Annotated in this window: 76 protein-coding genes and 1 tRNA gene (1 of these 77 running past the window's edge); 34 read left to right on the forward strand and 43 right to left on the reverse strand. The window is 72.0% G+C overall.

From position 1 onward, the window contains the following. Together metG and IE225_RS10015 are read left to right on the forward strand one after the other, a co-directional pair. Positions 1-964 carry the 3' portion of a methionine--tRNA ligase gene (gene metG, locus IE225_RS10010; protein WP_190057030.1) on the forward strand. It extends 656 nt beyond the left edge of the window, so only the last 964 of its 1,620 coding nucleotides appear in the window; its start codon lies beyond the left edge, outside the window; it ends in the stop codon at positions 962-964. Positions 965-1,267: 303 nt separating this feature from the next. Next, on the forward strand, positions 1,268-1,990 hold the full coding sequence (locus IE225_RS10015) for a hypothetical protein (RefSeq protein WP_190057031.1): 723 nt from the start codon (positions 1,268-1,270) through the stop codon (positions 1,988-1,990). A gap of 260 nt (positions 1,991-2,250) precedes the next feature. Here IE225_RS10015 and aspS read toward each other — a convergent pair whose 3' ends face one another. Continuing rightward, the gene (gene aspS / locus IE225_RS10020; RefSeq protein WP_190057032.1) at positions 2,251-4,014 is read right to left on the reverse strand and encodes an aspartate--tRNA ligase; all 1,764 of its coding nucleotides are present in this window, start codon (positions 4,012-4,014) and stop codon (positions 2,251-2,253) included. Positions 4,015-4,229: 215 nt separating this feature from the next. Here aspS and IE225_RS10025 point away from each other — a divergent pair, with 215 nt between their 5' ends. The 4 genes from IE225_RS10025 (at position 4,230) to IE225_RS10040 (ending at position 8,211) form a co-directional block, all read left to right on the forward strand. Continuing rightward, complete coding sequence (locus IE225_RS10025) at positions 4,230-6,416, forward strand: ATP-binding SpoIIE family protein phosphatase (RefSeq protein ID WP_190057033.1); 2,187 nt, start codon at positions 4,230-4,232, stop codon at positions 6,414-6,416. A 39-nt stretch (positions 6,417-6,455) separates the two neighbouring features. Further along, the gene (locus IE225_RS10030) at positions 6,456-6,692 is read left to right on the forward strand and encodes a hypothetical protein (protein ID WP_190057034.1); all 237 of its coding nucleotides are present in this window, start codon (positions 6,456-6,458) and stop codon (positions 6,690-6,692) included. A 536-nt stretch (positions 6,693-7,228) separates the two neighbouring features. Beyond that, positions 7,229-7,645 carry a hypothetical protein gene (locus tag IE225_RS10035; protein ID WP_190057035.1) on the forward strand — a complete coding sequence of 139 codons (417 nt, stop codon included), beginning with the start codon at positions 7,229-7,231 and terminating at the stop codon, positions 7,643-7,645. Between the two features lie 5 nt (positions 7,646-7,650). Beyond that, entirely contained in the window at positions 7,651-8,211 is a 561-nt protein-coding gene (locus IE225_RS10040) for a peptide deformylase (RefSeq protein ID WP_229879405.1), read from the forward strand. A 320-nt stretch (positions 8,212-8,531) separates the two neighbouring features. On the opposite strand, the gene IE225_RS10045 is transcribed toward IE225_RS10040, so the two are convergent. Further along, positions 8,532-9,323, reverse strand: a complete 792-nt coding sequence (locus IE225_RS10045) for a pirin family protein (RefSeq protein WP_190057037.1) — start codon at positions 9,321-9,323, stop codon at positions 8,532-8,534. Between the two features lie 539 nt (positions 9,324-9,862). Further along, the gene (locus IE225_RS10050; protein ID WP_190057038.1) at positions 9,863-10,228 is read right to left on the reverse strand and encodes a hypothetical protein; all 366 of its coding nucleotides are present in this window, start codon (positions 10,226-10,228) and stop codon (positions 9,863-9,865) included. 212 nt (positions 10,229-10,440) lie between these two features. On the opposite strand from IE225_RS10050, the gene IE225_RS10055 reads away from it, so the two are divergent. After that, a complete protein-coding gene (locus tag IE225_RS10055) occupies positions 10,441-11,469 on the forward strand; it encodes an AraC-like ligand-binding domain-containing protein (RefSeq protein WP_229879374.1) in 1,029 nt (342 codons plus the stop codon). Positions 11,470-11,654: 185 nt separating this feature from the next. On the opposite strand, the gene IE225_RS10060 is transcribed toward IE225_RS10055, so the two are convergent. Next, positions 11,655-12,119, reverse strand: coding sequence for an SseB family protein (locus IE225_RS10060; RefSeq protein WP_190057039.1), 465 nt, complete (start codon positions 12,117-12,119; stop codon positions 11,655-11,657). 138 nt (positions 12,120-12,257) lie between these two features. Between IE225_RS10060 and IE225_RS10065 the strand changes: the two genes are divergently transcribed. The 3 genes from IE225_RS10065 (at position 12,258) to IE225_RS10075 (ending at position 15,915) form a co-directional block, all read left to right on the forward strand. Next, the gene (locus IE225_RS10065; protein WP_190057040.1) at positions 12,258-14,084 is read left to right on the forward strand and encodes an acyl-CoA dehydrogenase; all 1,827 of its coding nucleotides are present in this window, start codon (positions 12,258-12,260) and stop codon (positions 14,082-14,084) included. A 106-nt stretch (positions 14,085-14,190) separates the two neighbouring features. Next, positions 14,191-15,540, forward strand: coding sequence for a M18 family aminopeptidase (locus IE225_RS10070; protein WP_190057041.1), 1,350 nt, complete (start codon positions 14,191-14,193; stop codon positions 15,538-15,540). Positions 15,541-15,660: 120 nt separating this feature from the next. After that, the gene (locus IE225_RS10075; protein ID WP_190057042.1) at positions 15,661-15,915 is read left to right on the forward strand and encodes a DUF6458 family protein; all 255 of its coding nucleotides are present in this window, start codon (positions 15,661-15,663) and stop codon (positions 15,913-15,915) included. Positions 15,916-15,939: 24 nt separating this feature from the next. On the opposite strand, the gene IE225_RS10080 is transcribed toward IE225_RS10075, so the two are convergent. From IE225_RS10080 to IE225_RS33035, 6 genes are all read right to left on the reverse strand, one after another. Next, positions 15,940-17,757 (reverse strand): NHL domain-containing thioredoxin family protein, encoded by a 1,818-nt coding sequence (locus tag IE225_RS10080; protein WP_190057043.1) that lies wholly within the window; start codon positions 17,755-17,757, stop codon positions 15,940-15,942. Between the two features lie 159 nt (positions 17,758-17,916). Continuing rightward, the gene (locus IE225_RS10085) at positions 17,917-18,264 is read right to left on the reverse strand and encodes a hypothetical protein (protein ID WP_190057044.1); all 348 of its coding nucleotides are present in this window, start codon (positions 18,262-18,264) and stop codon (positions 17,917-17,919) included. Positions 18,265-18,290: 26 nt separating this feature from the next. After that, positions 18,291-19,190, reverse strand: coding sequence for a radical SAM/SPASM domain-containing protein (locus tag IE225_RS10090; protein ID WP_190057045.1), 900 nt, complete (start codon positions 19,188-19,190; stop codon positions 18,291-18,293). A gap of 121 nt (positions 19,191-19,311) precedes the next feature. Further along, complete coding sequence (locus IE225_RS10095; protein WP_229879375.1) at positions 19,312-19,536, reverse strand: DUF7848 domain-containing protein; 225 nt, start codon at positions 19,534-19,536, stop codon at positions 19,312-19,314. Beyond that, positions 19,533-19,889 carry a hypothetical protein gene (locus tag IE225_RS10100; RefSeq protein WP_229879376.1) on the reverse strand — a complete coding sequence of 119 codons (357 nt, stop codon included), beginning with the start codon at positions 19,887-19,889 and terminating at the stop codon, positions 19,533-19,535. Before IE225_RS10100 ends, IE225_RS10095 begins: the two co-directional genes overlap by 4 nt. Beyond that, a complete protein-coding gene (locus IE225_RS33035; protein ID WP_229879377.1) occupies positions 19,886-20,044 on the reverse strand; it encodes a hypothetical protein in 159 nt (52 codons plus the stop codon). The genes IE225_RS10100 and IE225_RS33035 overlap by 4 nt, the downstream gene beginning before the upstream one ends. 309 nt (positions 20,045-20,353) lie before the next feature. Between IE225_RS33035 and IE225_RS10110 the strand changes: the two genes are divergently transcribed. Then, positions 20,354-21,094 (forward strand): DUF5919 domain-containing protein, encoded by a 741-nt coding sequence (locus IE225_RS10110; RefSeq protein WP_229879378.1) that lies wholly within the window; start codon positions 20,354-20,356, stop codon positions 21,092-21,094. 4 nt (positions 21,095-21,098) lie between these two features. Beyond that, complete coding sequence (locus tag IE225_RS10115) at positions 21,099-21,575, forward strand: NUDIX hydrolase (protein ID WP_190057047.1); 477 nt, start codon at positions 21,099-21,101, stop codon at positions 21,573-21,575. A gap of 83 nt (positions 21,576-21,658) precedes the next feature. Here the strand turns inward: IE225_RS10115 and IE225_RS10120 are convergent, their stop codons facing one another. Both IE225_RS10120 and IE225_RS10125 read right to left on the reverse strand, forming a co-directional pair. After that, entirely contained in the window at positions 21,659-21,844 is a 186-nt protein-coding gene (locus IE225_RS10120; protein WP_190057048.1) for a hypothetical protein, read from the reverse strand. A 193-nt stretch (positions 21,845-22,037) separates the two neighbouring features. Continuing rightward, positions 22,038-22,430 (reverse strand): cupin domain-containing protein, encoded by a 393-nt coding sequence (locus tag IE225_RS10125; RefSeq protein ID WP_190057049.1) that lies wholly within the window; start codon positions 22,428-22,430, stop codon positions 22,038-22,040. 196 nt (positions 22,431-22,626) lie between these two features. On the opposite strand from IE225_RS10125, the gene IE225_RS10130 reads away from it, so the two are divergent. Further along, a complete protein-coding gene (locus tag IE225_RS10130; protein ID WP_229879380.1) occupies positions 22,627-23,586 on the forward strand; it encodes a helix-turn-helix domain-containing protein in 960 nt (319 codons plus the stop codon). Then, positions 23,583-24,077: an LURP-one-related/scramblase family protein gene (locus IE225_RS10135; protein WP_190057051.1), complete on the forward strand. Its 495-nt coding sequence runs from the start codon at positions 23,583-23,585 to the stop codon at positions 24,075-24,077. Before IE225_RS10130 ends, IE225_RS10135 begins: the two co-directional genes overlap by 4 nt. Positions 24,078-24,243: 166 nt before the next feature. Here the strand turns inward: IE225_RS10135 and IE225_RS10140 are convergent, their stop codons facing one another. Continuing rightward, on the reverse strand, positions 24,244-25,056 hold the full coding sequence (locus IE225_RS10140) for a carbon-nitrogen family hydrolase (RefSeq protein WP_190057052.1): 813 nt from the start codon (positions 25,054-25,056) through the stop codon (positions 24,244-24,246). A 219-nt stretch (positions 25,057-25,275) separates the two neighbouring features. Between IE225_RS10140 and IE225_RS10145 the strand changes: the two genes are divergently transcribed. After that, positions 25,276-26,100 (forward strand): maleylpyruvate isomerase family mycothiol-dependent enzyme, encoded by an 825-nt coding sequence (locus IE225_RS10145; protein WP_190057053.1) that lies wholly within the window; start codon positions 25,276-25,278, stop codon positions 26,098-26,100. A gap of 210 nt (positions 26,101-26,310) precedes the next feature. Here the strand turns inward: IE225_RS10145 and IE225_RS10150 are convergent, their stop codons facing one another. Together IE225_RS10150 and IE225_RS10155 are read right to left on the reverse strand one after the other, a co-directional pair. Further along, positions 26,311-27,621, reverse strand: a complete 1,311-nt coding sequence (locus tag IE225_RS10150; RefSeq protein ID WP_190057054.1) for an MFS transporter — start codon at positions 27,619-27,621, stop codon at positions 26,311-26,313. Further along, positions 27,618-28,319: a GntR family transcriptional regulator gene (locus IE225_RS10155; RefSeq protein WP_373303158.1), complete on the reverse strand. Its 702-nt coding sequence runs from the start codon at positions 28,317-28,319 to the stop codon at positions 27,618-27,620. The genes IE225_RS10150 and IE225_RS10155 overlap by 4 nt, the downstream gene beginning before the upstream one ends. Before the next feature lie 291 nt (positions 28,320-28,610). Between IE225_RS10155 and IE225_RS10160 the strand changes: the two genes are divergently transcribed. Continuing rightward, entirely contained in the window at positions 28,611-29,513 is a 903-nt protein-coding gene (locus IE225_RS10160) for a D-alanyl-D-alanine carboxypeptidase family protein (RefSeq protein WP_190057055.1), read from the forward strand. A 144-nt stretch (positions 29,514-29,657) separates the two neighbouring features. On the opposite strand, the gene IE225_RS10165 is transcribed toward IE225_RS10160, so the two are convergent. From IE225_RS10165 to IE225_RS10180, 4 genes are all read right to left on the reverse strand, one after another. Next, complete coding sequence (locus IE225_RS10165) at positions 29,658-31,148, reverse strand: dihydrolipoamide acetyltransferase family protein (RefSeq protein ID WP_190057056.1); 1,491 nt, start codon at positions 31,146-31,148, stop codon at positions 29,658-29,660. Positions 31,149-31,158: 10 nt separating this feature from the next. Next, a complete protein-coding gene (locus IE225_RS10170) occupies positions 31,159-32,139 on the reverse strand; it encodes an alpha-ketoacid dehydrogenase subunit beta (RefSeq protein ID WP_373303157.1) in 981 nt (326 codons plus the stop codon). A gap of 2 nt (positions 32,140-32,141) precedes the next feature. After that, on the reverse strand, positions 32,142-33,338 hold the full coding sequence (pdhA, locus tag IE225_RS10175) for a pyruvate dehydrogenase (acetyl-transferring) E1 component subunit alpha (protein WP_190057057.1): 1,197 nt from the start codon (positions 33,336-33,338) through the stop codon (positions 32,142-32,144). Between the two features lie 603 nt (positions 33,339-33,941). Continuing rightward, positions 33,942-35,555 (reverse strand): protein kinase domain-containing protein, encoded by a 1,614-nt coding sequence (locus IE225_RS10180; protein WP_190057058.1) that lies wholly within the window; start codon positions 35,553-35,555, stop codon positions 33,942-33,944. 340 nt (positions 35,556-35,895) lie between these two features. On the opposite strand from IE225_RS10180, the gene IE225_RS10185 reads away from it, so the two are divergent. Then, on the forward strand, positions 35,896-37,533 hold the full coding sequence (locus tag IE225_RS10185) for a protein kinase domain-containing protein (RefSeq protein ID WP_190057059.1): 1,638 nt from the start codon (positions 35,896-35,898) through the stop codon (positions 37,531-37,533). Between the two features lie 91 nt (positions 37,534-37,624). Here the strand turns inward: IE225_RS10185 and IE225_RS10190 are convergent, their stop codons facing one another. Next, on the reverse strand, positions 37,625-38,164 hold the full coding sequence (locus tag IE225_RS10190) for a bacterial proteasome activator family protein (protein ID WP_190057131.1): 540 nt from the start codon (positions 38,162-38,164) through the stop codon (positions 37,625-37,627). 467 nt (positions 38,165-38,631) lie between these two features. Between IE225_RS10190 and IE225_RS10195 the strand changes: the two genes are divergently transcribed. Further along, positions 38,632-39,408 (forward strand): hypothetical protein, encoded by a 777-nt coding sequence (locus tag IE225_RS10195; RefSeq protein ID WP_190057060.1) that lies wholly within the window; start codon positions 38,632-38,634, stop codon positions 39,406-39,408. Positions 39,409-39,506: 98 nt separating this feature from the next. On the opposite strand, the gene IE225_RS10200 is transcribed toward IE225_RS10195, so the two are convergent. From IE225_RS10200 to pdhA (IE225_RS10230), 7 genes are all read right to left on the reverse strand, one after another. Then, positions 39,507-40,487 carry an NAD(P)H-quinone oxidoreductase gene (locus IE225_RS10200; RefSeq protein ID WP_190057061.1) on the reverse strand — a complete coding sequence of 327 codons (981 nt, stop codon included), beginning with the start codon at positions 40,485-40,487 and terminating at the stop codon, positions 39,507-39,509. A gap of 61 nt (positions 40,488-40,548) precedes the next feature. Continuing rightward, positions 40,549-41,673: a potassium channel family protein gene (locus IE225_RS10205; RefSeq protein WP_190057062.1), complete on the reverse strand. Its 1,125-nt coding sequence runs from the start codon at positions 41,671-41,673 to the stop codon at positions 40,549-40,551. Beyond that, the gene (locus tag IE225_RS10210) at positions 41,670-43,079 is read right to left on the reverse strand and encodes a molybdopterin molybdotransferase MoeA (protein WP_190057063.1); all 1,410 of its coding nucleotides are present in this window, start codon (positions 43,077-43,079) and stop codon (positions 41,670-41,672) included. The genes IE225_RS10205 and IE225_RS10210 overlap by 4 nt, the downstream gene beginning before the upstream one ends. Beyond that, positions 43,076-44,170, reverse strand: a complete 1,095-nt coding sequence (locus tag IE225_RS10215; protein ID WP_229879390.1) for an NTP transferase domain-containing protein — start codon at positions 44,168-44,170, stop codon at positions 43,076-43,078. Before IE225_RS10215 ends, IE225_RS10210 begins: the two co-directional genes overlap by 4 nt. Before the next feature lie 201 nt (positions 44,171-44,371). Continuing rightward, positions 44,372-46,105 carry a dihydrolipoamide acetyltransferase family protein gene (locus IE225_RS10220; RefSeq protein ID WP_190057064.1) on the reverse strand — a complete coding sequence of 578 codons (1,734 nt, stop codon included), beginning with the start codon at positions 46,103-46,105 and terminating at the stop codon, positions 44,372-44,374. Beyond that, positions 46,105-47,109 (reverse strand): alpha-ketoacid dehydrogenase subunit beta, encoded by a 1,005-nt coding sequence (locus IE225_RS10225; protein ID WP_190057065.1) that lies wholly within the window; start codon positions 47,107-47,109, stop codon positions 46,105-46,107. The genes IE225_RS10220 and IE225_RS10225 overlap by 1 nt, the downstream gene beginning before the upstream one ends. Continuing rightward, positions 47,106-48,260 carry a pyruvate dehydrogenase (acetyl-transferring) E1 component subunit alpha gene (gene pdhA / locus IE225_RS10230; protein ID WP_190057066.1) on the reverse strand — a complete coding sequence of 385 codons (1,155 nt, stop codon included), beginning with the start codon at positions 48,258-48,260 and terminating at the stop codon, positions 47,106-47,108. The genes IE225_RS10225 and pdhA (IE225_RS10230) overlap by 4 nt, the downstream gene beginning before the upstream one ends. Before the next feature lie 188 nt (positions 48,261-48,448). Between pdhA (IE225_RS10230) and IE225_RS10235 the strand changes: the two genes are divergently transcribed. Continuing rightward, positions 48,449-48,964, forward strand: coding sequence for an Lrp/AsnC family transcriptional regulator (locus IE225_RS10235; RefSeq protein ID WP_190057067.1), 516 nt, complete (start codon positions 48,449-48,451; stop codon positions 48,962-48,964). Between the two features lie 127 nt (positions 48,965-49,091). Here IE225_RS10235 and IE225_RS10240 read toward each other — a convergent pair whose 3' ends face one another. Together IE225_RS10240 and IE225_RS10245 are read right to left on the reverse strand one after the other, a co-directional pair. Beyond that, positions 49,092-49,682, reverse strand: coding sequence for a TetR/AcrR family transcriptional regulator (locus IE225_RS10240; RefSeq protein ID WP_190057068.1), 591 nt, complete (start codon positions 49,680-49,682; stop codon positions 49,092-49,094). Next, positions 49,679-51,202, reverse strand: coding sequence for a 3-hydroxyacyl-CoA dehydrogenase (locus IE225_RS10245; RefSeq protein WP_190057069.1), 1,524 nt, complete (start codon positions 51,200-51,202; stop codon positions 49,679-49,681). The genes IE225_RS10240 and IE225_RS10245 overlap by 4 nt, the downstream gene beginning before the upstream one ends. Positions 51,203-51,351: 149 nt before the next feature. On the opposite strand from IE225_RS10245, the gene paaN reads away from it, so the two are divergent. Then, positions 51,352-53,043 (forward strand): phenylacetic acid degradation protein PaaN, encoded by a 1,692-nt coding sequence (gene paaN / locus IE225_RS10250; RefSeq protein ID WP_190057070.1) that lies wholly within the window; start codon positions 51,352-51,354, stop codon positions 53,041-53,043. A gap of 37 nt (positions 53,044-53,080) precedes the next feature. Here paaN and IE225_RS10255 read toward each other — a convergent pair whose 3' ends face one another. The 3 genes from IE225_RS10255 to IE225_RS10265 all read right to left on the reverse strand — a co-directional run bounded on the left by IE225_RS10255 (position 53,081) and on the right by IE225_RS10265 (position 56,472). Further along, the gene (locus tag IE225_RS10255; protein ID WP_190057071.1) at positions 53,081-53,830 is read right to left on the reverse strand and encodes a TrmH family RNA methyltransferase; all 750 of its coding nucleotides are present in this window, start codon (positions 53,828-53,830) and stop codon (positions 53,081-53,083) included. A gap of 342 nt (positions 53,831-54,172) precedes the next feature. Beyond that, complete coding sequence (locus IE225_RS10260; protein ID WP_229879408.1) at positions 54,173-55,351, reverse strand: HTTM domain-containing protein; 1,179 nt, start codon at positions 55,349-55,351, stop codon at positions 54,173-54,175. Positions 55,352-55,608: 257 nt separating this feature from the next. Further along, on the reverse strand, positions 55,609-56,472 hold the full coding sequence (locus IE225_RS10265) for a DUF5819 family protein (RefSeq protein ID WP_190057072.1): 864 nt from the start codon (positions 56,470-56,472) through the stop codon (positions 55,609-55,611). Positions 56,473-56,872: 400 nt separating this feature from the next. Here IE225_RS10265 and paaA point away from each other — a divergent pair, with 400 nt between their 5' ends. Genes paaA through paaE form a run of 5 tightly spaced genes read left to right on the forward strand, consistent with a single transcriptional unit; the run spans position 56,873 to position 60,546 of the window. After that, positions 56,873-57,883, forward strand: a complete 1,011-nt coding sequence (paaA, locus tag IE225_RS10270) for a 1,2-phenylacetyl-CoA epoxidase subunit PaaA (protein ID WP_190057073.1) — start codon at positions 56,873-56,875, stop codon at positions 57,881-57,883. Then, positions 57,880-58,167 (forward strand): 1,2-phenylacetyl-CoA epoxidase subunit PaaB, encoded by a 288-nt coding sequence (gene paaB / locus IE225_RS10275; protein WP_190057074.1) that lies wholly within the window; start codon positions 57,880-57,882, stop codon positions 58,165-58,167. The genes paaA and paaB overlap by 4 nt, the downstream gene beginning before the upstream one ends. A 29-nt stretch (positions 58,168-58,196) precedes the next feature. After that, the gene (gene paaC / locus IE225_RS10280; RefSeq protein WP_190057132.1) at positions 58,197-58,934 is read left to right on the forward strand and encodes a 1,2-phenylacetyl-CoA epoxidase subunit PaaC; all 738 of its coding nucleotides are present in this window, start codon (positions 58,197-58,199) and stop codon (positions 58,932-58,934) included. After that, positions 58,931-59,479 carry a 1,2-phenylacetyl-CoA epoxidase subunit PaaD gene (paaD, locus tag IE225_RS10285; protein ID WP_444545065.1) on the forward strand — a complete coding sequence of 183 codons (549 nt, stop codon included), beginning with the start codon at positions 58,931-58,933 and terminating at the stop codon, positions 59,477-59,479. Before paaC ends, paaD begins: the two co-directional genes overlap by 4 nt. Then, entirely contained in the window at positions 59,479-60,546 is a 1,068-nt protein-coding gene (paaE, locus tag IE225_RS10290) for a 1,2-phenylacetyl-CoA epoxidase subunit PaaE (protein ID WP_190057076.1), read from the forward strand. Before paaD ends, paaE begins: the two co-directional genes overlap by 1 nt. 261 nt (positions 60,547-60,807) lie before the next feature. Here the strand turns inward: paaE and IE225_RS10295 are convergent, their stop codons facing one another. Together IE225_RS10295 and IE225_RS10300 are read right to left on the reverse strand one after the other, a co-directional pair. Continuing rightward, positions 60,808-61,137, reverse strand: a complete 330-nt coding sequence (locus IE225_RS10295; protein ID WP_190057133.1) for a rhodanese-like domain-containing protein — start codon at positions 61,135-61,137, stop codon at positions 60,808-60,810. A gap of 96 nt (positions 61,138-61,233) precedes the next feature. Further along, positions 61,234-62,082, reverse strand: a complete 849-nt coding sequence (locus IE225_RS10300; protein ID WP_190057077.1) for an efflux RND transporter periplasmic adaptor subunit — start codon at positions 62,080-62,082, stop codon at positions 61,234-61,236. A 230-nt stretch (positions 62,083-62,312) separates the two neighbouring features. On the opposite strand from IE225_RS10300, the gene IE225_RS10305 reads away from it, so the two are divergent. Beyond that, the gene (locus IE225_RS10305) at positions 62,313-63,146 is read left to right on the forward strand and encodes a hypothetical protein (protein WP_190057078.1); all 834 of its coding nucleotides are present in this window, start codon (positions 62,313-62,315) and stop codon (positions 63,144-63,146) included. A gap of 195 nt (positions 63,147-63,341) precedes the next feature. Here IE225_RS10305 and IE225_RS10310 read toward each other — a convergent pair whose 3' ends face one another. Beyond that, positions 63,342-64,769, reverse strand: a complete 1,428-nt coding sequence (locus tag IE225_RS10310) for a DUF2252 domain-containing protein (RefSeq protein WP_190057079.1) — start codon at positions 64,767-64,769, stop codon at positions 63,342-63,344. A gap of 385 nt (positions 64,770-65,154) precedes the next feature. Then, positions 65,155-65,238: transfer RNA gene (locus IE225_RS10315), tRNA-Leu, on the reverse strand. 782 nt (positions 65,239-66,020) lie between these two features. Here IE225_RS10315 and IE225_RS10320 point away from each other — a divergent pair. The 7 genes from IE225_RS10320 to IE225_RS10350 all read left to right on the forward strand — a co-directional run bounded on the left by IE225_RS10320 (position 66,021) and on the right by IE225_RS10350 (position 75,550). Further along, the gene (locus IE225_RS10320; RefSeq protein WP_190057080.1) at positions 66,021-66,881 is read left to right on the forward strand and encodes an FHA domain-containing protein; all 861 of its coding nucleotides are present in this window, start codon (positions 66,021-66,023) and stop codon (positions 66,879-66,881) included. Positions 66,882-66,891: 10 nt separating this feature from the next. Continuing rightward, positions 66,892-67,413, forward strand: a complete 522-nt coding sequence (locus tag IE225_RS10325; RefSeq protein WP_190057081.1) for an FHA domain-containing protein FhaB/FipA — start codon at positions 66,892-66,894, stop codon at positions 67,411-67,413. Between the two features lie 132 nt (positions 67,414-67,545). Then, positions 67,546-69,108, forward strand: a complete 1,563-nt coding sequence (locus IE225_RS10330; protein WP_190057082.1) for a Stp1/IreP family PP2C-type Ser/Thr phosphatase — start codon at positions 67,546-67,548, stop codon at positions 69,106-69,108. 27 nt (positions 69,109-69,135) lie between these two features. Beyond that, entirely contained in the window at positions 69,136-70,581 is a 1,446-nt protein-coding gene (locus tag IE225_RS10335) for an FtsW/RodA/SpoVE family cell cycle protein (protein WP_190057083.1), read from the forward strand. Continuing rightward, on the forward strand, positions 70,578-72,062 hold the full coding sequence (locus IE225_RS10340; protein WP_190057084.1) for a penicillin-binding transpeptidase domain-containing protein: 1,485 nt from the start codon (positions 70,578-70,580) through the stop codon (positions 72,060-72,062). Before IE225_RS10335 ends, IE225_RS10340 begins: the two co-directional genes overlap by 4 nt. A 168-nt stretch (positions 72,063-72,230) precedes the next feature. Next, positions 72,231-74,246, forward strand: a complete 2,016-nt coding sequence (gene pknB, locus IE225_RS10345; RefSeq protein ID WP_190057085.1) for a Stk1 family PASTA domain-containing Ser/Thr kinase — start codon at positions 72,231-72,233, stop codon at positions 74,244-74,246. A gap of 233 nt (positions 74,247-74,479) precedes the next feature. Further along, positions 74,480-75,550, forward strand: coding sequence for a restriction endonuclease (locus IE225_RS10350; protein ID WP_190057086.1), 1,071 nt, complete (start codon positions 74,480-74,482; stop codon positions 75,548-75,550). 197 nt (positions 75,551-75,747) lie between these two features. Here IE225_RS10350 and IE225_RS10355 read toward each other — a convergent pair whose 3' ends face one another. The 5 genes from IE225_RS10355 to IE225_RS10375 all read right to left on the reverse strand — a co-directional run bounded on the left by IE225_RS10355 (position 75,748) and on the right by IE225_RS10375 (position 79,554). Next, on the reverse strand, positions 75,748-76,500 hold the full coding sequence (locus IE225_RS10355) for a class E sortase (protein WP_190057087.1): 753 nt from the start codon (positions 76,498-76,500) through the stop codon (positions 75,748-75,750). A 13-nt stretch (positions 76,501-76,513) separates the two neighbouring features. Continuing rightward, entirely contained in the window at positions 76,514-77,800 is a 1,287-nt protein-coding gene (locus tag IE225_RS10360; protein WP_229879392.1) for a class E sortase, read from the reverse strand. Beyond that, positions 77,797-78,435, reverse strand: coding sequence for an aminodeoxychorismate/anthranilate synthase component II (locus IE225_RS10365; protein ID WP_190057088.1), 639 nt, complete (start codon positions 78,433-78,435; stop codon positions 77,797-77,799). Before IE225_RS10365 ends, IE225_RS10360 begins: the two co-directional genes overlap by 4 nt. Beyond that, the gene (locus IE225_RS10370; RefSeq protein ID WP_190057089.1) at positions 78,432-78,593 is read right to left on the reverse strand and encodes a hypothetical protein; all 162 of its coding nucleotides are present in this window, start codon (positions 78,591-78,593) and stop codon (positions 78,432-78,434) included. The genes IE225_RS10365 and IE225_RS10370 overlap by 4 nt, the downstream gene beginning before the upstream one ends. A 166-nt stretch (positions 78,594-78,759) precedes the next feature. Next, positions 78,760-79,554, reverse strand: coding sequence for a DUF881 domain-containing protein (locus tag IE225_RS10375; RefSeq protein WP_190057090.1), 795 nt, complete (start codon positions 79,552-79,554; stop codon positions 78,760-78,762). A gap of 142 nt (positions 79,555-79,696) precedes the next feature. Here IE225_RS10375 and crgA point away from each other — a divergent pair, with 142 nt between their 5' ends. Beyond that, the gene (gene crgA, locus IE225_RS10380) at positions 79,697-79,951 is read left to right on the forward strand and encodes a cell division protein CrgA (protein ID WP_190057091.1); all 255 of its coding nucleotides are present in this window, start codon (positions 79,697-79,699) and stop codon (positions 79,949-79,951) included. Positions 79,952-80,272: 321 nt separating this feature from the next. Here the strand turns inward: crgA and IE225_RS10385 are convergent, their stop codons facing one another. Further along, the gene (locus tag IE225_RS10385; protein ID WP_190057092.1) at positions 80,273-81,178 is read right to left on the reverse strand and encodes a rhomboid family intramembrane serine protease; all 906 of its coding nucleotides are present in this window, start codon (positions 81,176-81,178) and stop codon (positions 80,273-80,275) included. A gap of 203 nt (positions 81,179-81,381) precedes the next feature. After that, positions 81,382-81,915, reverse strand: a complete 534-nt coding sequence (locus IE225_RS10390) for a peptidylprolyl isomerase (RefSeq protein WP_190057093.1) — start codon at positions 81,913-81,915, stop codon at positions 81,382-81,384. Between the last annotated feature and the right edge of the window lie 168 nt (positions 81,916-82,083).

Consider the following 82,083-nt stretch of genomic DNA (forward strand, 5'->3'; position numbering starts at 1 on the left):
CCTGTCCATCTCCCGCTCGACCTTCGACTGGGGCATCCCGATCCCGTGGGACCCCCAGCACGTGATCTACGTCTGGGTGGACGCGCTGCTGAACTACGCCACGGCGGTCGGCTACAACGAGAATCCGGAGAAGTTCGAGGCGACCTTCCCGGCCGACGTGCACCTCGTCGGCAAGGACATCCTCCGCTTCCACGCGGTGATCTGGCCGGCGATGCTGATGGCGCAGGGCCTGCCGCTGCCGAAGAAGATCGCCGCGAACGGCTGGCTGATGGTCGGCGGCGAGAAGATGAGCAAGTCCAACCTGACCGGCATCAAGCCGCAGGACCTCACTTCGCACTTCGGTGTGGACGCCTACCGCTGGTACTTCCTGCGCGCGATCGCCTTCGGGCAGGACGGCTCCTTCTCCTGGGAGGACTTCTCCGCCCGCTACACCAGCGAGCTCGCCAACGACTACGGCAACCTCGCCTCCCGCGTGGCGGCCATGGTCGGCAAGTACTTCGGCGGCACCCTGCCGCAGGCCACGGCGGCCGGCGAGGCGGAGAAGGCGATCCAGGAGGGCCTGGCCAAGACCGTCGCGGAGGCGGACCGCCGCATCGGCGACGAGCTGGACTTCCAGGGCGGCATCCTCGCCGTCTTCGACTTCATCAAGCAGGTCAACGGCTACCTCACCGAGCAGGAGCCGTGGAAGGTCGCCAAGGACGACTCCGAGGAGGGCCGCGCCCGCCTGGCGACCATCCTCTACACGGCCGCCGAGTCCCTGCGCGCCGTGGCCGTCCTGCTCAACCCGGTGATGCCGGAGACCTCCCAGAAGCTCTGGGACTCCCTCGGCGCCGAGGCCGCCCTCGGCGCCCTGGCCGACCAGCGCGTCCAGGACGCCGCCGACTGGGGCCGCCTCCCGGCCGGCTCGACGATCACCAAGGGCGCGGTTCTCTTCCCGCGCCTGGAGGAGAAGCCGAACGCGTAGCGGCCACGGCCGCCCACGACGAGGCCCGCGACACACCCCCTCAAGGGGCACCCCTCAAGGGGCAGGTCGCGGGCCTCGCCCGTCCCCGACACCCCGCCCCGGCGCCCTTCCCGACACCCGCCCCAGCGCCCGTCCCGGCCGTCCTCGGTGGCCGCCCCAGCCCTGCCCACAGCGCCCATCCCAGCACCCGCCCCTGCCGTACCGCCCGTACGGCGTGGCCACCGCCGGTTCCCGCCGTTCCCGCCGCTCGGCGTCGCATGGCGGAGTGGGTCCCCGTCAGCCGTCCCCTCCCCCTGGCCGTCCGTGAACCTCCCCGGCACCGACCACCCCCACCCCGACACCCATCCCCACCTCCGGCTCCTCGCCGATCTCCTCGCCGCGCCTCCGCCGCCCGTCCTGGCGCTGGCCGGCGGCTACGCGCTCCAGGCGCACGGCCTCGTCGAGCGCCCGCACGCCGACGTCGACGTCGCCACCCCGGGCCCGGAACCGATGGCGTGGGCCGCCTCGGCCGTGCGGGCGGCGCTGGAGGCCCGTGGCCGCGAGGTCCGTTCCGGGCCCGTGACACCCCTGTCCGCGCAGCTCACGGTCACCGATCCGCCGACCGGCGAGCCCTGCCGGCTCACGCTGCACCGGGAGGTCTTCCAGCAGCCGCCGGTGGCGACGCCGTACGGCCCCGCGCTCTGCTTGGAGGACGCGGTCGGCACGAAGATCCGCGCCCTGTACGACCGCGGCGCCACCGTCGATCTGATCGACGCCCGCGCCGCCGCCTCCCGCTTCTCCCTCCCCGACCTGGAGCGGCTGGGCCGCCGCCACGCCCACGACCCCTTCGACCTGCCCACCCTCCAGTCCCGCCTGACCGGCACGGACTTCTACCCGGACGCCGACTTCCGCGCCCACGGCCTGGACGACGAGGAGATCGCCGTCCTGCGCGCCTGGGCGCAGCACTGGTCCGACGACATCGCCGAGCGCCTCCTGGAGGACGGCGCGTCCCCCGACACCGAGCCCGATCCGGGCACCGGCACGTGAGCGGCACCCCGCCGCTCCGACGGCGGCGAAAGGGCCGGTGCATCCCGCTCGCTCGTGCGGAGACGGAGACGGAGACGGAAGCGGAGGCGGGGAGGAGGCGAGGGCGGAGGCCGGGACCCCACACAAGCGGGCGCGGCCCGGGACCGTCGTGGTCCCGGGCCGCGCCCGTCGCGTCCGGTGTGCGCCCGGGCAGGCGCCTGCCGTGGTTCCCCCGGCTACAGCGGCTACTCCTGCTACACCGCCTACTGCGATCCCTCCGGCTACTTCGGCTGCGGCTTGCGCACCTGCAGGTGCAGTTCCTTCAGCCGGGCCTCGTCCAGCTCGGTCGGGGCGCCCATCATCAGGTCCTGGGCGTTGCCGTTGAGCGGGAAGGCGATGGTCTCGCGGATGTTGGGCTCGTCGGCCAGCAGCATGACGATGCGGTCGATGCCGGGGGCGATGCCGCCGTGCGGCGGGGCGCCGAAGCGGAAGGCGCGCAGCATGCCCGCGAACTCGCGCTCGGTGGTCTCGCGGTCGTAGCCGGCGATCTCGAACGCCTTCAGCATGATCTCCGGCTCGTGGTTGCGGATCGCGCCGGAGGACAGCTCGACGCCGTTGCAGACGATGTCGTACTGCCAGGCCAGGATGTCCAGCGGGTCCTGCGTCTGAAGGGCTTCCATGCCGCCCTGGGGCATGGAGAACGGGTTGTGCGAGAAGTCGATCCGGCCGGTCTCCTCGTCCTTCTCGAACATCGGGAAGTCGACGATCCAGCAGAAGCGGAAGACGTTCTCCTCGAAGTGCCCGGCCCGCTTGGCGGCCTCGACGCGCACCGCGCCCATGATCTTGGAGACCTCGTCGAAGTCGCCCGCGCCGAAGAACACCGCGTGGCCGGGGGCGAGCGAGAGGCGCTTGGTCAGCTCGGCGACGTTGTCCTCGGTGAGGAACTTCGCGATCGGGCCGGACAGCGAACCGTCCTCGCCGACGCGCACCCAGGCCAGGCCCTTGGCGCCGAGGGAGACGGCGTACTCGCCGAGCTGGTCGAAGAACTTGCGCGGCTGGTCCTGGACCGCCGGCACCGGCAGCGCGCGCACGTGCTTGCCGGCGAACGCCTTGAACTCCGAGCCCTCGAAGACGTCGGTGATGTCCACCAGCTCCAGCTTGGCGCGCAGGTCCGGCTTGTCGGAGCCGTACTTCAGCATCGCCTCGCGGAACGGGATGCGGGGGAAGGGCGAGGTGACGTGGCGGCCGCCGCCGAACTCCTCGAAGATCTCCGTCATGAGCTTCTCGACCGGCTGGAAGACGTCCTCCTGCTCGACGAAGCTCATCTCGACGTCGAGCTGGTAGAACTCGCCCGGCGAGCGGTCGGCGCGGGCGTCCTCGTCGCGGAAGCAGGGCGCGATCTGGAAGTAGCGGTCGAAGCCGGAGATCATCAGCAGCTGCTTGAACTGCTGCGGGGCCTGCGGCAGAGCGTAGAACTTGCCCGGGTGCAGGCGGGAGGGGACCACGAAGTCGCGGGCGCCCTCCGGCGAGGTGGCCGTGAGGATGGGGGTGGCCATCTCGTTGAAGCCCATCGCCGCCATCTTCTGCCGGATCGCGGAGATCACCGCCGTGCGCAGCATGATGTTGCGGTGCATGCGCTCGCGGCGCAGGTCGAGGAAGCGGTATTCCAGGCGGAGCTCCTCGTTGACGCCGTCCTCGGTGTTGATCGTGAACGGCAGGGGCGCCGCCTCGCCGAGGACCTCGACCTCGGCGACCTCGACCTCGATCTCGCCGGTGGGCAGGTTCGGGTTGACGTTCTCCGCGCCGCGGGAGACGACCTTGCCGTCGACGCGGACGACGGTCTCCTTGGACAGCTTGTCCAGCGCCGCGTAGGCGTCCGTGCCGGGGCGGGCGACGAGCTGCGTGATGCCGTAGTGGTCGCGCAGATCGATGAACAGGATGCCGCCCAGGTCGCGCCGATTGTGCAGCCAGCCACTGAGCCGGACGTCGGTGCCGACGTCAGAGGCGCGGAGCTCGCCGCAGGTGTGGGACCTGTACCGATGCATCGTCGTTCATCCAGCCTTCGCTGCTAGGGGTCTGCGTTTCCCGGGGGCTGCGTTCCCGGCGGAACGCCTCCGGTTTCACGTGAAACGTCTCCAGCGTACCGGCCGCCCCGGGACGGCCTCCCCACCCATTCCCCGCACCACCCCTCGCCCCCGTCCCTCGCTCACCCGTGCACCATCGGTGGCAGTGTTCGATCGACTCTTCTTAAAGTGGGTCAATGCGCACTGGTGAGCCTCTGCCCGCCGTGGGGGAGGTCCTCGCCGCCCTCGCGACCGGCCTGTGGCACTGGGACACCGCCACCGGGCAGGTCACGGTCGACGCCGAGGCCGCACGGCTGCTCGGGCTGCCCGCCGAGCCGGCCGTGCTCGGCGAGGCCCAGGTCCGCGCCCGCTTCCACCCCGTCGACTGGAACGAGATCACCAGCGTGGTCCGCCTCGCCGTCGCCGAGGAGACGCTCGCCGAGGTGCGCATCCGGATCATGGACGAGCAAGGACGGGTCGTACGCGTCGTACGCAGCCGTTCCAAACCGACGTTCGACGCCGACCGGCGGGGCTACCGGCTCGTCGGCCTCCTGCAGGAGGTCGCCGAGCCCACTCCGGGCACCCCGGCCGCCCGCAGCGCCGTCACCGGCGACTGGCGCCGCTCCCGGGAGGCGTTCCTGCTGGACGCGGGCCGCGCGCTGGCCGAGGCCCGCTCCACCGCCGAGGTGCTGCGGGTCGCGGGCGGGCTGGCGATGCCCGGGTTCTCGCCGGACGGCATGGCGGTCTTCGGCACCGAGGGCGACCGGCTGACGGTGATCGGCCACCATGGGCAGCGGCCCGGGGACGAGGAGCCCTTCCTGCACATGCCCCTCGAGACCGACTACCCGGCCGCCGAAGTGGTGCGCACCGGCCGCGCCGTGTACCTGTCCTCACCGGAGGAGTACAAGCGGCGCTACCCGACGACCTGGCCGCTCGCCCGGACCTTCGGCCGCCGCTCCTGGGCGTTCCTGCCGCTGACCGTCTCCGGGCGCACGATCGGCACCTGGCTGGCCGCGTTCAAGTACCCCGTCGCCTTCACGCCCGACGAGCGCTCCGTGCTCACCACGGTGGCCCGCATGCTCGCCCAGGCCCTTTCCCGCGCCGAGGAGGCGGAGTCGGAGCGGGAACTGGCCGACGGACTGCAACGCTCCATGCTGCCCACGCTGGGCCCCGACATCCCCGGCATGAGCCTCGCCGCCCGCTACATCCCCACCGGCGGCGGCCTGCAGGTCGGCGGCGACTGGTACGACACGATCCCGCTGCCGGCCGGCCGGTTCGCCCTCGTCATCGGCGACGTCCAGGGGCACGACGTGCGCGCCGCCGGCCTCATGGGCCAGCTACGGATCGCGCTGCGCGCCTACGCCGCCGAGGGCCACGGCCCCGACGCGGTGCTCTCCCGCGCCTCCCGCTTCCTGCACGGCATCACCGGCACCACCGACGACCTCGCCGACCTGCGCTTCGCGACCTGCCTGTACGCCGAGTGCGACCCCGCCACCGGCATCCTGGAGATCGCCCGCGCCGGGCACATGGACCCGGCGATACGCATGGCGGACGGCACGGTCATCACCCGGCCCACGGCCGGCGGCCTGCCGCTGGGCATCGACCCCGACGCCGACTACCCCATCACCCGGTTCGCCCTCGAACCCGGCGAGACCATGCTGCTGTGCACCGACGGCCTCGTCGAGACCGGCGGCCACGACCTGGAGACCGGCTGGAAACGGCTCCGCACCACGCTGGAGGAGCACCAGGGCGGCCTGGAGGACCTCGCCGACGCCCTCGTCCAGGTCGTCCACGGCCCCTCCTCCCACCACACCACCGGGCCCCTCACCGACCGCCGCGAGGACGACATCGCCGTCCTGCTGCTGCGCCGCGAACCCGACGGCGAGGCCGCCGCCCGCCGCCCGCGCGTCCGCCGCGTCCTGCTCACCGTGGCCCAGTCCGAACCGGAACGCATCGCCGCCGCCCGCCACCAGCTGCGCGAACTCCTCCACGACTGGCCCGACCCCGACCAGGTCGACTCCGCGGTCCTGCTGCTGTCCGAGGTGCTCACCAACGTCCTGGTGCACACCGACTCCGACGCCCTCGTCGTCGCCGAGGTCACGAGCGCCCCGGACGCCCGTCACGTGCGCGTCGAGGTCGCCGACGGCGGCGACGAGCTGCCCCACAGACGACACCCCGGGGAGCTGGCGTCCTCCGGCCGGGGCCTGATGCTGGTCGAGCTGCTCGCGGACGCGTGGGGGGTGGATCCGCGGGGGGAGGGCAAGAGCATCTGGTTCGAGCTGCGGAAGGGGGTCGGGGAGAAGGCCCGGAAGACCTGGGAAACAGCCGGGGAGAAGACCCGGGAGACCTGGGGCCAGTCGGAGACGCGTACGACAACACCCTGATGGGATCGACAGCATCCTGATGGGATCGACAGCATCCTGATGGGATCGACGATCGGCCTGTACAAGACCGAGCTGATCAAACCCCGGCGGTCCTGGAGCCCACTCTCCCAGGCCGAGTCGGCCACCGTCGAATGGATCGACTGGGTCGACTGGGACAACCACCGCAGACTCCACGGTGAGACAGGCCATGCTCCGCCCGTCGAGTCACCACTCAACCGGACAGGAGGGCTCAAGCGGCACGCAGGCGAAGCGCAGCCGCCGGTGCTTCCGCTCTGATGACCGGCGTGCCGCGTCCCGGACCAGCAGCGGCCCCTACCGCATGGGGCCAAGGCCGAACGCGCGGGCGTCGGAGCCCCACCCGGTGACCTCCTGCCAGTCTCTGCATCATGCTCAGTCCTGCCTGTGTCCGGCCGCCACAAGCCCAGCGGGGAGTTCGCCCGGCTCGCCGACGAGGTCCTGAACGCCGGGAAGGCGATCTGGCGGCGCTGGTGCGACTACGAGCAGGACCGCACCCGCAACCGGCGCCTGCCCGCGCCGCCGACCCCGCGCAGGCCACCCGAGCAGCCGTACGCCACCGGTTCCGCCCTCGTGGTCGAGCACGACGCGGCCCACCTGAAGTACGACGGCAGCAAGTACCGGCTCACCATGCGCAGGCTGCTGCGGAACACCGGCACCGACCCAGTGACCCGCTACCTGATCCGCATCTCCGTCGACCGCTACCCGGGCGATCCGGAGCGGTCCAACGCGCACTACCGGGCCCATCCGCTGACCTGGGACGAACTCGACCTCACGGCGACGTGCCGGGGGAGGCCATGCGCTGGCAGACCAAACACGACCGGGACGCCTTCAAGGAAGTCTGGCTGCTGTTCGACAACGAACACGGCCGCTTCCCGCTCTACCCTGGCGAGTCCGTGTGGATCGAGTATGCCTACACCGTCGGCGACGACAAATGGGGCAACTGGTTCCAGCGGGCCGTCCGCCTGCCGACCGAACAGCTCGAAGTCCAGCTCGCCTTCCCCGCCGCCCTCGACCCGGTGGTCTGGGGCACCGAGACCTCGATGACCGCCGAAGCCTCTCCGCTGCGGACCCCGCCCGTCCGCAGCGACGACGGTGAACCACGGCAGTTCACGTGGATCACGGCCACACCCGCTCTGCACGCTCGGTACCGTCTTGAGTGGCGGTTCCGGGCTCGGCCCGAACGCGACACGGATCAAGGGGAGTTCAGGTGATTGACATGCGGCCCAGCCAGCAGATGCGAGAGCTCGGAGTCGTCCAGCACGGCGCCGGCATCCTCGCCGAACCGGCCCGTGCCTTCGACCTGCCCGCCGAGCGCGACGAAGCCGAGCGCATCACCGACGAGTTGTTCGCCGCCATGGAGCGGATCGGCCAGGTCCACCCCTTCGCCAAGGGCATGGGCATCGCCGCCTCGCAGATCGGCATCGGCCGCGCCGCCGCCGTCGTCCAGCCACCCGGCGACGCCCCCGCCATCATCCTTCTCAACCCGAAGATCACCGACCATTCCGACGAGATGGACGAGCAGTACGAAGGCTGCCTGAGCTTCTTCGACGTCCGCGGCCTCGTACCCCGCCCCCTGAAGATCACCGTCGAGACCACGACCCTGACCGGCGAGACCGTCACCACCGTCTACGAACGCGGCCTCGCCCGCCTCATCCATCACGAGATCGACCACCTCGACGGCCTGCTGTACACCGCCCGCATGCGGGCCGGCGTCGACCCGATTCCCGTGGAGGAGTACCGGCAGAGCGGTCGGGCCTGGGAATACGACAGCGCCTGACCATTCCAGACCCGTATCCGACCGAGGGCCGACCAGGCGGGGCCGCTCACGCAACCCCAGTCGGCACTTCTCCTGGGGCATGCAGCGTCTGAACTCCTCTGATGAAGCTCCGTCTGACCTGGTAGTGGCCATGTGCTCAGCAGATCGAGCGGTTGAGGCGTCAGGCCGGGCACCCATGTGGGCATGCAGCGGGCATGCTCTGAGCGTTCTGCGCTTGCAGCGAGGCATGGCCAGGTGTCAGTGAAGCGGGTTTGCGCCCGATGCGGGCAGACTCCGTCCCTGTCCGGCTGGACTCGTCCGTCTCGGTGGCTCAGCGAGTCCTACAGCCCGCCCTCGGACATCCCGTGCACCGCCGGGATCGTGCCCAGGCGGCCCTTCTTGAAGTCCTCGAAGGCCTGCACGAGCTCTTCCCTGGTGTTCATGACGAACGGGCCGTAGTGGGCCATCGGCTCGCGGATCGGCTGTCCACCCAGGAGGACGACCTCCAGGTCGGGGGTGTGGGAGTCCTGCCGGTCGTCCGCGCGGACGGTCAGCGAGGAGCCGGAGCCGAAGACGGCGGCCTGCCCGAGGTGGACCGGGCGGCGCTCGGTGCCGACGAAGCCGCGGCCGGCGAGGACGTACGCCAGGCCGTTGAACTCCTCCCGCCAGGGCAGGGTGACCTCGGCGCCCGGCGCCAGCGTCGCGTGGATCATGGTGATCGGGGTGTGCGTGATGCCGGGACCCCGGTGCCCGTCCAGCTCGCCGGCGATGACGCGCAGCAGCGCGCCGCCGTCGGGGGAGGTGAGCAGCTGGACGCTGCCGGCGCGGATGTCCTGGTAGCGCGGCGGCATCATCTTGTCCTTGGCCGGCAGGTTCACCCACAGTTGCAGTCCGTGGAAGAGGCCGCCGGAGACGACGAGCTGCTCGGGCGGCGCCTCGATGTGCAGCAGCCCGGAGCCGGCGGTCATCCACTGGGTGTCGCCGTTGGTGATGCTCCCGCCGCCGCCGTGGCTGTCCTGGTGGTCGAAGGCGCCGTCGATCGTGGTGACGGCGAGGACGGGGCGCGGCGCGGCACCGGACGGCACGGTCACGCGCGGAAGCGTCAGCGGGTTGTCGACGGTCACTGCGGGCATGGCGGTTCCTCCTCGGATACGCCCAGCTTAGTTGAGCGTTTAACTTTCCACCATCGGCAATGGAGAAGGCCCGCGGGACATTCCCACGGGCCTCAAGCACTCCGCAGCGCGTCGACCGCCGTCTGCGCGGCAACGGCGGCAGCGGCGGCAACGGCATCCAGGTTCCGTCTCTTCGGTCGGCGCCGGTGTCTTCTTGGCGTTTTCTTGGCCGACTGCTCCCCGTCTCCCTCGCCGCCCGCGTCGCCCTGCGGCCCTGCGTGATGATCGTGACGAGGATGAGGGCGAGCGGGAGCCGCCCGCCCTCACAGCCGGGCGTCTTGCACGTCGGTCCGTCCCGGGAACACCCAGGGCCCCGGTTCCTCACCCGGTCCGTGCCGAGCCGGGCCGAGCCGGGCCGCTGTGCCGTCCGGATTCCCGGTGGCCCGAGCGGAGGCGGAGTCCGCTCGCCTTCCGGAAGATCACCCCGAAAGGTCACCCCGGCCCCGGGAGGAACCGGACGACTCACCGCAGACGAGTCGTCCGGCCCGACGGGGCAGGCTTCAGCAGGCGTCGATGTACCAGACGGGGCCCCAGTCACCGTACGCGTCCGAGGAGGGGGCGCCCGGGGTCGTGTAGATGAGCCTCTTGTTCTTGTCGTACATGCGGGCCTTCGTCCCGGCCGACTGGTTGTTGTACCAGGAGCCGCCGCTGTTCAGGCCGTCCGGGATCTCCTGCAGGTAACAGTCCTTGAACCTGAAGGCCAGGTCCTTGAAGTTCGACTTCTTGTAGCCGCAGAAGTAGTACTTCGGGCAGTCGGACGGTGCCGCGGCCGCCTGGGACTGGGCCGAGGCGGCGGGCGTGAGCATGCCGGCCACACCGAACACCGCGGCGGCTGCCGCCAGGCCGAACTTGTGCGAGGTCCGCACGAGAGATTCCCCTTTCTCACGGAAGCCACCTGCCTTGAGACCGGTGGTGGACTCGAGCGTGCCCGCTCGCCGCCCCTCTCGTCGTCAGCAGCGGACGCACAGTGCTTGGTGCTCGGCGCACACCTCGATTCGGCGCACACCTCGATTCGGCGCACACCTCGATTGACGCGGAAGCACCTGTCGTGAGCAGCAACAGCGGCTGAGAGTGGTGGATGACCACCCGCATCACCCATGACGCCACGGGGAATTGCATGATCACCGTTCTGGACACCGCCTGCCTGCCGCCCGCCGAGAGGACGGGCGTCTGGGCGGAGACCACGGCACAGGCCCTGGTGACCACTCGCTTCAGATTTCCCGACCCCGCGAACTTCGGCGCGCGCATCCGCACCATGACGCTGGGACCAGCGCAGCTGTCGACGTTGTCGTACGCGCAGCTCGTGTCCTACCGCTCCCCGCGACTGATCCGGCAGTCGGATCCCGAGCTGTACCAGATCGCCGTGATCACCTCGGGACGGCAAGGCATCGAGCAGGCGAGGCAGAACACCGTCCTGGGACCCGGTGAGATCGTCCTTTACGACAGCTCCCGCCCCTTCGAGGCATCCGCCCACGGTCCCGGCAGGTGCGGTTCCCTGGTCCTCCAGTTCCCGCGGCGCCTCATGCCGCTGCCCGACCAGGTCGTCGCCCGGTTGTGCGGGGCGTCCCTCGGAGCGGCCGACGGTGTGGGACATGTCTTCCGTCAGACCCTGGTCAGCCTGACCGAGGCGGCACCCGACCTCACCGCCCGCGACCGCCAAAGGCTCGGCACGGCCGTCATCGATCTCGCCGCGGCGCTCATCGCCCGGCATGCCGACCGAACGTCCCAACTGCCTGCGGAGAGCCGGATGTCGACGCTGTTTCAGCAGATCACGGCGTTCATCACGCAGCACTTGCACGACCCCGGCCTCGGTCCGGCCACCGTCGCGGCGGCACACCACATCTCCCCGCGCTACCTGCACCGGATCTTCCAAGCGCACGGAACCACCGTGAACACGTTCATCCGGCAAGAACGGATGGACCGTTGCCGAAGGGACCTCGCGGACCCCGCCCTCCACGCGACACCCGTCAAAACCATCGGCGCCCGCTGGGGCTACCCGAGGGCCTCCGACTTCACCCGCGCCTTTCGGACCGCCACCGGCTTGACCCCCACCGAGTACCGGGCCGCACAGAAATGTGCCCGGGGCGGACGGCGCGTGCCTCTTTGACGGGTCGGCCGGCTGATCGTTGACGGGTCGGCCGGCCGATCGGATGCGTCCGTCCGGTCAGTGATCACCGATGCGGTGGGGGACCGGAATCCGGACCCGGCGCCGCCCGAAGAGACAGAACCCGGCCAAGTCGGCCGTACGACCGATAGAGACAGGACCCGGCCGTACGACCGAAGAGGCGGAACCTAGCCGTACATCCGGCGCATGGCGAACTCGACCATCTGCTCCACCGCCTTGGCGTCGAAGACGATGCGGTGCTCCCCCTCCATGTCGAGGACGAAGCCGTAGCCGGTGGGCAGCAGGTCGATCACCTCCGCGCCGGTGATCACGAAGTACTTGGACTCCTTGCCCGCGTACCGGCGCAGCTCCTTCAGCGAGGTGAACATCGGGATCACCGGCTGCTGGGTGTTGTGCAGGGCGAGGAAGCCGGGGGTGTCGCCGCGCGGGCAGTAGACCTTCGAGGTGGCGAAGACCTGCTGGAAGTCCTCGGCGGACATCTGCCCGGTGGTGAAGGCGCGCACGGCGTCGGCGAGCGAGGGCGGGGACGGCTCGGGATACAGCGGCGGCTGCTGCCCGTAACCACCGGCCATCGGCTGCTGGGGCGGGGCGTACTGCTGCTGGGCGCCCACGTTCTGGTCGTAGCCGTACATGAGCGCAAGCGTACTGAGTCACAGATGACCGATTCGGGGTTGCTTCTTATTACCGGCGGGTAGCATCATCGTAGCTACTTGCTGGTACGGGTGCGAGGAGTCAGTGCCTCGCCGATCCCTCTACGGAGAGCCATCGCCATGGGGCACTACAAGTCGAATCTCCGCGACATCGAGTTCAACCTCTTCGAGGTGCTCGGCCGCGACAAGGTGTACGGCAGCGGCCCGTTCGCGGAGATGGACGTCGAGACCGCGAAGAGCATCCTCGAGGAGATCACGCGCCTCGCGGAGAACGAGCTGGCGGAGTCCTTCGCGGACGCCGACCGCAACCCGCCGGTCTTCGACCCCGAGACCAACACCGCTCCCCTCCCCGAGTCCTTCAAGAAGTCCTTCAAGGCCTTCATGGACTCCGAGTACTGGCGCCTGGGCCTGCCCGAGGAGATCGGCGGCACCACCGCCCCGCGCTCCCTGATCTGGGCCTACGCCGAGCTCCTCCTCGGCTCCAACCCGGCCGTGTGGATGTACTCCTCCGGCCCGGCGTTCGCCGGCATCCTCTTCGAGGAGGGCAACGAGGTCCAGAAGCACATAGCCAAGATCGCCGTCGAGAAGCAGTGGGGCTCCACCATGGTCCTCACCGAGCCGGACGCCGGCTCGGACGTGGGCGCCGGCCGCACCAAGGCGATCCAGCAGCCCGACGGCTCCTGGCACATCGAGGGCGTGAAGCGCTTCATCACCTCCGGCGAGCACGACATGGCGGAGAACATCCTCCACTACGTCCTCGCCCGCCCCGAGGGCGCCGGCCCCGGCACCAAGGGCCTGTCCCTCTTCCTCGTGCCCAAGTACCTGTTCGACTTCGAGACCGGCGAACTGGGCGAGCGCAACGGCGTCTACGCCACCAACGTCGAGCACAAGATGGGCCTGAAGGTCTCCAACACCTGCGAGATGACCTTCGGCGAGAAGCACCCCGCCAAGGGCTGGCTCATCGGCGACAAGCACGACGGCATCCGGCAGATGTTCCGGATCATCGAGTTCGCCCGCATGATGGTCGGCACGAAGGCGATCTCCACCCTGTCCACGGGCTACCTCAACGCGCTGGAGTACGCCAAGGAGCGCGTCCAGGGCCCGGACCTGAAGAACTTCATGGACAAGACCGCGCCCAAGGTCACCATCACCCACCACCCGGACGTGCGCCGCTCCCTGATGACGCAGAAGGCGTATGCCGAGGGCATGCGCGCCCTGGTGATGTACACCGCGGCCGTCCAGGACGCCATCCAGCTCAAGGAGGCGGCCGGCGAGGACGCCTCCGCCGAGCACGCCCTGAACGACCTGCTGCTGCCCATCGTCAAGGGCTACGGCTCCGAGAAGGCCTACGAGCAGCTCGCCCAGTCCCTGCAGACCTTCGGCGGCTCCGGCTACCTGCAGGAGTACCCGGTCGAGCAGTACATCCGCGACGCCAAGATCGACACCCTCTACGAGGGCACCACCGCCATCCAGGGCCAGGACTTCTTCTTCCGCAAGATCGTCCGCAACCAGGGCCAGGCGCTGAACGCCCTCGCCGAGGAGATCAAGAAGTTCCTGGCCGTCGGCCCCGGCGGCGAGGAACTCGCCCCGGCCCGCGACCGGCTCGCCAAGGCCGCCGTCGAGCTGGAGGCCATCGTCGGCCTCATGCTGAACGACCTCGCGGCCACCGAGCAGGACACCAAGAACATCTACAAGGTCGGCCTCAACACCACCCGCCTGCTGATGGCCTCCGGTGACGTCGTCGTCGGCTACCTGCTGCTGAAGCAGGCCGCCGTCGCCGCCGAGAAGCTCGAGACCGCCTCCAGCAAGGACAAGGCCTTCTACGCCGGCAAGATCGCCGCGGCCAAGTTCTTCGCCGCGAACGTCCTGCCGGGCGTGACCCTGGCCCGCAAGGTCGCCGAGACGGTCGACCTGGAGCTGATGGAGCTGGACGAGGCGGCGTTCTAGAGCCCCGGCGGCCGGACCGCGCCCGCGGCGACCCGGGCGGCCCGGCCGAGAGGGCCCGCTCCCGTACCACCGGGAGCGGGCCCTTGCCCGTCGTTAAGGTGAACCCATGAGCACACCCGCCCGCCCGTCTTCCGCCACCACCCCTCCGCAGAGCGCCTCGCGCGCACCGTCGGCCTTCGACCGGGGCCACACCGACGACCTCATGGCCTACCTCGCCGCGAGCCCGTCGCCGTACCACGCCGTGGCGAACGCCGCCGAGCGCCTGGAGAAGGCCGGTTTCCGCCGGGTCGCCGAGACGGACGCCTGGGACGGGAGCACAGGCGGCACGTACGTGCTGCGCGGCGGGGCGATCGTGGCCTGGTACGTCCCCGAGGGCGCCGCCCCGCACACCCCGTTCCGCATCCTCGGCGCGCACACCGACTCCCCCAACCTGCGCGTCAAGCCGCTGCCGGACGCCGGGGCGCACGGGTGGCGCCAGGTCGCCGTGGAGGTCTACGGCGGACCGCTGCTCAACTCCTGGCTCGACCGCGACCTGGGCCTGGCCGGCCGGCTCACCCTGCGGGACGGCTCCACGCGCCTGGTCAACGTCGACCGGCCCCTGCTGCGCGTGCCCCAGCTCGCCATCCACCTGGACCGCTCGGTGTCCACGGAGGGCCTGAAGCTGGACAAGCAGCGGCACCTGCAGCCGGTGTGGGGCCTGGGCGACGATGTGCGCGACGGCGACCTGATCGCGTTCCTCGCGCAGGAGGCGGGCCTCGACCCGCGGGACGTCACCGGCTGGGACCTGATGGTGCACTCCGTGGAGCCGCCGGCCTACCTGGGCCGGGACCGGGAACTGGTCGCCGGTCCCCGCATGGACAACCTGCTGTCGGTGCACGCCGCCACGGCCGCCCTGGCCGACGTCGCCACGCGCGGCGCGTCCCTGCCGTCCATCCCGGTGCTGGCCGCCTTCGACCACGAGGAGAACGGCTCCCAGTCGGACACCGGCGCGGACGGTCCGCTGCTCGGCACGGTCCTGGAGCGCTCGGTGTTCGCGCGCGGCGGATCGTACGAGGACCGGGCACGCGCCTTCGCCGGCACCGTCTGCCTGTCCTCCGACACCGGCCACGCGGTGCACCCCAATTACGCGGAGCGGCACGACCCCACGCACCACCCGCGCGTCAACGGCGGCCCCCTGCTGAAGGTCAACGTCAACCAGCGCTACGCCACGGACGGTTCAGGCCGCGCCGTGTTCGCCGCCGCCTGCGAGAAGGCCGGCGTGCCCTTCCAGTCGTTCGTGTCGCACAACTCCATGCCGTGCGGCACCACCATCGGCCCGATCACCGCCGCCCGGCACGGCATCCGCACCGTCGACATCGGCGTGGCGATCCTGTCCATGCACAGCGCGCGCGAACTGTGCGGCGCCGACGACCCGTACCTGCTGGCCAGGGCGCTGGTGGCGTTCCTGGAGGGGTGAGCGCGCAGGCGAGCGGCGGCGCACTTGTCAAGAGGGCCCGCATGCCGCCCACTTGGCCGGGTACCCGGAGGTCACCGGAGTGACCGGAACGACCGGACACCGGACAGGGAGGCGACACTCATGGGCCTCGGCGGATGCATCATCCTCATCGCCGTGGGAGCCATCCTCACGTTCGCGACCGACTGGCACATGCAGGGGGTCAACCTCGACCTGGTCGGCATCATCCTGATGATCGTCGGACTGATCGGCGTCACGACCTTCAGCAGCATCGCCCGCCGCCGACGCGTGGTCGTGCCGCCCCCGACGACGACCGTCGTCGAGGACAGCCGCACCGCGCCCCGCCGGGACGGCTACACCGACGGGTACGGCGTGTGATGCCACGGCGGACCGGGCGGCAGATCAGGCGTCCGCCGCGGCGTCCAGGCCGGCCAGCACCAGCGGGAGCCGGTCCGCACCGTCCGCGGTGAGGCGGACCGGCACCCCCCAGTCCTGCTGGTGGACGTGGCAGGCCGGGTACTCGTTGGCCGGATCGTCGTCGCAGGACGCGGCCATGGCGGAGACATGCAACACCCCTTCGGGGACATCCGGGTTGAGCTCGAGGGCGCGGGAGAGGTCGGTTCCCGCGCCCTCGCCCTTCAGCAGCAGCTCGGGCGGGGTGGCGGAGACCAGCAGGCGGGTCGAGGGGCCGTAGCGGGTGTCCAGCTTCTGGCCGGGCGGGGCCTGGAAGACGACGTCCAGCCGCACCGCGCCCGGCGCGACCTCGGTGGCCTCGCGCCGCGTGCGGTGCGCCACGCCCTCCACGCGGACCGCCTCCTCCGGCAGCCGCAGCCGGGTCAGGCGGTGCCGGGCCGACTCCACGACCACGATGTCGTCGCCGGCCAGCACCGCGTCGCTGGGCTCGCGCAGGTCGGTGGCGAGGGTGGTGACCTGGCCGGTCGCCGGGTCGTAGCGGCGCAGGGCGTGGTTGTAGGTGTCGCTGACGGCGACCGATCCGTCGGGCAGCGCCGTGACCCCCAACGGGTGCTGGAACAGGGCCTGCTGGGCATCGCCGTCGCGGTGCCCGAAGTCGAACAGGCCGGTGCCGACGGCCGTGTGGACGGCGCCGTCCGCGTCCACCCAGCGCAGCGCGCTGGTCTCGGAGTCGGCCAGCCAGAGGCGGTCGGGCGTGGCCGCGAGACCGGAGGGCTGCGCGAACCAGGCCTGCTCGCCCGGCCCGTCGACCAGGCCCTCGTTGGTGGTGCCGGCCATGACGGCGACGGTCTCCCCGTCCGGGTCGTAGGCCCACAGCTGGTGCACGCCGGCCATGGCGATCCACACCCGGCCGCGCCACCAGGCCACGTCCCACGGGGAGGACAGGTCCACCTCGCGCGCCGGGCCCGAGGTGGGCCGGCCCTGCATCCACTGCCGGCCGGTGCCCGCCAGCGTCGTGACGGCGCCCGTGGCCGGGTCGAAGCGGCGCAGGGCGTGGTTGACCGTGTCGGCGACGACGACCGAGCCGTCCGGCAGCAGGGCCAGGCCCTGCGGCTCCTGGAAGCGGGCCTGCTCCGGGCCGCCGTCGGCCAGACCGCGCACGCCCGCGCCGATCCTGCGCACCACCGTCTCGCCGTCCGGCGCCAGCTCCACCAGCTGGTGCCGCGTGGTGTCGCTGACCAGGAAGGTGCCGCCGGGCAGCAGCAGCGCCTTGCCCGGGAAGCGCAGCACCGTCGGCTCCGGCTCCGGCGGCACGTACGGCCCGTCGCCGTGGCGCAGGGTGCCCTTCGCCGCATGCTCCGCCTCCAGCTCGGTCACCAGCCGCTCGATGGCGTGCACATGGCCCTCGCCGGCGTGCTGCGCGACCACGTAGCCCTCCGGGTCGATCACGACGAGCGTCGGCCAGGCGCGTACCGCGTACTGCTTCCACGTGGCGAGCTCCGGGTCGTCCAGGACGGGGTGCTCGACGCCGTAGCGCTCCACGGCGTCCACCACCGCCCGGTGGTCGGCCTCGTGCGCGAACTTCGGCGAGTGCACGCCGATCACCACGACGGTGTCGCGGTGCTTCTCCTCCAGCTCCCGCAGCTCGTCCAGGACGTGCAGGCAGTTGATGCAGCAGAACGTCCAGAAATCAACGATCAAGATGCGACCTCGGAAATCGGCCAAGGTCAGATTCTTGCCGCCGGTGTTGATCCAACCGCCCTTGCCGACCAGTTCCGGGGCACGGACACGCGCACGCTTCGCCATGCGTCCATCCTGCCTGATCCAGGGTGACCGAATGCCGAGGGTCCGGGAGGCCCCAGGCCATTCGTTCAGGACGGCACTTTGTGAATCCGTGAACGCCGCCCGCCCACCTGCCACGGGGCTACGGCAAGCGGACAGGGCGTTCGAGGAACAGGCCGCCGATCAGTGCGGAGCGTGCACCGGGGTGGACTGGGCGCGCAGCTCGGCCAGCCGCCGCTGGTACAGCGGTCCGACCGCGTGAGCACCTCTGGCCTCACTCGGAGTGGACTGCTCGATCAGGTGATGAGCCACGGCCTTGAGGTGCGCGGACCAGGCCAGCACGTGCTGCTGAGCGGGGCGACCGCACTCCTGCGGTTCCCCGGGAAGACACAGCGGGAGCTGCGGACCGAGCTTGTTCGCCGCGTGCCGGATGTAGCGGGCGATCGTCGCCCACTCCTCCTCGGTCCGCTGAACGGCCGTCGCCGTGTTCTCCCAGCCCCACGGGCCGAAGTCGTCCCCGTGATCGTCCATGTGTGCTCCCTGGTGATCTCAACGGGTCAAGCCGTTGCGGCGATCGTAGCGGCGCCGTCCGCCTCCTTGGGGTCGCAGTGCCCGACCGAGGGAACGCACGGCGAGCACGGGCCGCACATCGGCAGGAATTGCGGAGGCGTGCAGGACTGTGCGCCGTCGCCGAGGACCGCGCGGATGTCGGCCAGCACTTCCCCCATGCGCAGCCCACCCCAGATCTCGGCCACCGGGGAATCCTGAACGTTCCCGATCTTCAGGAAGCGCCCGAGCACGCACGGCCACACATCGCCGGTCGGACCGATGGCGCACTTCTCGTGGGCGCAGTGACCGCACAGATCGGCGATGGTCGGCGCCGCTCCCCGGCTGCCCCGACCGAATGCCCGCGTGCGGTCCCCGCCGACCTGTTCCACGCCGAGGGCCAGAAGGTCTTGCGCCGCTTCGTGAACGCGCTGTTCCGGCCGGACCGCGACGACCCCGCCCCGCAGCGGAATACCCAGGGCCAGCGCCTTCTGGATGTTCTCCCGCGTCCGTTTGTGGGAGCCGCGCAGCTTGGTCACGGCGTCGTGGTCCTCCGCGTTGTCGGAGTAGTACGAGGTGGCGAGCTTGACCCCGCAGTCGCGGAAGACGTCCCACAGCTCGGCCCGGATGTGGGTCATGTTGGAGAAGACCTCGACCCCCAGGCCGGCTGCCCGTGCGTGCCTAATGAGCGCCGGGAGGAAGGGGTACAGGGTCGGCTCCCCGCCGATGAACTGGACGTCGAGCGTGCCCATGTCGGCGAGTTCCGAGATGACGCGCAACCAGTCCCGCACGGTCATTGTGCCGTGCGTTCCCTTGGGGGAGGAGTCCGCGTAGCAGTGATCGCACAGCTCGTTGCACAAGCCGGTGACCTCTAACCACGCGAACTTGAGAGGGTTTTCGACAGGGGTCATCCCGTGCCTCCTTACGGGTGTTGGGAGATCGCCTGAGAGGCCCCGCCCATGCCCCACGGGGGCAGGACACGAGCGGGGCCGGTCCGACCTGCTGAGACTCGGGGTCTTCAGCGGGTCGGGATCATGCGTCGCGCGTCACCCGGGCGTGGTCGGTGACGACGCGGCGGAACAGGTCGTGCCCGGTGCGGCCGGTGTGCCGCAGGCACCAGTCCTGGACGGCGTTCTGGTTGTCCTGCGGGCCGGACGTCTCGTCGCAGCCGGACGCGCAGAACGCCTCGTACGTGGCGCCGCCCTCCGGGGCGTGCCGGATCGTGTGGTTCACGTAGCGCATCACCGTGCGGGTCACGCGTCGTTCTCCTGTGCCGTGGTGTCGCCGTCGGCTTCCTCGTCCTTGTCCTCGTGCTCGTGCTCGTCCGCCCGGTTCTCGTAGTCCTCCAGGCGGGTGCCGCGGGATCTGGCGACCCGCAGCGCGTCGCACAGGCACTCGCTCAGCCGTGTCGCCGCGAAGCGCAGCTCCGGTGCGCCGGCTTCCGGGTCGTTCAGCACGTCGCGGGCGCCCTCGAGGACGTCGTCGCCGACGCTGAGCTGGGTTTCTTCCATCTGGTCGGCGAGCTGTGAGAGGACGCTGTGCGGGTCGTCGGTGTGGAGGTAGGCGGGCTTGCCGTCCTCGGACCAGGGCAGCAGGCGGGGGCGGCTCACGCGACCACCTCCGGCAGGGCGATGCCCTGCGGCGCCAGGACCAGCCCGGCACGGCGGCGCTGCCGGCGCTGCCAGCGTTCGTGTTCCACGCGGCGTTCGTGGGCGAGGACGTACGGCCGGACCAGACCGACGGCTTCGCCGTTCAGCGCAGGCATGCGCGGCATGAGTGGGGATGACGAAGGCGAGATGGGCGGATGCACTGTTGCCGCCCGGTGGCGTCCAGTGGGGTTGAGCAGTTGCCGCAGCAGCGGTGGGAGCAGTCGCGCTGTACGTTGGAGCATGTCGTCAACCTCCAAGCCAGGTTGGTGACCACGCCCCCGGACCGGTCGCACGGTCGCGGGGGTCCTTGCATGAAGACCCTCGCGCTGGGCGCCAGGACGGTGAAACCGCGTACGTTTGCCATTACGGGACGTCCCGAGGGCGGTAGAACGTCCCTGTTGGCTAGGTCGTCGGAGGGGGGAACGGTGCAGAACGAGCGCTTAAGGGCCGTGATGGCTGCGGGAGGTTGGACGCACGCCGGCCTCGCTGAGGTGGTGGGTGTCGACCCCAAGTCGGTGGAACGCTGGGTGAACTTGGGACGAGTGCCACGGCGGCGGACCGCCCTCAAGGCCGCCGAGGCACTCGGCGAGGACATACACGCCCTGTGGCCGGCACTGAGGCAGGCGAAGGCCGCACGGGCGGTGAGTCCGGAACTGGTGGCGTTGTACGACCAGCGGGCGGACCTGCCGGTGTCAGTGTTCGTGGACCTCCTGGCGGCAGCACGCGAGCGCATCGATGTTCTCGTGTACGCCGCCGTCTTCTTGCACGAGGCCTATCCACGTCTCAACGAGCTACTGAAGGAGCGAGCTGCCGAGGGTTGTGCCGTGCGGATCGCCGTGGGGGACGCCGACTCACCGAACGTGCAGCAACGTGGTCGAGAGGAGCGGTTCGGCCACGGCATCGAGACGCGGTGCCGTCTCGCACTCATGCACTACCGGCCTCTGCTCGGGGTCCACGGCATCGAGCTGCGCACACACGGCACAACGCTCTACAACAGCCTGTACAGGGCAGACGATCAGTTGCTGGTCAACGCTCACGTCTGGGGTGTCAACGCCTATGGCGCCCCGGTGTGGCATCTCCGAAAAGATGGCAGCGGCGGCCTGTTCGATACGTACGCCGACAGCTTCGACATGGTGTGGGCGACCGGTCGTCCTGTGGAAGGGTGAACGAATGGCCAGTACGCGCACCGAGTTTTTCGACGACCCCAACGCCCCCGAGCCGAACAGCCTCGTCGTTGCCGCTTCCGCCGTCGTGACGGACGACCAAGGACGTGTCCTGCTCCAGAGGCGTTCGGACAGCGGCTTGTGGGCCTTGCCTGGGGGTGGCATGGAGATGAGCGACAGCCTTCCGGGGTGCGCGGTCCGCGAGGTGAAGGAAGAAACCGGGCTGGACATCGAGATCACCGGATTGGTCGGCACGTACACCGACCCTCGCCACGTGATCGCCTACAGCGACGGGGAGGTGCGGCGACAGTTCAATGTCTGCTTCCGTGCCCGTGCCGTCGGCGGAACACTTGCCCTGTCGGACGAGAGTACGGAGCTGCGCTTCGTCGCCCCCTCCGAGCTTGACTCGTTGCCCATGCACCACACGCAACGCCTGCGCCTTCAGCACGCACTGGAGGACCGCGCCGGCCCCTATCTCGGATAGCCATGCGGAGCGTCTTACGCCCTCTACGCAAAAACGGCCCCCGCGCCGTGGTCACTTGGACCAGGGCACAAGGGCCGAAGCGATCAGAGGCTGATGACATCTTGACGGGCGGCGAGCCATGGCCGTCTCAGATCGCCTTGCGGTGCCGGATGCGGTGCCGTCGGCTGCGGCAGCGTCCGGAACAGGTCAGCCGGTGCATCCTCGACCGGGCGTCGAACGGGGGAGCACACGACGCACGCGGCGCCGGGACGGGTGTCGACGGCGGTCATGGTCGGCGAATCCTTCACGGTGACGGCAGACCGCCCACCCCGGTAGGCGGAGCGGGCGGGGGCTCGTTTCGTCAGGCGAGTGCGACGCCGATCTTGGCAATGGTCTCCGGGTGGAGGAAGCCGACGCGGGCGCGTCGCGGGGTGGGGCAGAGGAGTCGCTCATGGGATCAAGCGTGCCACGCGTCACTGACCGTCACGACAGCGCGTGGCCCGTGGTGGCGTCCACGTGGTCGGGGACGGTCTCGTGGTGGTCGCCGACGGTGAGGGTGCCGGTGGGTTCCAGCATCATGATCGCGGTCGGGACGGGGGCGTACGGCTTGTGCTCGGTGCCGCGCGGCACGGTGAACACCGAGCCCTTCGGCAGCACGACCGTGCGCTCGCCGTCCGCCTCGCGCAGCCCGATGTGCAGTTCCCCCTCCAGGACCAGGAAGAACTCGTCGGTGTGGTCGTGGACGTGCCACAGGTGCTCGCCCTCCACCTTCGCGATGCGGACGTCGTAGTCGTTGACGGTGGTGACGATGCGGGGGCTCCACAGGTCGGTGAAGGAGGCGAGGGCGGCGGGCAGCGAGACGGGTTCATCGGCCATGCCGCCATCCTGGGGCCGGGCGGGGCGCGAGAACGAGTGCTAGGAATCGCACATGTCGCAAGGATCCTCGCAGCCGCCGCCCGCGCCCGCCCCGGCCCGCGTTCCCGCCTCTTCCTCCGCTTCCGTCTCTCCCTCCGTCTCCGTTTCTCCCTCCGTCTCCGCTCCTCCCTCCGCTTCCGCCCCGCACCGGGTCGCCGTGATCGTCGACGAGGGCACGAACCCGTTCGAGGTGGGCGTGGCCACGGAGCTGTTCGGACTGCCGCGCCCGGAGCTCGGCCGGTCCGGCCCCCTGTACGAGGTGACGTTGTGCGCCCCGACGCCCCGAGTGCGGATGAACCACGGCTTCTTCACCCTCACCGGGGTGAGCGGCCTGGACGCCGTGGACGCGGCCGGCACCCTCGTCGTCCCCGGCCGCCCCGACAACGTCGTCCCGCGCACCCCGCCCGTCCTGGACGCCATCCGGCGCGCGCACGCGCGCGGCACGCGCGTGGTGAGCTTCTGCACCGGCAGTTTCGCGCTCGCCGAGGCCGGTCTGCTCGACGGCCGCCGGGCCACCACGCACTGGATGTGGGCGCGGTCCTTCCGCGAGCTGCATCCGAGGGTGCTGCTGGAGCCGGATGTACTGTTCGTCGACGAGGGCGACGTGCTGACCGCCGCCGGCAGCGCCGCCGCGCTCGATCTGGGCCTGCACCTGTGGCGCCGGGACCACGGCGCCGAGGTCGCCAACGCGGTCTCCCGGCGGCTGGTCTTCGCCGCCCACCGCGACGGCGGGCAACGGCAGTTCGTGGAGCGCCCGCTGCCGCAGGTGCCCGACGCGTCCCTGGGCCCGCTGCTGGCCTGGGCCCAGGAGCGCCTGCACGAGCCGCTGACGGTGGCGGGCCTGGCCGCCCGCGCCGCGGTGTCCCCGGCGACGCTGCACCGCCGCTTCCGCGCCCAGCTCGGCACCACGCCCCTGGCCTGGCTCACCGCCGAGCGCGTCGCGCTGGCCTGCCGGCTCATCGAACGCGGCGAGGAGCGCCTGGACGTCGTCGCCGCCCGCAGCGGCCTGGGCACCGCCGCCAACCTGCGCACCCGGCTGCGTCGCGCGACCGGGCTCAGCCCGACGGCCTACCGCCGGCGTTTCGGGCACGCCCCCGGGGAAGCGCTGACGGCATGAGATTCCTCGTGTACGACCGGCTCCTCGGCTTCGGCGACGACTACTGGATCGAGGACGACCGCGGCAACAGGGTGTTCCTCGTCGACGGCAAGGCCATGCGCCTGCGCGACACCTGGGAGCTGAAGGACGCCCAGGGGCGCGTCCTGATCGACATCCATCAGAAGATGTTCGCGCTGCGCGACACCATGGTGATCCGGCGCGCCGGCGAGGAGCTGGCGACGATCCGGCGCAAACGGCTGTCGCTGCTGCGCAACCACTACCGGGTGACCCTCGCCGACGGCACCGAGCTGGACGTCGGCGGGAAGATCCTGGACCGCGAATTCGCCATCGAGTACGACGGCGAGCTGCTCGCGGTGATCTCCCGCCGCCATCTGCACGTGCGCGACACCTACGGCGTCGACGTCGTCCGGGACGACGCCGACCCGGCGCTGCTCATCGCGCTCACGGTGTGCGTGATCCACCTGGCGGAGAAGGAGCGGGAGGACGACTGACGACTGACGACTGGCGACTGACGGTTGGCAACTGACGACTGACGCCGACGGGAACCGAGGACGACCGAGGACGACCGAGAAAGGGCGTGAACGGGCGGGAACGGCCGACGGGCGACCGCGACGGTCCGGACGGCCGAGGACGACCGATCCGGACGGTCGAGGGGCCTCAGGCAGCACCACCGTCCGGGCGGCGGGGCGGGCGCAGGCCCAGGACGCGGTCCTTCAGGGCCGGGAACTGCTCCCGGATCGTCCCCACCCGGCCGGGGTCGAAGTCGACGGTGAGCACCTGCTCGTCCGGCCCGGCCTCCGCCAGGACCTCGCCCCACGGATCCACCACGATCGAGTGCCCCGCCTGCGGAACTCCCGCGTGCGTCCCGGCCGTTCCACAGGCGAGCACGAACGCCTGGTTCTCCACCGCCCGCGCCCGGGCCAGCAGCGTCCAGTGCGCCCGCCGCCGCTCCGGCCACCCGGCCGGGACGACGAAGGTCTCCGCGCCGGCGTCGACGAGCCCGCGGAAGAGTTCGGGGAAACGGAGGTCGTAGCAGGTCGCCACACCGAGCACGGTCCCGGGCAGACGGACCGTCACCGGCTCCCGCCCCGCGCTCATCAGCACGGCCTCGCCCTTGTCGAAGCCGAAGCGGTGGATCTTGCGGTAGGCGGCGGCCAGGTCGCCGGAGGGGGAGAAGACGAGGGAGGTGTTGTAGAGCGGACCGTCCGGGTCCCGTTCGGGGATCGACCCGGCGTGCAGCCACACGCCCGCGTCGGCGGCGGCCTTGGCCATCACCTCGTACGTCGGTCCTTCGAGCGGCTCGGCCTCGCGTCCGAAGTCCTCGTAGGCGAAGGCCCCGGTGGTCCACAGCTCGGGCAGGACGACCAGGTCCGCCCCGGCCTGTTCCCGTACCAGGGCGGCGACCCGGCGTCGCCGGGAATCGACTGATTCGTCCTCGTCCACGGCGATCTGGAGCAAAGAGGCGCGCACACTACCACCGTCCTGGCGTTCGAGCCGTCCACACGGGCCTACGATCGTCACCCGAAAGCACTGCCGGGGTGCCTCAGAGCAGCGTAACTTGGGGGCACCCCCTGCTCGAGCGGAGTCGAGAGTTGGGGGAGTTTTGAGACATCAGCCGACAGCAGCCACCTCCTACTGGCGACGCCGCCCCAACCTGCCCGTGTACCGACCGCCGAGGGGTCCTGTTCCGTGACTCTGCATCCCACTCTCCAGCCCTACGCCGACGCCTGGACTCACTCCGTGGAAGCGATATCCGAGCTGGTGAAGCCGCTCGTGGAGGCGGACTGGAACCGGCGGACACCGTGTCCCGGCTGGTCGGTGCGCGACATCGTCTCGCACGTCATCGGACTGGACTGCGAGATGCTCGGCGATCCGCGTCCCATCCACACCCTGCCGCGGGACCTGTTCCACGTCCGCACGGACCACCAGCGCTACATGGAGATGCAGGTCGACGTCCGCCGCCACCACACGGCGCCGGAGATGACGGCCGAGCTGGAGTACACGATCATCCGCCGCAACCGCCAGTTGCGCAACGAGTCCCGCGACCCGGGCACCAAGGTACGCGGCCCGCTGGGCGTCGAGCTCACCCTCGAGGAGTCCATGCGCTACCGCGCGTTCGACATCTGGGTGCACGAGCAGGACCTGCGCACCGCCCTGGGCGCGCCCGGCAACTGGGATTCGCCGGGCGCGTACGTGGCCCGGGACTACCTGCTCGACGAGCTGCCCGGCGTGGTGGCGGCCCTGCCGGAGGCGCCCCGCAGCTCGGCGGTCGTCTTCGACGTCAGCGGGCCGGTGGAGTTCCTGCGCACGGTCCGCGTCGACATCCAGGGCCGCGGCACCCTGGAGGCCACCCCCGCCCTGGGCCCCGCCGCCACGTTCACCCTGGACTGGGAGACCTACGTCCGTCTCGCCTGCGGCCGTGTCTCCCCCGACGCCGTCGCCGACCGTGTCAAGGCCGAGGGCGACCCGGACCTGACGGCGGCGATCCTGAGGAACTTCGCGGTGACGAAGTAGCGTGACCGGCGGGCACCCGGGGGCGCCGGCCCCCGGTCGCCGTCTCCGATCGCCGCCCCCGGTCGCCGCCTCCGATCGCCGCCCCCGGTCGCCGCCTCCGATCGCCGCCCCCGGTCGCCGCCTCCGGTCGGCGCCCCCGTCCCGTGTCCTGCGGTCCGTCCCGTGTCCTGCGGTCCGTCCCGTGTCCTCCGATCCGTCCCGGGGCGGGCGCTACGCCGCCGGCACGTGCACCGTCTCCACCCGGCTGGCCACCAGCCGCTCCCGCTCCCTGCGCGCCGCGCGCCGGCGCAGGCGCAGGATCTGGGTCACGCCGAGCGCCTGCAGCACGAACACGGCCGAGAAGGCGACGGTGTAGTCGTCGCCGGTGGCGTCGAGCAGCACGCCGATGGCGAAGAGGGTGGTCATGGAGGCGAGGAAACCGCCCATGTTGGTGATGCCGGAGGCCGTGCCCTGCCGCTCCGGCGGGTTGGCGGGACGGGCGAAGTCGAAGCCGATCATCGAGGCCGGTCCGCACGCGCCGAGCACCGCGCACAGCACGACGAGCAGCCACACCGGGGCCCGGCCGCCGGGCTGGGCGAGCGTGGCCGCCCACAGCGCGGCCGTCGCCGCGACCGTGCCGAGCGCGAGCGGCAGCCGCGCCGCGTGGTGCCGGGCGATGATCTGGCCGTAGACGAGGCCGACGGCCATGTTGGAGACCACCACCAGGGTGAGCAGGTCGCCGGCGGTCGCGCGGGACAGGCCCTGCGCTTCGACCAGGAACGGCAGCCCCCACAGCAGCAGGAACACCATCGCCGGGAACTGGGTGGTGAAGTGCACCCACAGCCCGAGCCGGGTGCCCGGTTCCCGCCACGCCGCGGCGATCTGGCGCCGCACGTAGGCGGCTCCCTGGTGGGGCACCGGCTCCGGCTCGCAGCCCTCGGGGTGGTCCCTGAGGAACACCAGCAGCAGGACCAGCACCACCACGCCCGCCAGGGCGCTGCCCGCGAAGGCCGCGGTCCAGCCCACGCCGTGCAGCAGCCGGGCCAGCACCAGCGTGGAGACGAGGTTGCCCGCCATGCCGACGAGGCCGGCGAGCTGGGCGACGAGCGGCCCGCGCCGGGCCGGGAACCAGCGGTTGCCCAGCCGCAGCACGCTGATGAACGTCATCGCGTCCCCGCACCCCAGCAGCGCCCGCGAGGCGAGCGCCGTGCCGTAGGAGGGGGAGAAGGCGAAGCCCAGCTGCCCGGTGGTGAACAGGACGGCGCCCAGGGCGAGCACCTTCTTGGTGCCGAGGCGGTCCACCAGCAGGCCGACGGGTATCTGCATGCCCGCGTACACCAGCAGCTGCAGGATGGAGAAGGTGGACAGCGCGGAGGCGCCCACGTGGAAGCGGTCGGCGGCGTCCAGGCCGGCCACGCCCAGCGACGTGCGGAAGATCACCGCGACGAAGTAGACGGCCACGCCGATGCCCCACACCAGGACGGCGCGCCGCCCGCCCGGCGGGTCCCCGGGCAGCGCGGGCGCCTTGGCGGCGGAGCTCATCGCGCCTCCCCACGGGCCAGGTGGGAGAACCAGCCGATGTGCCGGTGGACGGCCGCGACGGCCTGCTCGGTGTCGCCGGCCCGCAGCGCGTTCAGGATCTCCCCGTGCTCGGCGAGCGTCTTGGCGATGCGGTCGGGGTGGGAGTGCATCACGGCCACGCCCATCCGCAACTGCCGGTCGCGCAGCTGGTCGTAGAGGCGGGAGAGGATCTCGTTGCCGCCGCTGCGGACGATCTCGGCGTGGAAGCAGCGGTCGGTCACGGCGGCCCCGGCCAGGTCGCCGGCGGCGGCCTGCTCCCTCTGCCGGGCCAGCAGCTCCTCCAGGCGCTCGATCAGGCCGGGCGGGGCGGGCACGGCCTTGCGGGCCGCGTGCTCCTCGACGAGCAGCCGGGTCTCCACCACGTCCGCGATCTCCTGGGCGGAGACGGGCAGGACCAGGGCGCCCTTCTTCGGGTAGAGCCTGATCAGCCCCTCAGCCTCCAGCCGCAGCAGCGCCTCGCGCACCGGGGTGCGCGACACTCCGACGGCCTCGGCGAGTTCGCCCTCGGTGAGGAGGGTGCCTCCCTCGTAGCGGCGTTCCAGGACGGCCTGCTTGACGTGGGCGTAGACACGGTCGGCGGCGGGCGGCTGCTTCCCGGCCTTCCCTGTCTTCACCGTCTCCACGGCCTGTTCGGCGTTCTCGGTGTTCTCGGCCTTCATGGCCAGGCTGCTCATGCCCACAGCTTAGATACAACACGTACGCATGTTGCGCCGCGTCCACGATGCGGACGGCGCCCCCGAACGCGACAGCGCCGGTGTCGGTGCCGGCGTCGGGGCCGGCGCCAGTGGCGGCGCCGGCCAATGTGACAGCCCTGTCCCAAAAGAATGTCCGCCCGAGCAACCGCACAACCTTCTGTGCTAGTTACGAGTCACACGTACGCGGCACCAATCCACCGCGCGCCTCAATCGAGCCACACCACAGGGCATTTCAACGCATCCGAGGTAACTCACTTGAAAACCGGCATCCAGGGCATCCGTCTCCGCAGAGCCGCCGCCGTCGCCGTGACCACCGGCGCCGTGCTCGCCACCGGAGCCCTCACCGCGGTTCCCGCGCAGGCCGTCACCGCGCCCACGATCGCCGCCAAGGGCGGCTACGTGATGAACAACGCGAACGGCAAGACGCTCTACACCAAGGCGGCGGACACCCGGCGCTCCACCGGTTCCACGACGAAGATCATGACCGCGAAGGTCGTGCTGTCGCAGCCGAACCTCAACCTCGACGCCAAGGTCACCGTCCAGAAGGCGTACAGCGACTACATCGTCGACAACAACTACGCCTCCTCTGCCCACCTGATCGTCGGCGACAAGGTCACCGTCCGCCAGCTGCTGTACGGCCTGATGCTGCCGTCCGGCTGCGACGCCGCCTACGCGCTGGCCGACAAGTTCGGCTCCGGCTCGACGCGCGCGGCGCGCGTGCAGTCGTTCATCTCCAAGATGAACGCCACCGCCCGCAGCCTCGGCATGACGAACACGCACTTCGACTCGTTCGACGGCATCGGCCACGGCGCCAACTACTCGACGCCGCGCGACCTGACGAAGCTCGCCAGCAGCGCGATGAAGAGCTCGACCTTCCGCACGATCGTCAAGACCAAGTCGACGAAGCAGAAGGTCACCACGAAGAGCGGCGGCTACCGCTACTACACGTGGGAGAACACCAACACGCTGCTGAAGAGCTACAGCGGCACGATCGGCGTGAAGACCGGCTCCGGCCCGGAGGCCAAGTACTGCCTGGTCTTCGCCGCGACCCGCAACGGCAAGACCGTCATCGGCACGGTCCTCGCCTCCACCTCCGTCGACCAGCGCGCCACCGACGCCACGAAGCTCCTCAACTACGGCTTCGCCAAGCTCGGCTGACGCACCGCCGCACCCGCGGCAGCACACGGCACGCACACGGCACGCAAGGGCCCGCCGCAGTCGCGCGGCGGGCCCTTGTGCTGCCCGGTACCTCCGATGCGCCCGACGCGTCCGGTGCACCCGGTGCACCCGACGCGCCCGGCGCTACGCCCAGGTGATGAGCCGCTTGGGCTGCTCCAGGATCGCCGCGACGTCGGCGAGGACCTTGGAGCCGAGCTCACCGTCGACCAGGCGGTGGTCGAAGGAGAGGGCCAGGGTGGTGACCTGACGCGGCTTCACCTTGCCCTTGTGGACCCACGGCTGCGGCTTGATCGCGCCGACGGCGAGGATCGCGGACTCGCCCGGGTTGAGGATCGGCGTGCCGGTGTCGACGCCGAAGACGCCGACGTTGGTGATGGTGATCGTGCCGCCCTGCATCGCCGCCGGGGACGTCTTGCCCTCCCGCGCCGTCGCCACCAACTCGGTGAGGGCGTCGGCGAGCTGGGGCAGGGTCTTGTCGTGGGCGTCCTTGATGTTGGGGACGATCAGGCCGCGCGGGGTGGCCGCGGCGATGCCCAGGTTGACGTAGTGCTTGACCACGATCTCCTGGTTGGCCTCGTCCCAGGAGGCGTTGATGTCGGGGTTGCGCTTGACGGCGACCAGCAGGGCCTTGGCGATCAGCAGGAGCGGGCTGACCCGCTTGCCGGCGAACTCCGGGTCCTGCTTGAGCTCGTCGACCAGCCTCATGGTGCGGGTGACGTCCACCGTCACGAACTCCGTGACGTGCGGTGCCGTGAACGCCGAGCCGACCATCGCCTGCGCGGTGGCCTTGCGCACGCCCTTGACCGGGACGCGGGTCTCGCGGGCCGCGTCGTACGACACGGCGGCCGGGGCCGCCGCGGGGGCGGTGACCGGCGGCTGCGGGACCTGCGGGGCCTGCGGAGCTTCCGGCGCCTTCGGGGCCGCCGCGGCCTGGACGTCCTCGCGGGTGATGATGCCGCCCGGGCCGGTCGGGACCACCGTCGCCAGGTCGACGCCGAGGTCCTTGGCCAGTTTGCGCACCGGCGGCTTGGCCAGCGGGCGGGCGCCGCCCGCCGCGGTGGGCGCGGGCTGCGCGGGGGCAGGGACGGCGGGGGCCGCCGGGGCGGCGGGCGCGGCGGGGGCGGGCGGCGTGGTGCCGTGGCCGTTGAGCTCGGCCTGCACCGCCTGCTGCGGCACCTCCGGGCCGGGCGCGGCCGGCTTGCGGGGGCGGCGCCGGGTCGAGGAGGTGGCCACGCCGTAGCCGACGAGCACCGGCTGGCGGCCCGAGCCCTCCGCCTGCGAGGTCTCCTGCGGCGTGTTCTGCGGCGCCTCCTGCGCCGGGGCCTCGGACGCCGGCGCGGGCGCCGCCGGACCGCCGCCGACCTCGACCGCGATGATGGGCGTGCCCACGTCGACCGTGGTGCCCTCGGGGAAGTGCAGCGCGCGCACCACCCCGTCGTAGGGGATGGGGAGTTCGACGGCCGCCTTGGCGGTCTCGACCTCGCACACCACCTGCCCGTCGGTGACGGTGTCGCCGGGCTGGACGTACCACTTGAGGATCTCCGCCTCGGTCAGGCCCTCGCCCACATCCGGCATCTTGAACTCGCGCACGGACGCGTCAGTCATCGTCGTCACGACCCTCTCCTCAGTACGCCAGCGAGCGGTCGACGGCGTCGAGTACCCGGTCCAGGTCGGGCAGGTACTCCTCCTCCAGCCGCGCCGGCGGGTACGGCGCGTGGTAGCCGCCGACCCGCAGCACCGGGGCCTCCAGGTGGTAGAAGCACCGCTCGGTGATCCGGGCGGCGATCTCCGCGCCGGAGCCGAAGAACACCGGTGCCTCGTGGACGACGACGAGGCGGCCGGTCTTCTCCACCGAGGCCTGGACGGTGTCGAAGTCCAGCGGGGACACCGAGCGCAGGTCCACGACCTCCAGGTTCCTGCCCTCCTCGGCGGCCGCGTCGGCGACCTCCTGGCACAGCTTCACCATCGGGCCGTAGGCGACGAGGGTCAGGTCGCTTCCCTCGCGGACCACACGGGCCTTGTGCAGCGGGCCCGGGATCGCCTCGGTGTTGACCTCGGACTTGTCCCAGTAGCGCCGCTTGGGCTCGAAGAAGATCACCGGGTCGTCGCTCTGGATGGCCTGCTGCATCATCCAGTAGGCGTCCGAGGCGTTGGAGGGGCTGACGATCTTCAGGCCGGCCACGTGCGCGAACAGCGCCTCGGGGGACTCGGAGTGGTGCTCCACCGCGCCGATGCCGCCGCCGTAGGGGATGCGGACGACGACCGGGAGCTTGACCTTGCCCAGCGAGCGGGCGTGCATCTTCGCGAGCTGCGTGACGATCTGGTCGTACGCCGGGAAGACGAAGCCGTCGAACTGGATCTCGACCACGGGGCGGTAGCCGCGCAGGGCCAGGCCGATCGCCGTGCCGACGATGCCGGACTCGGCCAGCGGCGTGTCGATGACGCGGCTCTCGCCGAAGTCCTTCTGCAGGCCGTCCGTCACCCGGAACACGCCGCCGAGCTTGCCGACGTCCTCACCCATGATCAGGACCTTGGGGTCCGTCTCCAGGGCGCGCCGCAGCGACTCGTTGATCGCCTTGGCCAGGGCCATCTTCTCCACTGCCATGATCAGACCCCCTCGGCGTCCGCGAACGACGCCTGGTAGGCGGCGAACCGGGCGCGCTCCTCGTCGACGAGCGCGTGCCCGTCCGCGTACACGTTCTCGAAGATGGCGAAGCGGTCCGGGTCCGGCATGGCGCGCACCGCTTCGCGCACTCGCCTGCCCAACGCCTCGCTCTCGTTCTCCAGTTCCGCGAAAAATCCCTCGTCCGCGTGGTTTGACGCCTCCAGGAAGCGGCGAAGGCGCAGGATCGGGTCCTTCGCCTCCCACGCCTGGCGCTCGTCGTCGTGGCGGTAGCGGGTGGGGTCGTCGGAGGTGGTGTGGGCGCCCATCCGGTACGTGAACGCCTCGATCAGCGCCGGGCCCTCGCCGCGCCGGGCGCGCTCCAGCGCCCACCGGGTGACGGCGAGGCAGGCCAGGACGTCGTTGCCGTCGACGCGGACGCCGGGGAAGCCGAAGCCCTGGGCGCGCTGGTAGAGCGGCACGCGGGTCTGCTTGTCGTTGGACTCGGAGATCGCCCACTGGTTGTTCTGGCAGAAGAACACCACCGGCGCGTTGTAGACCGCGGCGAAGTTGAACGCCTCGTTCACGTCGCCCTGGCTGGAGGCGCCGTCGCCGAAGTAGGCGACCACCGCGCTGTCCGCGCCGTCCTTGGCGATGCCCATCGCGTAGCCGGTGGCGTGCAGCGTCTGGGAGCCGATGACGATCGTGTAGAGGTGGAAGTTGTTGCTGTTGGGGTCCCAGCCGCCGTTGTTCACGCCGCGGAACATGCCGAGCAGGTTGGTGGGGTCGACCCCGCGGCACCAGGCGACGCCGTGCTCGCGATAGGTCGGGAAGACGTAGTCGTCCTCGCGGGTGGCCCGGCCGGAGCCGATCTGGGCGGCCTCCTGGCCCAGCAGCGACGCCCACAGGCCCAGCTCGCCCTGGCGCTGCAGGGCGGTGGCCTCGGCGTCGAAACGGCGGGTGAGCACCATGTCGCGGTACAGGCCGCGGAGCTCCTCGGGGGTGATGCCGGCGACGTACTTGTCGTACTCGGCATTCTTGACGCGTCGTCCCTCGGGCGTCAGCAACTGCACGAGGTCGGGCTCGGCGCTCTTCCTGCCTGTCGTGCGGGTGGTGCGTTTGGTGCCGGTGGTGCCGGCAGTGCCGGTCTTCGTTCCGGGGCTGCGTCGCGGTTTGCGCGCGGCAGTGCTCTCCACGGTCACGTGTGCTCCTCCGTCGGTCCGGCCCCCGGGTTCGCCGGATGGCCTGGGGTCCCCTCTGCTCGGAGAGCTCGGGGGAGGCTCACCTGGATCCGGCCACCGGGCACGGGGTGGGTGCCACTCGACCGGGAAACAGGCGTGACAGGTGCCCCGGCGAGCGCCCTGCAGCAGTCACGTTACCCAGTGCTCGACATTTCTGTGAAACCCCTGCTGACCTGCGATTTTCCTCGGATTTCCAAGTATTTTTGATCGGAATTCCAAGCATGTCGCACGGCGGGGGGACGAGCCGCTGGTCACGGCCTTGCGGGGCGGCCGGAACACCCGCACGTTATCCCGGCCACCTCGGGTACGGGAAGAGTCCGAAAGACGTTCGTCAGGACGTACGACACCGCTCACCCGGCCGAGACCACCGCTCACCCGGCCGAGACCATCACTCAACCGGCCGGGACCATCACTCAACCGGCCGGGACCATCGCTCAACCGGCCGGGACCCGCCGGCGCCGCTCGCTCGGCCGAGCCACCGGCGTCACTCGCCCGGCCGAGGCCACCGGCATCACTCGCCCGGCCGAGACCGCTCGCCCGGCCGAGGCCACCGGAACCGCCGGCTCAGTTGAGGCCGCCGACGCCGTTCGTGGTGCCGCCGTCGCCCGAAACACCGCCGTCACCCGAGGCGCCGCCGTCGCCCGAGGCGCCGCCGGAGGTGTCCGTCGGCTGGCCGCCGGAGCTGGCCGTCGGCTGGCCGCCGCCGGTCGGGGCCGCCGTGCTCGGCTCGCCCGTCGGCTGGTCGGTCGGCTGGTCGGAGTACGTCTGCGACGGCGTGGCCGACGGCTGGTACGACGGCGTGTAGCCCGAACCGCCGCCGGAGCCGTTGCCGGAGCCGCCGCCGTAGCCGGTGGCCGTGTCGGTGGGCCGGTCGGTGGAGTCGTCGCTGGGCTTGGCGCTGTGGTCGTCGTGCTTGGTGGCGTGGGTGCCGGTCGGCGACTTGGTGGGGTGGGTGCCGCCGCCGTCCGAGCCGGCGTTCTTCAGCGCCAGCGCGGCGCCCGCCGCGATCGCGACGACCGCGAGGACGGCCAGCAGCCACAGCTTGCCGCGCCCGCCCCGGCCGCCGCCGTGCCCGTCGTAGCCGTCGTCGCCGTAGCCCGCCAGGGCCGGCTGCGGGATCTGCGTGGTGCCCGAGCCGACGTCCCCGGGGTGCGGCAGCACGGCGGTGCCGGCCAGGCCCGCCGCGGGCGTGTGCCGGCCCTCGTGCGCCTGCACCGGGCCGGTGTTCCAGGTGCCGGTGTGGCCGCCCTGCTCGTAGAGCATCTGCAGCCCGTACTGGACCAGGCCGCGCATCTCCTCCGCGGTCTGGAAGCGGTCGTCGGGATCCTTGGCCAGCGAGCGCATGACCAGGCCGTCCAGCTCCGGCGGGCAGGCGTCGGACACCTGCGACGGCGGCACCGGCGGGTCCTGCACGTGCTGGTAGACCACCGACAGCGGGGTCTCCCCGGTGAACGGCGGCCGGGAGGCCAGCAGTTCGTACAGCAGGCAGCCGGTCGCGTACAGGTCGGAGCGGTGGTCGACGGCCTTGCCGAGCGCCTGCTCCGGGGAGAGGTACTGCGGGGTGCCCATGACCATGCCGGTCTGCGTCATCGTCGTGGACGCCCCGTGCAGGGCGCGGGCGATGCCGAAGTCCATCACCTTCACCGCGCCGTTGTGGGTGATGATCACGTTGGCCGGCTTGATGTCGCGGTGCACGATGCCGTGCTGGTGCGAGTAGGCCAGCGCCTCCAGCACCCCGGAGACGATGATCAGGGCCTGCTCCGGGCCGGGCGCCTCGGCGTTCATCAGCAGGTCGCGGATGGTGCGGCCCTCGACCAGCTCCATGACGATGTACGGCACGGACTGGCCGCCGACAAGATCCTCGCCCGAGTCGTACACGGCGACGATGGCGTGGTGGTTCAGCCCGGCCACCGACTGCGCCTCGCGGGTGAACCGGGCCTTGGAGACCGGGTCCTCGGCGAGGTCGGAGCGCAGCAGCTTCACCGCCACCGTGCGGCCGAGACGTACGTCCTCGGCCGCGAACACCTCGGCCATGCCACCGCGCCCGAGCCTGCGGGTGAGCCGGTAGCGGCCGTCGCCGACCAGCCCGCCGTTGCCCCACATCTCCGGCGCGTCTGACATGCCGCCGCCAGTCGCCTCGGGGTCGGACGGGCCCTGGGCGCGCTGCGTCTGTGCCATCAGTCCTCGCCGTCGTTTCTGCCCGCGGTGCGCGCGGTGTTGTTACGGTCTCCGTCGGCCACGCTACAGCCTCCGCGCAAGCCTCCGAACCGATACGGGACCAGGACCGGCAGGAGACGGACCGGCCATCAAACCCTGGGCGCGTACGGTCGTGCAAATCCTGTGTACCGGGCGTACGCACGCTGTAACGCTTCCACGACGCTTCTTTCGCGTACGGTCACGGAACGGGCACCGCGCTTGACGTGTCGGTGCCCTCCGGCAGACTTGGCCGGGAATGCACAGGGAAACACCGGATCACCGAGCAGTCGGCGGCGTCTGAGAGGCCACGGGGGACACGGGAATGAGCCACGACGGCGCGCAGGGGCAGTACGCGGGGCAGGCGCTCGCCGGTGGGCGCTACCAGCTGCGCGACCTGCTCGGCCAGGGCGGCATGGCCTCGGTGCACCTCGCCCACGACACGGTCCTGGACCGCCAGGTCGCGATCAAGACACTGCACACCGAACTGGGCCGGGAACAGGCCTTCCGGGAGCGGTTCCGCCGCGAGGCGCAGGCCGTGGCGAAACTCACGCACACCAACATCGTCTCCGTCTTCGACACCGGCGAGGACGAGGTGGGCGGCATGACGACGCCGTACATCGTCATGGAGTACGTCGAGGGCCGCCCGCTCGGCACGGTGCTCGAGGAGGACGTGCGGCAGTACGGCGCGATGCCCGTCGACAAGGCGCTGAAGATCACCGCGGACGTGCTGGCGGCGCTGGAGATCAGCCACGAGAAGGGGCTGGTGCACCGCGACATCAAGCCGGGCAACGTGATGATCACCAAGCGCGGGGTCGTCAAGGTCATGGACTTCGGCATCGCCCGCGCCATGCAGTCCGGCGTCACCTCCATGACGCAGACCGGCATGGTCGTCGGCACCCCGCAGTACCTGTCGCCCGAGCAGGCCCTCGGCCGGGGCGTGGACGCGCGCAGCGACCTGTACTCGGTCGGCATCATGCTGTTCCAGCTGGTCACCGGCCGACTGCCGTTCGACGCGGACTCCCCGCTGGCGATCGCCTACGCGCACGTGCAGGAGGAGCCGCCGGTCCCGTCGTCGATCAACCGCTCGCTGCCGCCGGCCGTGGACGCGCTGATCGCCCGCGCCCTGAAGAAGAACCCGAACGAGCGCTTCCCCAGCGCCGAGACCATGCGCGACGAGTGCCTGCGCGTGGCCCAGGCCGTGCAGCCGGCTCCGCCGAGCATCGTGCCCGGCGCGCCCACCCCGAGCGGCGCCGGCGTCGGCTCCGCGGTCTTCCCGCCGGTCGGCCAGGCCGCTCCGGCGGCCGCCGGCAGCGTCCAGACGCCCTACCAGCCGACACCGAACCCCGGCCCGTACGGCACCCCGCCCCCCTCGGCACCGCAGCCCGCCTACGGCTACCCGCAGCAGGGGTACCAGACGCCCGGCCCGTCGCCCTACCCGCAGCAGGGCGCGCCGACCCCGCCGCCGTACGACCTCACCCCGCGCACCGGCGGCGCAGGCGGCGACCGGAGCAGCAAGCCGGTGGTCATCGGCTCGATCGTGGTCGCCGCCCTCACGGTGATCGGCCTGATCGTGGCACTGGCGGCACACAGGGACGGAAGCGACACCCCGGCGGGTGGCGGCGGATCGAGCGCCAGTGCGTCCGCATCGGTCTCCAAGGCGGCCGGCCACCGCGGTCCGGACCCCTCGAAGACGATCGAGACCACCGAGTGCACCGAGCCGCAGGAGTCGTACAACGACCCGAAGAAGGTCCGGCTGCCCGACTTCCAGTACAAGTACATCAAGTCGGTGAAATCCTGTTTCCAGGCCGCCGGCTGGAAAATGAAGATCAAATACGTCGACGAGAACACCTTCGGCGAGGGTGCGGTCATCGACCAGTTCCCCTCCGCCGGAACGGACGTCGACCCGAAGAACGTGCCCGAGATCGAGCTCAGCGTTTCGACGGGAAACCCCCCGTCCTGACGACCGCACGGCATGGGCCCGGCAGCCGCTCGGCTGCCGGGCCCATGCCGTGCCGGAGGCGTTCACCGGCGGCGTGTCGTGCCGGGGCGGCTCACAGGTAGGGGCCGCCCGAGCGGCCGCCGGCGCGGGGGTCGTCGTTCTCGTGGCCGATGCTCGACGGCAGGGCGCGGCGCATCTGCTCCAGTTGCGCCCGCGCGGCCATCTGCTGCGCGAACAGCGTCGTCTGGATCCCGTGGAACAGGCCCTCCAGCCAGCCCACCAACTGCGCCTGCGCGATGCGCAGCTCGGCGTCGCTGGGCGTCGCCTCGTCCGTGAACGGCAAGGAGAGCCGCTCCAGCTCCTCGACGAGCTCCGGTGCCAGGCCGTCCTCCAACTCCTTCACGGAGCTGGCGTGGATCTCCTTGAGGCGGTTGCGGCTGGCCTCGTCCAGAGGAGCCGCGCGCACCTCCTCGAGCAGCTGCTTGATCATGCTGCCGATCCGCATGACCTTGGCGGGCTGCTCCACCTGTTCCGTCACCGGGGTCTCGCGGGAGTCGTCGTCTCCGCCGCCGCCGAGCGCCATGCCGTCCTGGCCCACGACCAGGATCTTCTGCGCGTTCTCCGACGGCCTTTCGTTCCTCGGCATCTCCATGCCGTCATTGTCTCGCACGCGTTCTCCTCACCACCGTGCCACCCCGCGGCGCCGCGCGGGTTCACCGACGTTCGCCGTCCGCTCGGAAAGACGCGTCCGACGCACAGGAAGACGCGTCCGGCGGTCTTCCGTCGGCCCGCGCGCCGCGTCCTGCCGTCCATCAGGCGCGTGGACCCGTCCATCCTGCCCTCCCGGCCCGGGGCCTTTCCCCGGGTTCCGGCTTCCGGTCCTTTCCTTGGTTCCGACTGCCGGTCCTTTCCCTGGTTCCGACTCCTGGTCCTGCCCCCCTGGTCGGCCTCCTGGCGGAACCCGACATGCCGCCGCGGGCGAGCGGTGTGAGGGTGGTGACGTCGATCGAGGCCGACTGGCACCGAGAGGGGGTCACCGACGTGACTCCAGGGACAAGACCGTGGGCAGGACCATGGGCAAGACCGTGGACAGCCCCAGGGACGGCCGCGGGGACGACCGTGCGGACGGTCTCCGGGACCCGGGCGCGGGGCCTGCGGACGACGGGGCTGCTCATCGTCGCCGGGGCGGTCGTGTACGGGCCCGGCGAGGCCCGCGCGGCCGCCGAGCCGTCGTCTGTGGCCTCCGCGTCGTCCTCCGCGTCCTCCGCGGCCTCCGCATCCTCCGCGGTCTCCGTGTTCTCCACGGGCTCGGCATCCTCCATGGGCTCGGCATCCTCCGCGGCCTCCGTGCCCTCCGCGTCGGCGCCGTCGGCGGCGACAGCGACGGCGGCGGTGGCGGTGGAGTCCGGCGGTGGGCCGAGACCGGCCCACCGCCCGCCGTCCGCCTCCCGAGCCACCCCCGATTTCCTCTCCGCCTCCCGGTCCGCCTCCGCCTCCCGGTCCGGCTCGGCCTCCGCCTCCCCCGCCGAGCCCTCGCGGGCGGGCAGCCGGGCGGGTGAGGGGCGCCTGCGGCCGGGCCGGGCGGAGCCGAGCACCGCGGAGGAGGACGACGAGGAGACCGCTCCGGCCGCCGAGGACCCCGGTGACACGACCGACGAGGACGACGGCGGCGCGGACAACGGCGGCGCGGACGACACCGCCTCCCCGGTTCCCACGCCGACCGGGTCGGCGCCGTCCGCCGCGTCCCGGCCCGGCGTGGGGCGGGACGTGGCCCGGCCCGATCCAGGCACCGAGCCCGTCCTGCAGATCCTGCCCCTGGGCAGCGGCCTCGTCCTGATCGGCCTCGGCCTGGGGCTGGCCTTCGTGGCGCTGCGGCTGCGGCGGGGGACGCTGTAGTCGACGGCCGGGGACGCTGTAGTCGACGGCACCGGTGACGGGAGGCGGGCACCGCCGTGGCGGCGTACGGCCGGCCCGCGTCCCGTGCGGCGCCCTCCCTACGGCGTGACCAGCAGCACCTTGCCGACGTGGCCGCTGTCCTCCACCAGCCGGTGGGCGTCGGCGGCCCGGGGCATGGGCAGTTCGCGGTCGACGACCGGGCGGACGCGGCCGTCGGCGACGAGCGGCCAGACGTGTTCGCGGACGCTCGCGACGATCGACGCCTTCTCCTTCAGCGGCCGGGCGCGCAGCGAGGTCGCGGTGACGGCGCCGCGCTTGTTCAGCAGGGCGCCGATGTTCAGCTCGCCCTTGACGCCGCCCTGCATGCCGATGATCGCCAGGCGGCCGTTGACGGCGAGCGCCCGGACGTTGCGGTCGAGGTACTTGGCGCCCATGTTGTCGAGGATGACGTCGGCGCCCGCACCGCCGGTGGCCTGCCGGACCTCCTCGACGAAGTCCTGCTCGCGGTAGTTGACGAGGATGTCGGCGCCCAGTTCGGCGCAGCGCTCCAGCTTCTCCTTGGTGCCCGCGGTGACGGCGACCTTCGCGCCGAGCGCCTTGGCGAGCTGGATCGCCATGGTGCCGATGCCGCTGGAGCCGCCGTGCACGAGCAGCGTCTCGCCGGGCCGCAGGTGAGCGATCATGAAGACGTTGGACCAGACCGTGCAGACCACCTCGGGCAGCGCGGCCGCCTCCCGGAGGCCGACGCCCTGCGGCAGGGGCAGCAGCTGTCCGGCCGGGACGGCGACCTTCTGGGCGTAGCCGCCGCCGGCGAGCAGCGCGCACACCTCCTGCCCCACCGACCAGCCGGACACCCCGGGCCCGAGCGCGGCGATCCGCCCGGAGCACTCCAGGCCGGGGTAGGGGGAGGTGCCGGGCGGCGGATCGTAGAAGCCCTGCCGCTGCAGGATGTCGGCGCGGTTGACGGCACTGGCCGCCACCTCCACCAGGACCTCGCCCTCACCGGGCACGGGGTCGTCGACCTCGGCCCACACCAGCGCCTCGGGTCCACCGGGTTCGGGAATCGTGATCGCGTACATGGGATCGACGCTACTCCTCGCCCGCGTCCGGGGGCGGCGGTCAGTCCTGCGGGAGCGGTAGTCAGTCCTGCGGCAGCGGACGGGTGTCCGGGGTGACCCGGGCGCCGGGGGACGCGCGGACGATGGTGATCAGGCGGTCCGTCAACTGCAGGGTTCCGACGGCGGGGTCGTCGTAGCCGAGGACGCGGTGGCCGCGCACGACGCTGACCACCAGGTCGTCGGTCTCCCGTGGACTGCGGCCCGCCTCGGCCTTGGTGACGGGGCGTTCGACGACGTCCAGGCCGCTGCCCTGGTGGATGAGGTCCTCTATGACCATGCCGGCGGCGGGGCTGAGGACGGACAGGCCGAGCAGCCGGCCCGCGGCGCTGGCGGTGGTGATGACGGCATCGGCGCCGGACTGCTTCAGCAGCGGCGCGTTCTCCTCCTCCCGCACCGCGGCGACGATCTTGGCGGTCCGGTTGAGCTGGCGGGCGGTCAGGGTGACCAGGACGGCGGTGTCGTCGCGCTGGGGCGCGACGATGATCTGCCGGGCGCGGTGGGCCTCGGCCCGCTGGAGCACGTCGCTGTGGGTGGCGTCGCCGAGGACGCCGACGTAGCCCTCGGCGGCCGCGGCATCGACCGCCTTCGCGCTGGAGTCGACCACGACGATCCGGTCCTTCCTCGTCGCCGTGGCGTTGCCGCCCTGCGCGCTGATGGTCTGGATCGCCGAGCGGCCCTTGGTGCCGAAGCCGACGACGACGGTGTGGTCGCGCACGGTGGACCTCCAGCGGTTCAGGCGCCAGTCCTCACGGGTGCGCTCGGTGAGGACCTCGAGCGTGGTGCCGACGAGGACGATCAGGAACAGCACGCGCAGGGGTGTGACCAGGAAGATGCTGATCAGCCGGGCGGTGTCGGTGACCGGGGTGATGTCACCGTACCCGGTGGTGGAGAGGGTGACGGTGGCGTAGTAGAAGGCGTCGAGCGGGCCGACGTCCCCGTCCGCGGCGTCCCGGTAGCCGTCGTGGTCGGCGTAGACGATCAGGGCGGTCACGACCAGGAGCAGCAGGGCGAGGAGCACCCGTCCGGCGACCTGCCGGACGGGGGGCTTTGCGGGCTTGCGCGGCAGGCGCACCCGATGGCCGGCCCGGTGCCCGGCCCTGTGGTCGTCCGGCTCGCGGGCGATGTCGTCCTCGCCGGGAGGTTTCACGTGAAACACACCCCGATTCCGGCGGCCGCCCACGGCAGGTCGAGCAACTCGGCCTCCCGCCCCGCCCGGACGCCGCCCGGCGGTACGACGGCGAGGGCGTCGGCCGCGGCGATGCCGCGCAGCATGGCCGGGCCGTTGTAGTGCAGCGGCACGGCGTGGTCGCCGCGCAGCACGACGGGCACGAGCCGGGTGTCGTGCGGATGCCCCTGCACCGCATCCTTCAACGGCAGCGTGTACGGCTCCGGGACCGGGCGGGCGGACAGTGTGCGCAGCAGCGGCTCGGCGAGCGTGCACAGGCCGGAGACGGCCGCGAGGGGGTTGCCGGGCAGGCCGACGAGGTGCCGGCCGTCGGCGATGCGGGCGAGCAGCATGGGATGGCCGGGGCGCACCTTGACGCCGTCGACGAGGAACTCGGCGCCGATGCGGCGCAGGGTGGGGTGGAGGTGGTCGACGGGTCCGGAGGCGGTGCCGCCGGTGGTGACGATCAGGTCGGCGTCGCTGCCGGTGATCGCCGCGTGCAGCGCCTCGGCGTCGTCGCCGAGGCGCCGGACGTCGGTGACCTCGGCGCCGAGCGCACGCAGCCAGGGCGGCAGCATCGGGCCGAGCGCGTCCCGGATCAGGCCGTCGTGCGGCAGGCCCTCGGTGAGCAGTTCGTCGCCGAGCACGAACACCGCGGCGCGGGGCCGGGGCACGGTGGTGAGGGCGTCGTATCCGGCCGCCGCGGCCAGGCCCAGCACGGCCGGGGTGACCACGGTGCCGGCGGGCAGGAGCCGGTCGCCGCTGCGGCACTCCTGACCGCGCGGGCGGATGTCCTGGCCGGGGACGACCTCCCGGGTGGCGTGCAGGCGGCCCTTGGCGTCCGTACGGCCGTGCTCGGAGCGCAGGACGGCGGTGGTGCCGGGCGGGACACGGGCGCCGGTGGCGATGCGCACGGCCTCGCCGTCGGTGAGCGGCTCGGGCTGCGCGTGCCCGGCCAGCACGCCCTCGTCGCGGACGTCCCAGGGGGCGGGGCCGGCGACCGCCCAGCCGTCCATCGCGGAGGTGTCGAACGACGGCAGGTCGGTGAGGGCGGTGAGCGGGGCGGCCAGGACCAGGCCGAGAGCGGCGTCCAGGGGCGCGGTGACGGGGGTGCGGTGCGTGCCGGGGCGCACCGCGCGGGCCGCGGCGGCGCGGGCGTCCGGCCAGGGGGTGGCGTGGTGGCGCCCGGAGCGCGGGGTGTGCGGGGTGCGCGGCGAAGTGCCGGGGGTGCCGCCGCCGGGCGGGGTGCGGTCGGGGCGTGCGGGCCCGTCCCCGGGTGCGGGGGTGCCGGGCGCGCGGGCGTGGTCCTCGTTCACGAGAGCGAGCACCTCCTCGACGTCCAGGTCGTCGGCGGTGGTCTCGCCGTCGCGGATGCCGCGGGGGGTCATCCGGCGTCCGGGGCGGTGCCGGGACGGGGCGCGGTTCCCGGGTCGGGGGCGGCGGTGGCCCGGTCCGCACCACCGGGCGCTGCCACGTCACCGGGCGCTGCCGTGCCGCCGGTCGCTGCCGCCTGACCGCCCGGGGCGGCTGGGGCGGCCTGTTCGGCGTCTTCCGCTTTCCCTTCCTTCCCCTTCTTCCCCTCCTTTCCCGTCTTCCCCATCTCCCCGGCCTCCTCGGTCGTCTCCTCGGCCCAGCGCCGGGCCAGGGCTGCGGCCTTGTGGGCCGCCTCGGCGACCGCCTCCGGGCCCGCGCCGCCGTGCCGGGCGGCCGCGTAGCCGACGAGGAACGTGGTCAGGGGCGCCGCGGGCCGGGCCACGCCGTGCGCGGCGTCGCGGGCGAGGTCGAGCAGGACGCCGGTGTCGACCTCCAGGTCGATGCCCAGCTCGTCCTTGACTGCGGAAATCCATTCGTCCAACACGTGCCCATGCTCCCTGATCCGTGCTCGGGCCGTCGCGATGTCGTCCCAGGTGTCGCAGTCGAAGGAGGCGACGGCGTCGGGGACGCGGGTGAGCCGCAGCCCGGCGGTCAGCCGGCGCAGCGGCAGTCCGGCCAGACCGGTGTGCTCCCGGGTGAGGCGGGTGAGGGCACGGTGCAGCGCGGACGTGCGGTAGGCGGCGACGAGCGGCTGGTCGCGCCCGTCGGCGTCGGTGAGCAACGCGCCGTCCGCGCCGCTCGCGGCGAGGGCGGCGGTGAGGCTGCCCACCGTCCGCTCGCGCAGGAACGGCAGGTCGGCGGAGAGCACGACGACGCACTCCGCCGTGGTGTGCCGCAGGCCGGCGGCGAGGGCGGCGAGCGGCCCGGCGCCCGGCGGGTCCTCCCGTGTCCACAGCACCGGCCGCGCGGTGGGGCGGGGGTCGGCCACCACCACCGTGCTGCGGGCGCCGGCGGACGCGTCGAGCACCCGGTCCAGCAGTGCGCGCCCGCCCACCCGCATCCCGGGCTTGTCGGCCCCGCCGAGCCGCCGCGCGGCACCGCCGGCGAGCACGACGGCGTCGTACGGGCCTGCGGCGACTGGCTCGGTGGGTGTCTCGGCGGTCACCCCCCGAGTATGCGGGGCCGGGCGACCGCGGGGAATGCCAGGCCCCCGCGCAGCGGGGCGCCGGACGCTCCCGGCGCCTCTCACGGTGCGCCCAGTGTTCCCCGTGCCCGTCCACGAGGGTGCCGGAGTGCCTGGTACTTGGGGTGCCTGGTACTTGGTGCCCGGCGCCCGGCGCCCGGTCAGAGCGTGCTCAGAGCGTGCTCAGAGCGTGCGCAGCAGCACCGCCGGCTGTTCCACGCAGTCCGCGACGTACCGCAGGAAGCCGCCCGCCGTGCCGCCGTCGCACACCCGGTGGTCGAAGGTGAGGGAGAGCTGGACGACCTGCCGGACGGCCAGTTCCCCCTGGTGGACCCACGGCTTGGGGGTGATGCGGCCGACGCCGAGCATCGCGGCCTCGGGGTGGTTGAGGATCGGCGTGGAGCCGTCGACGCCGAACACGCCGTAGTTGTTCAGCGTGAACGTGCCGCCGGTGAGGTCCGCGGGGCTGAGCGTGCCGGCCCGTGCCGCCTCGGTGAGGCGGGCGAACTCGGCGGTCAGCGACTCGGCGTCCCGGGTGTGCGCGTCCTTGACGACCGGCACGACCAGGCCGCGCTCGGTCTGCGCGGCGAAGCCCAGGTGCACCTCGGGCAGGCGCACGATCTCCCGGGCCTCGACGTCGACGGTGGCGTTGAGCTCGGGGAAGCGGGCCAGGGCGGCGGTGCAGATGCGGGCCAGTAGGGCGAGCAGGGAGATCTTCGGACCGCCGGCCGCGTTCATGGCCTGCCGCGCCCGCATCAGCTCGGTCGCGTCGGCGTCCACCCAGCAGGTCGCGTCGGGTATCTCGCGGCGGCTGCGGGAGAGCTTGTCGGCCACGGCTCCGCGTACGCCCCTGAGGGGGATGCGGGTGGCGGAGGCGGCGATGTGGTGACCGGCCTCGGGCGCGGCCGCGCCCTCCGGGCGGGCGGCGCCGGTGGCGGCGGTGCCGGCCGCCGAGGGGGCCGCGGTGCGGTTGCGGGCCGCGTTGGCGCGCAGGACGTCCTCGACGTCCGCTCGCAGGATCAGCCCGTCGGGCCCCGAACCGGACAGTTGCCGCAGGTCCACGCCGTGCTCCCGGGCGAGCCGGCGCACGAGCGGGGAGATGACGGCCACGGGGCCGTCGCCGTCGCGCCCGTCGTCCTGCCGGGAGGCGCCGACGACCGGGGACGGCCCGGCGTGGGCGCGGGTCCGGGCGGGCCGGTGGGCGGGAACGGTGCCGGTGGTGGGCGTACGGGGGCTCGCGGCACGGGTGCCCGCACCGGTCGCGCCGGTTTCGGCCGTGCCGGTCGCGAGGGTCTGGCCGGTGCCCGTCCCGGCCGCGGGGGAGACGGACGCCCCGTTGGCGGCGGCGTGTTCCGCGGCCGGCGCGGTCCGCCCCGCCGATCCGTTCCTTCCGGGCGTCTCCCCGGGCGTCTCCCCGGGCGTCGTCCGCGCGTCCGGCGTGCCGTTCGCCGCGCCTGGCACCAGCGGGTTCGGCCGCACACGGCGCCGCCGGGCCGGGGGCGCGCCCGTGCCGTAGCCGACGAGGACGTTGCCCGAGCCCTCGGTCCGGCCGCCACCGCTACCGGTACCGCCACTGCCGGTGCCACCACTGCCGGTGCCACCACTGCCGGTGCCGCCGTCGGTGCGGGCGCCGTCGCGGTCACCGTCTCCGGGAGTGTCGCCGGAGGCCGTCTCGCCGACGGCGACGGTCAGCAGCGGCGCCCCGACGGGCAGCTCCGTGCCCTCCTCGCCGAAGCGGGCGGTGACCACGCCGCCGTAGGGGCAGGGCACCTCCACCATCGCCTTGGCCGTCTCGACCTCGACGACCGGCTGGTCGACGGTGACGACGTCGCCGACCTCGACCAGCCAGCGGACGATCTCCGCCTCCGTCAGGCCCTCCCCGAGGTCGGGGAGCCTGAACTCCAGCACCTGTGCCATCAGCGCTCGGCCTCCCATTGCAGACGCCCCACGGCGTCCAGGATGCGGTCCACGCCGGGCAGGTGGTAGCGCTCCAGCATCGGCGGCGGATAGGGGACGTCGAATCCCGCCACCCGCAGCACCGGCGCCTCCAGGTAGTGGAAGCAGCGCTCGGTGACACGCGCGGCGATCTCTCCTCCCGGGCCGCCGAACCCGCCCGACTCGTGCACGACGACCGCGCGTCCGGTGCGCCGGACGGACGCGCAGACCGTCTCGTCGTCGAACGGCACCAGGGAGCGCAGGTCGACGACTTCCAGATCCCAGCCCTCCTCCCGGGCCGCCTCGGCGGCTTCGAGGCAGACGGGAAGGGACGGGCCGTAGGTGATGAGGGTGGCGCTCCGCCCGGAGCGCCGCACCACCGCGCGGCCTATCGGCTCAACGGCCGGCGGGTCGTCCGGGTTCCAGGCGTCCTTGGACCAGTACAGCCGCTTGGGCTCCAGGAAGACGACCGGGTCGTCGGAGGCGATGGCCTGGCGCAGCAGGCCGTAGGCGTCGGCCACGGTGGCGGGCGTGACGACGTGCAGCCCGGGGGTGGCCATGTAGTACGCCTCGGAGGAGTCGCTGTGGTGCTCGACACCGCCGATGCCGCCGCCGTAGGGGACGCGGATGGTGATCGGCAGGGGCATGGTCCCGCGGGTGCGGTTGCGCATGCGGCAGACGTGGCTGACGAGCTGCTCGAACGCGGGGTAGGCGAACGCGTCGAACTGCATCTCCACCACCGGCCTGAGCCCGTACATCGCCATGCCGACGGCGGTGCCGAGGATGCCGGCCTCGGCCAGCGGGGTGTCCGTGCACCGGTGGTCGCCGAACTCCTTGGCCAGGCCGTCGGTGATGCGGAAGACACCGCCGAGGGTGCCGACGTCCTCGCCCAGCACGTGCACGTCCGGGTCGGCGGCCAGCGCGTCGCGCAGCGCGCGCGTGAGCGCCTGCGCCATGGTGGCGGGCTTGACCGCGACGGTGGTCATCGGGCACCCCCCTCCGGCTCCGCGGCCAGCTCGGCCTCGGCCTCGAGCTCGGCCCGCAGCAGGGCCTGCTGCTCGCGCAGCTGGGGGGTCGGTTCGGCGTAGACGTGGGCGAAGAGGTCCATGGGGTCGAGGTGCGGGTCCTGGTTCATGCGGGTGCGCAGGTCGGCGGCGAAGGCCTCGGCGTCGTCGCGGGCGGCGCGGATGCCGTCCTCGTCGATCAGGCCGCGCGCGGTCAGCTCCCGCTCCAGCAGCAGGATCGGGTCGTGCTCGCGCCAGGTCTCGACCTCGGCGTCCTCGCGGTAGCGGGTGGCGTCGTCGGCGTTGGTGTGGGCGTCGAGGCGGTAGGTGATCGCCTCCACCAGGGTGGGGCCGCCGCCCGCGCGTGCACGGGCCACGGCGTCGGCGAGGACCTCGTGCACGGCCGCCGCGTCGTTGCCGTCGACCAGGCGGCCGGGCATGCCGTAGCCGACCGCCTTGTGGGCGAGGGAGGGCGCGGCGGTCTGCTTGGCGAGCGGGACGGAGATGGCGAAGCCGTTGTTCTGCACCAGGAAGACCACCGGGGCCTGCCAGACGGCCGCGAAGTTCAGCGCCTCGTGGAAGTCGCCCTCGCTGGTGCCGCCGTCGCCGACCAGGGCGAGGGCGACCACGTCGTCGCCCTTGAGGCGGGCGGCGTGCGCGAGGCCCACGGCGTGCGGGAGCTGGGTGGCCAGCGGGGTGCACAGGGGGGCGACGCGGTGGGCGTGGGGGTCGTAACCGGTGTGCCAGTCGCCGCGCAGGAGGGTGAGGGCCTGCACGGGGTCCACTCCGCGTGCCACGGCGGCGAGCGTGTCCCGGTAGCTGGGGAAGAGCCAGTCCTGCTCCTGCAGGACCAGGGCGGCGGCGACCTCGCAGGCCTCCTGGCCGGTGCTGGAGGGGTAGACGGCCAGGCGGCCCTGCTTGGTGAGGGCCGTCGCCTGCGCGTTGTACCGCCGGCCGCGCACCAGCTCGGCGTACAGGCGGCGCAGCAGCGCCGGATCGGCCTTGGCGGCCGCCTCCGTGCCGAGCACCCGGTAGGGGGTCGTGTCCGGCAGCAGAGGCGTGGGATCCGTACGGGGCTGCCAGGCGGGCGGCGGGGACGGGCGGTAGGCGCCCCGCTGCTCCATGACCGTCATGACGGCACCTCCTCGTGGGAGCGGCTTGGGAGGCGCAGCGTCCGTGATGCGCCTCCCAACCGATTGTTCGGTCGTCGGCACATTCTGGCTACAGGTGGCCCAAGGCTGTGGACAAACGGTTCTCCACAGCCTGAGATGGACGCAGTGCGTCCATGCCGGGAAAGCGGGGGAACATGGCATCTGAACAAATGGCCGACAGACCCGATGCGACGGCCCCCGCGCCGCCCCGTTCCCTGGACGCCGTGGACCACGACATCCTGCGCATCCTGCAGGTGGACGGCCGCGCCTCCATACGGTCGGTCGCCGAGCGGGTCCACGTCTCGCGCGCCAACGCCTACGCGCGCATCAACCGCCTCCTCGAGGACGGCGTGATCCGCGGCTTCAGCGCCCGCGTCGACCACGAGCGCGCCGGGCAGGGCACCTCGGCCTACATCACGCTGAAGATCGTGCAGAACTCCTGGCGCACCGTGCGCGAGCAGCTGCGGCAGCTGCCCGGCGCCGCCCACATCGCCCTGGTGGGCGGCGACTTCGACGTGCTGCTGCTGGTGCACACGCCCGACAACCGGGCGCTGCGCGAGCTGGTGCTCACCCGGCTCCAGGCCATCCCCGAGGTGCTCAGCACCCGCACGCTGCTGGTCTTCGAGGAGGAGGAGCTGGAGCCGCAGGAGGGACCCGGGCGGGGAACGCCGAAGCCGCAGGAGTGACCGCGCGGGGAGCGCCTGAGCCGCCGCGGGGGCGATGCGCGGGGGATGCTCCTGACGCGCGGAGGATGCTCCTACGTATGTCAGTCCTGCCAGTCCTGCCAGTCCTGCCCAGTCCTGCCCAGTCCTGTCAGTCCTGGCGGCGCAGGCCCGCGAACGCCAGCTGCACGACGGCGTCGGCGACCTCCTGCCGGCCCATGCCGCGCCCGTCGGGCCGGTACCACTCCACGATCGAGTTGATCATCCCGAAGACCAGCCGGGTGGCCAGCCGCACCTCCACGTCACCGCGCACGTCCCCGTCGGCGGCCGCCGCCTTCATCAGCTCGGCGACCCGGTGGTCGAACTCGCGCCGCCGCTGCAGCGCCCACCGCTCGGTGCCGGTGTTGCCGCGCACCCGCAGCAGCAGCGTGACGTACGGCAGCTCGGCGATGAGGACCTCCACCATGCGCCGTACGACGTACTCCAGGCGCTCGGCGGCCCGCCCCGTGCGCGCGGGCTCCTCGTCGAGGATGCCGAACAGCCCGTCCAGGGCCCGGCTGACCGCGCGGCGCAGCAACTCCTCCTTGCTCGCCACGTGGTGGTAGATCGACGACTTGGAGATGCCGGCCGCCTTGGACAGGTGCTCCATGGAGGTGCCGTCGTAGCCGCGCTCGTTGAAGACCTGCACGGCGACGGACAGCAGCGTCTCGGGGGTGTACGTGTCGCGCCTGGCGGTGGTCATGCGGTGCCCTCCCCCTGGTCGGTGGCGTACGCGTGCCGGTAGAGCGCGAGAGAGGGAGCGTAGCGCCCGCACGGGTCGCGCAGGTGCAGACCGTCCAGGAGGTCGTAGGCCCAGCGGCGGCCGAGGCGGCGGCTCCACTCGAAGGGCCCGAGCGGGTAGTTGACGCCCAGGCGCATCGCGGTGTCGACGTCCTCCTCGGTGGCCACGCCCCGGGCCACGGCGTCGTGCGCCAGGTCGATGATCCGGGCGACCGTGCGGGCGACGATCATGCCGGGGACGTCGCCGATGACGCTGACCTTCTTGCCGAGCGCCTGGAAGAGGCCGACGGCCTCCTTCAGGGTCTGCGGCGAGGTGTCCTGCGCGGCGGACAGGGCGATGCGGGTGGCCTTGCGGTAGTCCAGGGCGAGGTCGAAGAAGACGGTGTCGCGCAGTTCGGCCGAGGTGCGGCCGTCGGCGAGGGCGAGGTGGCCGCCGCCGGGCAGCACCAGGCGGGTGCCCTCGTCCTCCTCGTCGCGCTCCCCCTCGCGCACCGGGATGCCCGCCTCGCGGATCAGCGCCAGCACCTCCGCGGCGGGCCCCAGGTCGCCCTCGGCGACGACGTGGGCGGGCGGCTCGGCCGGCTCGGCGGTGTGCGGCTCGGGGCGTTCGGCGCCGTCGCCGTAGTCGTACCAGCCGCGGCCGCTCTTGCGGCCCAGGCGGCCGGCCTCGACCAGGCGGCGCTGGGCGAGGGAGGGCGTGAAGCGGACGTCCTGGAAGAAGGACCGCCACACCGAGTGCGTGACCGCCTCGTTGACGTCCTGCCCGATCAGGTCGGTCAGTTCGAAGGCGCCCATCCGGAAGCCGCCGCACTCGCGCAGGATCGCGTCGATGGTCGCCGGGTCGGCGGCCTGGTACTCGTACGCCGCGAACGCCTCGGCGTAGAAGGGCCGCGCGATGCGGTTGACGATGAAGCCGGGGGTGTCGGCGCAGGCGACCGGGGTCTTGCCCCAGGCGCGGGCGGTCTCGTACGCGCGTGTGGCGGACGCGACGTCGGTGGCGAACCCGGAGACGACCTCCACCAGCGGCATCAGCGGCGCCGGGTTGAAGAAGTGCAGGCCCACGAAGCGGCCCGGGTGGGCGAGGGCGCCACCGATGGCGCTCACCGACAGGGAGGAGGTGTTGGTGGCCAGCAGGCAGCCGTCGGCGACCACCTTCTCCAGTTCGCGGAACAGGTCCTGCTTGATGTCCAGCCGCTCCACGACGGCCTCCACGACCAGGGCGCAGTCCGCGAGCTCGCCGAGCTCCGACGCGGCGCGCAGGCGGGCGAGGGCGGCGTCCCGGTCGGCGGCGGTGAGCCGTTCCTTCTCGACGAGCCGGGCCAGGCGCGCGGCGATCGCGTCGGCCGCCTCCCGCGCGCGGCCGGGTACGGCGTCGTAGAGGTGCACCGGATGGCCCGCGACCAGCGCGACCTGGGCGATGCCCTGGCCCATGGTGCCGGTGCCGACGACGGCCACGGGGCTGCTGAGGTCGAGTGCTGTCATGTGCGCGATCCTCCCGCAAGGGGTTTTCCACAGATGCGGCAGGCCCCCTTGAACCGACCGATCGTTCGGTTACTCTAGCCCTGCACGGCAGTTTCCGCCCAGGTCATGAGCTCGACGCCGAGCTCTTGATGACGAGGAGTTGGTCCCGCATGGCCGCCGAACCGACCGCGCAGGAGCTGATCGCGAAGCACCGGCCCACCCTCGGCCAGGCACTGGAGGCGATCCGCACCCGCGCGTACTGGTCCCCGCACCCGGAGCACCCCAAGGCCTACGGCGAGAACGGCAGCCTGGACGCGGCAGCGGGCAAGGCCGCCTTCGACGCCCTGCTGGGCACCCGTCTCGACCTCGGCCAGCCCGGCACCGACGACTGGGTGGGCGGCGAGGTCTCCCCGTACGGCATCGAGCTCGGCGTGACGTACCCGCACGCGGACGTCGACGTGCTGCTGCCGGCCATGAAGGCGGGCCAGCCGGCCTGGCGGGACGCGGGCCCGGAGGCACGCGCCGCGGTGTGCCTGGAGATCCTCAAGCGCATCAGCGACCGCACGCACGAGTTCGCGCACGCGGTGATGCACACCTCCGGCCAGGCCTTCATGATGGCGTTCCAGGCGGGCGGCCCGCACGCCCAGGACCGCGGCCTGGAAGCGGTGGCGTACGCGTACGCGGAGCAGATCCGCACCCCCGAGGAAGCCGAGTGGACCAAGCCGCAGGGCAAGCGCGACCCGCTGAAGCTCACCAAGCGCTTCACGGCCGTCCCGCGCGGCATCGCCCTGGTCATCGGCTGCAACACGTTCCCGACGTGGAACGGCTACCCGGGCCTGTTCGCCTCCCTGGCCACCGGAAACGCCGTCCTGGTCAAGCCGCACCCGCGCGCGGTGCTGCCGCTCGCCCTCACCGTCAAGATCGCCCGCGAGGTGCTCGCCGAGGCCGGCTTCGACCCCAACCTGGTGGCGCTGGCCGCCGAGCGCCCCGGCGAGGGCATCGCCAAGACCCTCGCCGTCCGCCCCGAGATCAGGATCATCGACTACACCGGCTCCACCGCCTTCGGCGACTGGCTGGAGACCCACGCCCGCCAGGCGCAGGTCTACACCGAGAAGGCGGGCGTCAACACGGTGGTCGTCGAGTCCACCGACGACTACCGGGGGATGCTGTCCAACCTGGCCTTCTCGCTGTCGCTGTACAGCGGCCAGATGTGCACCACCCCGCAGAACCTGCTGATCCCGCGGGACGGCATCACCACCGACCAGGGCCCCAAGTCCTTCGACGAGGTGGTCGCCGACCTGGCCGGGGCCGTCGACGGGCTGCTCGGCGACGACGCGCGCGCGTGCGCGCTGCTCGGCGCCATCGTCAACCCGGACGTCAAGGCCCGCCTGGAGGCGGCGGCCGGCCTCGGCGAGGTCGCGCTGGCCTCCCGCGAGATCACCAACCCCGAGTTCCCGGGCGCCGTCGTGCGCACCCCGGTGATCGTCAAGCTGGACGGGGCCAAGCCGGACGCCGAGGCCGCCTACATGAGCGAGTGCTTCGGCCCGGTCTCCTTCGCCGTCGCCGTCGACTCCGCCTCCGACGCGGTGGAGCTGCTGCGCCGCACGGTCCGCGAGAAGGGCGCGATGACGGTCGGCGCGTACACGACCTCCCCGGACGTCGCGCGGGCCGTCGAGGAGGTGTGCCTGGAGGAGGCCGCGCAGCTGTCGTTCAACCTCACCGGCGGGGTGTACGTGAACCAGACGGCCGCCTTCTCCGACTTCCACGGCTCCGGCGGCAACCCGGCGGCCAACGCGGCCCTGGTGGACGCCGCGTTCGTCGCCAACCGCTTCCGCGTGGTCGAGGTGCGCCGGGAGGCGTAGCGGCCGCGCGGGGCGCACCGGCGGCGGCGCGGCCGGCTCAGACGGGTGCGCCGCCGCCGGCGCTCCAGTGGAACAGCGCCATCGCCACGCTGGTGGCGAGGTTGTAGCTGGAGACCTGCGGCCGCATCGGCAGCGCCACCAGGTGGTCGGCCCGGGCGCGCAGCGCGGCGGACAGGCCGCTGCGCTCGGAGCCGAAGGCGAGCAGGGCGTCGTCGGGCAGTTTCAGCCCGCGGATGTCCTCGCCCTCCGGGTCGAGGGCGAACAGCGGCCCCGGCGGCAGCTCGCCGACTTCCAGCCGCTCCACGGCGGTCGCGAAGTGCAGCCCCGCCCCGCCGCGCACCACGGTGGGGTGCCAGGGGTCGAGGGGGCCGGTGGTGACCACGCCGGTCGCCCCGAACCCGGCGGCCAGCCGGACCACGGCACCCGCGTTGCCGAGGTTGCGCGGCTGGTCCAGGACGACCACGGGTGCGGTGCGCGGCATACGGGCCAGCGCCCGCAGGTTGGCCTCACGCGCGGGCCGTACGGCCAGGGCGGCCACGGCGGTGGGGTGCGGGCGCGGCACCAGGGAGGCGTAGGCGTCGTACGGCACCTCCGCCAGCAGCGCGTCCAGGGCGGCCCGTACGTCGGGGGCGAGGTCGTCGGCGAGGGCGAGCGCGGCCGCCCGGTCGGCGGTGACCGCGACCGGCACCTCGGCGCCGAAGCGCAGGGCGTGCTTGAGGGCGTGGAAGCCGTCCAGCAGGACGCACCCGCCGGCGAGACGGCGCCAGGCGGTCACGGGATCGGTCATGCCGACGAGCCTACGTGCGCGGGCGCACCGCCCGGAGGCGCCCACTGCGCGCACGCACCCACCACTCGGAGACGCCCACTACGTGCGCGGGCCCGCCGCCCGGAGACGCCCACTACGCGTGGGCCCACCACCCGAAGACACCCACCACGCACGCAGGCCCACCACCCGAAGACACCCACCACGCACGCAGGCCCACCACCCGAAGACACCCACCACGCACGCAGGCCCACCACCCGAAGACACCCACCACGCGCGGGCCCACCGCCTCCGGCGGGCACCTCCTGCGCGCGTGCGCACCGTGCCGGTGGTTTCCCTCCGGCGCCGGCGCTCCGGAGGCGCCCGTTACGCGCGCGTGCGCACCGTGCCGGTGGTCTCGCCGGCCTCCCCGTCCGCCCGCTCCCGGCCGGGCGGCGCCGCCCGGCCACCGCGCGCGGCGGTGCGGGAGAGCAGCCGGGCACGCGCGCGGGCCGCCCGGCCGCCGAGACACCGGAGGAACGACGTCGGCAGGAACACCGCGTCCGCCGTGATCATCGCCAGCGAGAAGAACGGCAGGCCGAGCACGACGGCGATCGCGGCGTGCTCCGTGATCATCGCCGCCAGCAGCACGTTCTTCACCCGCCGGTTGAACAGCGTGAACGGGAAGGCGACCTGGGCCAGGACCGTCCCGTACGTCACCAGCAGCACCAGGGTGCCGTTGGCGGAGAGCAGGTCGGCCAGGCCCGGCCAGGGCGAGAAGTAACCGAGGTGCAGCGGGTAGTAGACGGCGGTGCCGTCCTGCCAGCGCGAGCCCTGGATCTTGTACCAGCCGGCCGTGGCGTAGACGAGGCACGCCTCCGCCATGATCACCAGCAGGGCGCCGTTGTGCAGCACGTTGCCGACGACGTCCAGCAGCACCCGCAGCCGCCACGTCCGCTCCCGGCGCCCGGCCGCCCACCACACCGCCTGCGCGAGCCACACCGCCCACAGCAGCGCGGGCACGGTCCACTCCGCCGTGCCGAACCGTCCGCCCACCGTCACCGCGGCCAGCACGCACCCCAGCACGCCCCACAGCAGCGGGCCGGCCGCATCGCCCGCGCGGGCCCCGTGCGCACGGACCGCCCGCGCCCGCCGGGCCCGCCGCGCGTCCAGCGACCACACCTGCCCGCAGCGCGTGAAGACCAGGTACAGGGACATCAGGTGCAGGACGTTGTCCCCGCCGTCGCCCATCAGGACGCTGTGGTTCTGCAGCGACAGCACCCCGACCATGAACAGCACGGACATCGTGCGGGTGCGCCAGCCCAGCAGCAGCAACAGGCTCACGGCGGCGGTGAGGGCGTACACCGCCTCGAACCACATCTGGCTCCTGGACCACATCAGCACCGTGAAGGCGCCGTTGTCGGTGACCAGTTGCCGGGCGAGGTCCCAGCTCCACGGCCCGTCGGGCCCGTACAGCTCCTGGCGGTGCGGGAACTCCCGCAGCAGGAACAGCAGCCAGGTCGCGGCGAAGCCGATGCGGACGGCGGCGGTCTGGTACGGGCCCAGGGCGGCGTCGGTGACCCGGGTGACGCCGCGGGCGAGGCTTCGAAGGGCACGGCGGCCGACGGCGGCGCGCGGCGCGGGGGAGGGCGCCTGGGACGGCTCGGGAGGCGCCGGAGAAGGCGCCTGGGACGGCTCGGGGGGCGCTGGGGAAGGCGCCTGGGACGGCTCGGGGGGCGCTGGGGAAGGCGCCTGGGACGGCTCGGGAGGCGCCGAGGAGGACGCCGGAGACGGCTCGGGGGACGGCTCGGGGACGAAGCGGTTCACCGCACGCCCCCCTCGGCCTCGGCGGACGGCACCGGCCACCAGGGCAGCGCGCGCAGCACGGGCGCCGTGGACACCTTCTCCCTGCTCCACTTCGGCGGCGGCACGTTGGTGGTGCGCGCGCGGACCTGGACGCGCTCGACGGTGCCGCCGGGACCGGGCGCGTGCGCGCGCTCCAGCCGCAGCACCACGATCCGCCGCAGGTACTGCTCCGCCAGCGCCCCCCGCAGGCCCACCGGGCGGCCGGCGCCGTCGTGCGCGGCGACGAAGAAGTCCCAGGCGCGGCGCAGTTCGTTCTGCTGCGTGTGGCTGGGCAGCGGATTGCCGCGAATGGCCCGGCCGTCCTGCGCGGACAGGTCGTACCAGCCGGTGGTGTGCCTGCCGCCGTCCGGCGTGCGCACCTCGGCGCGCGCCTGGACCGCTATGTCCTGCTGCAGCGGATTCGGCGCGAACAGCTTCCAGTTCTGCTCGAACTCCGGGTAGATCCACTCGTTCACGGCCCCGCCGTGCCGCGCGGTGACCGTGTTGGGCGGCGCCACGTGCAGAAACACCATGCCCAGGTGCGTACAGACGGCGACCGCGACGACGGCGAGGAAGGCGACCGCGCCGATCCGGTGAGGCAGGGGAAGCGCGGCGAGACCGGCCGGCCGGGGCGGTTCGGCCGGGGCTGTCGGGGCTGTTGGGGCGGTGGGGGCTGTCGAGGCAGCCGGGGCGGTGGGGTGGTGCGGTGCGGCCGGGCGGTCCGGCGCCTGCGGGTCATGGGTTCCGGCCGGCCGCGCGGACCGGGACGTTTGGGGTTCGGGGAGGGCAGGCGGCGGTTGCACTCCGCGGGGAGCGTTCGGCTCTTCGTCGTACGCGTCCATTGCGCCCCGTTTCCGCCCCGTTTCCGCCCTGTTTCCGCACCGTTCCGGTTCCGGCCCTGTCCGCCCCGGTCCGCCGGGCCCGGGGCGCGGCGGAAGCCGGGTGTCCGGCCGCCGGCGCGTCTCGTCGGCCCGGCGGTCGCACGGGAACGGTACTCATGCCCGCCCGCCGGGCACACCCCCGGCCGGACACCCGGCTTCCGCCGAGTGCTCCCACGGCCCCTCCACGAGGACGAGCAGGCCGGTCATCCGGGTTTTCCACAGGTAACCCCGTGCGCCGCCCACAGTGGTTGACACCTCGTGGCCCTGCCCACACCATGGAATCGCACGGACCGAACGATCGGTCGGGAGCAGGAAGAGCCGAGCAAGACGAGCAGGAAGAGTCGAGGTCGAGGGAGACCGCATGGCGACAGCAGCCGCGCAGCACACGGCCCGCACACCGGCGCACGACGCCCGGGGCGGCGCCCCGGACACCGATGCCCACCAGCGCGCCTTCGACGCGGCGATCGCCGCCGACGAGCGCATCGAGCCGCGCGACTGGATGCCCGACGCCTACCGCGCGACCCTGATCCGCCAGATCGCCCAGCACGCCCACTCCGAGATCATCGGTATGCAGCCGGAGGCCAACTGGATCACGCGCGCGCCGTCGCTGCGCCGCAAGGCCATCCTGATGGCCAAGGTCCAGGACGAGGCCGGCCACGGCCTGTACCTGTACAGCGCGGCCGAGACGCTCGGCGTGAGCCGCGACGAGCTGCTCGACAAGCTGCACAGCGGCCGCCAGAAGTACTCGTCGATCTTCAACTACCCCACGCTGACCTGGGCGGACGTCGGCGCCATCGGCTGGCTGGTGGACGGCGCCGCGATCACCAACCAGGTCCCGCTGTGCCGCTGCTCCTACGGCCCGTACGCGCGCGCGATGGTCCGCATCTGCAAGGAGGAGTCCTTCCACCAGCGGCAGGGCTACGAGCTGCTGCTCGCCCTCAGCCGCGGCACCCCCGAGCAGCACGCCATGGCGCAGGACGCGGTGAACCGCTGGTGGTGGCCGTCGCTGATGATGTTCGGCCCGCCCGACGACGAGTCCGAGCACTCCGCCCAGTCGATGGCCTGGAAGATCAAGCGGCACTCCAACGACGAGCTGCGCCAGCGTTTCGTCGACATCTGCGTCCCCCAGGCCGAGTCCCTGGGCCTGACGCTCCCCGACCCGGACCTGAAGTGGAACGAGGAGCGGGGCCACTACGACTTCGGCCCCATCGACTGGGACGAGTTCTGGCAGGTCATCAAGGGCAACGGTCCGTGCAACGAGCAGCGGATGGCCCAGCGCCGCCGGGCGCACGACGAGGGTGCCTGGGTGCGGGAGGCGGCCGCCGCCTACGCCGCCAAGCACACGCACGACAAGGAAGCGAGGCGAGGATGACGACCGCCGACTGGCCCCTGTGGGAGGTCTTCGTGCGCTCCCGGCGCGGCCTGTCCCACACCCATGCCGGCAGCCTGCACGCCCCGGACGCCGAGATGGCGCTGCGCAACGCGCGCGACCTGTACACCCGGCGCGGCGAGGGCGTGTCCATCTGGGTGGTGCCGTCCGCGGCGATCACCGCCTCTTCCCCGGACGAGAAGGACCCCTTCTTCGAGCCGGCCGCCGACAAGCCCTACCGCCACCCGACGTTCTACGAGATCCCGGAGGGGGTGAAGCACCTGTGACCGCCCAACCGGCCGACACCCGGACCTCCTTGACGACGGTTTCGCGGGAGACCGATGTCCCCGCGGCCGCCGCGCTCGCCCTCGGCGACGACGCCCTGGTGCTCTCCCACCGCCTGGGGGAGTGGATCGGCCACGCGCCCGTGCTGGAGGAGGAGGTCGCCCTCACCAACATCGCGCTGGACCTGCTGGGCCAGGCCCGGGTGCTGCTGTCGATGGTGGGCGACGAGGACGAGCTGGCCTACCTGCGCGAGGAGCGCGCCTTCACCAACCTGCAACTGGTGGAGCAGCCCAACGGCGACTTCGCCCACACCATCGCCCGCCAGCTGTACTTCTCCGTCTACCAGCACCTGCTGTACGGCCAACTGGCCGCCGGTGACGGCCCGTTCGCCCCGCTCGCGGCGAAGGCCGTCAAGGAGACCGCCTACCACCGCGACCACGCCGAGCAGTGGACGCTGCGGCTGGGCGACGGCACACAGGCCAGCCACGAGCGGATGCAGCGGGCCTGCGAGGCCCTGTGGCGGTTCACCGGCGAGATGTTCCAGCCGGTGGCCGGCCTGGACAGCGTGGACTGGACCGGCCTGGAAGCGGCCTGGCTGGAGTCCCTCGAAGACGTGCTGCGCCGGGCCACCCTCACCCTGCCCGAGGGGCCGCGCAGCGCGCCCTGGGCGGCGGGCGCCGGACGGCAGGGGGTGCACACCGAGCCGTTCGGTCGCATGCTCGCCGAGATGCAGCACCTGCACCGCAGCCACCCGGGGGCGACATGGTGACCACCACGACACCGCTGGAGGAGGAACTGCGGCGCCTGGCCGGCTCGGTGCCCGACCCCGAACTGCCGGTGCTCACCCTGGAGGAGCTCGGCGTGCTGCGGTCGGTGCGGCTGCGCGGCGAGGACGCCGTCGAGGTCGAGCTGACCCCGACGTACACCGCCTGCCCGGCGCTGGAGGCGATGTCCCTGGACATCGAACGGGTGCTGCGCGACCACGGCATGCGCGAGGTCACCGTGCGCACCGTGCTCAGCCCCGCCTGGTCGACGCAGGACATCACCGACGAAGGCCGCCGCAAACTGCGGGAGTTCGGCATAGCCCCGCCGCGCACGCGCACACAGAGCGGACCGGTCCCGGTGCCCCTCGGCCCCACCCGCACGCTCACCGGCCCGCAGGACCCTCCCCGGACCGAACCGGACCCCGTCCGCTGCCCGCACTGCGGCTCGCCCGACACGGAGCTGCTGAGCCGGTTCTCCTCCACCGCGTGCAAGGCGCTGCGGCGCTGCCTGTCCTGCCGGGAGCCGTTCGACCACTTCAAGGAGGTGTGATGGCCCGCTTCCACCGGCTCACGGTGTCCGCGGTCGACCGGCTCACCGACGACTCCGTCGCCCTCACCTTCACCGTCCCGCCCGAGCTGCGCGACGAGTACCGGTTCACGCCGGGCCAGCACCTCGCTCTGCGGCGGACGGTCGACGGCACCGAGATACGCCGCACCTACTCGATCTGCTCCCCCGCCCCGGAGCACGGCGAAGGCCCCGACACCCTGCGGGTCGGGGTGCGGCTGGTGGAGGGCGGCGCGTTCTCCACATACGCGCTGAAGGAGATCAACGTCGGGGACGAACTGGAGGTGATGACCCCGGCCGGCCGCTTCACGCTCGAACCGGCACCCGGCCTGTACGCGGCGGTCGTCGGCGGCAGCGGCATCACGCCCGTGCTGTCCGTCATGGCGACGCTGCTGGCGCGCGAGCCGCGGGCGCGGTTCTGCCTCATACGCAGTGACCGGACTACCGCCTCGACGATGTTCCTGGAGGAGGTCGCCGACCTGAAGGACCGCTACCCGGACCGGCTGCAGCTGGTGACGGTGCTGTCCCGGGAGGAACAGCAGGCGGGCCTGCCCTCCGGGCGGCTGGACCAGGAGCGGCTCACCGCGCTGCTGCCGACGCTGGTGCCGGTGGAGCAGGTCGCGGGATGGTTCCTGTGCGGACCGTTCGGACTGGTCCAGGAAGCCGAACGGGCCCTGCGCGGCCTCGGGGTGCCCCGGGCCAGGGTGCACGAGGAGATCTTCCACGTCGACGCCGGCGGCCCCGCCCCCGGCGCCCCCGGCCGGCAGGCCCCCTCGCACAGCACGGTCACCGCCCGGCTCGACGGCCGCGGCGGCACCTGGCCGGTGCAGGAGGGCGAGACGCTCCTGGAGACGGTGCTGCGCAACCGACCGGACGCGCCCTACGCCTGCAAGGGCGGCGTGTGCGGAACGTGCCGCGCCTTCCTGGTCTCCGGCGAGGTCCGCATGGACCGCAACTTCGCCCTGGAACCGGAGGAGACGGCGGCCGGATACGTCCTGGCCTGCCAGTCCCACCCACTGACGGAAACGGTGGAACTGGACTTCGACCGCTGACCGGCGGCCGGTCGACCCACCGGCCGGCCGACCGCATCCCGACCAGCACACCCACCCCGGCCGGGGCCGCGCCGTCCCCGGCCGGGCCGACCATGACCACCGGGCCGACCATGACCACCGGGCCGACCGCGGCCACCGGACCGGCCGTGACCGCCGGACCGGCTCACTGTTCGCCGCTGCCCGGCCCGGCGCCGGCCCGGCGCCGGCCCGCAGCCGCCCGAATGCCTCCGGCGGGGCCGGAGGGATCGAAGGAGCCGGAGGTCAGAGGACGTACCCGGGCTCACCCTTGTCGTTCACCACCGGCCGCCCCGACGCGGCCCACACCTGCATGCCGCCGTCGACGTTCACCGCGTCGAAGCCCTGCTGGACCAGATACATCGTGACCTGAGCCGAACGCCCGCCGGAACGGCAGATCACATGGATCCGGCCGTCCTGCGGCGCCGCCTCGGTCAGCTCTCCGTACCGGGCCACGAAGTCGCTCATGGGGATGTGCAGCGCCCCCTCGGCATGGCCCGCCTCCCACTCGTCGTCCTCCCGGACGTCCAGCAGGAAGTCGCCGTCCTTGACGTCCGTGACCTCGACCGTAGGGATTCCAGCTCCGTCATGCATGGCCCCGACGCTACCCGAAGAACACCGTCCCCGGCCGCCGTCGGCCCACGGGCACCGGAACCGGCCGTCGGACGCCCCTCAGCCCTCTCCCAGCAGCGCCGCGAGTTCCGCCTCCCGCCGGGCGATGTCGCCGCGCAGTTGCTCGGCGATCTCGTCCAGGAGGCCGTCGGGGTCGTCCGGGGCCAGCCGGAGCATCGCGGCGATGGCGCCGTCCTCGAGTTCCTTGGCGACCTGGGTGAGCATCTCCTTGCGCTGGGCGAGCCATTCGAGGCGGGCGTACAGCTCCTCGCTGCGGCTCGGCCCCTGATCGGCGGGCTTGGGCCCGGCGGCCCACTCCTCGGCCAGCTCCCGCAGCGCGTCCTCGTCACCGCGGGCGTAGGCGGCGTTGACCCGGGTGATGAACTCCTCCCGCCGCTTGCGCTCCTCATCCTCCTGCGCGAGGTCGGGGTGGGCCTTGCGGGCCAGTTCGCGGTAGAGCTTGCGGGCCTCCTCGCTGGGGCGCACCCGCTGCGGGGGCCGCACCGGCTGCTCCGTGAGCATCGCGGCCGCCTCCGGAAACAGCCCCATGCCGTCCATCCAGCCGTGCAGCAGCTCCTCGACGCCCGCGATCGGCGCCACCCGGGCCCGCGCCTCCTCCGCGCGGCGCACGTCCTCGGGGTCGCCGGTGCGGGCGGCCCGGGCCTCGGCGATCTGCGCCTCCAGCTCGTCCAGGCGGGCGTAGAGCGGGCCGAGCCGCTGCTCGTGCAGCCGGGAGAAGTTCTCGACCTCGACGCGGAACGTCTCCACCGCGATCTCGTACTCGATCAGTGCCTGCTCGGCTGCCCGTACGGCCTGCTCCAGCCGCTCCTCGGGGCGCGCCGCACCACCGGGTGCCGCCGACGCCCCGCCGGCGACACCACTGCCCTGCTCAGCTTCCGGGGTCGTCACCCGACCAGCGTAGGCCACGACCGGAACGCCGACCTCGACTTGCCGCTGTCACCGCGCCGGGCCCCGCTCGTCCACTCGTTGCCTCGGCCCGGTGAGTCCGGTGGGCCGCCCGCTGTCGGTAGCGGGTCTGGGCAGTCATCGGCCCGCATGCTCGAATGGGCGTGAGGGACATGTGCGCGGGGGATGCCCGGCGGGGGCGAGGGGGCGTGGTGAGGGCGGCGGGGCACGCGGTGGTATGGACCGGGGCATGGCTGCTGATCGCCGTCGTGGCTCTCGTCTTCGGGACGGCGACGGCCTTCGAGGTTCGCGGAGCGCTGGAGCGGGAGCGGGCGTTTCGTGCCGCGCCGGTGTGCTCCTCCGTCCCGGTGAGGGCGTCGGGGTGCCTGTGGGAGCAGGAGTTCACCGTTCGGAAGGCCGACCCGCACCGCGGTGAGAGGGGCGAGTCGCCGGAAGCGGAGCTGTCGCCGCCGTCCGGCAAGCCGTGGGAGGTGACGTTCCGGCAGATCGATCCGGTGGTGTCGCGGATGGAGCCGGGCGACCGGGTCGTCGGCCTGATCTGGCACGGGCAGGTGGTCGAGGTGCGGGATTCCGCCGGACGGCGGCAGCAGACGTCCTTCGGGCCTGTGGAGTGGCCCGAGGACCGCCTGGGTGGCGCGCTCGCCTGTGTCTCGTTCGGCCTGGCGGCCCTCGTGGGAGGGCTGTGGCCCCTCTTCGCGCCGGGTGACCGTCGTCACGCGGCAGCGGCGGCCGCAGTGCGGTGGCACGGCGTCGGCATGGCCGCCGCAGCCATCCTGACGCTCTGGGCGCAGGCGGCCAACGACTGGCCGATGTGGGCGATTCCGGCGATCTGGGGGCCGCTCGCGCTGCTCCTCCTGGCCTCCACGGCGGCCTTCGTCCGCGCCGCCCTCCGCGGCGACCTGGACGACGGCGACCTGGACGACGGCGACCTGGACGACGGCGACCTGGACGACGACGCTTCGTCCGCCCCGCCCGCCCCGCAGGCGCCCACGTCACCGACGGGCCCACCGGACGGGGCGACGGCTTCGGGGAGTGGCCACTGCTGATCCGAAAGGCCGCCGGCCCGTACCGCGCGGGGACGACGGGCAGAGGCTCCGTCACGCCCCCGGGACGGCCCCTGCGGTCCGGGGCGAGGCAGTACACCGGCAGCACATCGGCAGCGCACCAGCAGGACACCGGACAGGACAGGTGGGACGGCCCGTCAGACCCCGTCGGCCCCCGTCAGACTCCGTCAGCCCCTGTCAAACCCCCGTCTCCGCCGCGATCCTCCCCACCCGCACCGCCGCCACCAGGTCGGCGTGGTCGGCCTCGGTCCGGTCGGCGTAGGCGACGGCGAACGCGGCGATGGCGTCGTCGAGTTCGTCGCTCTTGCCGCAGTAGCCGGCGATGAGACGGGGGTCGGCGCTGTGGGCGTGGGCGCGGGCGAGGAGGGCGCCGGTCATCCGGCCGTAGTCGTCGAGCTGGTCGGCGGAGAGGGCGGCCGGGTCGACGCTGCCCTTGCGGTTGCGGAACTGCCGTACCTGGTAGGGCCGTCCGTCGACCGAGGTCCACCCGAGCAGGATGTCGCTGACGACCTGCATGCGCTTCTGCCCGAGGACGATCCGCCGCCCTTCGTGGTCCACGTCGGGCACGTCGAAGCCGGCGGTGACCAGGTGCGGCACCAGCGCCGAGGGGCGGGCCTCCTTGACCTGGAGCACCAGCGGTTCGCCCCGGTGGTCCAGGAGCAGCACGACGTAGGAGCGCGTGCCCACGCTGCCGGTGCCGACCACCCGGAACGCCACGTCGTGCACCGCGTACCGGGCCAGCAGCGGCAGCAGGTCCTCCGCGACGGTGTCCGCGTAGCCCTCCAGGGCCGCCGCCACGGCCGCGGACTCGGCCTCGGGTATGCGGCGCAGCACCGGCGGGGCGTCGACGAAGCGGCGCCCGCCCTCCTTCGTCGGTTCGGTGGATTTGGCGGCGAAGCGTCCGCTGGTGTTGGCGCGGGCCTTCTCCGAGACCCGTTCGAGGGTGCCGAGGAGGTCGTGGGCGTCGGTGTGGGAGACGAGTTCCTCGTCGGCGATGGCGTTCCACGCGTCCAGCACCGGCAGTTTGGCCAGGAACCGCATGGTGCGCCGGTAGGCGCCGGCCGCGTCGCGGGCGGCCTCGCGGCACGTGTCCTCGTCGGCGCCCACTTCCCGCCCGGCGAGCACGAGGGAGGCGGCGAGCCTCTTGAGGTCCCATTCCCAGGGGCCGAGGACGGTCTCGTCGAAGTCGTTGAGGTCGATGACCAGGCGGCCGCGGGCGTCGCCGTAGAGGCCGAAGTTGCCGGCGTGGGCGTCGCCGCAGATCTGGGCGCGGATGCGGGTCATGGGGGTGCGCGCGAGGTCGTACGCCATGAGACCGGCGGAGCCGCGCAGGAACGCGAACGGGGTGGCCGCCATCCGGCCGACGCGGAGGGGGACGAGGTCGGGGATGCGGCCGCGGTTGGACTCCTCCACGGCGGTGACGGCGTCGGGGCGGGAGGCGTCCGGGTCGAGGGTGGCGTGGGCGCGGCGCGGCACGCTGCGGCGCAGCGCCTTGCCCTCCTGCTTGGGTGAGCCCTGCGGCGGCCACTCGGCGAAGCCCCGCACCCGCGGCAGCCGCCGTGCCGCCGTCGCCGCCGTTCCTCCGGTGTCTTCCGTCCCGGTCACCTCGACCGCCTCCCCCGCAACCGCACGAACATCAACTCGTGCCGAAGGTACAGCCGGCGGACCGGACGCGTCAGATCCTGTGGACAACCCCGCGCTTGTGGACAACCTCACTGCCGCGCACGCGGACGCCCCGCCCGCGACAGAATGTGACAGACCTCACCCGAGATGTACGCCACGCACATCCACGACGCCCGCACCGCGCCCCGAGACATGCGCCACGCACATCCACGACGCCCGTGCCACTCACCTGAGACGTACGCCACACATACCGAGACGTGCGCGGCACGCACCTGCGGCCCGCGCGCACGCACCCACACCCACACCTGCACCCGCACATGCGAAAGCCCCCACAGGGGTCTTGCCACCTGTGAGGGCTCTCGGCCGGTGCGCGAGGGGGGAGTTGAACCCCCACGCCCTTGCGGGCACTGGAACCTGAATCCAGCGCGTCTGCCTATTCCGCCACCCGCGCATTGGGTATGTCCTCCGGCTCCGGCTCCCTTTCGGGCCCGGCGCCTTCCGACACCCAGAACATTAGCACGTCGCGAGGGGTGGGTTCACATCCCTTTCCTCCCCGGGGGCCGGCCTCGGGGCCGCCCGGAACTCCCGGCCCTCCCCGGTCTTCCCCGCTCCCCCCGGGACTCCCCGGAGCCCCGGAGCCCCGGAGCCCCGGCAGGCGACCGGGGCCGCCCCGGCCCGTCCCGGCCCGCCCGGGAAGCGGCAAGAACCACTCGGGAAAAACCACACGACAGGAACCACTCGGCCCCCACCCGCACCGCACCGTCCAGGACCTACAGGCGGGTGCGGGACACTGGTTTGCGGCCGCCTCTACGATCCTGGGCAGGGGTACGCGTATGACAGGAGTGCGCGTATGAACAGCTGCCCAGGAGTTCGAGGAGGGGCTGCCACGGGAACCTCCGGGGCGTCGACACCCGTCGACCGGGCCATCAGGGGGAACCAGCCGTTTTCGCGGCGCGTGGATACGATCAGTAAGCAGTACCGGCAGGACCCGCACGACCCAACGAGCAGTACCAGCACGACCAGCACGGCAACCAGCACAGCAGGCACGGCAACCAGCCCAGCGAGCCCCACCGCGAGCAGGACCACAAGCACCGCAGGCACAACCCGGAGCAGTACCCCGAGCAGGACCTCGAGTAGAACTCAGAGCAGCACCCGCAGCACCCGCAACACCAGCAGTACCCGCAACACCCACAGCAGCACGCAGGACGACGGCCACGACGGAGGAGGTGCCCCATGGGAGTCCTGAAGCGTTTCGAGCAGCGTCTCGAAGGGCTGGTCAACGGCACCTTCGCCAAGGTCTTCAAGTCCGAGGTCCAGCCCGTGGAGATCGCGGGCGCGCTCCAGCGGGAGTGCGACAACAACGCGACCATCTGGAACAGGGACCGCACGGTCGTCCCCAACGACTTCATCGTGGAGCTGAGCGCGCCGGACTACGAGCGGCTCAGCCCGTACTCGGGGCAGCTGGGCGACGAGCTCGCCGGGATGGTGCGCGACTACGCCAAGCAGCAGCGCTACACCTTCATGGGCCCCATCAAGGTCCACCTGGAGAAGGCCGACGACCTGGACACGGGCCTGTACCGGGTGCGCAGCCGCACGCTGGCCGGCTCCACCTCCAACCCGCAGGCCCAGGCCGCGGGCCGGGCGGGCGCCGCCCCCGGCGGATACGGCTACCCGCCGCCCGGCTACCCGGCCGCGGGCGCCCCGCCGATGCCCGCCGCACCGCCGCCCGGCGCCCGGCCCGGCGGATACGGCTACCCGCCGCCCGCCCAGCGCCCCGGCGCGGGCGGCCCGATGGCAGGCGTGCCGGGCGGGCGCACGCGCTACTGGATCGAGATCAACGGTACCCGCCACCAGATCTCCCGTCCGACGCTCGTGCTGGGCCGCAGCACCGACGCCGACGTGCGGATCGACGACCCCGGCGTGTCCCGCCGGCACTGCGAGATCCGGACCGGAACGCCCTCGACGATCCAGGATCTCGGGTCCACCAACGGCATCGTGGTGGACGGGCAGCACACCACCCGCGCTACGCTCCGCGACGGCTCGCGGATCGTCGTGGGCAGTACCACCGTTATCTATAGGCAAGCCGAAGGGTGAACCGGGGGCAATGTCAGAGCTGACCCTCACGGTCATGCGGCTGGGTTTCCTGGCCGTACTGTGGCTGTTCGTGATCGTGGCCGTGCAGGTCATCCGCAGCGACCTGTTCGGTACGCGCGTCACTCAGCGCGCGTCGCAGCGCGGCGCGCGCCGGGACGGCGGACGGCCGCAGCCGCAGCGGCAGGCGCCGCCGCAGCAGCAGCGCTCGCAGCCGGGCGGAGGCCGCCGGGGCCGCAACACGCCCACCAAGCTCGTCGTGACCGAGGGCACTCTGGCCGGCACCACGGTTGCCCTGCAGGGCCAGACCATCACCCTGGGCCGGGCCCACGACTCCACGATCGTGCTGGACGACGACTACGCCTCCAGCCGCCATGCCAGGATCTACCCGGACCGCGACGGCCAGTGGATCGTCGAGGACCTGGGATCCACCAACGGCACCTACCTGGACCGGACTCGGCTGACGACCCCCACACCGATCCCGCTGGGTACGCCGATCCGCATCGGCAAGACCGTCATCGAGCTGCGGAAGTAGTACGACCATGAGCGAGCGGAGCGAGCACGCAGCGGCGGCCGGCACCCCGGGCCCGGGCGCGCTCCCGACCGGAGGGTGGGCAGTGTGTCTCGAGGAGGACGGCTGTACCCGGAGCCGACGGGCGAGGTGCACATGACACTGTCACTGCGTTTCGCCGCCGGATCGCACAAGGGCATGATCCGCGAGGGCAACGAGGACTCCGGGTACGCGGGGCCGCGCCTGCTCGCGATCGCCGACGGGATGGGCGGCCAGGCCGCCGGCGAGGTCGCCTCCTCCGAGGTGATCTCCACCATCGTCGCTCTCGACGACGACATCCCCGGCTCCGACGTCCTCACCTCGCTCGGCACCGCCGTGCAGCGGGCCAACGAGCAGCTGCGGCAGATGGTCGAGGAGGACCCCACCCTCGAGGGCATGGGCACGACCCTCACCGCGCTGCTGTGGACCGGGCAGCGGCTCGGGCTCGTCCACGTCGGCGACTCGCGCGCCTACCTGCTGCGCGACGGCGTGCTGACGCAGATCACACAGGACCACACCTGGGTGCAGCGCCTGGTCGACGAGGGCCGCATCACCGAGGAGGAGGCGACCACGCACCCGCAGCGGTCCCTGCTGATGCGGGCCCTGGGCAGCGGCGAGCGCGTCGAACCCGACCTGTCCATCCGCGAGGTCCGCGCCGGCGACCGCTACCTGATCTGCTCCGACGGGCTGTCCAGCGTCGTCTCCCACCAGACGCTGGAGGAGACCCTCGCCAGCTACCAGGGCCCCGAGGAGACCGTGCAGGAGCTCATCCAGCTCGCGCTGCGCGGCGGCGGCCCCGACAACATCACCGTCATCGTCGCCGACGTCCTCGACCTGGACACCGGGGACACCCTCGCCGGGCAACTGCACGACACCCCGGTCGTGGTCGGCGCCGTCGCCGAGAACCAGCACCACCTGCACGACAACGGCATCATGCAGACCCCGGCCGGCCGCGCCGCCAAACTCGGCCGCGGCCGCCACGGCAAACACGGCGGCGGAGCCGGGGAGTTCGGCCCGCCCGGCTCCGGCGACACCACCGGCTACATCCCGGCCGGCAGCTTCGGCGACTACGGCGAGGACGACTTCGTCAAGCCGAAGAAGAGCCGCAAGTGGCTGAAGAGGTCGTTCTCCACCGCGCTGGCGCTCGCCGTGGTCGGCGGCGGACTCTACGGCGGCTGGCGCTGGACCCAGACCCAGTACTACGTCGGCGTCAACGGCGACAACGTCGCGCTGTACCGGGGCATCAGCCAGGACCTGGCGTGGGTGAAGCTGTCCAAGGTGCAGCAGAACCACCCGGAGATCGAACTCAAGTACCTGCCGCCGTACCAGCAGAAGCGAGTCGAGGCCACCATCGCCGCGGGCGGGCTGTCGGACGCCCGCAAGAAGATCGACGAGCTGTCGGTGCAGGCCTCCGCGTGCAAGAAGGCGGCGCAGCAGCGGCAGGCCGAGCGCCAGAACAACGCCGCGACGGGTCAGAGCGGGACGAGCGGTACCACCGGCACCTCCAGCACCACGGGAACCACTCGTACCTCCCTCACGTCCAAGGCGACGCCGACCCCCAACCCGTCGGCGTCGAAGACCCCGTCCACGTCCCCGTCCGCCACCGCGTCCACTCCCAGCCCCGGCCCGAGCCTCTCGGAGGAAGAGCAGAAGGTCGTCTCGCTGTGCGGTAAGCAGTAGGCAAGCCGTGAGAGGCCCCGTCACACGATGAGCAGTACAACCAACTCGCCGACGCACCACACGTCCACGATCGGCGCGATCGGCGCGCCGAGCCGACGCAACACCGAACTGGCACTGCTGGTGTTCGCCGTCGCCATCCCGGTGTTCGCCTACGCCAACGTCGGGCTGGCCATCAACGACCAGGTGCCGGCCGGGCTGCTGAGCTACGGCCTCGGCCTCGGCCTGCTGGCGGGCGTCGCCCACCTCGCGGTCCGCAAGTTCGCACCGTACGCCGACCCGCTGCTGCTGCCGCTGGCGACCCTGCTGAACGGACTCGGCCTGGTCGCCATCTGGAGACTGGACCAGTCCAAGCTGCTGCAGGCGATCAAGGTCGCCGGCACGACCGCGCCCCGGCAGCTGATGTACACGGCCATGGGCATCGCGCTGTTCGTGGTGGTGCTGATCTTCCTCAAGGACCACCGCGTCCTGCAGCGCTACACCTACATCTCCATGGTCGGCGCGCTGATCCTGCTGCTGCTGCCGCTGGTGCCGGGCCTCGGCGCCAACATCTACGGCGCCAAGATCTGGATCCACATCGGCAGCTTTTCCATCCAGCCCGGCGAGTTCGCCAAGATCGTCCTGGCGGTGTTCTTCGCCGGCTACCTGATGGTCAAGCGCGACGCGCTCGCCCTGGCCAGCCGCCGCTTCATGGGGTTGTACCTGCCGCGCGGCCGTGACCTCGGGCCGATCCTCGTGGTCTGGGCGATCTCGATCCTCATTCTGGTCTTCGAGACCGACCTGGGCACCTCGCTGCTGTTCTTCGGCATGTTCGTGATCATGCTGTACGTCGCCACCGAGCGGACCAGCTGGATCGTGTTCGGTCTGCTGATGTCCGCGGTCGGCGCCGTCGGCGTGGCGAGCTTCGAACCGCACATCCAGACCCGTGTGCAGGCCTGGCTCAACCCGATGCGCGAGTACAAGCTCAGCCGCACCGTGACCCACGACGGCATCGTCCACTCCGACCAGTTGCAGCAGGCACTGTGGGCGTTCGGCTCCGGCGGCACCCTCGGCAGCGGATGGGGCCAGGGCCACTCCGACCTCATCAAGTTCGCCGCCAACTCCGACTTCATCCTCGCCACCTTCGGCGAGGAACTCGGCCTGGCCGGCATCATGGCGATCCTGCTGATCTACGGCCTGATCGTGGAGCGCGGCGTGCGCACCGCCCTCGCCGCGCGCGACCCGTTCGGCAAGCTGCTCGCCGTCGGCCTGTCCGGCGCGTTCGCCCTGCAGGTCTTCGTCGTCGCCGGCGGCGTGATGGGCCTGATCCCGCTGACCGGTATGACGATGCCGTTCCTGGCGTACGGCGGTTCCTCCGTCATCGCCAACTGGGCGCTCGTCGGCATCCTGCTGCGCATCAGCGACACCGCGCGCCGCCCGGCGCCCGCCCCCGCCACCAACCCCGACGCCGAGATGACCCAGGTGGTCCGCCCGTGAACAAGCCCCTGCGCCGCATCGCCATCTTCTGCGGACTGCTGGTGCTGACGCTGCTCATCCGCGACAACTGGCTCCAGTACGTCAAGGCCGACAGCCTCAAGGAGGACCAGAACAACCGCCGCGTCACCATCGCCCGCTACGCCACCCCGCGCGGCGACATCATCGTCGGCGGCACCGCCGTCACCGGGTCCACGCAGACCAACAACAGCGGCCTGAACGACCTGAAGTACAAGCGCACCTACAAGAACGGCCCCATGTGGGCGCCGGTCACCGGATACGCCTCGCAGGCCTTCGGCGCCAACCAGCTGGAGTCCATCGAGGACGGCATCCTCACCGGCAACGACGACCGGCTCTTCTTCCGCAACACCCTCGACATGCTCACCGGGAAGAAGCTGCAGGGCGGCAACGTCGTCACCACCCTCAACGCCGCCGCGCAGAAGGCCGCCTACGACGGTCTGAAGAACGTCGGCGGCAAGGGCGCGGCCGTGGCGCTGGACCCGGCGACCGGCAAGATCCTGGCGCTGGCGTCCTACCCGTCGTACGACCCCTCGTCGTTCGCCGGCAACAGCGACAAGGACGCCGAGGCCTGGAAGAAACTGCAGAAGAAGTACAACCCGGACGACCCGATGCTCAACCGGGCGCTGCGCGAGGTCTACCCGCCGGGCTCCACCTTCAAGGTCGTCACCGCGGCCGCCGCCCTGGAGAACGGCCTGTACACCTCCGCCGACCAGCCGACGAACTCGCCGCTGCCGTGGGTCATGCCGGGCACCGTCACCGAGCTGAAGAACGAGGGCAACATCCCCTGCAAGAACGCCACCATGCGCGAGGCGCTGCGGGTCTCCTGCAACACGGTCTTCGGCAAGATCGGCGCCGACCTCGGCAACGACAAGATGCTCGCGGAGGCCAAGAAGTTCGGCTTCGACTCCGAGCACTTCACGCCGGTGCGCTCGGCCGCCTCCGTCTTCTCCGACGACATGAACAAGTCGCAGACGGCGCTGTCCTCCATCGGCCAGTACAACACCGCCGCCACCCCGCTGCAGATGGCCATGGTCGCCGCGGCCGTCGCCAACGACGGCAAGCTGATGAAGCCGTACATGGTGGACGAACTGCAGACGTCCAACCTGGACCCCATCGAGAAGACCCGTCCGCAGGAACTCAGCCGCCCGCTGTCGACGCAGAACGCGCAGATCCTGCAGTCGATGATGGAGACCGTCGTCGAGAAGGGCACCGGAACCAGGGCGCAGATCCCCGGCGTCACCGTGGGCGGCAAGACCGGTACCGCCCAGCACGGTGTGGCCAACAGCAAGAACCCCTACGCGTGGTTCATCTCGTTCGCCAAGCTGAAGGACGGCAGCTCGCCGGTGGCCGTGGCCGTGGTCGTCGAGGACGAGCACGCCAACCGCGACGACATCTCCGGTGGCGGCCTCGCGGCGCCGATCGCCAGGAACGTCATGAAGGCGGTCATCGGCAACCGGACGTGACCCCTGTCACGTCGCCTTCACAACGGTGCACGTTGCGATACCGGTCCTGTATCGGGTGACGGGCTTGGCCAGGTCACGCAAAAAGAGCCGGGTACCGTAGGCCCGGACGGCAGCCTCCGGCCGCACACGGTGTCGGCCGGGACCGACGGAGAGGGCTGGGTAGGAGCTATGGAAGAGCCGCGTCGCCTCGGCGGCCGGTACGAGCTGGGCCAGGTGCTCGGCCGTGGTGGCATGGCGGAGGTCTACCTCGCGCACGACACCCGCCTCGGCCGCACCGTGGCGGTGAAGACCCTGCGCGCGGACCTCGCACGCGACCCCACCTTCCAGGCCCGGTTCCGCCGGGAGGCCCAGTCGGCCGCCTCGCTCAACCATCCCGCGATCGTCGCGGTCTACGACACGGGCGAGGACTACATCGACGGCGTCTCCGTGCCGTACATCGTCATGGAGTACGTCGACGGCTCCACCCTGCGCGAACTGCTGCACTCCGGCCGCAAACTGCTGCCGGAGCGGGCCCTGGAGATGACCATCGGCATCCTCCAGGGCCTGGAGTACGCCCACCGCAACGGCATCGTCCACCGCGACATCAAGCCGGCCAACGTCATGCTGACCCGCACCGGCCAGGTCAAGGTGATGGACTTCGGCATCGCCCGCGCCATGGGCGACGCCGGCATGACGATGACGCAGACGGCGGCCGTCATCGGCACCGCCCAGTACCTCTCCCCCGAGCAGGCCAAGGGCGAACAGGTCGACTCCCGCTCCGACCTGTACTCCACCGGCTGCCTGCTGTACGAACTGCTCACGGTCCGCCCCCCGTTCGTCGGCGACTCCCCGGTCGCCGTCGCCTACCAGCACGTCCGGGAGGAACCGCAGCCCCCCAGCGTCTTCGACCCCGAGATCACGCCCGAGATGGACGCGATCGTGCTGAAGGCGCTGGTGAAGGACCCCGACTACCGCTACCAGACCGCCGACGAGATGCGCGCCGACATCGAGGCCTGCCTCGACGGCCAGCCCGTCGCCGCCACGGCGGCCATGGGAGCGGTCGGCTACGGCGGCTACCACCACGGCGACGACCAGGCCACCACCGCCCTGCGCGCCGACTCCGGCGCCGCCGCCGGCGCCACCACCATGCTGCCGCCGGCCAACCCCGAAGACGGCGGCTTCGGCTACGACGAACGCCCCGACCGGCGCCGCCAGAAGAAGAGCAACAACACCTCGACCGTCCTGCTGGTCGTCGCGGGCGTCCTCGTCCTCGTCGGCGCCATCCTGATCGGCAAGTGGATCTCCAGCGGGCACGGGAACACGGACTCCTCCCTCAAGGCCCCGAACTTCGTGGACCAGTCGCTGGCCGACGCCCGCCAGGCCGCGGCGAACGTCGACCTGAAGCTCGACGTCAGCAGCAGGCGCCCCTGCGAGAACACCGCCAAGGGCAACGTCTGCAGCCAGGACCCCAAGGCCGGCACCACCGTCCACAAGGGCGACACCATCAGCGTCGTGGTGTCGACGGGAGCGCCGAAGGTGGCGGTCCCCAACGTGATCGGCCAGCCCCTGGACGACGCCCGGGAGACCCTGGAGGGCGACGACTACCAGTTCAAGGTCAAAACCCAAACCCGGGAGTCCACGGAGGACCCCGGCACGGTCCTGGAGCAGGACCCCGCCTCCGGCAAGGAGATCCAGAAGGGCTCCACCGTCACCCTCACCATCGCCAGGGCCGCCGAGAAGGCCACCGTCCCCGACGTCACCGGCAAGTCCTGCGACGAGGCCAAGCAGCAGATGCAGCAGAACAACCTCGTCGGCACCTGCACCGAGGTCGACACCAACGACGACGCCCAGGTCGGCAAGGTCATCCAGACCTCGCCGTCGATCGGCTCGCAGGTGGACAAGGGATCCACGGTGACCATCCAGATCGGCAAGAAGACCCAGCCCGAGAAGACCCAGGTCCCCAACATCCAGGGCGCCCCCCTGGCCCAGGCCAAGCAGCTCCTGCAGCAGGCCGGCCTCCAGGTGGGCAAGATCACCGGCCCCCAGGACGACAACGCCGTCGTCTTCACCTCCAACCCCGCCCAGGGCAGCCAGGTCGACAAGGGCTCCGCCGTCGACCTCGTCACCGTCGGCCAGGGCGGCAACGGAGGCGGCAACGGAGGAAATGGAGGCATCAACTTCTTCGGCGGCACCACCGGCGGCTGACCCCGCCCCACCCCGCCCCGACCGACGAGCGGAGCCCCCGCGTCCCACGCCCGGGACGCGGGGGCTCCGCTCGTCGTACCCGGCACACCCTCGCCCGTATGCGCGTGCCCGCACGGACACCGATCGTGCCGTCGCACGCCCCGACTCGTTGACCGGGTGGGGTGGGGAGCCGGATCGGATCGCGAAGTCCCTGCCCCGGCCGAGCGGCCACGACGCGGACAGAAGGGCAGGACGTGATCAACGAAACGGTGCTCCTGGAATCCAGGAGCCTGCGCGGCAGCGTGCTGGACCGCACCGATGTGCTCGACAGGGTGAAGGCCCTGTCGCTGCTGCCGGACGGGATGCACGTGACGACGGCGATGGTGGCGGCGTACTTCGAGGTGGGCATCGAAGCCATCAAGTCCGTCGTCAAGGACCACCGAGCCGAGCTGGAAGCCAGCGGCTACCGCCTGTTGACAGGTACAGAACTGAGGTTCTTCAAGGACCTCAGTGGCATCCAGTCACGCACCCGCTCCCTCGCCCTGTTCCCCCGCCGCGCCGTCCTCAACATCGCCATGCTCCTCCGGGACAGCAAAGTCGCACGTCAGGTGCGTGTGTATCTCCTCGACATGGAGTACCTGGCGCGTACACAGCCTGTGGAAAACCCGGTCCTGTCCCCACAGACCTCACTGTCCACACAGTCCCCACTGTCCACACCCCCGGCTGCTCCGCCCGGTCTCGACGAGCACATCGACGGACGCATCGCCCACATCCTCGGCAAGACGGTCGTCCCGATGTTCAACGCGCTGATCGCCTCCTGCGGTGAGCACCGCCAGGAACTCATCACCCTCCGCCAGGACATCGAGAACGTCGAGCGCCGACTGTGCCGGCACCACCGGCGCATCCGCGCGCTGGAGACGGACGCCCCGGCCGCGCGCGTCGGGGCGTCCCTCCGGAACATGACCTGGCAGGCGCTCGTACACCATGTCGCCGACCTGCTGCGCCGCGACGGCTGCACCGATGTCACCGTGCGCACGGCGCGCACCGGCCGGGGCGTCGACATCACCGCCCGCACGGCCGACGGGCGGACCATGGCCGTCCGGTGCAAGAACCGGGCCGGGCGCTCGACCGTCCCCAGCGCCGACCTGCGGAAGTTCGCCGGGGCGACGCGGGTCGTCGGCCGGGTCGACGTCGCCCTGTTCGTCGCCACCTGCGCCTTCAGCGGCGAGGCCCAGGCCGTCGCCGACCTCACCGGCGTGATCACCGTGGACCGTGACGAGTGGGAGGCGTGGGCCGCCGGGGTGCGGCTCAAGGCCCTGCAGTAGACCCGCAAGAGGCCGGCCGTGGACCGGCAGTGGATTGGCAGTGGGCCGGCCGTGGACCGGCCGTGGACCGGCCGTGGACCGGCCGTGAACAAGAAGACGCCCACAGCGCGCAGGAGGCCCGAAGTCGCAAGAAGTGGTTGCGGCTTCGGGCCTCCGCCATGGTACGGGACCGGGCTCCTGCGAGAAGCCCGATCAGCTCACCGCAGTTCCTTCGGCGGTGTCCGCTTGTCGTCCACCTTCTGCACCCGGACCAACTCGCCCCACACCACATAGCGGTAGCGGGAGGTGTAGACGGGCGTGCAGGTCGTCAGGGTGATGTAGCGGCCGGGCTTCTTCTTCCCCGACTCCTTCGGCACGGACGCGAGGACCTTGACGTTGTACTTCGACGTCTCGGGGAGGATGTCGTAGACCTTGTAGACGTACCAGTCGTCCTTGGTCTCGAAGACGATCGGGTCGCCCTTGCGCAGCTTGTCGATGTTGTGGAACTTGGCGCCGTGGCCGTCCCGGTGGGCGGCGAGGGCGAAGTTGCCGTTCTTGCCGCTCATGGGAAGGGTCGCCTTGACCGGGTCGGTGTAGTAGCCGGCCACGCCGTCGTTGAGGACCTTCGTCGAGGTCCCCTTGCGGACCAGCACCTCGCCGTTCTTCATCGCGGGCACGTGCAGGAAGCCGATGCCGGCCCCGGTGTCGAGGGCGCCGGGGCCGCCGCCGGTCCGGTGGGCCCAGGTGTCGCGGACCCGGTCGGCCTCCCGGTCCGCCTTGCGGTCGGCGAGCACGTTCGTCCACCACAGCGAGTAGACGACGAAGAGGCCCAGCACCAGGCCCCCGGTGATGAGGAGTTCACCGAAGACACTCACCGCCAGGGCCAGTCGGCCGGTGCCGCGGCGCCGCGCCGGGGGCGCGGAACCGGGAGCTGAGGTGTGTTCTTCGGTGCCGTCGGTGGTCGCTGCCACGGTTCATCTGCCCTTAACTGACGAGCGCATCCGGCTTGCCCTTGCTGCGCGGCCGTTCCTCGACCATCTTGCCCCACACGATCAACCGGTATTTGCTGGTGAACTCCGGCGTGCAGGTGGTGAGGGTGATGTAGCGACCGGGCCTGGTGAACCCCGAACCCTTGGGAATCGGGTCGAGCACGGCCGTGTTGCTCGGCGGCGTCACCGGCAGCGTCGACGCCACCTTGTACACGTAGTAGGTGTCCTGCGTCTCCACCACGACCGCGTCACCGGGCTGCAACCGGTTGATGTAGCGGAACGGCTCACCGTGGGTGTTGCGGTGCCCGGCGAGCGCGAAGTTGCCGGTCCTGGCGTCCGGCATGGCCGTCTTCAGCGGGGCCTCGCCGTAGTGCCCGACCATGCCCTTGTCGAGCACCTTCGTCTTGCTGATGCCCTCCGCGATCGGCACCACCACGTCCAGCTTGGGGATGTGCAGGATGGCAAAGCCCTGCCCCGGCGCGAAGACACCGGGGTTGCGCCTGCCGCTGGCCCAGTCGTCCTGCAGGTGGTGCGCCTCGCTGCCGGCCTGCGCGTGCGCGCGGACGTTCGTCCACCACAACTGGTAGGTGACGAACAGCAGCATCAGCACGCCGGTGGTGATGAACAGCTCGCCGATGACACGGCTCGCCACCACCGCCGGGCTCGGCCGCCGCGCCCGCTCCCGCCGCCGCGCCTCCAGCCGGGACAGGGGCTCGGCCGGCCTGTCCTGCGACGCCGCCGCCCCGGGCGACGCCTGCGGTGCGCCTCCGTGACGCCCGCGACGCCGCCTGGCGGCCTTCCTGCGGGCCGCACGGCCACCGGACGGGACGGAGGAGGCGGAGGCGACCCGTGAGGCCGGAGAGGCGGCTGTGGGGCCGTCGGCGGCGGAGGGCCGCGGGCCGGAGGGCACCCGCAGCGCCATCGTCTCCTCCTCGGCCGGGGCGGGAGCACCGTGCGACTCCCCGTACGGCTCCCCGTGCGACTCTCCGTACGCCCCTTCGGCCCCGGCTCCGGACCCGTACGCCCCGGACCCGTACGACGGCCCACCGGCCCCGGACGGATACGGCGCCGCGTACGGTTCCGCGTACGGTTCCGCGGGCATCCGATACGGCTCCGCGGACTCCACGGGCGCCCCGTACGGCCCCGGACCGCCGGCACCCTCCCCGCCGTACCACCCCCCGGAGACACCGGAGACACCGGGCGCACCGGGCGCGCCGGACATCCCGTACGCCTGCGCCGCGTACGGGGTGCCGGACTCGCGCTCCGGGCGCAGCGCCGTCACGCCGTGGCCCTGCCCACCACCGGGGCGAGCCCCGCCGACCTCGCCACCGCCTCCTGGTCCCCGCACTCCGCCAGCCAGTTGGCCAGCATCCGGTGCCCGTGCTCGGTCAGCACCGACTCGGGATGGAACTGCACGCCCTCCACGGGGAGTTCACGGTGCCTCAGCCCCATGACGATCCCGTCGCGCGTCCGGGCCGTCACCTCCAGCTCGTCCGGAACGGTCTCCGGCGCCGCGCACAGCGAGTGGTAGCGCGTCGCCGTGAACGGGGAGGGCAGCCCCGCGAAGACGCCCCTGCCCTCGTGCTCGACGAGCGAGGTCTTGCCGTGCAGCAGCTCCGGCGCCCGGTCCACCACACCGCCGTAGGCCACCTGCATCGACTGCATGCCCAGGCACACTCCGAAGACCGGAACCCCCGTGGCCGCGCAGTGCCGGACCATGTCCACGCACACGCCCGCCTGCTCCGGCGTGCCGGGGCCCGGCGACAGCAGCACCCCGTCGAAACCCTCCTGGGCATGCGCCACCGACACCTCGTCGTTGCGCAGCACCTCGCACTCGGCACCCAGCTGGTACAGGTACTGCACCAGGTTGAAGACGAAGCTGTCGTAGTTGTCGACGACGAGAATCCGCGCGCTCACTGGTTGTCCACCGTCACATCGTTGAAGGGCAGCAGCGGCTCCGCCCACGGGAAGACGTACTGGAAGAGGACGTAGACCGCCGCCAGGACCAGCACGAGCGAGATCAGCGCCTTCACCCACGTGTTCCCCGGCAGATGCCGCCAGATCCAGCCGTACATGCCGTCCCTTCCCTCACCTCACGGCACCGGAATCACGCCGCACGCCCACCAGACTAACGGCGCGGCGCCGCCGGTTCCCCGGCATCCGCGGGCATCCACCGACCGGACCACACGGGACACCGCGCCGCCCGCCGCGCCACCCGCACCGGCTCCCCCCGCACGGCTCCTACCGCACCGGCTTCGCGTAGTGCAGGTCCACCGTGCCGGAGTAACCGGGCAGCGTCACCGTCCCGTCCTCGGTGACCTTCCAGCCCAGGCCGTAGACGTTGACGTACACCATGTAGTTCTGGATCGCCGGGGAGTCGGCGAGCGCCTGCTGCAGCTTCTGCGGATCACCCACGGCGGTGATCCGGTACGGGGGCGAGTAGACGCGGCCCTGCAGGATGAGCGTGTTGCCCACGCAGCGCACGGCGCTGGTGGAGATCAGCCGCTGGTCCATCACCCTGATGCCCCGGGCGCCCCCCTGCCACAGGGCGTTGACGACGGCCTGCAGGTCCTGCTGGTGGATGACGAGGTAGTCGGGCTGCGGCTCGGGATAGCCGGGCAGCTTGGCGGTGGCGTTCGGCGGGGCGTCGTTGAGGGTGACGGTGATCGCCTCGCCGGTGACCTTCCGCGTGCCCGCCCGCTTCTCCAGAGCGGCCAGCCGGTCGTCCTGCGCCTTGCTGCTGCCGTCGTCGCGTTCGGCGAGGGACTCGACGTCGTGGCGCAGGACCGCGTTGGCCTCGTCGAGCCCCTTGTTCTTGCGGCTGCGCTCCTGGATGAGGTCGGACAGCTTCAGCAGGGAGGAGTCGGTGCGGATGTCGGTGCCCTTGGCCGTATTGAAGCTCGTGACGAAAAGGAGCCCGGCGAGGGCGAAGACACCGGCGGTCAGCACCCGCCCGGGCCGGAGCCGGCGGGGGCGGGAACGCAAGGGGCTGCCCGGGGTGGAATCCGTCCCGGGGGAGTCGGCAGAATTGCTCACCGTACCCTTATCTCCTTCGGCGCCGCGGAAGCACTACGCTAACGGACGCCCGGGGGAGCACTCGGCGTCCCCTTGTACGCCGCACCCCGAGCCAGCCCAGTTCCCTGCGCGGCCACCGAGCGCATCGACAGGAGAGACCCTCGTGCCGAAGTCCCGTATCCGCAAGAAGGCCGACTACACCCCGCCGCCGGCGAAGCAGGCTGCCAGCATCAAGCTCACCAACCGGGCCTGGGTCGCACCCGTGATGCTCGCCCTGTTCCTCATCGGCCTGGCCTGGATCGTGGTCTTCTACGTGACCAACGGCTCGCTGCCCATCGACCGGCTGGACAACTGGAACATCGTGGTGGGATTCGGGTTCATCGCCGCGGGATTCGCCGTCTCCACGCAGTGGAAGTAGCCCTTCGGCTACGCTCGGGCACTCTTCCCTCAGCTCTGCCCAGGACTGTCCACCGAGTTATCCACAAGCCTTTCCACACGCTGAGGATAAGAAAAGGCGATCTGTGGATAACCCTGTTGTATGACGATACTGACACGACCGGTCAGCCGTTCCCCCGCACCCCCGTTCGCCCGGCCTGAGCTGGGGAAACTCGCATGAGCGAACGAGTGCACAGCCGTTCCCGCACGATGTGCACAAGATCCGGTACGGGCTGTGGACAACAGGCGCCGCCGTGCGGGCGACCAGCGTCGCCACCGAGGCGACCGGCGTCACCGCGCGCTCTCAGGCGAGCTGGGCCGTCCGCAACATTGTCATGATCACGACTACGGTGAGCAGGGCGGCGCAGGTCCCGTACTGCACCAGCGCCCGCCGCTCGCGCGGGGCGTGCACCATGGCGTAGCCGGCCACGACGCCGGCGACGAGGCCGCCGATGTGGGCCTGCCAGGCGATGTTGCTCCACCCGAAGGTGAAGATCAGGTTGATCACCAGCAAGGCGATGATCGGCCGCATGTCGTAGTTGAGCCGGCGCATCAGCACCGCGGTGGCGCCGAACAGGCCGAAGATGGCGCCGGACGCGCCGAGGGAGGCCTCGCCCGGGGAGGCGAGGAGGTAGGTCAGCGCGCCGCCGGCGAGGCCGGAGGTGAAGTAGAGGGCGAGGTAGCGGGCGCGGCCGAGGGCCGCTTCCAGGGGGCCGCCCAGCCACCACAGGCTGAGCATGTTGAAGGCGATGTGCCAGATCTCCTTGTGGGTGAACATCGAGGTGATCAGGCGGTACCACTGGCCTTCGGCCACGCCGGAGGCCGGGGTGAAGGGCGGCGGGGGCCAGGCTCCGATGAGGACGAGGCGCTCCAGCAGCGGTGTGGAGACGTTGACGGCGATGAACACCGCGACGTTGACGCCGATGAGGATCTTGGTGAGCAGCCGGGGGTCGGCGGTGGCGGTGCCGCCGGCCAGGGTGCGCGGGCGGGCGGCGGCGGGGGCGGGGCCGGTGCCTCCGGTGCGGACGCAGTCGGGGCACTGGAAGCCGACGGAGGCGCTGACCATGCAGGCGGGGCAGATGGGGCGCTCGCAGCGGGTGCAGCGGATGCCGGTCTCGCGGTCCGGGTGCCGGTAGCAGGTGGGCAGGTCCGGGGCGTTCTGCGGGCCCTGGTCGGCCGGGCCCTGCGGGTGGCCTGGTGCCTGTTCCATGGGGGTCCCCTTGCTCCTCGGGTGTGTCGCCGTGTGCAACGCACCGCCCCGCCCATCTTTACGGATGAGCGGGGCGTTTGGTTCCCTGCGGGCGGGTGTGCGTGTGTCCGGGCGGCAGGGCCGCCGCGGGTGCGGGGCCCGGGCCGCCGCGGGCAGCGGGACCGCCGCGGGTGCGGGGCCCGGGCCGCCGTGGGTGCGGGGGCTCAGCCCTCGCGGGTCTCGACGACGACCTGTTCGATGACGACGTCCTCGAGGGGGCGGTCGGTGCGCGGGTTGGTGGCCGTGGTCGCGATGGAGTCGACGACCTTCTGGCTGGCGGAATCGGCGACCTCGCCGAAGATGGTGTGCTTGCGGTTCAGCCAGGTCGTGGGGGCGACGGTGATGAAGAACTGCGAGCCGTTGGTGCCCGGGCCGGCGTTGGCCATGGCCAGCAGGTAGGGCTTGGTGAACGACAGCTCGGGGTGGAACTCGTCGGCGAACTGGTAGCCGGGGCCGCCGGTGCCGTTGCCGAGCGGGTCACCGCCCTGGATCATGAATCCGCTGATCACGCGGTGGAAGACGGTGCCGTTGTACAGCGGCCTGGTGGTCTTCTCGCCGGTGGCGGGGTCGGTCCACTCACGCTCGCCCTTGGCGAGTTCCACGAAGTTCTTGACCGTGACCGGCGCGTGGTTCGGGAAGAGCCGGACCGCGATGTCGCCGTGGTTGGTCTTCAGGGTGGCGTAGAGCTGCTCAGCCACGATGTGCCTTCCGTTGTCCTTCGGTACCCGACGATCCTCGCACGGTCCGGGCGCGGCGTCGTGCGGCGGTGGGAATTGGGTGCGGGCGGAGGCGTGACGCGGGTGTTCGTGGCATGGTCGAGTCAGGCTCCTGTCGTTCCCTGTTCATCTCGTTGTTCGTCGCGTTGT

Origin of the sequence: Streptomyces echinoruber (genome assembly GCF_014651135.1) — a bacterium.
GTDB lineage: Bacteria > Actinomycetota > Actinomycetes > Streptomycetales > Streptomycetaceae > Streptomyces > Streptomyces echinoruber.

Excerpts from the sequence above, each read along its gene's own strand:
- IE225_RS10320 (WP_190057080.1), top strand. The coding sequence starts at position 66,021 with ATGGGAGTCCTGAAGCGTTTCGAGCAGCGTCTCGAAGGGCTGGTCAAC.
- IE225_RS10210 (WP_190057063.1), bottom strand. The coding sequence starts at position 43,079 with ATGACCCCCCGCGGCATCCGCGACGGCGAGACCACCGCCGACGACCTG.
- IE225_RS10255 (WP_190057071.1), bottom strand. The coding sequence starts at position 53,830 with ATGACCGATCCCGTGACCGCCTGGCGCCGTCTCGCCGGCGGGTGCGTC.
- IE225_RS10245 (WP_190057069.1), bottom strand. The coding sequence starts at position 51,202 with ATGACAGCACTCGACCTCAGCAGCCCCGTGGCCGTCGTCGGCACCGGC.
- IE225_RS10055 (WP_229879374.1), top strand. The coding sequence starts at position 10,441 with ATGACCACCCGCATCACCCATGACGCCACGGGGAATTGCATGATCACC.
- IE225_RS10075 (WP_190057042.1), top strand. The coding sequence starts at position 15,661 with ATGGGCCTCGGCGGATGCATCATCCTCATCGCCGTGGGAGCCATCCTC.
- IE225_RS10265 (WP_190057072.1), bottom strand. The coding sequence starts at position 56,472 with ATGGACGCGTACGACGAAGAGCCGAACGCTCCCCGCGGAGTGCAACCG.
- IE225_RS10085 (WP_190057044.1), bottom strand. The coding sequence starts at position 18,264 with ATGGACGATCACGGGGACGACTTCGGCCCGTGGGGCTGGGAGAACACG.
- IE225_RS10090 (WP_190057045.1), bottom strand. The coding sequence starts at position 19,190 with ATGACCCCTGTCGAAAACCCTCTCAAGTTCGCGTGGTTAGAGGTCACC.
- IE225_RS10385 (WP_190057092.1), bottom strand. The coding sequence starts at position 81,178 with ATGGAACAGGCACCAGGCCACCCGCAGGGCCCGGCCGACCAGGGCCCG.
- IE225_RS10065 (WP_190057040.1), top strand. The coding sequence starts at position 12,258 with ATGGGGCACTACAAGTCGAATCTCCGCGACATCGAGTTCAACCTCTTC.
- paaE (WP_190057076.1), top strand. The coding sequence starts at position 59,479 with ATGGCCCGCTTCCACCGGCTCACGGTGTCCGCGGTCGACCGGCTCACC.
- IE225_RS10155 (WP_373303158.1), bottom strand. The coding sequence starts at position 28,319 with ATGAAGGCCGAGAACACCGAGAACGCCGAACAGGCCGTGGAGACGGTG.
- IE225_RS10035 (WP_190057035.1), top strand. The coding sequence starts at position 7,229 with ATGCGCTGGCAGACCAAACACGACCGGGACGCCTTCAAGGAAGTCTGG.
- IE225_RS10025 (WP_190057033.1), top strand. The coding sequence starts at position 4,230 with ATGCGCACTGGTGAGCCTCTGCCCGCCGTGGGGGAGGTCCTCGCCGCC.
- IE225_RS10240 (WP_190057068.1), bottom strand. The coding sequence starts at position 49,682 with ATGACCACCGCCAGGCGCGACACGTACACCCCCGAGACGCTGCTGTCC.
- aspS (WP_190057032.1), bottom strand. The coding sequence starts at position 4,014 with ATGCATCGGTACAGGTCCCACACCTGCGGCGAGCTCCGCGCCTCTGAC.
- IE225_RS10200 (WP_190057061.1), bottom strand. The coding sequence starts at position 40,487 with ATGTACGCGATCACGATTCCCGAACCCGGTGGACCCGAGGCGCTGGTG.
- IE225_RS10030 (WP_190057034.1), top strand. The coding sequence starts at position 6,456 with ATGGGATCGACGATCGGCCTGTACAAGACCGAGCTGATCAAACCCCGG.
- IE225_RS10190 (WP_190057131.1), bottom strand. The coding sequence starts at position 38,164 with ATGGAGATGCCGAGGAACGAAAGGCCGTCGGAGAACGCGCAGAAGATC.
- IE225_RS10185 (WP_190057059.1), top strand. The coding sequence starts at position 35,896 with ATGAGCCACGACGGCGCGCAGGGGCAGTACGCGGGGCAGGCGCTCGCC.
- IE225_RS10045 (WP_190057037.1), bottom strand. The coding sequence starts at position 9,323 with ATGCCCGCAGTGACCGTCGACAACCCGCTGACGCTTCCGCGCGTGACC.
- IE225_RS10335 (WP_190057083.1), top strand. The coding sequence starts at position 69,136 with ATGAGCAGTACAACCAACTCGCCGACGCACCACACGTCCACGATCGGC.
- IE225_RS10040 (WP_229879405.1), top strand. The coding sequence starts at position 7,651 with ATGCGGCCCAGCCAGCAGATGCGAGAGCTCGGAGTCGTCCAGCACGGC.
- paaN (WP_190057070.1), top strand. The coding sequence starts at position 51,352 with ATGGCCGCCGAACCGACCGCGCAGGAGCTGATCGCGAAGCACCGGCCC.
- IE225_RS33035 (WP_229879377.1), bottom strand. The coding sequence starts at position 20,044 with ATGCCTGCGCTGAACGGCGAAGCCGTCGGTCTGGTCCGGCCGTACGTC.
- IE225_RS10180 (WP_190057058.1), bottom strand. The coding sequence starts at position 35,555 with ATGGCACAGACGCAGCGCGCCCAGGGCCCGTCCGACCCCGAGGCGACT.
- IE225_RS10080 (WP_190057043.1), bottom strand. The coding sequence starts at position 17,757 with ATGGCGAAGCGTGCGCGTGTCCGTGCCCCGGAACTGGTCGGCAAGGGC.
- pknB (WP_190057085.1), top strand. The coding sequence starts at position 72,231 with ATGGAAGAGCCGCGTCGCCTCGGCGGCCGGTACGAGCTGGGCCAGGTG.
- IE225_RS10120 (WP_190057048.1), bottom strand. The coding sequence starts at position 21,844 with ATGACCGCCGTCGACACCCGTCCCGGCGCCGCGTGCGTCGTGTGCTCC.
- IE225_RS10325 (WP_190057081.1), top strand. The coding sequence starts at position 66,892 with ATGTCAGAGCTGACCCTCACGGTCATGCGGCTGGGTTTCCTGGCCGTA.
- IE225_RS10150 (WP_190057054.1), bottom strand. The coding sequence starts at position 27,621 with ATGAGCTCCGCCGCCAAGGCGCCCGCGCTGCCCGGGGACCCGCCGGGC.
- IE225_RS10370 (WP_190057089.1), bottom strand. The coding sequence starts at position 78,593 with ATGTACGGCTGGATCTGGCGGCATCTGCCGGGGAACACGTGGGTGAAG.
- IE225_RS10235 (WP_190057067.1), top strand. The coding sequence starts at position 48,449 with ATGGCCGACAGACCCGATGCGACGGCCCCCGCGCCGCCCCGTTCCCTG.
- IE225_RS10220 (WP_190057064.1), bottom strand. The coding sequence starts at position 46,105 with ATGGCACAGGTGCTGGAGTTCAGGCTCCCCGACCTCGGGGAGGGCCTG.
- IE225_RS10115 (WP_190057047.1), top strand. The coding sequence starts at position 21,099 with ATGGCCAGTACGCGCACCGAGTTTTTCGACGACCCCAACGCCCCCGAG.
- IE225_RS10225 (WP_190057065.1), bottom strand. The coding sequence starts at position 47,109 with ATGACCACCGTCGCGGTCAAGCCCGCCACCATGGCGCAGGCGCTCACG.
- paaA (WP_190057073.1), top strand. The coding sequence starts at position 56,873 with ATGGCGACAGCAGCCGCGCAGCACACGGCCCGCACACCGGCGCACGAC.
- IE225_RS10170 (WP_373303157.1), bottom strand. The coding sequence starts at position 32,139 with ATGGCAGTGGAGAAGATGGCCCTGGCCAAGGCGATCAACGAGTCGCTG.
- IE225_RS10135 (WP_190057051.1), top strand. The coding sequence starts at position 23,583 with ATGAGATTCCTCGTGTACGACCGGCTCCTCGGCTTCGGCGACGACTAC.
- IE225_RS10070 (WP_190057041.1), top strand. The coding sequence starts at position 14,191 with ATGAGCACACCCGCCCGCCCGTCTTCCGCCACCACCCCTCCGCAGAGC.
- pdhA (WP_190057066.1), bottom strand. The coding sequence starts at position 48,260 with ATGACGGTCATGGAGCAGCGGGGCGCCTACCGCCCGTCCCCGCCGCCC.
- IE225_RS10125 (WP_190057049.1), bottom strand. The coding sequence starts at position 22,430 with ATGGCCGATGAACCCGTCTCGCTGCCCGCCGCCCTCGCCTCCTTCACC.
- IE225_RS10060 (WP_190057039.1), bottom strand. The coding sequence starts at position 12,119 with ATGTACGGCTACGACCAGAACGTGGGCGCCCAGCAGCAGTACGCCCCG.
- IE225_RS10330 (WP_190057082.1), top strand. The coding sequence starts at position 67,546 with ATGACACTGTCACTGCGTTTCGCCGCCGGATCGCACAAGGGCATGATC.
- paaB (WP_190057074.1), top strand. The coding sequence starts at position 57,880 with ATGACGACCGCCGACTGGCCCCTGTGGGAGGTCTTCGTGCGCTCCCGG.